Here is a 113742-nt window from a genome sequence, read left to right as displayed (position 1 = left end):
TCCGAATGACGCGGCGAGAGGATCAGCTCGGTGCGGAACTTGTGGCCCCAGCGATTGAGATAGCGCCGCCGCCAATCCATGCTGAAGCGCGGCCCGCTGTCGGTGGCGAAGCCGACGCCGAGACGATACTTGTTGGCCTTGTTGCGGGTGGCGATGACCTCGATGGGGATACGCCCCTCATCGTCGCGCGCTTTCTTGTGCGGCACGATCTCGACCTCGCTGTAGTACTCGGTACCGAGCAGTCGGCTCTGCAGTTCGAGCAGCAGGTCGGGGTCGTAGACCGCCCCCGGCGTGAAGCGCAGATAGCGCCGCAGCAATTCGTCGTCGAGCAGGTCCTGGTTGAAGGTCACCTCGCCGAGGTGGTACTGCGGACCGGTGTCGAGATGGAAGTGGACCACCGCGCTGTCGGCTTCGGGGTCGACCAGCACCTGGTGACGGAGCAGCTGGTAGTCGAGATAGCCATTGGCCGAGGCGGCATAGCGCAGCTCCGACTTGGCGCGCTCGTAGTCAGCGTGCAGCAACACCGCGCCGCGCTGCATCGGGAAGCGCTCGGGGAAGGCCGGGTCGTCCTCGCCGGGACCGCGCACCTGGTAGTCGACCGCACCGATGCGCACCGGCTCGCCGGGGCGTACCCGATAACGCGCCAACCAGGGACCATCGGGCGGAGTGGACTGTTCGAGGGTGGCGTCGACCGCCACCCGATACAGACCGAAGGGGGCCAGGGCATCGCGGATCTGCTGCGGAGCGAGACGGTGCAACGCGCGCATCCGGGGCAGATCGAGTCCGGCGCCATCGCGCTCCTGGTAGATGTCGAGCAACGCCAGGACGTTGTCGCGCTCCTTGCCCTCGAGTCCGTCGACCTCGACCTTCAGTCCGAGCGCCATGGCCGGCGCCATCCACCCGAGCAGCAGCAGCGCCAGCCAGTGACGGCCCGCTCCCGCAAGGCTGAGGGAACGGACGCCGTTGGCGCGCCGCGCTGGCTGTGTCACGATCCGCTCCCCTCGCACGAGAATCCCATCCCTATTGATGATGCCGCCGGCGCGCTCGCGCAGCGGACAGCCGTCCCGCGATCGCGACCGATCATAGCAGAACCACACCGCCCGACTCAGCGTCGCAGCGCCTCGCGCAGCGCGCGCACCTCGACGCGCAACGCCTGCAGCTCGTGCTCGAGCTGGGCGTTGTCACGGTGCATCGAGCGCTCCAGCTCGTCGCGCGTTCCCTGGTGCTGGGCATCGTGCAGTGTCTGCATGGTGTCGACGATGATGCCGATGAACAGGTTGAGCATGGTGAAGGTGGCGATGAGGATGAAGGGGATGAAGAACAGCCAGGCCAGCGGATAGGCCGCCATCACCGGACGCACGATCCCCATCGACCAGCTCTCCAGGGTCATCACCTGGAACAGGGTGTACATGGAGGCGCCGAGCCCGCCGAACCACTCCGGGAAGCGCTCGCCGAACAGCCCGGTGGCCATCACCGCGAAGACGTAGAAGAGGATCAGCATCAGCAGCGCGATCGAGGAGATCCCGGGCAGCGCCTTGAGCAACGCCTCGACCACGAAGCGCAGTCGCGGCGCCATCGAGATCAGTCGCAGCACCCGCAGCACGCGCAGCGCGCGCAACACCGCCAGCGGTCCGCTGGCCGGGACCAGGGCGATGGCCACCACGGTGAAGTCGAACAAGTTCCAGCCACTGGCGAAGAAACGCGCCCCCCGCGCATAGAGCTTGAGCAGGATCTCGACCACGAACACCGCGAGCACCGCCTGATCGATCAGGTGCAGCGCGCCGCCGAAGTCGGCGACCAGCGCCGGCGAGGTCTGCAACCCCAGGGTCATGGCATTGAGGGCGATCAGACTGATGATCACGCGTTGGACGGGATCGGACTCGATCCAGGCACCGATCCGTTCACGACTCGACATACGACAGATTCTCCAGGTTCTCCATGACGAACGACGCCCCCGCCGGCACGAACTGGCGAGGGCGTATTGAAAGACGTGTTAGCGCAGGATGCGCGCCCCGGGCGGGCGCGCGGATGAGCGCACTCAGCAGGGCTCGGCCTGGTAGCCGGCAGCCTCCACGGCGGCGATCAGGGTGGCGGACTCGGCCGCGCCCTCCACCCGCGCGCGACCGGCCTCGAGGTCGATGCTCACCGACTCGACCCCGGCGACCGCGACCAGGGCCTCGCCGACGCGACGCTCGCAGTGCTGACAGCTCAGCCCGGTGATCTTCAGTTGCTGGCTCAAAGGTTGTTCTCCTGTGACGCGCGCTCGAGGCGCGCACTCGTCGTTGACCTCACCCTGCTGCCACAGCGGGCCGTCCGGGCGACTCATCGCCCTGCCAGGCGCGCGCCGCGCCGAGCAGCGCCACCCGCGGCTGCAGGATCACTCGCACCGGCATGCGCTGCATCAACCCGCGCATCCGCCCCTTGTCGAGAAAACCATCGAGGAAGGCGCTGGCACGCAGCGCCTCGAGGTTGCGCGGGGCGATGCCGCCGCCGAGATAGACCCCGCCGAGCGCCATCTGCTTGAGCGCCAGATCCCCGGCCTCGCGACCATAGAGACGGAAGAACAGCGCCATCGTCTCGACACAGCGGGCGTCGCCCGCGCGCGCGCCGGCGGCAACCGCGGCCGGCTCGAGTACGGGGTACGGTGACCGCTCGCCGGCGTGCTCGCAGCAGAAGGCGTGGAGGGCGCTGATACCCATCCCGGAGACCAGCCGCTCCCAGCTCACCCGGGCGTGACGGCGCCCGAGGAATTCGCGCAGCGCCCATTCACGGGCATCGGTCGCGGCGAACTCGGCGTGCCCGCCCTCAGTGGCGAAGGGATGATGGCGATGCCCGTCCCAGAACAGACCGGCCTCGCCGAGCCCGGTCCCGGCGGCGATCACGCAGCGGTTGCCGACGGCCCCGGGCTCACCCGGCTGGAGTTCGCAGACATCCTCGGGCGCCAGCGCCGCGACCCCCCAGGCCACCGCTTCGAGGTCGTTGAGCAACAGCACCCGCGAAAGGCCGCATGCATGCTCGAGGGCATCGGCATCGATCTGCCAGGTCAGGTTGGTAACTCGGCTGCGACGCCCCGACACCGGGCCGGCGATGGCGAAGGCCGCACCGGTGCAGGAGACCGCGTGCGCGGCCAGATAATGGCGCACGATCGACTCGAGCCCCGCATGCGCGGCACTCGGATAGCGTTCGGGATGGTGCAACACGAGACCACCGGCGACCGACTCGACCATGGCGAGCGCCGTCTTGGTGCCACCGATGTCCCCCACCAGGATGCGCATGGCGCAGACCTCCACAGGGTGCGGACGGCGACCAGGCGGGACCACCGTCGGTGCATGTGGCGGGGATGATAGCAGTCGTGCGGGCGACGGCGACAGCGCCCCGCCGGCGGGCGGGGCGCACGGGCTGACTCAGTCGTTGCTGGCCGTCGACTGGTTGGCGGCGGGGTAGCCGTAATAGGGTTGGCCGTAGACCGGCGCACCCCAGCCGTAGGGGACACCCCAGGCGCCATGGGGTACATGATAGGGATAAGCGCCGTAGCCATAGGGATGGTGATAGCCGTAATAAGGCGCGCCGCCATACCAGGGACCACCCCAGGGACCGCCCCAGCCGCCCGGGAACATCCCGAACGGACTCCAGCCCCAGAAGGCGTTGGCGGACATGGAACCGAGCGCGGAGACACCCGCGACGGCGGCTGCAAGCATCAGTCGTTTCATGCGCGTCATCGCTCAACTCCCACAGATGAATCAGGGATGAATCAGGGAAACACCACCATGCCCCATCCCTGGAGCATGCGGCACGGCCACGACGAGACGTCGCAACCTGTGTATGCGATCCAGCCACCATCCCTGGCCAAGGACCGGAGAGCGGAGCCTGGCTTCGTCCCTCGGGGCTAGCCTAGGCCGCGCCCGAGACGGCGGCGTTGACGTCAATCAATATCTGCTAATGTTCCACTGAACGTGGATCAGCGGCCATAGGTCTCGAGGATATCGCTCGCCGACACCGGCCGCCCGTAGAGAAATCCCTGCCCGGCCTGACACCCCTCGCGCGCCAGGAAGAGCACCTGGTCGTCACACTCGATCCCCTCGGCGAGCACCTCCAGGCCCAAGGTCTTGCCGAGACCGATGATGGAGCGCACCGTGGTCTCGTCAGCCGAATCGTGACCGATGTCGCCAACGAAGGAGCGATCGATCTTGAGCTGGTCGATCGGCAGTCGATGGATGCGCCCGAGCGAGGAGTAGCCGGTACCGAAGTCATCGACCGCGATGCCGACGCCGAGCGCACGCAGCCCGTGCAGATGCGCCAGCGCGCGCTCGGCCTGACGCATCAGCATCGCTTCGGTGACCTCCAGCTGCAACGCCCCGGGCGACAACTGATAGCGCTGCAGCACTCTCTCGACACGCTCGACGAAGTGCTCCTGCTCGAGCTGCTGCAACACCAGGTTGACGGCCATACGCGGCACCTCCAGCCCGCTGTTGCGCCAGGCGGCGAGCTGGGCGCAGGCCGTCTCCAGCACCCAGTCGCCGACCTCGCCGAGCACGCCGATCTCCTCGGCCAGGGCGATGAAGCGCGCCGGCGGCAACAGACCCTGACGGGAGTGGTGCCAGCGCAGCAGCGCCTCCACCCCGAGCAGGCGACCGCTGCCGAGGTCGATCTGAGGCTGGAAATAGAGCACGAACTCGTGCCGGCGCAAGGCGCCGCGCAGCGCGTGGACCAGCTCGAGCTGCGCGACCACGCCACCGGCCATATCAACATGGAAGAACTGGAAGTCGTTGCGCCCGCGCGACTTGGCCTCGTACATGGCGATGTCGGCGTGTCTGAGCAGGGTGTCCGGGTCGGTGCCATCGGCCGGATAGAGACTGATGCCGATGCTGGCGCTGACCTGGAGGCGATCCTTGCCGACCTGGAAGGGCGGCCCGAAGACCTGCAGCAACCGATTGGCCACCCGTCCGGCGCGCCGTGCGCAATCGGCGTCCTCGAGCAGTACCACGAACTCGTCGCCGCCGACCCGCGCCAGGGTGTCGCTGTCGCGCAACTGCCCCTGCATCCGCTCGGCCGCCTCGCGCAGCAGCTCGTCGCCGGCGCCATGGCCATAGCGGTCGTTGATGACCTTGAAACGGTCGAGATCGACGAACAGTACCGCCATCACCCCGTGATGGCGGTGGGCGCGACTCACCCCCTGGGCGAGCCGATCGTTGAGCAGGGTGCGATTGGGCAGATGGGTGAGGGTATCGTGATGGGCGAGGAACTCGAGCTTCTCCTCGGAGCGGCGCAGCGCCTCCTGCTGGCGTAGCAACTTGCTCAGATCGAGCACCGCGCAGACGAATTGCGCCGGCTCGTCGGCATCTCCGGCCAGTCGCGCCATGTGCAGCTCGCCACCGAAGACATCACCGCCATCGGCGAGGAAGTGCACGCCCTCGACCACCTCACCGCCGCTCTGCTTCGCCCGGTTCAGTACCATAGCGAGCCGTTCACGATCGAGCGGGATCACCAATCGCTGCAGGAAGTGATGACGCAGATGCCGGTTGCCCAACCCGAACAGCTGCTCGGCGAGCGCATTGGCATCGAGCACCAGACCGCTGCCGTCGACCACCAGCTGCGCCAGCGGCATCACCGAGAACAGCGTGTTGTAGCGCTGCGCCATGCGCTCGGAGGCGATCTGCGCCTCGCACAGCTCGGCGTTCTGCACCTCGAGTTCCGCCTGATAGATGCGCAGCTCCTCGGTCAGCGTGGTCAGATCGATCTCACCCTGCCCGAGCAGCCGGCCGAGCCGGTCGAAATCGCCGCGCTCCAATGCCCGTCTGGCCTGTGCGTAGAGGTCTTGTCCCGTCTCGTCCTGAGCGGGCACCTTCGGATCCTCGAAACCTGTCATTCTGGGGGACTCCTGCGTCCGTCGAGGAGGGTCCGATCGTCGCACACTCGGCCGATGACAGCGGCGTCTCCCTTGGATCACACGGAGAACTGCCACATCCTGAGTGAGGGTGTGCGTTGAGCGTCGCCGGAACCGGCGCCAATGACGCGCTGCCGCCAGGGTGGCAGCAGACACGATCAGGTGTGCGCCAGATCGAACCGAGCGATCGTCTCAGACAATCAGATCAATTTTTATTATCCATTTCACGCATCGGCTATCAGGACGTAATCTTAGCACCGTCGACACGCCATCCCCCTCGGAGGCGCGACGATCGCTCAAGAACTTTTGACCCAAATCCCACAGCGACAACCATGGAGAATCGACACATGCTGCAAGATCGCACCGGAAGCCGCGTTCCTCAGGTCACCTTCCACACCCGTAGCGGACACGAGTGGGTCGACCTGACCACCGACGAGATCTTCGTCGGCAAGACAGTGGTGGTGTTCTCGCTGCCGGGTGCCTTCACCCCCACCTGCTCCTCCTCGCACGTGCCGCGCTACAACCAGCTGGTACCGATGTTCAAGGAGCACGGGGTCGATACCGTGGTCTGCGTCTCGGTCAACGACACCTTCGTGATGAACGAGTGGCAGAAGAGCCAGGACGCCGATGACCTGCTGTTCATCCCTGACGGCAACGGCGAGTTCACCGAGGGCATGGGGATGCTGGTCGAGAAGGACGATCTCGGCTTCGGCAAGCGCTCCTGGCGCTACTCGATGCTGGTGCGCGACGGCGTGGTGGAGAAAATGTTCATCGAGCCAGAGGTCGAGGGCGACCCCTACGAGGTCTCCGACGCCGACACCATGCTCGCCCACCTCGCCCCGAACGCGCCCAAGCCGCTCGACGTGAGCGTGTTCACCCGCGACGGCTGCCCGTTCTGCGTCAAGGCCAAGGAGGCGCTGCGCAACGCCGGTATCGACTTCGAGGAGCTGGTGCTCAACGAGGACTACACCGAGCAGACGCTGCGCGCCGTGGCCGACGCCCGCACCGTACCGCAGGTGTTCGTCAACGGTGAGCTGATCGGTGGCTCGGAGGCGGTCGAGGCCTGGATCAAGGAGCGCGCCAGCGCCTGATCCGGGAGTACGCCGGACGACAGCACCCGCCGACGCCGGCCGGCGTCGGCGAACTCGAGGGGGTCGGGCAACCCATGGGTTACCGACCCCTTTGCTATGGACAGGACCGGTCCCGGACCACCCGCTGCACCCCACCCGGGCCACGGGTATGATCCCCGGTCACAGCATTATCAGGAAGCACAATCATGACCCAGCATTTCGACCTGATCGCGATCGGCGGTGGCAGCGGTGGCCTGGCGGTGGCCGAGAAGGCCGCCGCCTTCGGCAAACGCGTCGCCCTGATCGAGTCCAAGGCACTCGGCGGCACCTGTGTCAACGTCGGCTGCGTACCCAAGAAGGTGATGTGGTACGCCGCGCACCTCGCCGAGGCGGTGCGCGACGCCCCCGGCTTCGGCGTCCAGGCCAGCGGCGGCGAACTCGACTGGCCCAGGCTGGTGGCCGGTCGCGACCGCTATATCGGCGCCATCAACAGCTTCTGGGACGGCTATGTCGAGCGCCTCGGCATCACCCGCATCAACGGCCACGCCCGCTTCGTCGACGCTCACACCATCGAGGTCGAGGGTCAGCGCCTCAGCGCCGATCACATCGCCATCGCCACCGGCGGTCGCCCGATCGTGCCGCGCCTGCCCGGCGCCGAGCTCGGCATCACCTCCGACGACTTCTTCGCCCTGCAGCAACAGCCCAGGCGCGTGGCCATCATTGGCGCCGGCTATATCGGCGTCGAGCTGGCCGGGCTGCTGCGCAGCTTCGGCAGCGAGGTCACCGTGGTGGCGCTCGAGGACCGGGTACTGTTCCAGTTCGACCCCCTGCTCAGCGCCACCCTGGCCGAGAACATGCACGCCCAGGGCATCGAGACCCATCTCGAATTCGCCGTCGCCGCGCTCGAGCGCGACGCCCGAGGCACCACCCTGGTGGCCCAGGACGGCACCCGGCTCGAGGGCTTCGATAGCGTGATCTGGGCCGTCGGACGCGCTCCCAACACCCGCGACCTCGGGCTCGAGACCACCGGCATCGAGGTCCAACCCAACGGCACGGTGCCCACCGACGCCTATCAGAACACCAATGTCCCCGGTGTCTACGCGCTCGGCGACATCACCGGGCGCGACCAGCTCACCCCGGTGGCGATCGCCGCCGGGCGCCGCCTCGCCGAGCGCCTGTTCGACGGCCAGAGCGAGCGCAAGCTCGACTACGACAACATCCCCACCGTGGTCTTCGCCCACCCGCCGCTGTCCAAGGTCGGGCTGAGCGAGCCGGAGGCGCGCGAGCGCCTCGGTGACGTGCTCACCGTCTACGAGACCAGCTTCACCCCGATGCGCTACGCGCTCAACGAGCACGGCGCCAAGACCGCGATGAAGCTGGTCTGTGCCGGCCCCGAGCAGCGCGTGGTCGGTGTCCACGTCATCGGCGACGGCGCCGACGAGATGCTCCAGGGCTTCGCCGTGGCGGTGAAGATGGGCGCGACCAAGGCCGACTTCGACAACACTGTGGCCATCCACCCCGGCAGCGCCGAGGAGCTGGTCACCCTCAAGGAGCCGGTGCGCCGTCCCGGCGACCCGCTCCCCGAGGGCGCGGCCTGAGCCTGCCCGCCCGCCGCCCGGCGGGCGAACCTCGCCGCGACCGCGCCGATGATGGAAAAAATCGGCCCGGTCGCGGACAATCCACGCTCGAGATCAACGACCCGGCCTCGCCTCCGCCGGCGTCCCCAGCCCGAGCCCGACCCGCGCCATGCCTGCACCGCTAGACCGTCGTCTGTCCATCGCCCCGATGTTGGACTGGACCGATCGCCACTGCCGTTATTTCCTCCGGCTGATCAGCCGTCACACCCTGCTCTACACCGAGATGGTGACCACCGGCGCACTGCTCCACGGCGACCGCGAGCGCTTCCTGCGCTTCGATCCGAGCGAGCATCCGGTGGCGCTGCAGCTCGGCGGCTCCGATCCCGCCGACATGGCCAGCTGCGCCCGACTCGGCGCCGAGTACGGCTACGACGAGATCAACATCAACGTCGGCTGTCCCTCCGACCGGGTGCAGAACGGGCGCTTCGGCGCCTGTCTGATGGCCGAACCGGGGGTGGTGGCCGATTGCGTGCGGGCGATGAAGGACGCGGTGGCGGTCCCGGTGACGGTCAAGAGCCGCATCGGCATCGACGATCGCGACAGCTATGGTGAGCTGGTCGACTTCGTCGGCGCCCAGGTCGAGGCCGGCTGCGACGCGCTGATCGTGCACGCGCGCAAGGCCTGGCTCTCCGGGCTGAGCCCGAAGGAGAACCGCGACATCCCGCCGCTGCGCTACGACGTGGTGCTGCAGCTCAAGCGCGACTTCCCCGCGCTCTCGATCAGCCTCAACGGCGGGGTGCAGGACCTCGACCAGGCCTGCGCCCTGCTCGAGACCCTCGATGGGGTGATGATCGGTCGTGAGGCCTACCACAACCCCTGGATCCTCGCCGCGGCCGACGCGCGCATCTTCGCCGACCCGACCCCACCGCCGACCCGACATCAGGTCATCGAGCGGATGCTGCCCTATATCCAGCGCGAACTCGACGCCGGGGTGCCGCTGACCGCGATCAGCCGTCACCTGCTCGGACTCTTCCAGGGCCGTCCCGGCGCCCGCGTCTGGCGCCGCTGGATCAGCGAGCACGCCCATCTCCCCGGCGCCGGCTGCGAGGTGCTGACCGAGGCGCTGCCACGGCGCATGCGACCCGCCGCCGACTGATCCGGCGCCGCAGCCATGGACTGGGTGAGCCTGTCGCTGCTCTGCGCCCTCGCCCTGGCCAGCGCCGATGCCGCCACCAAGGCCTGGCTCGGCACGCATTCGGCCGCCGAGCTGGCGCTGGTGCGCCTGACCCTGAGCGGCGCGCTGCTCGCCCCGCTGCTCGTTGACCTGCCGCCGTTCGGCAACCTCGACCCGGCCTTCTGGGGCTGGCTGGCGGCGCTGGTGCCGCTGGAGATCGCGGCGATGCTGCTCTACATGCGCGCCATCCGCGACCACCCGCTCTCGCTCACCCTGCCCTATCTCGCCTTCACCCCGGTGTTCGTGCTGCTGGTCGCCTGGCTGCTGCTCGGCGAGACGGTGAGCGCGCGCGGCGCACTCGGTGTGGTGCTGGTGGTGGCCGGGGCCTGGCTGCTCAACGTCGGCCATGCCCGGGCGCGCGACTGGCGCAGCTGGCTGCGCCCGCTCGGTGCCATCCTCGAACAGCGCGGCGCGCGGCTGATGCTCGCGGTGGCGGCGATCTACGCCCTCACCGCCACCCTCGGCAAGGGCGCGATGCAGTACCTGCCACCGGCGCAGTTCGGCGCCTTCTACTTCGCCCTGCTCGGGGTCGCGGCACTGCTGGTGCTGGCGCTGCCACGCCCGCGCCGGCTGCTCGCGCTGGCGCGCCACCCCTGGGCGGTGCTGGCGGTCGCCGCGCTGACCGCGGTGATGGTCTACACCCACTTCCTCGCCATCGCCGCGACCGAGGTCGCCTACATGATCGCGCTCAAGCGCACCAGCCTGCTCTTCGGCATGCTCTACGGCGCGCTCTGCTTCGGCGAGCGCGGGCTGCGCGCGCGCCTGCCCGCCGGCGTGCTGATGCTCGCCGGCGCGGCACTGGTGCTGCTGGGATGAGCCGGGCTCAGGCGGGTGGTTCGGCGAGGTCGCAGGACTGGGTCTGTCCGGCGAACACGCTCTCGAGCTGGTCGACCACCTGCTCGATGGCGGGGTCGGCGCTGGTGTCGACGCGCACCAGGCGGTTGCACTCCTCGCCCTGCGGCGGTTCACAGCGCGCATGCTGGCGCTCGAGCACCGCGAGCGTCGCCTCGGAGGCATCGTTGCCGGCGGCCAGGCGCCGGGTGACGCGCTCGCGCAGCACTGCCAGCGGCGCCTCCAGCGCGAGGATGGCGAACCCGGCGTGATGACGCCGTGCCAACGCGGCGAAGCCGACGCGACGCTGGTGCGCGGTGAAGGTGGCATCGACCAGCACGTCGTGACCACTGGCGAGGATGGTCTCGGCCAGGTGCAGCAGCCGCTCGTAGGTCCAGTCGGTGGCCGAGGGGAAATAGATCCCGCCGTCGACCCCGGTGTTGGTGCGTGCCTGCGCCGCGAGCCCGAACAGCCGCTTGCGCTCGACGTCCGAGCGCAAGTGGACGAAGGGCAGCCGCTCGCAGAGCGCGCTGGCCATGTGGCTCTTGCCCGAGCCCGACAGCCCGCAGGCGATCAGCAGCCGTGGCCGTCTCGCCCGGGTGTAGCCCTCGGCCAGCGCCAGATAGCGCGCGCACGCATCCCAGGCTGCGGCGCGCTCGGGCGCCGCCAGCCCCGTCTGATCGGCACGGATCGCACTGACCTTGGCGCGCACCATCGCCCGGTAGCACTGATAGAGACGCAGCAGCACCAGCAGCCCGTAGTCGCCGCCGCGCTCCAGATAACCATTGAGCAGACGCTGCGCCAACCCCGGCGCGCCGGCGGCCTCCAGATCCATAACCAGGAAGGCGAGTTCGCTGGCGGTATCGATCCAGCGCAGCTCGGGAGCGAAGTCGATACCGTCGAAGATCTGCGGCTCGCCGTCGATCAGGGCGATGTTGCCGCGGTGCATGTCGCCGTGACACTCGCGGATCCAGCCCTCGGCGCGACGCTGCTCGAGCAGCGGACGCAGCGCCCGCCAGCGTGCCCGGGTCCAGTCCTCGATGCGTTGCAGCCGCGTCAGCAGCGCCGGCGCCTCGACCCGCGCGCGGACCTGCTCGACGTTCTCGATCATCGGCGCGAGCACCATCTCGGGCGTGCCCCAGGGGGTATCGGGCGCGGCGACCGGGATGGCGGCGTGGAAATCGGCGACGCGCTCGGCGAGCCGGTCGATCAGTGGACCGTCGAGGGGCTGGTGCGCGAGCAACGCCGACTGTGCGAAGCGGCGCATCCGCACCGCGTACTCCAACACCGCGCCGTCGGCGCCGATGCGCGGGTGCGCGGCGCTGCCGCCGATCGCCACCACGTCGAGATAGATCGTCGGCGCGAGTCGGCTGTTGAGGCGAATCTCCTCCTCACAGCAGTGACGACGCAACGCCAGGGTGGAGCAGTCGAGAAAGCCAAGATCAAGCGGTTTCTTGAGCTTGTAGGCGAAGTCGCCGGCGAGCAGCACGTGGGAGATATGGGTCTCGATGTGCTCGACCCGATCGACCGGATGGGGATAGGCCTCGGGGCGCCGCAGCGCCGCGATCAGCCGGGGAAACTCAGCAGCGTCCATGACAGGTCCTCCTCGGAAAACCGACCCGCGCGCTCGGCATCGGCCTTGAATCCAGTATAAGCATTGGTTAATACTCCGCCGCTTACCCCCTCGCAACCGAAACGGAAGCCCTCATGTCCATCGAACGTATCGTCTTCGCCGTCGCCGGCGCCTTCGTGCTGCTCTCGACCATCCTCGCGGTCACCGTCAACATCAACTTCCTGTGGTTCACCGGCTTCGTCGGCGCCAACCTGCTGCAATCGGCCTTCACCGGCTTCTGCCCGCTGGCCGTCATCCTCAAGAAGCTGGGCAAGACCCCCGGTCCGGCCTTCTGAGCACACGCCGGGCGGCGCATTGCCGCCCGGCGTGCGGGCTCATGCCGGATCGACCGGCCGCGCCCACAGGTCGTGATCGCCCGAGGCGGTGATCTCGACCTCGATGAAGTCGCCGGGGTCGATCTCCCAGGCCCCCGGCACCAGCACGTTGCCGTCGATCTCGGGCGCGTCGCCATAGCTGCGCGCCACCACCTCGTCCTCGTGCACTGCGTCGACAAGCACCGTCATGCGCTCACCGACCCGCGCGGCGAGCTTGTCGCGGCTGATCTCGGCCTGGACCTCCATGAAGCGCTCGCGGCGCTCCTCGCGCTCCTCGGCGGGCACCGCGTCGGCTAGATCGTTGGCCGCCGCACCGTCCACCGGCGAGTAGGGGAAGCAGCCGACACGGTCGAGCCGCGCCTCGCGGAGGAAGTCCAGCAGCGACTCGAACTCGGCCTCGGTCTCACCGGGGAAACCGACGATGAAGGTGCTGCGCAGCACCAGCTCGGGACACTGTTCGCGCCAGCGCGCGAGACGTTCGAGCACCCGCTCGGTGGCCGCCGGACGGCGCATCGCGCGCAGCACCCGGGTGTTGCCATGCTGCAGCGGCATGTCGAGATAGGGCAGGATCAGCCCCTCGGCCATCAACGGGATCAGCTCGTCGACCTGGGGATAGGGGTAGACGTAGTGCAGTCGCGTCCACGCCGGCAGCTGGCCGAGTTCGCGCGCCAGGGTGGTGATGTCGGTGCGCAGCGGACGGCCGCCGTGGAAGCCCGGCGCGTACCTGAGATCGCGGCCATAGGCGCTGGTGTCCTGGGCGACCACCAGCAGCTCGCGCACCCCGGCCTCGACCAGCCGTTCGGCCTCGCCGAGCACCTCGCCGATACCGCGGCTGACCAGATCGCCGCGCAGACTGGGGATGATGCAGAAGGTACAGCGGTGATCGCAGCCCTCGGAGATCTTGAGATAGGCGTAGTGACGCGGGGTGAGCCGCACCCCCTGCGGTGGCACCAGGCTGGTGAAGGGGTCGTGCGGAGCCGGCAACTCAGCATGCACCACCGCCATCACCTCTTCGAGCGCGTGCGGGCCGGTGATCGCCAGCACCTCGGGATAGACGGCGCGGATACGCTCGGCGCGGGCGCCGAGGCAGCCGGTGACCACCACCCGGCCATTCTCCTCCAGGGCCTCGCCGATCACCTCCAGCGACTCGCGCTCGGCGGCGTCGATGAAGGCGCAGGTGTTGATGACCACCAGCTCGGCATCGTCGTAGTCGTGCACCACCCGATAGCCCTCGGCACGCAGCCGGGTGAGGATGAGTTCGGAGTCGACCGTGGCCTTGGGACAACCGAGGCTGACGAAGCCCAGCGTGGGCGCGGCGGCGGATGGGGATGAGATGTCCAAATGAAGCTCGCTGATCTGGTTGCGGTTGGGGACTGGCGGGCATTATCGCCCAGCCGAGAGCGGGTGCACGTCATCGCGGCGACGCGTCGTGCTTGATCGTCCCCTGTATATCGGTAACGATAGCGACGTTTGCCATCTAACGCGACGGCATCACGGGACACGCTGAAGAGACGTAACACGGCCAGGACTCCGAGACGGGATCGATACTGGCAGCGATCGCCCCCGCGCGCGCCAATGGCGCGGCGCGAACACGGACAGGCCGGCGCCCGGGCGCATGGCAACAGGAGGGTCGAGACAGATGAGGCACTGCAAGCTCTGCAAGTTCAGCGCACTCTGCAACGACCTGCCCGGCGTCTGCGTCCTGATCCCGTACGTCGCGATCGCGGTCGTCGCGACCTCGCTCGGTTACCTCTTCGTGACCCAGGAGCTGTTGTAGCGGCGCCCACCCTATCCGTAGCGGGGGCGGGAGACGTCGAGCCCTTGCGGGCCATCCGGTCCCGCCCTCGCCGTTGCAATGGACCCACTGCACCATGGTCATCAACGACACCCTGTCCACGCCCGCCGAGACCGTCAGCGAGCCACCGCTCGCGGTCGCCGCGGGACGACGCATCGCCTTTCACCTCCAGGTCCGCTTCCCGGACGGTTTTGTCGCCTTTTCCACCTTCAAGGAAGAACCGATCAGCTGCACCGTCGGCGACGGCACCCTGACCCCGGCACTGGAGACGGCCATCGACGGACTGCTCGCCGGCAGCGAGGCCGAGTTCGCCGGCGACGGCTCCGAGCTGTTCGCCACCTACGACGAGAACAATGTCTTCTGGCTCGAGCGCAGCGAATTCCCGCCCGAACTCCATCCCGAGCCGGGCAAGGTGATCGCCTTCGAGACCCCGGCCGGCCAGGAGACCAGCGGCATGGTGCTGGAGACCGAGGGCGAACGGGTGCGGGTCGACTTCAACCACCCCTTCGCCGGACGCGCGCTGCAGCTGCGCATCGCCATTCTCACCGTCGAGACCTGAGTCCGGGCGCGGCCGACGCCACCGGCCGCGCGCAATAACCCTGAACACCACCCGCTGTTTTCAACCCTCGCCGACCGCCTATCCTGTTTCGAGCCATGACTATCCTGCTAGCCAATCCCCGCGGTTTCTGTGCCGGCGTCGATCGCGCCATCGCCATCGTCGAGCGTGTCCTCGAGCGCTACGGCGCGCCCATCTATGTCCGCCACGAGGTCGTTCACAACCGCTTCGTGGTCGAGGGGCTGCGTGCGCGCGGCGCGATCTTCGTCGAGGATCTCGACGAGGTGCCGGACGACGCCACCCTGGTGTTCAGCGCCCACGGCGTGCCGCAGTCGGTACGGCGCGAGGCCGAGGCGCGCGGGCTGCGGGTGTTCGATGCCACCTGCCCGCTGGTCACCAAGGTCCACCTCGAGGTCACCCGGCACTGTCGCAACGACGTCGAGACCGTGCTCATCGGCCATCGCGGTCATCCCGAGGTCGACGGCACCCTCGGTCAGTGCGACCCCGAGGGCGCCCCGGTGCACCTGGTCGAACGTCCCGACGACGTCGCCGGACTCGAGATCGCCGATCCCGAGCGCATCGCCTACGTCACCCAGACCACGCTGTCGATGGACGACACCACCACCATCGTCGCAGCGCTGCGCGAACGCTTCCCGGCGATCCAGGGACCGAAGAAGAGCGATATCTGCTACGCCACCCAGAACCGCCAGGACGCGGTCAAGACGCTGGCCGAGAGCTGCGAGCTGCTGCTGGTGGTCGGCTCGCCCAACAGCTCCAACTCCAATCGGCTGCGCGAGCTGGCCGAGAAGCGCGGCTGCCACGCCCATCTGATCGATGGACCGGAGGACATCGACCGCGCCTGGCTCGAGGGCGTCTCGCGCATCGGCCTCACCGCCGGCGCCTCGGCCCCCGAGGTGCTGGTCGAGCGGGTCATCGCACAGCTGCGCGACTGGGGCATGGAGCAGGTCGAGGAACAACCCGGTATCCGCGAGCAGGTGGTGTTCGCACTGCCACGCGAACTGACCAGGGAGCCGGCCGAGGGCTGAACCCCGCCCCTCGCGCTTGCAGCTCGACCGACCCAACCGCACCTAACGATGTTGGAGGCGGCCGGACAGGCCGTCCCGGTCCCTGAGCGAGACGGCCCGGCATTCGCCGGGCCACGAGGAGAAGAGCGGCATGAGCGAGATCCTGGTCATCGGTGGCGGCGTCATCGGATTGCTGACGGCGCGCGAGCTGGCGCATGCCGGTGTCGACACCACCCTGGTCGAGATGGGCAAAACCGGCCAGCAATCGTCCTGGGCCGGCGGCGGCATCCTCTCCCCGCTCTACCCCTGGCGCTATCCCGACGCGGTCGGGCGGCTGGCCGCCTGGAGTCAGGCGGTCTATCCGGCGCTGGCCACCGAGCTGCTCGACGAGACCGGAGTCGACCCCGAACTCACCGTCAACGGCATGCTGGTGCTCGACACCGAGGAGCGCCAGCGCGCGCTCGACTGGGCCGCCCGGCACGACACCGCCATCGAAGTGCTCGACAGCCGCCAGCTCCACGCCAGCGAGCCCGAACTCGGCCCCCGCCCCGAACAGGCGCTGCTACTCCCGGGCATCGGCCAGGTCCGCAACCCACGGCTGACGCGCGCGCTGCGCCGCGCCATCGAGCGCAAGGTGACGCTGCGCGAGCAGGAAGAGGTGCTGGAGTTGCTGATCGAGGGCGGGCGCGCGGTCGGGGTGCGCACCCCCAAGGGCGAGATCCGCGCCGAGCGCGTCATCATCTGTGCTGGCGCCTGGACCGCCAAACTGCTCGAACAGCTCGGCAACAGCCCCGAGATCCAACCGGTGCGCGGCCAGATGATCCTCTTCTACGCCCAGCCCGGCCAGGTCCATCACATCACCCTGCACCGCGAGCGCTACATCATCCCCAGGCGCGACGGGCGCATCCTCTTCGGTTCCACCCTGGAGCAGGCCGGCTTCGTCAAGCGCACCACCGCCGAGGCCAAGGAGGAGCTCTATCGCGCCGCCGTCGAACTCTACCCGCTGCTCAAGCGCACCCCGATCGAGGACCACTGGTCCGGGCTGCGCCCCGGCTCGCCCAGCGGCATCCCCTATATCGGCGCCTACCCCGGCATCGACGGGCTCTATTTCAACGCCGGGCACTACCGCAACGGCCTGGTCACCGGCCCGGCCTCGGCCCGCCTGCTCACCGACCTGGTGCTCGAGCGCGCGCCCATCCTCGACGCCGCGCCCTATGCGCTCGACGCGGCACGGGACTGAGCGAGGGCGATCAGCCGACAGCCGACAGCCGACAGCCGACAGCCGCCGGGGATGATGAACCGTGAAGATACCGTCTTGCCTGTCAATCGACGATGATGCACCCCAGTCTCCCCGACTGGAGGCTGGATGCTGATCGCTGTAAGCTGGTTTGAACCGCAAAGACACAAAGCACGCAAAGGAGAGAAAAGCCTTCAGCGACCAGCCTCCAGCCCGTCGATTGGGTTGCCCATACACCACCGATCGACGAGTCGCCGGGATCCCAGGACGGGCAACCCAACATCGCCACTGGCGGCCGCCAGCGGATTGAACCGCAAAGTCGCTAAGGGTTTGGGGCAACCAGCTCAAAGGCGACTGCGACTGAAACTAGAGGCCAAAAAGCGCGCACACCGCTCGCCACCTTCATCCCTGTGATCCCTTCGCGCCCTTCGCGTCTTGGCGGTTCATTCTCTCTCAATGATGCGACGATAACGCGCCCGCTGGCGGCTGAAGGCAAGCCCGTCGGTTGGGTTGTCCATGCACCACTAATCGACGAATCCTCGGGACTCCAGGACGGGCAACCCAACATCGCCACTGGAGGCTGCTTGCTGAAGGCTGGCCGGTTTCTTCACGTCCTTGGCGGCTTCGCGGTTCAATCTTCCGGCAGCGGATGGCTTTCTCCGCCAGGGATTGATGTCGGACGAAAAGCTGGCTAGAATTCTCGAGCTTGAGTAGCCGATGTAGCTCAGTTGGTAGAGCAACGCATTCGTAATGCGTGGGTCAGCGGTTCGAATCCGCTCATCGGCTCCATCTCTCCAAGCGCCCGCCTCACTCCACCCCCAGGCGCGATCTCACCCGCTCCCACAGCTCGATCACCGCACTCGATGCGGCACCGCCGTCGTACTCGGCGAGGCTCTTGCGCGCGACCAGGGCGCGGGCGACCACCGGGTCGAAGGGCAGCTCACCGATCACCTCGATGTCGCGCGCACCACACCAGTCACGGATGGTCGCACCGTTCTCCGGGTTGAGATCGGCCTTGTTGATGCAGACGACCAGCGGGATGGCGAAGTGGACGCAGAGTTCGGCGACGCGCTGCAGGTCGTGCAGCCCGGAGAGGGTCGGCTCGGTGACGGCGAGCACCAGGTCGACGCCGGTGATGGCGGCGCTCACCGGACAGCCGATCCCGGGCGGGCCGTCATTGAGGATCAGCGCCGCGCCCTCGGCCTCGGCCTGACGCCGCGCCTCGCGTCGCACCAGGGTGACGAGCTTGCCGGAGTTGTCCTCGCCGACGCCGAGCTGGGCGTGGACCAGAGTGCCGTGACGACTGTCGGAGACCATCCAGCGCCCGCTCGGACGGGTCTCCAGGACGATCGCCGCCTCGGGACAGACGCGCGCGCACAGCCCGCAGTGCTCACAGGCGAAGGGGTTGATGCGATAGCCCGCGTCGAAGTCGAGTTCGATCGCCTCGAACCGACACCAGGCGGCGCAGTCGCCGCACTCGGCGCACAGCTCGGGGTCGATCCGCGGTGTCGCGCCGCCGATGAAGTCGCCGCCGGCGCGCTCGCGCGGGTCGAGCAGCAGGTGCATGTCGGCGGCGTCGACATCACAGTCGGCCACCACCTTACGCCGTGCCAGAGTGGCGAAGGCGGCGCTCACCGTGGTCTTGCCGGTGCCGCCCTTGCCGCTGATGATGGTGAGTTCCTTCATGTGGTCTCGCGCGGGCGCGCTGACGGGTCACGACGACCGTCGCGCCCTCCTCCAGGATTAGGGGTTACGGGGTTCACCCCGGAGCACGGCGCGCCATGGCACCAGCCCGGGGCGCGGCGCGGATGCTCGCCCGCGCCGACCTCAGAAGGTCAGCACCTTGTCGCTGCTCGCGACCCAGCCGGCGAGCACCGCCATGGTCGAGGACTCGGCGCCAGCGAAATAGGGCTGGTTCCTGTAGAGCCCACAGCGCGCCATGCACGAGCCGCAGACCTGCACCGGGACCTCGCGCGCGATCAGCGCCTTGAGCATGGCGCCGAGGTCCTGGTCGTAGCCCTCGGGCGGGCGGCAGGCATCGCGTGCCAGATCGACCGCGTCGTTCATCAGGAACAGCCGCACCTGCTGGCCCTGGTCGAGCAGGGTCCCGGCCAGACGCAGCGCGTTCCAGGTCACGTCGGTGCTGTCGTAGGGGTGGTGGTTGAGGACGATCAGGATGGTCATACCGGCAGCAGTGCCTCGATCTGTGAGTAGAGCTGTTGGAAACGCGCGCGCCACTCGGGCGCGGTGCGCACCCAGGGCTCGCCACGCGCATAGGCCTCGGCGAGCGCACGGGTGAAGGGGATCTCGAGCAGCACCGGGATCGATTCGGCGTGACAGTACTCCGTCACACCCTGATCGCCGATGTCGCAGCGGTTGATCACCACCCCGCAGGGCACCCCGAGCGCCCGCGCCACCGCGACGGCGAGGCGCAAGTCGTGCAGCCCCGAGGGCGTGGGCTCGGTGACCAGCAGACAGAAGTCGACCCCCTCGAGAGTCTCGACCATCGGGCAGGCGGTGCCCGGCGGGGCATCGAGGATGGTCGCCAGCCCCGGCTCCAGACGCCGCTTGAGCGCCTTGATCACCGGCACCGCCGAACGCTCGCCGATGGCGAGTTCGCCCTGGAGCACCGGCAGGGTGTCGGCCTGACCGGCGGCGATCTCGCCGATCGGTCGCTCGATCTCGCCGAGCGCTCCCTCGACGCGACAGACGTAGTCACAAGCACCGCAGCCGTGGCAGAGTTCGTCGAACACCATCAGCTCGTTAGGGGTGAGCGCCAGGGCGTTGAAGGCGCAGGCCTCGACACAATCGCCGCACAGGGTGCAGCGCTCGGGGTCGATGCGAGGGACGCGCACCCCGACCGACTCGCGCCGGTCGAAGCGCGGACGCAGGAACAGATGTCCGTTGGGCGCCTCGACGTCGCAGTCGGCGTACTGGGCCCGTTCAAGCGCCAGCGCCAGATTGGTCGCCACCGTGGTCTTGCCGGTGCCGCCCTTGCCACTGGCCACGGCGATGGTCAGCGCCGACATCGCTCAGCCCTGACCGCGACCGTTACCCAATCCGCGACCAACGCCCATACCGCGCCCGGCGCCACGTCCCTGGCCCATGCCACGACCACCGCCGCAGCGCGCGATGCCGTCACAGGGCTCGCGTCCGACCACGGCGGCAGTCACGGGCACCTGCCCGGCATGACGTGCCACGGCCTCGGCCACGGTGCCGGAGACACCCTCGACGACACGTACCCCGGCGCGCTCGAGCACCATCGCCGCCTTGGGGCCACAGCGACCGGTGAGCAGCAGCTCGGCGCGCTGCCCGGCGATCCACTGCGCGGTCCGGGTGCCGGCGCCGCCGTTGGTCTCGAGGAAGGGGTTGGGCATGGTCTGGAAGTCACCGCTTTCGGTATCGACCACGACGAAATAGGCGCAGCGCCCGAGCCGGGCGTCGACCGGTGCGTCCTGACCCTGTCCGGTTGCGGAAATCACGATCTTCATGGAGCAATTCCTCGTTGTTCGATTCAGTGGGCATGGGCGCACTGGGAGGCGCCATTCAGTTCACCGGCGAGATAGGCATCGAGCGTCTCCTCGACGCCGGGACGGGCGCCGGTGACGACCTCGATGCCGTTACACGCGAACAGCTCGATGGCCTTAGCGCCCATACCGCCGGCGAGCACCACATCGGCGTCGAGCGATTGGATATAGGCCGGTAGCTGTCCTGGTTGATGGGCATCGGCGAAGGGATTGGCCACCACTTCGGCGCCGACGAGTCGATCGGCGTCGTCGAGCTGGGCAACCACGAAATGGCTGCAATGGCCGAAATGCATCGACATCTCGCCCGCAAGCCCGAGCGCGTCGCTGGCGGTCATCACGATCTTTTTCATCAGGTCTCATCTCTCTGTCCGGCACAACCGGGCACCGAACGGGGTTGGTCGTTGTCGGAGTACGAGATGCCTTGCGACTGCTCTTCCCCGTGCTCCGGGATCTGGATCACCAGCCGCTGCCCGGTGAGCAGTGCGCCAGCGACCTTGGCGCGGGCTTGGGCGATGGTGCGCGACAGGGTGGTGCGCGAAATCCCCATGCGCCGAGCGCTCTCTTCCTGATAGAGCCCCTCGAGATCGCACAGCCGCAGCGCCTCCATCTCGTCGGCGCGCAACATCACCGTTTCCAGGGTGTGGCCCTGGCGGCCACAGGGCTTGAAACAGATCCGCCCGGGATCGATTCCGATCCGGCGGACGCGTCGTCTTCGACCGGGCACAGTGCCTCCGCTTGGCTGTCTCGGGTAGGTTCGAGGATCCATTTAAACGCACATATGTGCGTTTTGCATTGATAAATATCAGGGTGTTTTAGTCAAGAAAGGCGAGACACTGCAGTTCATCGCTAAGAGATTCTTTTTCGCAACGACACGCATCCCGAGCGGACGCCGGGCGATCGCGGTAGCCCCGGGCGCCACCCGACATCCATGCAGGGATACGCATCACACAAGGAGCCTTGAATCATGAGCGCTACAGCGGTCAACAAGACACGGCGTCGCCTGCTAGTGGCAGCGACCAGTGCGGTCGGCGCCGTCGGTGCCGGCTTCGCCCTCGTTCCCTTCGTCGCCTCGATGAACCCGAGCGCCCGCGCCCGCGCCGCCGGCGCGCCGGTCGAGGCCGATATCAGCAAGATCGAGCCCGGCGCGCTGCTGCGCGTCAAATGGCGCGGCAAACCGGTGTGGGTGGTGCATCGCACACCGAAGATGCTCGAGATGCTGGCCAGCAACGACTCCAATCTGGTCGACCCCGCCTCCGAGGTGCCGCAGCAGCCCGAGTACTGCCAGAACCCGACCCGCTCGATCAAGCCCGAGTATCTGGTCGCCATCGGCATCTGCACCCACCTCGGCTGCTCACCGACCTACCGTCCCGAGTTCGCCCCGGAAGACCTCGGCGCCGATTGGAAGGGTGGCTTCTTCTGCCCCTGCCACGGCTCGCGCTTCGATCTCGCCGCGCGGGTCTTCAAGGGTGTACCGGCCCCGACCAATCTGGTCATCCCCAAGCACACCTATCTCAACGACACCACCCTGCTGATCGGCGAGGACGGCAGCGCCGCCTGACCCCCGGGCCGCTCGACAGCGCCAGACGCTTGGCGTAGATTTCCGCCCCTGGGTCGGACACGCGACCGCTGGTCGCGTGTCCGACCTACCCGTCGCCCCAAGCCCATCCGGCGACCGCCTCTTCTCCCGCCATTCAGAACCGACAAGAGGACTCGGCGTGAACCGACGTCTGGCTGCCCATCTCTCCCTGCTCATGCTCGTCGCCTGGCTACTCGGCGGCTGCGCGAGCAGCCCCGACCCCCGTCCCCAGTCGCTGATCCCGACCAACCTCTCGAGCCTGCCCCAGATCCAGCTCGCGGCGAGCGAGCGCGATCAGGTCCGGGCACTGGCGATGGGCGCGGCCCGCAGCAAGGGCTGGCGGATCACCCAGAGCGCCCCCGAACGACTGCTGCTCGAGCGCCCCGTCACGCCCGACTCGGCGCTCGCCCGCGTCCTCGACCTGCCCCCGGAGCAGCTGCCGGTCGAGACCAGACTCGAAGTCGCCAGCTATTTCATCGACGAGGGCGCCGTCGTGCGAGTCGCCTCGGCCGCCGCCCTGGTCCACCCACGCGCCGATCAACCCGAGCCGGAGCGACGCGATGTCACCAGCCGCCTGCAACCGCTGCTGACCCAATCGCTCGCCGCGCTCGAACGGACCTGGCAGACCCATCACCAGCGACTCGCCGAGGCCGCCCCGCCGCTGCCGCAACCCGCCCCGAGCACCGACGGCGAGGCGACTCCGGCAGGGACGCTGGCGGCCATCCCCGCCGCGCCCATCGAGGGCAACGAGACCACACAGCGCCAACCGCTGACTGCAGCGACACAGACCGACAACCCGGCGAACGCTTCGCGAGACGTCCGCCCTCAACCGGGGCCGGCCCCGGTGATTGACGCCACGCCGATGCTGCGCACGACACCGCCGCTCGCGCCCAAGCCGCCGCAGGCACAGACCCAGATGCTCAGCCTCACCCCGCGGCAACGTGACGTCACCTGGGCGGCCTATGCCGAGCAATACGCGAGATTGCGCGGTTGCGTGCTGACCGACGAGGGCGCGGTGCTGATCGACAGCCGCTCGGATGGCGAGATCCACAAGGTCCCCTGCGAGGGGACCGACAGCATCCTGGTGCAGTGTCACGACGGCCTCTGTCGCGGGCTGCTGTAACAGCGCAAGATTGCGGATTCGCATTGTCGCGGGACGCCAGGCCGGGCGAATAATAACCCATCATCCAACTCGGAAAACGCCATGACTCCCGCACGCATTCTCCTCTTCGTCCCCCTGCTGCTCGCCGCCCTCACCGGCTGTGGTGGTCCAGACGACCAGGGGGCGGGCGACCCCGCCCTGCTCGAGTTCGCCGAACAGGGCGACCTCGGCGCGCTCGACGGATTGCTCTCGCGCAACAGCCGCCCCGACGTGCGCGACAGTTGTGACTGGACCCCGCTGATGAAGGCCGCGCTCAACGGTCACGTCGCCGTGGTCGAACGCCTGCTCACCGCCGGTGCCGCTGTCGATGCCGAGGACAAGGGCGGCTACACCGCAATGATGCTCGCCGCCTCCAACAACCACGCCGGAATCGTCGAGCTGCTGTTGCACAACGGCGCAATGATCGATCACCAGGAGCAGACCAAGGGCTGGACCGCGCTGATCTGGGCCACCACCCAGGGCCGCACCGCCGCCGTCGAGACCCTGCTGCAACACGGCGCCGATCGCACCCTCAAGGACTTCGAAGGCAACACCGCCGCCGACTGGGCACGCCTCAACGACAAGCCCGAGATCCTCGCACTGCTGCAGGCGGGTTGATCGCAGCCAGTCGCCAGTCGCCAGTCGCCAGTCGCCAGTCGCCAGTCGCCAGTCGCCAGTCGCCAGTCGCCAGTCGCCGAAAGCATAGCGCCATCCCTACTGGTGGCTGGAAGCTGGTGACTGGTGGCTGGTGACTGGCACCCGCCCCCTGGAATTCCCCCCACCCCGCCGCCAGATAGACCAGCAGGCCGTTTCAGGCCCGATCGCGCATGCCCGTCCAGCGTCCGCCCGCGCACGGACGCGCCGACTCCAGCCACACGGCAGCCGATACCCATGGTCAGAACACAAGCGAGCACGCACATCGCCCGCGCGCCGGATCAGGTCTTCGCCTTCGTCGCCGTCGACTTCTTCAGCAACTATCGGCGCTGGTCGCCCGAGGTGATCTCGCTCGAGGCGCTCTCGCCCGGTCCGATCCGACTGGGCAGTCGCGGCCGACAGGTACGGGTCGATCACGGTCGCCGCACCGAGGCGACCTTCGAGGTCTGCGTCTTCGAGCAGGACCGCCGCATCGACTTCCAGGGACTCAGCGCCCCGATCTATATCAGCTACCGCTTCGAGCCGAGCGCGCACGGCACCCGCCTGACCTTCGTCTTCGAGTTATCGCGGCTCGAGCTGTTCATGCGTCCCTTCGAGAAGCTGATCCGCGCGGCGATCCAGGAAGGCGGCGAGCGCGTCGTTGGCAACATCAGGGGGTTGCTCGAACAGGCCCCGGCGAGCGTATCGCAGTACTGAGGCGGACACCCGACGAGGCACGATCCATCAATCTTGCAACGAGGTCAGCAGCATGGAATTCGTCGTCGACAAAGATGCAGGGGTGATCCCCTTCGTGCTCTCGCAGATCCTCGACACCTGCGTCAACGGCATCACCCTCTCCGACCCCGACCAGGACGACAACCCCATCGTCTATGCCAATGCCGCCTTCGAGCTGATCACCGGTTACAGTCGCGAGGAGATCCTCGGGCACAACTGCCGCTTCCTCCAGGGCGAGGACCACGACCAAGAAGGGGTGGCGCAAATCCGCGAGGCAATGGCCGGGAACCAGCCGGTGACCGTCACCCTGCGCAACTACCGCAAGGACGGCAGCCGCTTCTACAACCGCTTCACCATTCGCCCACTGTTCGACCGCGAAGGACAACTGATCTACTACCTCGGCATCCAGCACGACGTCACCAACCAGGTCGAGGCCGAGGCCGAGGTCGCGCGCCTCAGCGCCCTACTCGCCAAGGCCGACGCAGGCGGCTAGGCTGGGTGCCGCCAGCCGCCAGCCGCCAGCCGCCAGCCGCCAGCCGCCAGCCGCCAGCCGCCAGCCGCCAGCCGCCAGCCGCCAGCCGCCAGCATGGATTGAACCGCGAAGGCGCAAAGGACGCAAAGCAAGCGGACAGTCTGCAGATCCGCAGACCGAGCAAGGCGCAGTCTCCCCGACTGGAGGCTGATCGCTGGGAGCTGCTCGAACCGCGAAGGCACGAAGGGCACAAAGCAAGCGAACGGTCTGCAGATCCGCAGACCGGGCAAGGCGTAGTCTCCCCGACTGGAAGCTGGAGGCTGATCGCTGGAAGCTGGTTCCAACCGCGAAGGCACGAAGGGCACAAAGCAAGCGAACGGTCTGCAGATCCGCAGACCGGGCAAGGCGTAGTCTCCCCGACTGGAAGCTGGAGGCTGATCGCTGGAAGCTGGTTCCAACCGCGAAGGCGCGAAGGACGCAAAGCAAGCGGACAGTCTGCAGGTCCGCAGACCGGGCAAGGCGCAGTCTCCCCGACTGGAAGCTGATTCCAACCGCGAAGGCGCGAAGGGCATAAAGCAAGCGGACAGTCTGCAGGTCCACAGACCGGGCAAGGCGCAGTCTCCCCGACTGGAAGCTGGAGGCTGATCGCTGGAAGCTGGTTCCAACCGCGAAGGCGCGAAGGACGCAAAGCAAGCGAACGGTCTGCAGATCCGCAGGCCGGGCAAGGCGTGGCGGGGTCGGCGGAAAGCCAGCTACCAGCTGGTCAGTCACCAGTGGGCGGCCTAACTCGACCGTGCCCACGGTTGCCAGACTCACCGGACGCAGGGAAGCCCGAAAGGCGGCCTGCAGCGGCGACCGGCACACGAAAGGGTCTCGGCTTCTATCCCCTTCGCACCCTTGGTGTCTTTGCGGCTCAATCCCCCTGGCGCTGGTGGCTGGTGGCTGGTCGCTGGTCGCTGGTCGCTGGTCGCTGGAGGCTGGAGGCTGATAGCTGGTCGCTGGTAGGCCGGCGGCTCAAATGCCCGACGGCTGGAAGGCTGGCTCCCGCCGCGACCAAGCGGCTATCATCCGTACATGTCCAGTCTGCGCGAACGCATGGCCGAGCACGGATTCGAGTCCAACGACGACTACGAATTCGAGGTCCGCTGTCTGCTCGAGAGCAGGCCGCGCGGACTACGTGCACTCAACGTCGCCGGCGACGGTGGCCGACGCAAGAGCGCCTTCGCCAACGCCCTGGCCCGGGCGCTGGGGATGCGCCAGATCATCTATCACGACTTCACCGACACCAATCCGCCCCAACCCGAGGTGATCCTGCCGCCGAGCCGCGACGAACTCGGTCGCGAGGAACCGCCGATCGCGCCCTTAGACCTCACCGTCAGCGAGGCCTGCGCGCAGAGCGAGGGCGAGCCGACGGTGCTCATCCTCGACCAGCTCCAGGCCGCCGACTTCCGCGAACACATCCGCATCCATCGCCTGGTGCGCGAGTGCCGTTGGCAGGTGCGCGACGCCCCCTACGACGCCAACCGGCATCACCTGCTGGTATTCCTGGTCTCGGAGGAGGCGCTCTATCACGCCCTGCACAAGGAGAGCTACCGGATCTGGGTCGGACGCGACACCACGCTGCGCGACTGGGATCCGCGCGAGTTCGGGCTCGATACACGTGCCCGGGGGCTGTTCACCGCGCTCGCCGAGCTGTTCCACACCCTCGGTCAGGCGCCCACGCGCAGCGAACTCGAACACCTAGTCGAGGACCTGCGCCACCAGATCCACACCCGTGAGCATCTGCGTCGCGCACTCTATGGCCGGGTCGAGGGCATCGATCACGCCACGCTCGCCGATCCGCGTCACGACCCCGCACTCGATCAGGTCCTGGCGGCCATGCAACGGTCGCTGCGCAGCACCGAGCACATCGAGATCACCGGCGGCGCCACGCCGCCGATCCAATCGAACCAAGGGAGAGATGAGCGATGAACCGACGGACCCGCATCGAGCGCCGCATCCGCGAGGCATTCGACCCCATGCATCTGGACGTGGTCGATGAGAGCTATATGCACGCCGTCACCCCAGACGCCGAGTCACACTTCAAGCTGCTGGTGGTCAGCGAAGGCTTCGCCGGACAGCCGCTGATCGAGCGTCACCGCGCCATCAACAGCCTGCTCGCCGACGAGTTCGAGCAGGGCCTGCACGCACTCAGCCAGCACACCTGGACCCCGGAGGAGTGGCACGAGAAGGGCGGCGCCGCACCGCAGTCGCCGCCCTGCCAGGGCGGCTCCGGGGCCGCCTGACCCCTCAGCCCGACCTCAGGCGCGGGCGAAGTGCTCGCGCGTCAGCCGGAACACCACCGGGCTGAGCAGCAGCAGCGCCAGCAGGTTGGGCAGCGCCATCATCGCGTTGAGGGTGTCGGCCACCAGCCACACGAACTCCAGCTTGACCATCGCGCCGACCGGGATCGCCGCCACCCACACCAGCCGGAACGGCAGGATCGCGCGCACCCCGAACAGATACTCGACACAGCGCTCGCTATACAGGCTCCAGCCGAGGATGGTGGTGAAGGCGAACAGCGCCAGACCCAGCGCCACCACATAACCGCCGACCCCGGGCAGACCGGCGCCGAAGGCCGCGGTCGAGAGGCTGGCACCGGTCTCGCCACTGGTCCAGGCGCCGGTGACCATGATCACCAGCCCGGTGATGGTGCAGATGATCAGGGTGTCGATGAAGGTACCGAGCATGGCGATGGTGCCCTGCTGCACCGGGTTGTCGTTCTTCGCCGCGGCGTGAGCGATCGGCGCACTGCCGAGCCCGGCCTCGTTGGAGAAGACGCCGCGCGCCACCCCCATCTGGATGCCCATCATCACGGTCGCGCCGGCGAACCCGCCGACCGCGGCGGTGGGCGAGAAGGCGTACTCGACGATCTGCACCACCGCACCGGGCAGCGCCTCGGCATTGAGTCCGAGCACCACCAGCCCGCCGAGCACATAGGCGATCGCCATGAAGGGCACCAGCTTGCCAGCGACCTGGGCGATCCAGCGGATGCCGCCGATCAGCACCAACCCGACCAGCAGCGCCATCGCCCCGCCGACCCAGGCCTTGGGCAGCGCGAACTTGGAGTTGAGCGCATCGGCCACCGAGTTGGCCTGCACCATGTTGCCGATACCGAACCCAGCCATGGCACCGAACACCGCGAAGGCCGCGCCCAGCCACAACCAGCGCCGCCCGAGACCGTTCTTGATGTAGTACATCGGACCGCCGACATGGTTGCCCTTGGCGTCGACCTCGCGGTACTTCACCGCCAGCACGCCCTCGGCATACTTGGTCGCCATGCCCACCAGTGCGGTGCACCACATCCAGAACAGCGCCCCGGGACCGCCGATCGCGATCGCCGTGCCGACACCGGCGATGTTGCCAGTCCCGACGGTCGCCGACAGCGAAGTCATCAGCGCGTTGAACGGGGTGATGTCGCCCTCGCCATGCCCTCGCCGTCCCGACCACAGCATGCGAAAGCCGTAGCCGAGCCGGAGCCAGGGCATCAGCCGCAGGCCGAGCAGCAGGAACAGCCCGGTGCCGAGGATCAGCACCAGCATCGGCGGACCCCAGACCCAGCCGTTGAGCACCCCGATCCATGTCGTCATGGATTCCATCCACACCTCCTCTCGAATCAAAGCCTTCAGGACGAGCGGGCACTATACAGCGCCCGCCCCTGGTGATTACAACGCCGCCGCGGCCCCATTTACCGCGACCGGCCCTTGCCCGTATGCTCTTGGAGAGCTGCCGGGTGCCGCCGCGACTATCGCGCAACGACCCGGCGCCGGGCACGGACCAGAGGCCAACGAAGGACACCACCACACACCATGAAACTGCTGATCGACTTCTTCCCCATCCTGCTGTTCTTCGTCGCCTACAAGCTCGCTGGCATCTATGTCGCCACCACGGTGGCGATCCTCGCCGCGGCGCTGCAGCTCGGCTGGACCTGGTGGCGCCAGCGCCGGGTCGAGACCATGCACCTGGTCACCCTGGGGCTGCTGGTGGTGTTCGGCGGCATGACCCTCGCCCTGCGCGACCCGATCTTCGTGATGTGGAAACCGACCATCGTCAACTGGCTGTTCGCCGCGGCCTTCCTCGCCAGCCAACTGATCGGTCAACGCACCCTGGTCGAGCGCACCATGGGACACGCGGTCAGCGTCGAGCCGACGGTGTGGCGCCGGCTCAACCTGATGTGGGTCGTCTTCTTCCTGGTGCTCGGTCTGACCAACCTGCTCGTGGTCTATGTCGCCAGTGGCTTCTTCGCCGCCCATCAGGCGCTGCTCGCCGGCAGCGGGCTCGCCAGCGTCGACCTCACCAGCTGCGCCGGTCAGTTCCAGGGCGAGCTGCTCGCACTCTGCACCAGCGCCCAGGCCAGCGAGGAGATCTGGGTCAACTTCAAGCTGTTCGGTATGATGGGGATGACCCTGGTCTTCGTGCTGCTCCAGGCGTTCTATCTGGCCCGCCACATCGAAGACGAACCTCGCCCGCAGGAGGCCGACTGACGTGCTCTATGCCATCATCGCCGTCGACATCCCGGACAGCCTCGAACGTCGTCTCGAGGCCCGCCCCGCGCACCTCGAGCGATTGCGCGAACTGCACGACGCCGGGCGCCTGGTGCTCGCTGGCCCACACCCGGCGATCGATGCCGCCGACCCCGGCAGCGCCGGCTTCACCGGCTCGCTGGTGGTCGCCGAGTTCGCCGATCTCGACACCGCCCGCACCTGGGCCGAGGCCGACCCCTATCGTGCCGCCGGCGTCTACGCCGAGGTCGAGGTACGCCCCTTCAAGCAGGTCTTCCCGCCCCCGGCGGATTGAGCGTCAAGGAACCGACATCGTCGTCCGGGGTCGCAGAAAGCGCCGAACGCGGATTCGTCGATAGCTCGCGACAGGCGCCAGCCGCCTCGTGAGCGATCCGGCACCTGCCCATTCACCCCAACCCACGGAAGTTTCACCATGAAGAGATCCACCCTCTCGCTCCTGGTCTGCGCACTGCTCGCCGCCGGACCGGGTAGCGCGCTGGCCGAGCCCGACGCTGACACCGTCATCGCCACCGTCAACGGTGTCGAGTACCCGCTCGACCTCTTCCGGCTGTTCTATGTGGAACGGCTGCAGCAGAACCCCGAGGCCGACACCCAGGCGGTGCAGCAGCGCGCCTTCGACGAGTTCATGAACCTGGTGGTGGCCTCCCAGGAGGCCGAGCGGCGCGACCTCGACGACAGTCGCGAGGTCGCCATGGCGCTTGAACTGCAGCGCATGAAGGTACTCTCCAGCGCCGCGCTCGGCGCCATGGCCGCGGACATCGAGCCGACCGACAAGGCGCTCAAGGAGGCCTACGACCAGGTCGTCGAGCGTGCCGCTCGCACCGAGTACAAGGCCCGTCACATCCTGGTCAAGGACGAGGCGGCCGCCAAGAAGCTGATCAAGCAGCTCGACAAGGGCGCCGACTTCGCCGAACTGGCCAAGGAGCACTCACTCGGCCCGACCGGCAAGAACGGCGGTGAACTCGACTGGTTCGACGCCGGCCAGATGGTCGCCCCCTTCGCCGAGGCCGTCGCCGCGATGAAACCCGGCAGCCACTCCGAGAAGCCGGTGCAGACCCAGTTCGGCTGGCACGTCATCGAATTGCAGGAAACCCGCAAGGCCGAGCCGCCGAGCTTCGAAGATGCCAAGCCGCAGCTCAGCGCCATGCTCAAGCGTCGCGCGCTCGGTGAGCAACTCACCGAGATGCGTGACGGCGCCATGGTCGAACTCAACGAGGAGATCGTGACGGTCACGCCCAAGGAGGATTGACCCGAGTCCCCGCGTCCCGGCGGGACGCGGGCCACCCCCGCCCGGCTCAGTAACGCGGCAGCGCCAGCACCTCGCGCCCGTTGCGCGGCTGCACCGGGCGGGCATTTTCCCCGATCACGGCACGCAGCCGTTGCAACTGCCCCACCCCCACCTCGAGCGGCTCACCGAACACCAGCCACAGCGCCGACTCCCGGCACGGCGGTTGGGTGAGCGAACCGTGATAGCGGAAATAGCCGCGATCGAGCGGCAACAGGAAGAGCGGATTGACCCCGATCTGACGGTGACGAGTGCGTTCGCCCGGGCGCGCAGGCAGATGATCGAGGATACGCTCGAAGATGCGATTGTCGCGCTCGGCGGCGCGCAGGCCCACCGCCACCACCGCATGACCACCCTGACGATCGTGATGCACCAGTTGCAGCTCGGCGTCGTAACGCTCGCCCTCGATGCGATGTTCGGCGGGAACGTGGAAGTCGACGTAGGAGAGATCGTAGGCGCTGCCCCGGATCACCAGCGCGCTCCCCGGCGGCGTGAGCAGCCGGACCCCTCGCCCGGTGTTGACCAGCTCGAGCTGATGCGAGCGATAGCGGAACAGCAGTGGCGTGTAGACGATGCGGCGCGCGCCACGGATATCGATCGGCGACTGCGAGCGCCCCTCGGCGCAGGTGGCGAAAGACGGATCCAACCCGCCCCAACGTTCCGGGGCGGCATCGCCGACATAGCCCCAGGGCGGATCGAGCGGAAAGCTCAGCGCGTCGTCGCCCACGACGCCGTCGCCCCACAGCGCCACCAGCACGGCCAGCCCGACCGCGCAGCGGTTTTGGCTCCTCACCGGCTCAGTCCTTGCGCGACCTGAGACTGTCGATCGGCACCACCTGCGCCGCGCCGGGCTGGTCGGCATAGACCGGACGCTCGCCACCGCGCCCGTCGCGCTCGGCGAGCAGACGCTCGCGCTCGGCGATCATGCCGAGACACTGGCGGACCTCGTCGATGGTGGAGGCCGAGAGAGGATGGCGCATCCCCTGCGGCGGGGTGAGATCACGCACGATCGCGGTCAGCGTCTTGCGCATGGTGATCAGGATCTGCTGCTCGGGGGACAGTTCGCTCATGATCGATCCCTGCGGTGAGGGCGGCATGCCGCCGTGAAACCCCGCGGGCGAGACCGCCAGCCCGCGCCCCAATCTTGCATCAGCCGCCGCCGCCGGGCAATGGGGGAAGGGGCGACAGTCGCCAGCTACCAGCGATCAGCCCCCAGCCGACAGTGGGCGTGCACACCGGCGTCAGCGGCGACAGACGAGCCCGCCCACCAACTGGTGACTGGCGGGCAGAGCCTCCCCTGCTCGTCTCGATCGTCTTTACCGCTGTCGTCGAGTACCAGCTTCCACATAAAAAGTGGCCGCTAAAGCGCTTTTAAAACGCGTTCTTTGCACCCTTTGAGTCTTAGCGGTTCAATTTGCTGGCGGCTGGCGGCTGGCGGCTGGCGGCTGGCGGCTGGCGGCTGGCGACTGACGGCTGGCGGCCCTACCCAGCGCCGCCGATCAGCGCCTCGAGGCCGGCCTCGTCGATCACCTCGACACCGAGGTCGCGGGCGCGGGCGAGCTTGGAGCCGGCGGCCTCGCCGGCGAGCAGATAGTCGGTCTTGCCCGAGAGGCTGCTGCTCACCCGCGCGCCCAGCGACTCGACCCACGCCTTGATCTCGGGCCGGGGGCGGCTCAGGGTGCCGGTGATGACCAGGGTCAGACCGGCGAGCGGTCGGGCTGCGGGCTCGACCGGGGCGTCATCGGCCTCCGCTGCGCCCTGCTCCGGCCAGTGCACGCCGACCTCGCGCAAGGCCGCGATCGCCTCGCGATTGTGTGGCTGGGCGAAGAAGGCGACGATGTGCGCCGCGACCACCGGGCCGATGCCCTCGATCAGGCTCCGGGTCTCGGCGCGCAAGTCTTCGGCGTCGGCCGCGCGCAGCGCCTCGAGGGTGCCGAAGTGCTCGACCAGCGCCTCGGCGCGCGGCTGGGTCAGACCACGTACGCCGAGCCCGAGCAGCCAATCGACCGGCGTCACCCCCGAGGTTGGATCGGCAGCATCGGCCAGGGCTGCGGCCAGGGCTGCGGCGGTCACCGGACCGATCCCGCGCACCCCGCGCCGCTGCACGAAATCGCCCTCGCGCGCCGCCATCAGCGCGTCCAGCGAGCCGAAGCCGCGCGCCAGCGCGCGCGCCGTGCTCTCGCCGACCTCGCGGATGCCGAGTGCATAGACGAAGCGGGCGAGATCGGTCGAGCGGGCGCGATCGAGCGCGGCGATCAGGTTCGCCGCCGACTTCTCGCCCATGCGTTCGAGTCCGGCGAGCTGCGCCTGATCGAGCCGGAACAGATCGGCCGGTCCGTGCACCAGCTCGCGCTCGACGAGCTGATCGATCAGCTTGTCGCCCAGCCCCTCGATGTCGAGCGCGCGACGCGAGGCGAAGTGCTTGAGCGCCTCCTTGCGCTGCGCCGGGCAATAGAGCCCGCCGGAGCAGCGCGCCACCGCCTCGCCCTCGGGACGGACGACATCGGCACCGCACACCGGACAGTGCGCGGGCAGCGCCACCGCCTTGGCGTCGGCGGGACGGCGCTCGACCAGCACCCGCACCACCTCGGGGATGACATCCCCGGCACGCCGCACATAGACGGTGTCGCCGATACGCACGTCCTTGCGCACCACCTCGTCCATGTTGTGCAGGGTCGCGTTGGCAACCGTGACGCCGCCGACCTGGACCGGGGCGAGCCGCGCCACCGGGGTGACGGCGCCGGTGCGCCCGACCTGGAACTCGACCGCCTCGACCCGGGTGAGCGCCTCTTGGGCCGGGTACTTGAAGGCGATCGCCCAGCGCGGCGCGCGGGCGACGAAGCCGAGGGCCTGCTGGTCGGCCAGCGCGTCGACCTTGAACACCACCCCGTCGATGTCATAGGGCAGCTGTTCGCGCTGCGCGCCGATGCGACGCTGATAGGCATCGCAGCCGTCCAGCCCGCTCACCCGTTCGAGCTGCGGCGAGAGCGGCAGTCCCCAGTCGCGCAACGCCTGCAGCATCTGGAACTGGGTCGCGCACGCCGGCCCGCCCTCGACCGCGCCGAAGCCGTAGCAGACGAAGGCCAGCGGTCGGGTCGCGGTGACCGCGGGGTCGAGCTGACGGAGGCTGCCGGCGGCGGCGTTGCGTGGGTTGGCGAAGGTGCGCTGGCCGCTCTCGCGCATCCGCGCGTTGAGCCGGGCGAAGCCCTCGGTCGGCAGCACGATCTCGCCGCGTACCTCGAGCAGGCGCGGCCAGTCGGCACCGCGCAGCCGCAGCGGCACGCTGCGCACGGTCCGCACCTGGGCGGTGACGTCCTCGCCCCGACGGCCGTCGCCGCGGGTGGCGGCACGGGTCAGCACCCCATCCTCATAGGTGAGATTGATCGCCAGTCCGTCGAGCTTGGGCTCGGCGACGAAGTCGACCGCCTCGCGCCCCAGCGCCTTGCCCACGCGCGCGGTGAAGGCGGCCAGCTCCTCGGCGCTCTTGGCGTTGTCGAGCGAGAGCATCGGCAGCCGGTGCTCGACCTCGGCGAAGGCCGCCAGCGGCTCGGCGCCGACACGCTGGGTCGGCGAGTCGGGGCCGACCAGCTCGGGGTATTCGGCCTCGAGCGCCAGCAGCTCGCGCAACAGACGATCGTAGGCATCGTCCGGGATCTCTGGATCGTCGAGCACGTAATAGCGATAGTTGTGATGGAGCAGTTCGGCGCGCAGCGCCTCGGCGCGGGCGCGCGCCGAATCGGGCGGGTTCAATTCAGGGTCACTCCGGCCCACAGGCGCTCGTTCTCACGCACTGCGCGGCGCATCTCTTCTTCTTTCTTGATCGACAACGGCTTGCGGTGATCGTCATGAACCTCGCCGTCGAGCATGGTGGCGAGCTTGCGGGCGGTGGCGATCATCTCGTCGAACACCGCCATGTCCTCCGGCTCGCCCTCGAGTTGGGCGAACAGCAACAGCCCGGGGGTGGAGAAGGTCTCCATCTCGTCGAAGGGGAAGATACCGGGCTTGACCATGTTGGCCATGCTGAAGGCGTAACGCGGCTCGCCGTCGAGGGTATCGGTGTAGTGGAAGATCTCCATCTCGCCGGGGTGCAGGCCACAGGTCTCGGCCACGTCCATCAGCGCCTCGCCGGCGAACGGCCGTTCGTCCGGAGCGACCACGCTCACCTGCAACAACAAGGGCGCAGGCGGCTCGAGCGCCTGCTGGTGCACGGCCTCCAGCGTGTCATCGAAGTCCTCGGGGACGTCCTCTCGCGCCTCGCGACGACGGGCCTCGCGCGGCGCGTCACCGTCATCGAAGTCGCCGAGCGCCGGCTCGCGCTTGGCGCGGGTCGAGGCGCGCGCGTGCCCGGCAGTATCATCGTCATCGAGACCGGCGGGGTCCTCGAGTTCGTGACCACGCTCCCAGAGATAGAGGGCAAGGATCAGGATGGCCCCCACGACCAACAGAATCAGGCGAAGCGTATCGGCGTCCATTCGGCTCTCGGTTGCTGCACGGGTGACGGGATTTCGCCCCGCGCAGAGGCGCGGGATTCCAGCGGGCGACCAAGGCGCGACTCGGCCCCAGACCCGCGTTTTCGTGCGCATGAGTATAACAATGCCGAGGCCCGGCGCTGTAGAGGAGCAGCGCCGCGCGAGCGCGATCAGTAACGGTGAACCGCAAAGACACAAAGGGCGCAAAGGATGAACAAAGTGATCAGCTACCAGCAAGCAGCCACCAGCGGGGATTGGCGCCAGTGCTGAAGCGGTAAGCATGGACTTTTCTTTGCGTCCTTCGCGCCTTGGCGGTTCAATCCCTTGGTCGCTGGTCGCTCGCCCTCACACCGCCGCCAGGCGCACCGCCTCATCGACGTCGACGGCGACCAGGCGCGAGACGCCGGGCTCGTGCATGGTGACGCCGAGCAGGTGGTCGGCGATCTCCATGGTCACCTTGTTGTGGCTGATGAAGATGAACTGCACCCGGTCGGACATCGAGCGCACCAGCTCGCAGAAGCGCCCGACGTTGGCGTCGTCGAGCGGGGCGTCGACCTCATCGAGCATGCAGAAAGGCGCCGGGTTCAACTCGAAGATGGCGAACACCAGGGCCACCGCGGTGAGCGCCTTCTCGCCGCCGGAGAGCAGGTGGATGCTGGAGTTGCGCTTGCCCGGCGGGCGTGCCATCACGCTCACCCCGGTCTCCAGCAGGTCGTCGTCGGTCAGCTCCAGATAGGCGTGACCGCCGCCGAACAGCCGCGGGAAGATGGCCTGGAAACCGCTGTTGACCTGCTCGTAGGTCGCCTTGAAGCGGGTGCGGGTCTCGCGGTCGATCTTGCGGATCGCCTGCTCCAGGGTCTCGAGCGAGTCGGAGATGTCGGCATGCTGGGCGTCGAGATAGGTCTTGCGCTGCGACTGCTCCTTGAACTCGTCGATGGCGGCGAGGTTGATCGCGCCGAGCCGCTGGATGCGATTGCCGGTCTGGGTCAGGCGTTGCTGCCAGACCTCCTCGGTGGCCTCGGGGTCGAGACCCTCGAGCAGCGTCGGGGCGCTGGCCGCGGACTCGGCGAGCTGCTCCTCCAGGGTGCGCTGGCGCACCAGCCGCTCCTGGCGTGCCAGACGTAGCGCGTCGAGCCCCTGATGGGCGCCGGCGAGCAGCTGTTCGAGGCGTTGGCGCGCCTGTTCGAGCGCGCGCTGCTCGGCCTCGAGGGTTTCGACCCGGGCGCGCGCCTCGCCCAGTCGGGCCTCGATCTCGACGCGCAGTTCGAGCTGCTCCTCCAACCGCTCGCGCTGCTCGGCCAGCGGCTCGACCCCCGCCTCCAGGCTGTCGAGCAGGGTCTCGCGCCGCTCGGCGAGCTGGGCGCCGCGCTCCTCGGCGCGGTCTAGGCTGTGACGGGTGGCGGTCTGCGCGGTGCGGTTGGACTCGACCCGTACCCGCAGCGTCTGTGCCTGTTCGCGACAGCCACGCTCGCGCTCGCGCCCCTCGGCGACCACCGCGCGCAGCCGCTCGCGCTCGCCGTCGAGCGACTCGCGCCGCTCGGCCAGGGCGTCGACCTCGGCGAGCAGGTCGTGCAAGCGCTCGCGCCGGTCCTCCATCTCCAGCAGCGCCTCGGCGCGCTGCTCCTCGAGTTCGGTCCGCTCCTCGGCGAGCGCCTGCAGACGGGCACGCTGGTGCTCGTCACGGGTGCGCAGCCCGGCCAGCTCGGAGCGCAGCGTGGACAGCTCGCGCTGATACTCGGCGAGGGTGGCAGCGGTCGCGGCGCGAACCTGCTCGGCCTCGGCGCGCGCGGCGCGACGCTGCTCGTCGTCCTCGAGCAGCACCTGTTCGCGCGCCTCCAGCGTTTCGATCTGCTGCTCGAGACCGCGGACCGCCTCGGCGCGCGCCAGCACGCCGTCATCGTCGGTCGGTGGCGCGCGCCACCAGTCGCGACCGACGCGAAACCCCTCACGGGTCACCCAGTACTCGCCCGCGGCGAGTCGCGCGCGATCGGCGAGCGCCTGCTCCACCCCTTCGGCGGCCAGCACGCCGACAAGCAGCGCGTCGAGCGGACCGCTGCCGCGCACCCGGGCGGCCAGAGTCTCGCCAACCGCCGCCGTCGAGGTGGCGGCGCTGTCAAACAGCATCACCCCCGAGGGCACGGCGGCAGGTGCGATGAGATGCCGCTCCGGGTGATCACAGCCGAGCGCGCCGAGCCGCTCGCCGAGCACGCACTCGACCGCTCGCTCCCAGCCCGGCTCGACCTCCAGACCGTCGAGCAGCCGCGGCGCGTCGGCCAGTCCGCGCCCGGCGAGCCAGTCGCCCCCTGCGGACTCGGCCAGAGAAGCTTCCTGCAAGGCCAGCAGCGAGGCGTGGCGACCCTTGGTCTGCTGCAACTCGGTGCGGACCTGGTCGAGTTCGGCGGCGAGCGTGCGCAGCGCCCGGTCGTGCTCGGCGAGCGTCTCGGCGTGGGTGTGCTGGCGCTGCTCGAAGTCGTCGATCCGCGCCAGACAGACCTCTTCCTGCTCCTCCAGCACCTCGATGCGCTCGTGGACGTCGGCCGAGCGCAGCCGCGAGACCTCCTCCTCGATCCGGCGCCGCCGTTCGCGATCGCGTTCGATCCGCTGCTCGATGGCATTGATCCGCGCGCGCTCGACCTGTGCCTGCTCGGCCGGCTGCGCCGCCTCGCGGTTGAAGCGGTCCCACTCCGCCTCCCACGACCGCAACTGCTCCTCGGCGGTCATCACCGAGCCGGCGACCTCGGCGAGCGCCTGCTCGGCGCGGGCCAACTCGGGCTCGTCGGCGGCGAGCGCCTGCTCCAGCTCGACCAGACGGGCGCGATCGCGTTCGAGATGACGCGCGGCGTCGCCCTGTTCCTGGTCGAGCCGCGCCAGCTCGGACTCGGTGCGCGCGCGCGCCTGGCTGGCGAACTCGATCGCCTGCTCGGTGCGGGCGATCTCGGCGCCCACCGCGTAGAACCGCTCCTGAACCTTGTTGAAGGACTCGCCGGCCTCGGCGCGTGCCGCGCGCCGCTGCTCGAGTTCGGACTCGATCCGGCGCTGCTCGGCGAGATGGCCCTCGGCACCGGTCTCGGCCTCGGCGATGTGCCGATCGTCGGTGGCGATCTCGGTGGCCAGCGCGCGCCAGCGCAGCGCCTTGAGCTCGAGCCCGAGCTGACGCTCTTCGGCCTTGAGCCGGGTGTACTTCTCGGCGGTGGCGGCCTGGCGTTCGAGGTGTTCGAGCTGCTTGCCGACCTCCTCGCGCAGGTCGTCGAGCCGCTCCAGGTTCTCGCGGGTGTGGCGCATCCGGTTCTCGGTCTCGCGGCGGCGCTCCTTGTACTTGGAGATGCCGGCGGCCTCCTCAAGGAACAGACGCAGGTCCTCGGGACGGGCCTCGATGATCCGCGAGATCATCCCCTGCTCGATGATGGCGTAGGAGCGCGGCCCCAGGCCGGTGCCGAGGAAGAGGTCCTGGATGTCGCGCCGACGACAGCGCGCGCCGTTGAGGAAGTAGGTCGACTGGCCGTCGCGGGTGACCTGACGCTTGACCGAGATCTGCGCAAAGCGCGCGTACTCGCCGCCGGCGCGACCGTCACTGTTGTCGAACACCAGCTCGATGCTCGCCGTGCCCACCGGCTTGCGCCCGGTGCTGCCGTTGAAGATGACGTCGGCCATCGACTCGCCGCGCAGCATCTTCGCCGAACTCTCGCCCATCACCCAGCGCACCGCATCGATCACATTGGACTTGCCACAGCCGTTGGGGCCGACCACCCCGACGAGGTTGCTGGGGAAGGCGACGCTGGTGGGGTCGACGAAGGACTTGAAGCCGGCGAGTTTGATCTTTTCGAGACGCATGCGAGAAACATACCGGAAGCCATGCAACGGGTACAGCGAAACGCGCCGAGCCCGCATGACCAGTGGGCTGGCGCGTCATCGGGCGGACCGGCTCAGGGGGCGTTCAACAGCCGCGCGCAGGCCGCCGGCGGGGTCGGCTCGGCGACGCGTCGCCCACTGCCCGGGCTGCGCGCCTCGGCGCTGAACCACCAGTCGAGTTCGGCGCCACAGCCCGGCCCCGCCGGGATCGGCGACTGCGGCTCGCAGGCCGGGCTGTCCTCCGGGCAGGCCAGACGCACGTGCGTGTGGGCGTCGTGTCCCCACCACGGCCGTACCTTGCGCAGCCAGTCGGCGCCACCGGTGGCGTCACAGAGCGCGCGCTTGATCGCCGGATTGACGAACAGACGGTCGACCTCGGGGCGGCGCGCCGCCCACTCGATGAGAAAGCGCGCATCCTCGCCCCAACGCCGGTTGACCCGATCACCGCTGACCAGGCTCGGCGGATCGCCCTCGTCGAGCAGCGCTCGCGCATCCGCCGGCGACGCTGCCAGGGTCAGCCACAGGTCGACGTCGAGCCCGTGCTGGTGGCTGCGATGACCGCCGGACATCCGCCCGCCGCGCGGCTGCGAGAGATCGCCGACCATCACCAGCCGCTCGTCGCGCGCCTGCTGCGCCCGGCCGAGCGTCTCGATCAGCGCGAGCAGACGCGGATGGCCGTAGTAACGGCCACGCCAACGGCGTACGTCGAGATAACCGACCCCGCTCGCGGGCAGTGCCACGGCGCCGGCGAGACAGCCATTGGCCGGAGCGCCAATGACCTGCGCCGGACCGGCGCTCGGGCGCTCGACCCCGGGCCAGGGGTTGGCGACGGCGACGGCGCACCAGCCCAGGGACAGCGACAACAGCAACAGGGGATGCAACGGGCGAGAGCACAAGGGCGACATCCGGACCTCCGGGCCAGTGACGGGACGATGCCCCGAGCTTAACTCAGGGCCGGAAGGGCCACACCAACGGCGTCAGCGCAACGGTCACCACGCCCACCAGCAGGGTTAGCGGCACCCCGGCGCGGACGAAGTCGCCGAAGCGATAGCCGCCGACGTTGAACACCATCAGATTGGTCTGATAGCCGATCGGGGTGGCGAAGCTCGCCGAGGCGGCGACCATCAGCGTCAGCACGAAGGGCTCGAGCGCCACCCCCATGGTGCGCGCGGTCTCGACCGCGATCGGGAACACCAGCACCGCAGCGACGTTGTTGGTGGCCAGCGAGGTGAGCAGCGCGGTGGCGACGAACACCAGGCCCAGCGCCGACCACGGCTGGCCGTCGGCGAGCCCGATCAGACCGCCGGCGAGCAGCGCCGCGGCGCCGGTCTTCTCCAGCGCCGCGCCGATGCCGAAGGAAGTGGCGATCACCACCAGCACCTGCCAGTCCGGTGCGCGCCGGGCGATGCGCCCACTGGTGCAGCCAGTGAGGATCATGCTGCCGGCGGCCAGCAGCGCCGCCTCGAGCATGCTCAGCCAGCCGAACGCGACCACCGCCACCATCGCCAGCACGATGGCGATGGCCAGCGGCGCGCGGCGGTGCTCGAGTGGGTGGGAGTCGCCGATCTGGCTCACCAGCAGGAAGTCGCGGACGTTGCGCTGACGCTCGACGAAGTCCGGGCGGGTCTCCAGCAGCAGGGTGTCGCCGGGGGCGAGGACGATGTCGCCGATCTTGCCGCGCACCCGTCGGCCGTTGCGCGAGAGCGCGATGATCACCGCGTCGTAGCGGTTGCGAAAGCGCCCGTCGCGCACGCTCAGTCCGATCAGCGGCGACTTGTCGGAGAGCACCGCCTCGACGAAGCAACGCCCGGGGCGTGGCAGGTCGAGCTTGAACACCTGGTCATTGGCCGGGATCAGCCCGCGGGTACGCTGCAGCTCCATCATCGAGTCGATCACCCCGACGAACACCAGCCGATCGCCGGCCTGGAGCACCGCCTGCGGGGAGACGGCGGGCAGCACCTGGGCGCCGCGCTCGATCTCGACCAGGAACAGCCCCGGGAGCTGACGCAGCCCGGCGGCCTCGATCGAGCGCCCGACCAGCGCACTGCCCGGCTCGACCAGCATCTCGGCGACGTACTCGCGCAGGTCGCCGTAGCCGGCCGCCGGGGGCTGGCGGCGCGGCAGCAGCCAGTCGCCGGCGAGCAGCAGAAAGCCGAGGGTGACCAGGGTCACCGGCAGCCCGATCCACAACGGCTCGAACAACCCCAGCCCGGCGCCGCCCTGGTGCTCGATATAGAGCCCGTTGACCACCAGATTGGTACTGGTGCCGATCAGGGTGCAGGTCCCACCGACGATCCCGGCATAGGACAGCGGGATCAGCAACCGCGACAGCTCCAGACGATGGCGTCTGGCCCAGTCCTGCACCGCGGGGATGAAGATCGCCACCACCGGGGTGTTGTTGAGCAGCGCGCTGAGCGCGGCCACCGGCGCCATCAGCCGCACCCGCGCCGCGCGCGGTCCGTGCGGGCGGCCGAGCAGGCGCGGGCCGAGCCAGCCGATGGCGCCGGTCTCGGCCAGCCCGCTGACCACCACGTAGAGCACCCCGACGGTGAGCATGCCGGGGTTGGCGAAACCGGCCAGGGCCTCCTCGGCGGTGAGCACCCCGCTGACCAGCAGCAGGGTCAGCGCGCCACTGGTGACGATGTCGGGGGCGACCCGGGTGAAGGCGAACAGCACGAAGCAGCAGGCCACCATCGCCAGACTGAACCAGCCCTGCCAGTCGAGTTGCGCCAACGCCTCCATGCCCGCCTCGCGCTCAGCCGGCGCGCCCCCGCTGCAGCGCCTCATAGCGCGCCTTGAAGGCCGCCTCGCGCAGCCGCGCCGCCTCCACCTCGACGCCGCACAGCGGACCGTCGCGCCAGGCGCCGCTGGCGTGGTCGAACACCGAGAAGCGATAGCCGCGACCGACCTTGAACACCGCCGTGACCTCCTCGCCGGCGCGCGCCAGCGCCGCGAGCTTGTCGAGCCCGAGCGCCGGGGTGGCGGTCTCGATATCGACGACGGGCGCGGCATCAGGCGCGGCGACGAGATTGAAGCGGTGGTCGTGGATCTCGCCATCGACGGCGAGCGCCACGGATTCCAGTTCGGGCAGGCGATCGAGCAGATAGCCGGCCATCAGCAGCCCGAGCCGGGTATTGCCGTCCTCGATCGCGGTGAGCAGCTTGTCGGCGACGATCCTGCAGCGCTGCTCGCGATCCGGGTGCTCGACCCAGGTGCGCCCGAGCTGCCAGCCGCGATCCATGTCGCGATCGAGTTGAGCGAAGAACGTCGCCGCCTGTTCGAGCAGCGCCTCGGGCACCTCGAGTCGATGGGTCCGGTCATCGATGCTGACCTGCAGGATCATGTCGCCGCCTCCCTCGTGTCTCGACCAATCCGATCGCCCCGGGCGCGGGGCGACCATCACCGAGATCCCGACCAAGGAGATCCCATGTTGCAGATCATCCCCCAGCTACTCGGCCCGGCTCAACTCGACAAGGTCCACGCCACGCTGGCCGAGCTGCCGGCGGTCGCGGGCACCCGCAGCGCCGGGCGCAGCGCGGCACGGGTCAAGCACAACCAGGAGCTGCAACCCGACCCCGAGCGGATGCAGCGACTCGCGCGCATCATCATGTCGGCGCTCGGCCATCACCCGGTGTTTCGCGCCACCGCCCTGCCCGAGCGGGTCGCCGACCCGATCTTCGCCCGCTACCGCCCGGGGATGCACTACGGCGAGCACGTCGACGAGCCGATCATGGGCGGGGCCGGGGGACGGATGCGCAGCGACCTGGCGCTGACCCTGTGGCTCAGCCCGGCGGACGATTACGACGGCGGCGAGCTGGTGATCCGTACCAGCTTCGGCGAGCAGCGGGTGCGAGGCGAGGCCGGCGACGCGGTGCTCTACCCCGCCTCCAGCCTCCACCAGGTCGCCCCGGTGACCCGGGGCGAGCGGCTGGTGGCGGTGACCTGGATCCAGAGCCTGGTGCGTGACCCGGCCCGCCGCGAGCTGCTCTATGAACTCGGCCAGGCCCGCGAGACCCTGCTCGAGCGCGCCCCCGACGATCCCGCCGCCCAGCGGGTCGACCGCAGCTATGTCAACCTGCTGCGGATGTGGGCCGAGCCGGGGTGAGGGGGATTCGAGCCATCAGCCATCAGCCGCCAGCCGCCAGCCGCCAGCCAAAGTAGCCGACCCTTCCCCACTGGCGGCTGGTAGCTGATGGCTGGTAGCTGGTAGCTGGTAGCTGGTAACCGAAAGCCGCCGATAGGGGTGCGCAGACGCGCCATGCTACACTCAGCGTTGTCTCCTCAACCCTCCACCTTCGGCAAGGACATGACCAGGCAGAAGACCTACCTCGTGATCTCGGCGCTCGGCGAAGACCACCCCGGTATCGTCGATCAGATCTCCCGGACCGTGCTCGAGCACGGCTGCAATATCGAGGACAGCCGGATGAGCGTCCTGGGTGGCGAGTTCGCCGCCATGCTGCTGGTGGAAGGAAAATGGAACACCCTCGCCAAGATCGAGAACGCGCTGCCCGAGCTCGAGCGCCAGCTCGGCATGACCATCGTCTCCAAGCGCACCGGCCAGCGTAACGCCGGGGCCAACCTGCTGCCCTACGCGGTCGACGTGGTATCGATGGATCATCCGGGGATCGTCAACAACCTCGCCGCCTTCTTCGCCGAGCGCCGGATCAACATCGAGGACATGGCCACCAGCACCTATGCCGCGGCCCATACCGGCACCCCGATGTTCTCGGTGCACATCGCCGTGGGCATCCCCGCCGACATCCATATCGCCGGACTGCGCGACGAGTTCATGGACTACTGCGACGGACTCAACCTCGACGCGGTGCTCGAGCCGCTCAAGAGCTGAGTCGACGGCGATGCCCGCTTCCAATCCGGCGACGGCGACCGCACATCGGCGGATGAGCCATCGCTACAGGGAGCAAGACGCATGAGCATTGCCATCGGTGACCCGGTCCCCGACCTCGAGCTGACCGCCACCGACGACCAACAGATCCGGCTGACCGACTATCGTGGCCGCAACCTGGTGCTCTACTTCTACCCCAGGGCGAGTACCCCGGGCTGCACCCAGGAGGGGCTGGACTTCGCCGCCGCCCACGCCGACTTCGGCGCCGCCGACACCCTCATCCTCGGCGCCTCGCGCGACGGTCTGCGCGCCCAGCAGAACTTCAAGACCAAGCAATCCTTCCCCTTCGAGCTGATCGCCGACACCGACGAGCAGCTCTGCCGCGCCTTCGACGTGATCAAGCTCAAGACGCTCTATGGTCGCGAGAGCCTCGGTATCGAACGCAGCACCTTCCTCATCGACGCCACCGGCACCCTGGTGCGGGAGTGGCGCAAGGTGAAGGTCAAGGGGCACGTCGACGAGGTGCTTGAAGCGGTCAGGGGCCTGGCCCAGTAGCAGGCGGAGAGGGCGCGCCATCGCATCATGTCCCGCCACGCCCGCCGCAGGCCTCTCGCCTCCCCCTATCCTCACCCCGCCAGACGGACCTCCAGGGTACCGCCGGGCACGACCCCGACCGGTCGCGCCTGCCCCCCGAGGCCCGGTACGCGGGCGTCCGCAACGGCGCGACCGACGCAACTCTGCGCGCCAGGCCACGCCCCAACCGCTCCCTGCAGACCGTCATGATCAAACGCGAAAACGACACCACCTGCCTGTTCGTCCTCGATACCAACGTGTTGATGCACGACCCGAGCGCACTGTTCCGCTTCCAGGAGCACGATCTCTTCCTGCCGATGGTGGTGCTCGAAGAGCTCGACCGCGGCAAGAAGGGCATGTCCGAGGTCGCGCGCAACGTGCGCCAGGTCAGCCGCTTCCTCGACCAGCTGATGGGCGGGGCGGACAAGACAGAGATCGACGCCGGACTAGCGCTCGGCCCGCTCGCCGGCAACGGCGGCGGGCTCGAGGCGGCCAGTGGCCGGCTCTATTTCCAGACCACCGCCTTCAAACTCGACCTGCCCGAGGCGCTCCCCGGCACCGTCGCCGACAACCAGATCCTCGGCATCGCCCAGGTGCTCAGCCGCGAGCGCCCGGACCGCCAGGTGATCGTGGTCTCCAAGGACATCAATCTGCGGATCAAAGCGGCGGTCCTCGGCATCGTCGCCGAGGACTACAGCAACGACCGCGTGCTCGACGACGCCGAGCTGCTCTACAGCGGTCACGACGCGCTGCCCGCAGACTTCTGGGAGCGACACCAGAAGGCGGTCGACGCCTGGCAGGAGGATGGCCACACCTTCTACCGCGTCTCCGGCCCCGACATCGCCGACTGGTACCCGGCGCAGTGTCTCTCGCTCGATCGGGACGACGGCTTCGAGGCGATCGTGCGCGACAAACCCGCCGAAACCGAGGCGGTGATCGAGCTGGTCGAGGACCATCGGGTGACGCGTCACAACGTCTGGGGCATCACCGCGCGCAACCGCGAGCAGAACTTCGCGCTCAACATGCTGATGGACCCCGAACTCGACTTCGTCACTCTGCTCGGCACCGCCGGCACCGGCAAGACGCTGCTGGCGCTCGCCGCCGGGCTGGCGCAGGTGCTCGACCAGAACCGCTATCGCGAGATCATCATGACCCGGGTGACGGTTCCGGTGGGCGAGGACATCGGCTTCCTGCCCGGCACGGAGGAGGAGAAGATGACACCCTGGATGGGCGCGCTGATGGACAACCTGGAGGTGCTCACCCGCCCCGAGGGCGGCGGCGACTGGGGGCGCGAGGCGACCAACGACCTGCTGCGCAACCGCATCCGCATCAGCTCGCTGAACTTCATGCGCGGGCGCACCTTCCTCGACAAGTACATCATCCTCGACGAGGCGCAGAACCTCACCGCCAAGCAGATGAAGACCCTGATCACCCGCGCCGGTCCCGGCACCAAGGTGGTCTGTCTCGGCAACATCTCGCAGATCGACACCCCCTACTTGACCGAGACCACCTCGGGCCTGACCTATGTGGTGGACCGCTTCAAGCACTGGGAGCACGGCGGTCACATCACCCTGATGCGCGGCGAGCGCTCGCGTCTGGCCGACTTCGCCTCGCAGACACTGTGACCCCTGCCGGCGGACCCCTGAGGTCCGCCCCTCCCGGTGCTCAGCCGACACCACGCCCCGCACCGGGAGGAGCCAACCATGCACGCCCGCGCCACCCTCGCGCTGCTGTCTGCGCTCATCGCCCCCGCCGCACTCGCCGAGCAACCGCCGCTCGACGTCGTCTATCACGTCTCCGAGACCGCCAAGGTCGCCTTCGTGCTCAACAATATCCAGAACCACATCGACGGCGCTGGCGGGCCCGAGCGGCTCAACGTGGTGCTGGTCGCCCACGGCCCGGCGATCCGCGCGCTCGACCAGATCGAGACCACCGACCGCATCCGCAACGCCACCGAGAGGCTGCGCGCGCAGGGCGTCGCCCTGGAGATCTGCGGCAACACCGTCAAGGGCTACGGCTATGCGCTGGAGGACCTGGTGCCCGGCTTCAGCATCGTCGAACAGGGCGGGGTGACCCGGATCGCCGAGCTGCAGTCGCGCGGCTACGTCTATCTGCGGCCCTGAACGACGACGGCCCCCGCCCGGTCGGGCGAGGGCCGTCGTCAGCGATCAGCGATCAGCGATCAGCTCTCGCGATGGTAGCCCTGGATGCGCTCGATCTCGTTGCGCGAGCCGAGGATCACCGGCACGCGCTGGTGCAGCGCCTCGGGCTGTAGCGACATGATCCGCTCGCGCCCGGTGATCGCCGCGCCGCCGGCCTGCTCGACGATGAACGACATCGGGTTGGCCTCGTAGAGCAGACGCAGCTTGCCGCCCTGCCCCTTGGCGCGGATCTTCTCGTCCATCGGGTACATGAACACCCCGCCACGGGTGAGGATGCGGTGCACCTCGGCGACCATCGAGGCGATCCAGCGCATGTTGAAGTCCTCGCCGCGCTCGCCCTCGCGCCCGGCCAGGCACTCGTCGACATAGCGCCGCACCGGCGGCTCCCAGAAGCGCATGTTGGAGGCGTTGATGGCGAACTCGCGGGTCTCGGCGGGGATCGTCATTCCCGGGTGGGTGAGGATGAACTCGCCGATGTTCTGGTCGAGGGTGAAGCCGTTGACGCCGTTGCCAGTGGTCAGCACCATCATCGTCGACGGACCGTAGAGCGCGTAACCAGCGGCGACCTGCTCGGTGCCGGGCTGGAGGAAGTCCTGCTCGGTCGGTTCGGCGGCATCATCCGGACGGCGCAGGATCGAGAAGATGGTGCCGACCGAGACGTTGACGTCGATGTTCGAGGAGCCGTCGAGCGGGTCGAAGGTCAGCAGGTACTTGCCACGCGGATAGCGCGCCGGGATCGGGTAGATCGCCTCCATCTCCTCCGAGGCCATCGCCGCGAGATGTCCGGCCCACTCGTTCGACTTGAGGAAGACGTCGTTGGAGAGCACGTCGAGCTTCTTCTGCGTCTCGCCCTGCACGTTCTCCTGCCCGGCGCTGCCCAGCACCCCGACCAGGGCGCCGTGGTTGACCATGTTGCTGATCACCTTGCAGGCGGTGACCACGTCGTTGAGCAGCCCGCTGAAATCGCCCGTGGCCCCGGCGACGTGACGCTGCTCCTCGATGATGTACTGGGTGATGGTAGTGCGGTTGTTATGCATGACTCGTCCTCGTCTCCGCGTACATAAGTGTTATCGAATGGACGGTCAGTATAAGGGGTTCACCGTACCCCCAGAACCCCTACCCTTGCTGTGGTTTAGGCTTCAACTGTGGAGCATGCCCGGTCGGCACCACGGCCCTTGCACTAGACTAGTGCCGTGATCCGTCGCCAACGATCGAACCGACAGCGGTCAGCCCAGGGCTTATGAAAGTATTTCAGCCATTTCGAGACAGCAGCCGCCAACAAGGCGTCACCTTGCTGGAGCTGATCGTGACCGTCAGCATTCTCACCATCATCCTCAGCGTCGCGATACCCAGCTTCCGCGAGATCGTTGCCACCAACCGTATCGCAGTGATCAACAACGACCTCCTGGAGGCGCTCCATGTCGCGCGGTCCGAGGCAATCAAGCGCGGCACACGTGTCACCGTTTGCAAATCGACCACCACATCGAGCAACTCACCCGCTTGCGCCACCGATGACTCCGGCTGGGAAAACGGCTGGATCATCTTCTCCGACCGGGGCACGAGAGGTCAGATCGACGGCAACGATCAGATCATCTCCGTACACGAACAAAACATCCCAGCCGTCACCATCACCACGGGGAACTCCTTCAAGGACTTCATCAGCTATCTGCCCTCCGGTTTTTCCCAGGGCAGCGGCGGCTCAACTGAAGAATCCTTCCTCATAAAACTACAAGGAAAAGCCAGAAAGATAGAGATCAACTTTACCGGAAGGATAAGGAGTTGCGACGCTTCCGATAACAGCAGCTGCTGAGTCACAGGATCATGGAGCACACACTGCCACACAAACAAAAAGAGTCTTCATCCGGAGCAACCCTGATCGAGGTGCTCGTCGCCGTCGTCATCCTCTCGATCGGACTGCTCGGCATCTCTGGGTTACAGATACGTGCCTTGAAAAACAACCAGAGCGCGCTCCACAGGAACGCGGCCATCATCCACGCCTACTCAATCACCGAGGCGATGCGCGCGGTCCCGAAACGCGCCAAGGCTGGCGACTTCGACATCACTCTGTCCCAGGACAGCCCAACGGGCAGCAGCTTCCCGGCAGTCGCACTGGCGAAGTGGCGCGAACGGATAGACAAAAGCCTCGGGGATGGAGCGACCGGCAGCGTCTCGTGCACCGGCAACAGTTGTACCATCATTGTGCAATGGGATGACTCACGCGGCACATCCGGCAGCGATCAGCAGCAATTCACCATCGAGTTATTACTGTGAAAGAGCCGCTTACTTCACTCCGATCGAGCAAGGGCTTCACCCTGGTCGAACTCATGATCGCCATGCTGCTCGGCCTGGTGGTCACCGGCGGCACGATCAGCGCGCTCATCGCCAACCGTCAGAGTCAACGAACGATCGAGGCGCTCGCGGAGACGATCGAGAACCAACGCACGGCCTTCGAGTTGTTGAGCCGGGACATCCGTCAGGCGGGCAGTACCGGCTGTGGCAACGAGCGGATCTCCAGCGTACTCAACACCTCCCCGGAGTGGTGGGCAACATGGCGTCCGATCCAGGGATATAAGGGTGACGAGGCCGCATCAGCGATCGGTTTCTCATCGAGCAACGGCGGACGCGTCAATGGCACCGATGCATTACAGCTGCAGTCGATCCGCGACAACGGCTTTGGCGTTTCCACACACGATGTCAGCGGCACCCAAATCACCATCGATCCGGCATCCACGGACATCGAAGCCGGCGAGATCCTGATCGTTTGCGACAACGACCACGCGACCATCTTCCAGGCGAACACCTATAACCAGTCATCCGGGATCATCGGCTACAGCGATACGGGCGGGACCCCCGGCAACTGCACCACGGGCCTTGACCATCCCCACGCATGCAAGCCGGCAGCGGCCAAGAACCACCAGTTTCCAAAGAACGCCTCTGTCTCCAGGCTCAACGCCACCTTCTGGTATATCGGCAACAATGAACGAGCGACTGAAGGCGGGCGAGGTCTTTATCGTGCGATGCTCGAGGTCGGAAGCTCCGGAACCCCGGAAGCAGAAGCCACCGAGATCATCCCCGGCGTCACCGACATGCAGTTGCGCTATCGCCTGTCCGGCAGTAATCAATTCGTCGAGACGATAACCGACTGGAGCAACGTCAACGCGGTCGAGATCACCCTGACGTTCGCCAGTACCGCACAGAACATCTCTATCGCAAGCACAACGGATGGACGACAAACCTATCTGGTCTCATTGAGAAATCGCGCACAATGAACACGATCAAGCAGCCGATTTCGGGCACGCCATCCTCGCAGCGCGGCGCGGCGCTCGCCATCTCCATGATCCTGCTCATGGTCGCCACCCTGATCGGCCTCTCCGGAATCAAACAGGCAAGGGTCCAGGAGAAGATGAGCGCCAACACCTACGACCGCTCGCTCGCCATGCAGATGAGCGAGGCCGCGCTGCGCGCGGCCCAGAGCGCGATCGCCGAGGACTGGGAGATCAGCGCGCTCGGTGGAGTCGACTGCTCGCCGACCAGCACCAACAGCTGCCAGCCCGTTCCACCAGAAACCTTCCAGGCCGACGACACCAACTGGATCACCGTCGACACCGAATACCGGATCAACGACGGCATGGTCACGGGTGCACCGCAATATCAGATCCACTATCTCGGTAAGGCACCCAGTACAACCTCGCTCAATTCCAGCAACAGCGCCAACAACATGCAGTACGGCGGCGGCGGCGGCGGCGGCGAAGTCGCTTACTATCGCGTCATCGCGCGGAGCGCCAGCCCGACCGCGGTACAGGATCGTGCACTCGTCGTCCTCTCGGGCATCTTTGAAAGGAACCTCTGACATCGCGGGGCAAGCTCCATGCACACTGAACTCGAGAACCGCCCGAGAAGGTCGATCACCAAAATCAAGCTGACACTGGCCACGCTCTTGATCTCACAGCTGGCATGCGCAGACATGGTTTCACAGACCCCCCTGTCCGTAGGAACCAATGTACCCGGCAACCTCGCGCTGGTCCCCTCCGTGGAGTGGCCCACGATCAACAGCCTCGCCAACCTCGGCGCGTACACCGAGGACCGCGCCTACGCAGGTTACTTCGACTCGAACAAGTGCTATCGCTACGAAGGCATCGAGTCGGCCGAGGAAGAACGCCATTTCTACCCTTCATCCACCACCAACGATCACAGGTGCTCTGGAGATGGTGAATGGAGTGGAAACTTCATGAACTGGGCGGCAACCCAGACCATCGACCCCTTCCGCGCGGCCCTTTCGGGGGGATACAGATACCGCGACACAGTCGGGGAAACCTGGCTGCAAAAGGCAAGACACGATGGCCAGGGCGGCACCAATGTCTATCCCGAGCGAAGAACACCTCAATCCGGAAGCGATGAATCGCTCGTCTCTGGCGCAACCCCCTTCGCAGCCGATTGGATAAACATTCGCATCAACGGTCTCGGCAACAGGATGTATTTCACTCTACCGAACGATTTCGGTTCGATCGGTAACGCACAAGCGAGCCAGCAGGTCTTCGCAGACTCAGATTTCTCTTCCGGGTGGAACAGGTATCGTAACGGAGAGGTGTCAAGAGACAGCTCGCGCTCTGTCGATGCGATACCCGGCAGCCTGCGCAAGACGAGCTCGAACGATCCCAATGGGGGCTACAGGACAATGCCCCAAACGATCGATCGCAATTTCGTCTTCACCGGCTGGATCTATCGCCCATCGAACAGCGGAGGAGGAAATGCCGATCGCCTGTCGATCAGCGATTCTGACTTCGACGGCTACGGCATCGTATTCACCAGCACACAATTCGGCATCGAAAAGCGCAACAGTGGCAGTGCATCATCGGTGGGATCCAGACAGAGCTGGAACAGACCTGAAGACGAGTGGTATCGCTTCGTTCTCACCTCACACGATGATGGCGAGCTTTCACTCCAGGTCTTTGATGACAGGAATCAGCAGCTCGGCAGTATCAGCGGGATCACCGACAACAGCTACAACCGCTTCGATCGTGTCGTCGTCCATGGTGGGCACACGTATTATATCGACGACCTGTCGGTGTCGACCACGGACAGCGACATTCCCTATCCATTGAAATCTTCTGACTCCCAGTCGAGCACCTTCGAGGCACATGTTCGCGTCAAGGTCTGCGACCCGAGCGTTTCACTCGAGGCGAACTGTGTACGATACGGCAGTCATTACAAACCCGAGGGATTGCTTCAGGAGTACTCGAGCAGGATTCGCTATGCGGTCTTCGGATACCTGAACGACTCGAACAAATATCGGGACGGCGGAGTACTCAGAGCCGGAATGCGCTTCATCGGAGAGAACATGATCGATGACTCCGGACTCACCATCGAGAACCCGAACCCCGAATGGGACCTGGCGACCGGCGTCCTGACCCCAAACCCAACCCCATCGGATATCACCTTGACGCTCGGCGCGGCCGGTGTCGAGGATAGCGGCGTCATCAACTATCTCAACAAGTTCGGCGAGATGACCAGCACGAACCACAAGAGCATCGACCCGGTCAGCGAACTCTTCTATGCCGCGCTACGCTACTTCAAGCATCAGGGAAATGTCTCCGGATACTCGGACATCTCGGGCTCTTACAGCCAGCAATATCAGCTTGCCGATGGCTTCCCCGTCATCACCTCATGGCAGGACCCCATCCAGCACTACTGCCAGAAGAGCGTCATCCTCGGCATCGGCGACGCCAACACCCACAGGGACAAGAACCTGCCGGGCAACAGCCGGACCCGCGACGAACCGGCGGTCCCAAGCGAAGTCAGCGGCGACAGTAGCATCGACGTCGTGACCGCGACCCAGCGCGTCGCGCTCCTCGAAGGCATCACCATCAATACCCCCTTCACCGGACGCGAGAACTCGGCCTACATCGTGGGACTCGCCTATGACGCCCATACCCGCGATATCCGTCCAGACCTTATCGACAAGCAAACCGTGTCGACCTACTGGGTCGATGTCCGCGAGGCGCAAAGACTGGAGTCGCGCGCGCGCAATCAGTACTGGCTCGCCACCAAGTACGGCGGCTTCTCCGTACCGGACGACTACCGAACCTACGAGCAGACCGAACCACTCCCCGACAGCTGGTGGCACACGACAGGCGACATCCTGTCGACAGGCGACAAGCGCCCCGACAACTTCTATGTCGCCAGCGAAGCTGACAAGATGATCGAAAGCCTGACCCAGGCATTCAGCAACATCGTCGAGGAGACCGTGGGAACCGGGAGCGGACTGGCGACCAACTCATCGGAGCTGAGTACCGACACCAGAAGCTACCAAGCGAGCTTCGTCAGCGGTTCCTGGGACGGAGATGTCGAGGCCTTCAGCATGGACACCCAGACCGGAGTCCTCAGCGAAACACCGGAGTGGAGCGCAAACGACGCTCTTCCTGCCTGGGATGCCCGCAAGATCTTCTTCAACCGCCCGGACTCGCAAACCGCCGAACCTTTCACCTGGGATAATCTCAGCAGCTCTCAGCAAGCTCTCCTGCAATCGAGTTCGATCGTCGACTATCTCCGTGGAGACACCTCGAACGAAACGCCGAGCGGAACCCTGAGGAGTCGCCAGCACCTGCTCGGCGACATCGTCAACTCAGCACCTGTCCATGTGTCCTCACCCGACCCGTCCTTTTATGTCGGCGCAACCTTCCTCGGCGCCAGCAGCTATGCCAATTTCAGTCGCAACCAGCAGAGTCGTTCAGCAACACTCTACGTCGGCGCAAACGACGGCATGCTGCATGCATTCGATGCCGCCACCGGAGAAGAGGTCTACGCATTCATCCCCAACGCTGTCTTCTCGAAAGGCCTCGTGTCCCTGGCCAATCCCGACTATGCCCATCGCTACTTCGTCGATGGTGAGCTGACGGTGGCAGACGTCTATACCTCGGGGGCCTGGAGGAGCGTGCTGATCGGGACCTTGGGGCGAGGCGGCCCCGGGGTATTCGCACTGGATGTCACCGATCCGACCAACATTTCGCTGCTCTGGGAAAGGGACGAACAAGACATCCCCGGACTCGGCCGCAACATCGGCAAGCCGATCGTCGCTCAGGTCGACGACGGCGACTGGCGCGTCCTGCTCGGCAACGGCCCGGACAACCAGAGCGGCACAGCCCAGCTGTTGGTGATCAACGTGGCCGACGGCAACGCGGTGAGCGTGGAGCCGACGGCGGTAACCGACAACGCCTTGTCGGCGATCTATGCATGGGACTCGAACGGTGACGGCTTCACCGACACTGCCTATGCCGGCGACCTGAAGGGCAACCTGTGGAGGTTCGAGAACCTTTCCAGCAACACCCCACAGAGCAGATTACTGTTCACTGCGACAGATGCCTCGAACATCGCTCAGCCCATCACCGCCTCACCCTTGGTCGGCGTCGATCCCGACAGCGATCTACGCTGGGTCTTCTTCGGCACCGGTCGTTATCTCAACGAGACCGATATCGCCGACACACAAGTGCAAACCTGGTACGGCCTGGTCGACGAAGGTCAGACCATCTCCAGCCGCTCCAACCTCGTTGCTCGCCAGATCCTGGCCGAAGGGCTGGTCGACGAGCTGGCCGTCAGGGTCGTCTCCGAGGGAGGGAGCGACGATCTGAAGGACAAGAGCGGCTGGTACATCGACCTCGTCTCACCGGTCAATGGTCGCGAGGGCGAGCGCATGACCCTGCCCAACCAATTCCAGGGCGCAGTCCTGTTCAGCACCACCCGCATACCCGACTCGAGTGACAGTTGCCAACCCACGGGTAACGGCTTCGTCATGGCGATCGACCCCTTCACCGGCGCCAGACTCAGCGAGGGGATCTTCGACATTGACCGAGACGGGGAATTCGACCAGAGTGACACGCTCGACGTCGGCGGCGAACCGACCCCGGTATCCGGGATCGGATTCTCGCACGTCCCCAACCAACCGACCTTCGTCGCCAACTTCATGCAGGTCGTTCTCGACAACAGCGATACCGAGACGATCCAGATCCGTGCACCGGAGAGTTCGATCAACCGCGCCTCCTGGCGAGAGATCCTGGAGTACTAAGCTCATGGGAAAGAAGCACAGCGCTGGTTTCTCGCTGATCGAGCTGATGATCACCGTTGCCATCATCGGCATACTGGCAGCGATCGCCTACCCCTCCTATATCGACCAGGTCACCAAGACCTATCGTGGGCGTGCCAAATCCTGTATCGGTGAATACGCCCAGTTCATGGAGCGTTATTACACCGAAAACATGTCGTACGCGGGCGCCGCCCCGAACCTGTCCTGCAGCAGCGATGACGGTATCGATGCCAGATACACCATCACCGTCAAGGATCTCGGCCGCAGCACCTACACCATAGAAGCACTCCCCATCGGCGCACAAAGCACACATGACACCAAGTGCGCGACATTGAGCCTGGACCAGTCAGGGAAGAAAGGGGCATCCGGCAGTGGCGGCGTCAGTGGCTGCTGGTAACCCAGACCGGAAAACGGATATCCAAATCATATGAACCGGCCAAACTCCCCGATCGATTCAGGAACGACACACCTCCCTGAAACCGAAAAAAAACCTTTCCCGAACCCTTTATGTCTCTGCTCTCAGCCATCCCGCAAGGAGCGCTCCTCCTTGACCAAGGACTGCGCATCACCGAAGTCAATCGCCCGCTTCTCGAACTGATCGGCAAGCCCGGCACCGAACTGCGCGGCACATGCTTCAGCGATCTGCTCGCATATGCCTCCCCCGCGCTACTCGCACAGTTCGACATCGCCACTCACGAGGCATCGCCGCGGCGACTGAATATCCTGCTGGCGACCAAGAACGGGCAGCTGAGGGCACAGTTGGCGGTATCGCCTTACCAGAACCAGGAGACGCAATGGCTGGTCATGGTCATGGATACCGCCCGGAGCGAACTCGCAAACCAGTATCCAGCCCATACCGAAGAAGCCCAGGCCTTCGCCCGGGTCGCCAACTGGCAGCTCGAGGTGGCGACCGGTCAGGTCCGCGTCACCCGCACCTGGTACGACATCTGGGGGCTGCCCCCGACCGAGATGCTGATGCTCGAGGACGCGCTCGGGCTCATCCACCCCGACGACCGTCCGCGCGTCGAGCAGGCCCTCGAGCAGGCGGGAGAATCCCACGCACCGATCCAGGTGCGCTTCAGGCTGCAGCGCCCCGATGGCAGCGAGTGCTGGGTCGAGGGCACCGGCCATATCGACCCGCGCGCCACCGAGAGCGACGCCCGTATCTGCGGCGTGGTCATGGACATCACCGAGCGCTACCGCGCCGAGCAGGCGCTCTCGCACTACAGCGAGATCCTCGCCGCCTCATCCGAGCGGCTCGCCTTCGTCGATCCCGAGCACCACATCCGCGCCGTCAACCGCGCCTTCCTCAACGCGCTCGATCGTGACTACGACGCGGTCATCGATCAGCCACTTGGCCGGGTGATCTCCGACCAGACACTCGGCGCCGCGCTGCAGCAGGCACTGGAGCACTGTCTCGCGCACGCCAAGGAGCATGCTGAGGATCTGCGTCGCCCCGGCCCCGACGGCGAACCACGCGACCTCGAGATACGGGTCAGTCCACACCACGGCGACGACGACCAGCTTGCCGGCGCGGTGATCAATGTCCGCGATGTCACCCTGGTGCGCGAGGCCGAGCGCCGTCTGCTGCAGTCGGCCGCAGTCTATGCCGCGACCTCCGAGGGCGTGCTGATCACCGACCCCGAGGGCGGCATCATCGCCGTCAACGCCGCCTTCAGCCGCATCACCGGCTATACCGAGGCCGAAGTCCTCGGTCGCAATCCCAGCCTGCTCAACTCGCACTGGCACCCGCGCAGCTTCTTCGTCGGCATGTGGCGTCACCTGCTCAAGCACGGCTCCTGGATCGGCGAGGTCTGGAACCGCCGCAAGGACGGCGAGATCTATCTCCAGCGCCTGGCCATCCACCGCATCGTCGACGCCCGTGGCAACCTGCTCAACTATGTCGGCGTCTTCGCCGAGCACAGCGCCACCCTCAACACCCCGCGCCGCGCCGAGTACCTGGCCCACTACGATCAGCTCACCAAGCTGCCCAACCGGCTGCTGTTCAACTCCCGGCTGGAGCACGCCATCGAGCTGCGCCAGCGCAAGCAGATCCCGCTCGCCCTCTTCCTCATCGATCTCGACCGCTTCGCCAACATCAACACCCATCTCGGCCCGCAAATCGGCGACGAACTGCTGCGCTCGGTGGCGCTGCGCCTGCGCAGCGAGATCCGCCCGGCCGACACCCTCGCCCGACTCAGCGCCAATCAGTTCGGCCTGATCTTCGAGGAGATCCCCGGGATCGGTGAGGCCGAATCGATCGCCCAGCGACTGCAGAACTGCCTCGCCGCGCCCTTTCACATCCGCGAACACGAGGTCTTCGTCACCGCCAGCATCGGCATCGCCTTCGATCCCAGCACCGGCCGCGACCGCGACCTGCTGCTCGCCAAGGCCGAATCGGCGCTGCGCGCGGTCAAGCAGGGCGGACGCAACGCCTATCGCTGCCTGGCGATCCACACCGACGCCGCCGCCGAGGAGCGCCAGCGGCTCATCGGCCAGCTGCGCGAGGGGCTCGAGCGCGGTGATTTCCAGCTCCATTACCAACCGCGCGTCGACGTCGAGTCGGGTCGATGGTGCGGCATCGAGGCGATGGCGCGCTGGAACCAGCCGCAACTCGGCTTGGTCGCGCCCGAGCGCTTCCTGCCACTGACCGATGACGGCGGCTTCCTCGTCGAACTCGGGCACTGGACGCTGAACCGCGCCTGCGAGCAGTTCCAGCGCTGGCGCAGCCGGGGGCTGCCGGTCGGACGACTGGCGCTGAACGTCTCCGAGCCGCTGCTGCTGCGACTCGATCTGGCCAGCACCATCGCACGCGCGCTCGACACCCACGGACTCGCCGGCGATCAGCTCGAGCTGGAGTTCACCGAGGGGCTGCTGCTCAAGCACAGCGATCAGATCGTCGAGCTGTTCGCCGCCCTGCACCAGCTCGGCGTCCACCTGACGCTGCGTGACGTCGGCGCCGGCTGGCTCGCCCCCTCGCTGTTGCGCCGGCTGTCGGTGGGCACCCTGAGCATCCATCGCGGCTTCATCGAGAACCTGCCCGAGGCCCAGGAGGATCTCGACGTGGTACACGCCATCGTCGCCCTCGCCCAGTCGTTCGAGATCGGCCTGCTCGCCGATGGCGTACGTACCGAGGGTCAGCGCGAACTGCTGCTCACCATCGGCTGTCCGCACGCCCAGGGCGAACTCTACGCCCCGCCGCTTCCGCCCGAGCAGCTCGAGCACCGTATCAGTCAAAAGCCCGAGCCCCGTCCACCCAAGCTGCGCGGTAGCTGATCGCCCCTCCGTCTAGTCCGGCCGCGTCCCGGCGCGCGGCCGGACCCAGCAGTGATACATCCCCGCAAAGGTCAGCGGATGATCGCGCTCAAAGGTATCGAGCCGCGCCAGATCGGCCACCGTCGGATCCTCCGGGAAACGCGCGCGATAGGCTGCGCGCCGGGTCGGATCGAGCTCGACGCCGAGCAGCTCCAGTCCGGCATCACTGAACAGATCGGCAAGCCCAGACGGCGTGAAGCAGTGTTCCTGGACGTGGAACAGCAGATCGCGACAACCGCTCATCGAGTGGAAATCGGGCGAATCGAGCAGCGGACGCAGCACCCGCTCCTCGTCGGCGGCCTCGATCAGTCGCTGACGGGCGCGACGGATCCGCGCCGGGTCGTCACCGATCCCGGCGGCATCCACCAGCGCCCGCGCACGATACACGGCTGCGCGTGCCCGCTCGCTGTAGAGCCCGAGCAGCATCACCCCGCCGGGCCGCAGACGCCCGACGAGCACCCGCACACCGGCGAGCGGATCGTCGAGATGGTGCAACACCCCCACCGACTCGATCAGGTCGAAGCGCTCGTCGAGCGCGGCGAGCGCCAGCAGATCGGCCTGGGCATAGCGCACCGCGACCCCGAGGGCCTCGCTGCGCGCGCGGGCATGGCAGAGACTGCGTAGCGACAGGTCGATCGCCAGCACCCGCGCCCCACGCAGCCGGCGCGCCGTGGCGATCGCGTGCTCGCCGGTGCCGCAGCCGGCGACCAGCACCTCGGGCGTCTCGGGGCAGACCACGCCCTCCAGCTCGACGCCGGGCAGACGCTGGCGCAGCAGCGCCGGCAGGTCGGGCGCCGGCGTCAGCACCGGCTCGCTCACCCGCCAGCGCGGATAGGGATTGCGCTCGTACTGCGCGCGCACCCGCCGGCTCACCACATCCTCGGTCAGCGCCCAGCGCTCGATGTGTTGGAGCTGACGCCGCTCGGCCAGAGGCTCGACGAGCTGACGCTCGAGCAGGGGCTGCAGCCCCTCCGGCCAGTCCCGCTCGAGCAGGCGCTCGGCGAAGGGGATGGAGCCGAGCGGCAGATAGGCGGCCACCGCCGCCACCCGCTCAGCGGCGATCGGCGCGCGCCAGCGCAGCGCCTCGGCCAGCTCAGCGCGCAGCGCAGCGACCCGCGCGGTCTCCTCGTCGGTCTGGTCATGGACGAACTCGGCAAGCTCGCACTGCTGCGCGATCACCACCAGCAGCGCCAGCCCGGCGGCGTCGAGTCGCGCCCGTTCGACCTCGACGAGCAACGCCCGGCGCAACAGGGTCAGCAACCGCTCGAGCCCGACATCGCCGAGGATCACCCGTGGCAGCAACGCCATCAGCAACGCGTCGTCGAGCAGGGCCGCGACCACCGAGGCACCGCCGAGCACCGCCAAGGTCGGCGACCCCGGCCAGTGGACGGCGGCGCGGGCGATCAGCGCGGCGATGCTCGGCTCGGCGTGCAGCAGCGCGCAGCTGGGCACGAGCAGCCGCTGCGGCATGCACCAACACTCATCCAGCGCCCGTACCAACAGGCCGCGCAACGCCGGGGACGGCGCGTCGGGGCGCAGCATCTCGACACTGCGCACCCAGTTGGCACGCGCCTGCACCAGCCCGGGATCGAGCGCCAGCGCCCGTTCCAGCAAGGGGCGCGCGGCAGCGGCGCGATCGAGCACGAGCAAGGCACCGGCCTGGTTGTTGAGCGCCGCGGCCGAGTCCGGCGCCAGCGCCACGGCGCGGGCCAGCGGCACGAGCGCCGCCTCGCTCCGGCCCAGCGCCTGCAGCGCGGCGCCGAGGTTGCCGAGCACCATGGGGTCTGCCGGGCGCAGCACCCGGGCGCGCTCGAGCACCTCGAGGGCACGCGCGGGCTCGCCCAGGTCGAGCAACGCACGGCCCAGGGTATTGCGACACTCGGGGTCGTCCCCGGCCAGCGCCAGCGCCCGCTCCAGCGCATCCAACGCCGCGCGTGGACGACCCTCGGCGAGCAACACCGAGCCGAGCGCCTTCCAGCCGAAGGCCGCGCCCGGACGGGTCGCGGTGAGACGTCGAGCCAGGGTCTCGGCACGTGACAGATCGCCACCGCGGAAGGCATCGACCAGGGCTGCCTGCGTGCTCGCATCGTGCGACGCGGCCACCGGACGTCGTGCTCGCCGGCTCATCCGTCGACCTCCGCCAAGGCGGCACGATGGCGCGCAGCGAGCGCAACATAGTGTTCGGCCGAGTAGTCGATCTGCGCCCGCTCGCGCTCGCTCAGCAGACGCACCGGGCGCGCCGGCGCGCCCAGCCACAGCTGACCGCCGGCGAGTTCCTGCCCCGGGGTGACCAGGGCGCCGGCGCCGAGCAGGGTGTAGGGATGGATCAGGGCGCCGTCGAGCACGCGGGCGCCGCTGCCGATCAGACAGCGCTCGCGGATCTCGCAACCGTGGAGCAGCGCCTGATGACCGACGGTGACCCGCTCACCGATCAGCAGCGGGGCGCCGCCCGGGCGGAAGGGGCCGTCGTGCGAGACGTGCAGCACGCAGCCGTCCTGGACGTTGCTGGCGGCACCGATCTCGATGCGCTCGACATCACCGCGCACCACGCACCCCGGCCACACCGAGGCCGCGGCGGCGAGTCGCACCGCGCCGATCAGCACCGCGCTCGGGTCGACCCAGGCGTCTGGGTCGATCTCCGCACGACGCCCCTCGAACGCACGGATCGGACACATCACCATCACCTCACTCGGTCTGACACGGATCATCCCAGCATGACCGCGCCGGACGCACCCCGCAAGCCGCGGGCTTGGCCGCGCGCAGCACAGCCGCTACCCTGCCCGCCATGCGCCGCACAGGAGTCCGCATCATGCATCTCATCATCAAGGGACTCGGCTGGCTCAGCCTGCTGATCCTGCTCGGTCTCGCCGGGCTCGCGCTCAGGGTCGCGCTCGACGGCCAGGCGGTGGTCCCGGAGCGCGCGCCGCTCAGCGCCGCTGACCATGCCTGGGCCGAGGACTGGCTGCGTCACAACCGCCCGCGCGACCGCCTCGCCGGGATGCCGACCATGGTCGCGCTCAGCGCCACCGAGGCCGAGCGGGTAGCCAACCATCTGATCGCCCGGGGCGGCGCCGAGGGACGTGCCGCGGTACGACTCGTCCCCGGACGGCTCGACCTGCAGGGCTCGATCGCGCTGCCCTGGGTGGGGCCAGGACGCTATCTCAACCTCGAACTCGGTCTGGTCGAGGCCGACGGGGCACTGCCCGCGGTCGCCAGCGCCCGGGTCGCCGGGCTGCCGCTGCCCGCCGGACTGGTGCAGGGCCTGGCCGAGCGACTGCTCGATGCGCTCGGTCAGAGCCGGTTGGTAGAGCGCACTCGGCTCGGCCCGGAGCGGATCAGTGTGATCTACACCTGGCAGGCCGACGGGCTGGAGCGCCTGGCCAGCGGCCTGATCGCCGACGCCGACCGCCCCGCCATGCTCGCCGCGCAGCGTCGGCTCGGCCGGCATCTCGCCGAGGATCGCTCGGCGCCCGATCTCGCCACCCTGCTCGGCGTGCTGCTCGGCGCACCGAGCGAGGCCCCGCTCGCCGACAACCGCGCCGCACTGCTGCTGCTCGCGCTCTATGTCAACGGCCAGCAGTTGCACGATCCCGAGGCCGAGCGGCTGCCACAGCGCACCGTGACCCTGCGCAAGCGCGAGGACCTCGCCCAGCACTTCACCGCCTCGGCGGCGCTCGCGCTCGAGGGCGGCGACCTGTTCTCGACCCTGGTCGGTTGGTACAAGGAGCACAGCGACAGCGACGGCGGCAGTGGTTTCAGCTTCGCCGACCTCGCCGCCAACCGCGCCGGCATCCGCCTCGCCATCCTTGCCACCGCCACCCCGGAGCAGGCGCGCTGGGTGCGCGAGCGGGCCCGCGCCGGGCTGATCGAGGACGACTTCATGCCGCGCATCGCGGGGCTGCCGGAGGGGATGAACAAGACCGAGTTCGCCACCCGTTTCGGCGACACCGAGGACCCGCGCTACCGCCGCATCGCCGAGCACATCGAGCGCCGCATCGACGCCCGACCGCTCCATCGCGACGCGCCCTGATCAGAGCGCGTCGAGCGCCTCGCTGAGGGTGCGCACGGCGACGATCTCCAGGCCCTCGACACCGCCCTTGGGGACGTTGCCAGCCGGGGCGATGACCCGGCGCAGACCATGCTTGACCGCCTCGCGCAGCCGGTCCGGGCCATTGGGCACCGGACGCACCTCGCCCGAGAGCCCGACCTCGCCGAACACCGCCAATTCCAGCGGCAGCGGACGGTCGCGATAGCTCGACAGCACCGCCATCAGCACCGGCAGGTCGGCAGCGGTCTCGCCGATCCGCACCCCACCGACGACGTTGACGAAGACGTCCTGGTTGAACATGCCGATGCCGCCGTGACGGTGCAGCACCGCCAGCAGCATCGACAGGCGGTTCTGATCGAGTCCCAGCGCCACCCGACGCGGGTTGGCCAGCGAACTCTCGTCGACCAGCGCCTGGACCTCGACCAACAGCGGCCGAGTGCCCTCGCGGGTGACCATCACCAGACTGCCGGGGGTCGGCTCGTCGTGACGCGAGAGGAAGATCGCCGAGGGGTTCTTGACCTCGCGCAGCCCCTGGTCGCCCATCAGGAAGACGCCGAGTTCGTTGACCGCGCCGAAGCGGTTCTTGATCGAGCGCACCAGACGGAAGGCGCCGCCCGACTCGCCCTCGAAATAGAGCACGGTGTCGACCATGTGCTCGAGCACCCGGGGACCGGCGAGCGCGCCCTCCTTGGTGACATGACCGACGAGGAAGACCACGGTGTCGCGCTGCTTGGCGAAGCGCACCAGCTGCGCGGCCGACTCGCGCACCTGCGACACCGAGCCCGGCGCCGACTGCAGCTGCTCGGTGAACAGGGTCTGGATCGAGTCGACCACCATCACCCGCGGCTGCTCGGCGGCGGCGTGATAGAGGATGCGCTCGACACAGGTCTCGGGCAGCAGACGGATGTCCTCGCCGTCGAGTCCGAGCCGACGCGCGCGCAGACTGATCTGCTGCGGCGACTCCTCGCCGCTGACATAGAGCACCCGACGGCTACTGGCGAGCGCCGCGCAGGCCTGCAGCAGCAGGGTCGACTTGCCGATACCGGGATCGCCGCCGAGCAGGATCACCGAGCCGCCGACCAGCCCACCGCCGAGCACCCGGTCAAGCTCACCGATACCGCAGGCGGTGCGGGCGCGCTCCTCCGGGGCGACCTCGGCCAGGGTCTCGATCACCGCCCCGCCGGCGAGCCCGGCATAGCCGCCGCCACGCGCCGCCGCCGGACGCGCCGGCGCGAGCTGCTCGTTGAGACTGTTCCAGGCGCCGCAGTCCGGACACTGGCCGGCCCACTTGGGCTGGCTCGCGCCGCACTCGCTGCACACATAGCTGGTCTTGGGCTTCTTCGGGGGGGTCGCCATCGATCTTCGCGCTCCGGGGTCAGCCGTCGTCGTCCTCGCCGTAATAGCTGCCGATATAGTTCTCGAACTTGGTGTACTTGCCGAGGAAGGTCAGCCGGGTGGTGCCGATCGGGCCGTTACGTTGCTTGCCGATGATGATCTCGGCAATCCCCTTGTCGGGGGTGTCCTCGTGATAGACCTCATCGCGATAGATGAACACGATGAGGTCGGCATCCTGCTCGATGGCGCCCGACTCACGCAGGTCGGACATCACCGGGCGCTTGTTGGGACGCTGCTCGAGACTGCGGTTGAGCTGCGAGAGCGCGATCACCGGGACGTCGAGTTCCTTGGCCAGAGCCTTGAGCGAGCGCGAGATCGCCGAGATCTCGGTGGCGCGGTTCTCCCCCACCCCCGGAGCCTGCATCAGCTGCAGATAGTCGATCACGATCAGCGCCAGGTCGTCCTGTTCGCGCTTGAGCCGGCGCGCGCGCGCGCGCACTTCGGTCGGCGACAGCGCCGGTGTGTCGTCGATGAACATCTTCGCCGAGGCGAGGATATTGACCGCCGAAGTCAACCGCGGCCACTCGTCGTCCTCGAGCTTGCCGGTCCGCACCCGGTGCTGATCGATGCGCCCGAGCGAGGACATCATGCGCATCGCCAGCGAGTCGCCCGGCATCTCCATGCTGAACACCGCCACCGGGCGCTTCGACTGGATGGCGACGTGCTCGGCCATGTTCATCGCGAAGGTGGTCTTGCCCATCGACGGTCGCCCGGCGACGATCACCAGATCCGAGGGCTGCAGACCGGAGGTCATACCGTCGAAGTCGGTGAACCCGGTGGCCAGGCCGGTGATCGGCTCATCGCTCTGATAGAGGGTGTCGATCCGTTCGACGGCGAGGTTGAGCAACGATTTGATCGGCTGGAAACCACCGCCGCCGCGCGCCTGCTGCTCGGCGATCTCGAACACCTGACGCTCGGCGTCGTCGAGCAGCTCGGTGACCGGACGCCCCTGGCTGTCGTAACCGCTGTCGGCGATCGCGGTACCGGCGGCGATCATCTGACGCAACACCGAGGTGTCGCGCACGATCTGCGCATAGGCCTTGATGTTCGCCGCACTCGGGGTCTCGTTGACCAGGGTGGCGAGATAGGACAGCCCGCCGGCGGCCTCGAGCTGCTCGGAGCGCTCCAGGGTCTCGGCGAGGGTGACGACGTCGAAGGGCTGGTCGGATTCGGCGAGCCGAGCGATCGACTGGAAGATCAAGCGGTGCTCACGCCGATACAGGTCGGGGGCCGAGACCACATCGGCGACCCGATCCCAGGCACTGTTGTCGAGCATCAGACCACCGAGCAACGACTGCTCGGCGTGGAGGTTGTGCGGCGGCACCCGCACCCGATCCATGCCACCCTCGGCGGCGAGCGCGGCAAGCTCTTCGGTATCAGGGTCGAACATGAGGCCCCCGGAGGAAAGGATAACCGGCTCGGCGACGCTCGGGGAGGTTGATCAGGATCCGCTGGCGTGTCGTTCGAGCGGGGCTCGGACGCCCTGATTGTGGTGTCATGCACCAGGCGTTGGCAAGCGTGGTCCGCGACCATCCAAGGCCGCCCAGAGCAGGCGCGCGGGACAGCAACGACAGCACGATGGCGCAGAGACAACACAGGGGCGCAAAGCGCCCCTGTATCCACGCACAGGCCCCGGTGAGGGCAGAGCGAGCGGCGGACTCAGTCTTCCGGGACGACGTCGACCATGATGGTGGTATCGACATCGGCGTGCAGGTGCAGCGCGACCTCGTACTCACCGGTGGCGCGGAAGGCGCCGTTGGGCAGACGCACCTCGGACTTGTCGAGCGCGATACCGGCTGCGGTGACCGCCTCGGCGATATCGGCGGTGCCGACCGAGCCGAACAGACGACCCTCGTCACCGGCCTTGCGGGCGACGGTCACACGCATCTCCTCGAGTTCGGCCTTGCGCGCCTCGGCGGCGGCCAGCTGCTCGGCGGCGAGCTGCTCGAGTTCGGCGCGACGCGCCTCGAAGGCCTCCAGGTTCTCGGCGGTGGCGACCACGGCGAAGCCGCGCGGCACCAGGTAGTTACGACCGTAGCCCGGACGCACATTGACCTTGTCTCCGAGCGAGCCAAGACCACCAACGTTCTTCAGCAGAATGAGTTCCACGTGATATTTCCTCTTAAATCGTTCGTCGTCTGCATGCGATTCAAGCCTCAGCGCCGACGCGAGGGCAGGCGCGCTGCCCGGGCGCGGATGTCCACCCAGACATCGAGCAGACCGAGCGCGGCGACCACCACCGCCACCTGCGGCAACAGCACCAGCAGCACATAGAGCAGCACCAGCCAGCCCGTCCCCGAGCCACGCTGGACACGCAGCTGGTGGACCACCGCCAGGCCCTGGAGCAACAGCCCTACCCCGGCGACCAGCGCGAGATCGGCGAGCAGCCCCGGGCCTCGCACCAGCGCCCAGCCGGCGATCAGCAACAACGCCAGCAGCGCGAAGGCGCGGTGCAGGCGATAGGCCCTGAAGCCCTCGCCGAAACCGCCCGGGTTGTAGAGCTGCGCCTGCCACCAGCGGGCGAGGAACAGGGCGAGCACGACCTGGAAGGTCAGCGCCATGGCGAAGGCCCCGGTCATCCATCGCGCCAGCTCGCCGAACAGCGCAGCGCTGGCCGCCGCGCCATCGGGCTGGGCGGCCAGCGCCGCCTCGCGCATCAGCTCGAGCAGCCGCGCCCAGAAGGCGGCGGGGTCGCCGACGACGGCGTAGACCACCACCAGACCGAGCATCACCAGCAGGCTCGCGGACTCGACCGTGAGCGCCAGCGATCGGCTGTAGCGCAGCACCAGCGCCAGTCCCCAGATCGGCACCCAGAACAGCAGCAGCACCCCGAGCACCAGCAGCGGGGTCCCGAACACGAGACCGTAGAAGAGTCCCGCCCCCAGGGTCGCGAACAGCGCCACCAGGGCACCGCCGCGCGCGCCGTTGCGCAGGGTCACCAGGCCCACGGCCGCTGCGGCGACGACCCCGAACACCGGGATCATCACCGACAGCAGGGCCGAGGTGGCAGCCACCAGCGCAGCCTGCGAGGGGCCGCGCATGATGAAACTCGCCAGTGACTTCATCGCATCAGACCTGCAGCCGTGCCGCCACCGGTCTCAACCGAGCGGCGCCACGACGCGCCGGATCAATGACCGTCGGTGTAGGGCAGCAGGGCCAGGTAGCGCGCGCGCTTGACCGCCTGGGCGAGCTGGCGCTGGTACTTGGCCGAGGTACCGGTGATGCGGCTGGGCACGACCTTGCCGGACTCGCTGACATAGGCCTTCAGCAGGTTGAGATCCTTGTAGTCGATCTCGGTGATGCCTTCAGCGGTGAACCGGCAGTAACGCTTGCGTCGAAAGAATCGGGACATGATGTTCTCCAGTGCCTAGTGATCAGTCGTCGCGCTTGCTGGAAGCGCCCTCGTCCTCGCCCTCGGTCTTGGCCAGGGGCGAGGCCTCGGTGACGGCGCTGTCACGACGGATGATCATGTTGCGCAGCACTGCGTCATTGAAACGGAAGGCGCTCTCGAGTTCGTCGATCGCTTCCTGATCGCACTCGACGTTCATCAGCACATAGTGTGCCTTGTGCACCTTGTTGATCGGGTAGGCCAGCGGACGACGGCCCCAGTCCTCGAGACGGTGGATCTGACCACCGCGCTTCTCGAGGTTGGTCTTGTAACGCTCGACCATGCCGGGCACCTGCTCACTCTGGCTCGGGTGCACCAGGAAAACCACTTCGTAGTGTCGCATCTTGGCTCCTTACGGATTGGACAGCCTCCCGCCGCGCAGACTCGGCGCCGAGACGGTGAGGCAAGGAGTATCTTCGAGGATACGGAGAATCGATCATTGTACGCAAAATCAGGGGGCTTTGGAAACGAAAGATTGGTCGGGGGAAAGAGCCGACGGGGGATTGAACCGCCAAGGCGCCAAGGTCGCAAAGAAGAGCAGCGCCTCCAGCGATCAGCCTCCAGTCGCCAGTGGGTGTGCGCCCTCGACAACAACACGGTTTGCCGTCATCAACCGGTGCGCACGTCCTTGGCCCAGCGGTTGAGGACAGGCGACCACCGGCGGCCGGTTGGTGACAACTTGAACACCCCTTTGCGTTCTTTGCGGCTTGGCGGTTCAGTCTTCCGGTCGCTGGCCGCTACTCCTCGAGCAGCACCTGCTTGGCGGCGTTGATGCGCGCGGCCAGGTAGTCGGAGCCGCCGCGGTCGGGATGCAGACGTTGCATCAGCCGACGGTGGGCGGCGCGGATCTCGTCCGGCCCTGCGTCCGCGCCGAGCCCGAGGATGGCGCGCGCCTCGCTCGGGCTCGGTCGTCCCGAGCCGGCGCCACCGCTGCCGCCGCCCGCCCCGCTCCAACCGCGCGCCCGGGAGAGATAGGCCTCGAGCAGCCGCGCCGATTCCGCGTCGGATTCACGATAGAACTCGAGCATCCGCGCCAATGCCTCGCGATCGAGCGCGCTCAGTCGTCGCCCGGCGAAGGGACCGTCGAGCACCTGACCGTCGAGCGCACCACCATGCGCGTCGAGTTCGAGTTCGAGATAGCGGCTGTGCAACCTCGGCCCCTGATCGACACGCCCGATCCCCAACGCGGCCAGGACACGCTGCAACAGGGGCAACAGACGCGCCAGATGGGCGAAACGGGCCAGCACCGGGAGGGCCGCGCCGAGCGCGGCGAACAGCGGATTGAGTCGGCCGGTGGCGGCGGCCACCACCAGCAATCCGACCACGCCCCACAACACCCAGCCACGCAGCACGCGCGCGACCTCCGGCGCCGGCGTGCGCACGAACCAGCGCCAGACCCACCACGACAGGGCCAGCAGTGCGATCAGGACCAACAGACGGGCCATGCATCCTCCTCGGTTCGGGGTGTCGTCCGCACGAGTCAGACTCAATCAGCGGCGAAGAACTCCCGCACATCGGCGATGTCGCGGGTACGCGCCGTGCGCGGCAGACTGTCGAGAAAGGCGTACCCGTAGGAACGCGAGAGCAGTCGCGGGTCACAGACCACCAGCACGCCACGGTCCTCGCTGCCGCGGATCAGTCGCCCCGCCCCCTGCTTGAGCGCGATCACCGCCTGCGGCAACTGGTAGTCGCGGAACGGGTTGCCGCCGCGCTGGCGCAACGCCTCGATGCGCGCGGCGAGCACCGGGTCGCCGGGCGAGGCGAAGGGCAGCCGATCGATGAGCACGCAGGAGAGCGCCTCGCCACGCACGTCGACCCCCTCCCAGAAGCTCGAGGTGCCGAGCAGCACCGCGTTTCCCAGCTCGCGAAAACGCTCGAGCAGCTCGCCGCGCGGCGCCTGCCCCTGCACCAGCAACGGATAGTCGATCTGCCCGACCAGCCCGGCGGCGACCTCGCGCAACGCCCGGTGACTGGTGAACAGCAGGAAGGCGCGTCCACGACTGTAGCCGATCACCTCGCGGGCGAGCGCCAGCACCCGCTGGTTGTAGTCCGGTTCCGAGGGCTTGGACAGACCGCGGGGGACGAACCAGAGTGCCTGGCTGGAGTAGTCGAAGGGACTCTCCCAGCGCGCGGTCTCGGCCTCGTCGAGCCCGAGCCGGCGGACGAAGTGACCGAAGTCGTCGCCCACGGCCAGGGTCGCCGAGGTCAGCACCCAGGCGGTGCCGGGCCGCGCCATCTGGGCACGGAACACCCCGGAGACCTCGAGCGGGGTCTGGTGCAGACGGAAACCACGCCCCTGCGTCTCGAACCAGCGCACCACCCGCTCGTCGGGCTCACCGAGCAGAGTCTGCAGCCGCGCCAGCAGCTCGGTGGCGCGCTCGGCGCAGGCATCCAGCCCCTTGCCCCGCCCGCCGAGCGCGTCGAGTCCCGCACCGAGTGCGGTCAGGCGACGCACCAGGGTATCGAGCGCACGCAGCACCGCAGGCTCCTCCCCGAGCGCCTCCCAGGGACCGCGCCGCTCGCCACTGCCGAGCGCCAGGCGCAAGTCCTGCAGCACCCGGCGCACCCGGGCGCAGTGCTCCAGCAGCTCGGGGACGTCGCCCGCCTCGCGCTGGTACTCCAGCTCGGTGTCGCGCAGCAGATCGTGCAGCTGACGGCTGCTCAGCGCCATGCCGAAGAAGGTCGAGGCGGTGTCGGGCAGCTGGTGGGCCTCATCGAGGATGAAGCAGTCGGCGCCGGGCAGGATGTCGCCGAAACCCTCGTCCTTGAGTGCCAGATCGGCACAGAACAGATGATGGTTGACCACCACCAGGTCAGCGGCCTGGGCCTCGCGCCGGGCGGCGAGCAGATGGCAGGACTGCCACTGCGGACACTCTTGGCCGAGACAGTTGTCGGTGGTCGAGGTCACCAGCGGCCACACCGGACTCTCGTCCGGGAGCGGCAGCTCGGCGATGTCACCGCTGCGGGTATTAGCCGACCAGTCGCGCACCTGCTCGAGGTGTGCGCGCAACACCCGATCGTGACGCCCCGGCTCGTCGAGCGCGAGCCCCAGGCGGTGGACGCAGAGATAGTTCGCCCGCCCCTTGAGCAGGGCGGCGCGCAACGGCAGGCCGAGGGCGTCGCGGATCAGCGGCAGGTCGCGATGGAAGAGCTGGTCCTGGAGGTTGCGGGTACCGGTGGAGATCAGCACCTTGCGCCCGGAGAGGATCGCCGGGACCAGATAGGCGAAGGTCTTGCCGGTGCCGGTGCCGGCCTCGCACACCAGCACCCCGCCGCCGTCGATCACAGCGCCGACCCGCTCGGCCATCTCGCGCTGCGGCTGACGCGTCCGGAACCCCGGCACGCGGGCGCTCAACGGCCCGTCGTCGCCGAAGACCCGCGCAAGCTCCATGCGGTCCACCCTGGCCGTCGCCGTGCCCGTCGCGCTCAACCGCCGCTGGCGCGACGCTCGGCCTCGCTCGCACCGGCGGCGTCACCGGCACGCCGTCGCACATCGGCGATGATCAGCCAGTTGTCACGACGCACCGCAGCATCATCACCGGCGAGGTTGTTGGAGCGCGAGGCGAGATTGCCGGCCTGTCCGGTCTGTCCCTGCTCGAGTCGCACCCGCGCCAACCGATTCCACAGATAGGCCTGTTTGGGCGCGATGCGCAGCGAGCGCTCGAGCGAGGCGGCGGCGCCGGCATAGTCCCCGGACTGACGCTGACGCTCGGCCTGTCGCGCCAGGGCCTCGGCGGCGGCGGGCAGCTCGGGCGCGGTCACCGAGGAGATCGGCGCGGGCGCCGGTTGCACCGGCGGCTGCTGAGGCGAGGTCACCGCAGCGGTGCGCGGCGCCTCCGGCGGTGGCGGCGTGATCGCCGCAGGCGCGCTCGGACGCGCGCTCGGGGCGCTCGGGCGCTGTTCGACCGGTGCCGGCATCGGCACCGGAGATTGGGTCGGCGCCTCGGAGACCAGCGCCGGCACACCAGAGCCGGTCGGACCTGGCTCGGCAACCACCTCGGACGCCGGCAGCTGCGCCGGGTCGCGATAGGCATAGACCTCGGTCTGCGGCTCCGGGACCGCCGACTCCTCGGCGGCGGACTCGGCCGACTCCGGGGTCGGCGCCTGCTCGGGACGTGGTGTCACCCGAACCACGGGGGCGGGATCCCCCTGACGGGGTTGGCCGGCGCAGGCACTCAGCGCCAGGCCGGCGATCAGGATGATGAAGGCTCGCATCGTCAGTCGTAGAAATCGCTCATGAAGAGGTTCTGTTCCCTGGCGGGGCGTGAACGCTGGGGCTGCGCAGGCGGTTCATCCTGCGTCGGCCCCTCGGCCACGGCCTCGCCCTCCTGCTGCTCGGCCGACTCGTCGCCACCGCAACTGTCGGCGCTCGGGACATAGTCGGCGACATAAGGCATCTCGGCGCCATCGCAAACCTGCGCTGTCACCACGCCTTCCGGGCGCAGCGGCGCCAGCGGCTCGTTCTCGAGCTTGAGCATGAAGTCGCCCCACACCCGCAACGCGCCGCTACTCCCGGTCAGCCCCATCGGCTTGAAGTCATCGCGACCGACCCAGACCACGGCGACCTTGTCGCCCGAGAAGCCGGCGAACCAGCTGTCGCGCAGCCCGTTGGTGGTACCGGTCTTGCCGGCCATGCTCATGCCATCAGGGAGCTGACGCCCCAGCCAAGCGGCGGTACCGCGCTCGACCACCCGCTCCATCGCCCAGGTGGTGAGATAGGCGGCGTGCGGATCGACCACGGATTCGACGGCGAGCGGATAGCGGTTGAGCGGGCGCCCCTCGGCGTCGACCACCTCGCGGATCGCGCGCAACGGCGAGCGATAGCCGCCGGCGGCGATCGACTGGTAGACCTGGGCGACTTCCAGCGGCGAGAGGTTGACCGCGCCGAGCAGCATCGCCGGCACCGCCGAGATACGCCGCTGGGCACCGAGCCGATAGAGATTGTCGACCACCTCGTCGACGCCCAGATCCATACCGAGATTGACGGTGGCGAGGTTGAGCGAGCGCACCAGCCCCTCGTAGAGCGGCAGCTTGCCATAAACGCGATGGCTGTAGTTGCTCGGCTCCCAGCGCGACCCGGTGCCGTCGGGGATGCTCACCGCCTTGTCCTCGATGATGGTCGAGAGGCTGTAGCGCTCGGGGTGGGTGAGCGCAGTGAGATAGACCACCGGCTTGACCAGCGAGCCGATCGAGCGCACCGAGTCGAGCGCACGATTGAATCCGGCATAGGCCGAATCGCGTCCGCCGACCAGTGCCAGCACCTCGCCCTGGGCGACCGAGGTGACCACCGCCGCGGCCTCCAGTGAGCCCTTGCGTTTGCCGCGCGCCGACTCGATCGCCCCCAGGCGCTCCGGCACCGAACGCTCGACCGTGGTCTGGACCAGCGGATCGAGCGTGGTGAAGATGTTGAGCCCCTCGGAGCGCAGGTCCTCGTCGCGATAGTCGCGCTGCAGCTGACGCCGCACCAGAGTGATGAAGGCCGGATACTCACCGGCCGGACGCCCGCCGCCGTCGACCACCCCGAGCGGCGCGTCCTTGGCCGCGGCGGCGGTGGCGGCATCGACCACGCCGTCGCGCACCATGACGTCGAGCACCAGATTACGCCGCTTGAGCGCCGCCTCGGGACGACGTCGCGGATCGAGGCTCGAGGGCGCCTGCACCATGCCGACCAGCAGCGCGGTCTCGGCGACATCGAGATCGGCCAGCGACTTGTTGAAATAGAAGCGACTGGCCAGCCCGAAGCCGTGGATCGCGCGGCTGCCGTCCTGACCGAGATAGATCTCGTTGGCGTAGGCCTCGAGGATCTCGCCCTTGGTATAGCGGCGCTCGAGCAGCACCGCCATGAACGCCTCCTTGAGCTTGCGCTCGAGGGTGCGTTCGGCGGAGAGATAGAAGTTCTTCACCAGCTGCTGGGTCAGGGTACTGGCCCCCTCGACCACACCGCCGGCCATCAGGTTGCTGTAGGCGGCGCGGGCGATACCGCGCGGGTCGACCCCGAGGTGGCGCTCGAAGCTGCGATCCTCGACCGCATAGAGGGTGTGCACCAGCAGCTCGGGCAGCTCCTTGCGCCGCACCAGGATACGGTCCTCGTTGTGGGTCGGGTAGATGCTCGCGATCAGCATCGCATCGAGCCGCACCAGCGCCGGATCGGGACCGCCGTCGACGGCCTCCACCGCGCTCACCCGGTGATTGTCGAAGCGCACCCGCAGGCCACGGCTCGACTCGCGCCCGTCCCAGAAGCGGAAGGGGCGGGTACGCAGCACCAGCTGCTCGCCGTCACGGTCATAGCTGCCGGGGCTGTCGGGCGTGGCGAGGCGGCGATAGTTGAGCCGCTGCAGCTCCTGCTCGAACTCATCGGCGGTGAGCTGACGCCCGGCATAAAGCTCCAGCGGACGGGCATAGACGCGCGCCGGCAACGCCCAGCGCTGACCCTCGAACTTGGCGCGCACCACCCGATCGAGATGGATGCCGTAGAGGGTGGCGCCGAGCCCGACGGCGAGCGCGAGCAACAGCCCCACCCGGATCAGGAAACCGAGGACCTTGCCGCTACGCTTGCGCGGCGGACGACGACGGGTCTTGCGGGTCGCAGCCATGGACTCAGCCCCACCGCCGCGCCACGGCGCGGCGGATCGACTGGACGGGATTCGGCTGCTGGGATCGGGGCATCGCGGGCACGGGCTGTCCTGAGTCTCGCTGTAATCAGTTGCTTATGGTCCCATTTGCGGCGGCGGCGCACAACTGCGCGCGGCCAGCGGCCAGCGGCCAGCGGCCAGCGGCCAGCGGCCAGCGGCCAGCGGCCAGCGGGAGAGATTGAACCGCCAAGGCGCGAAGGACGCGAAGAGAAGCAGGGCTTCCAGCTGCCAGCCTCCAGGTGAGGAGGCTGGATTGCCTCGTACCGCCGCAGTTGATCGCAAACCGATACTGGAGGCTGCTTGCTGAAGGCTGGTCGCTTTCTTTGCGCCCTTCGTGCCTTGGCGGTTCAACCTTCTGGCCGCTGCAAGCCGAGCCGCCCCCGACGGCTCAGTTCTTGATCCCGATGCCGCGGCGCAGCAGGTGCAGGCTGTAGGCGGCAAGCGCGACGATGAAGGCGGCGATCATCGCAAAGGCGGTGCCGAGCGGGATGTCGCTGATGCCGAGCAGACCGTAGCGGAAGGCATTGACCATGTAGAGCACCGGATTGGCCATCGACACCCCCTGCCAGAACTCCGGCAGCAGCTCGATCGAGTAGAAGACCCCACCGAGATAGGTCAACGGGGTAAGCACGAAGGTGGGGATGATCGAGATGTCGTCGAAGCTGTTGGCATAGACCGCGTTGATGAAGCCGCCGAGCGCGAACAGCACCGCGGTCATCAGGAACACCAGCAGGGTGACGCCATAACTGTGCACCTCGATGTCGGTGAACAGCATCGCCACCACCATCACCGCCACGCCCACCACCATACCGCGCGCCGCGCCGCCGGCGACATAGCCGGCGAGGATCACCCAGTTGGGCGCCGGCGAGACCAACAGCTCCTCGATATAGCGCGAGAACTTGCTGCTGTAGAAGGACGAGACGACGTTGGAATAGGCGTTGGTGATCACGCTCATCAGCGCCAGACCGGGGACGATGAACTCCAGATAGGCGACCCCGTCCATCTCGCCGATGCGCTCACCGATCAGCCGACCGAAGATCACGAAATACAGGGTAGTGGTGATCACCGAGGGCAGGATGGTCTGCACCCAGATCCGCGAGAAGCGCAGGATCTCCTTGGTGAAGATGGTCTGGAAGGTGATCCAGTAGCGATAGGTCTCGACCATGATGCTCAGACCCCCTCGTCGGCGGGACGGCGCTCGACCATGTCGAGGAACAGTCGTTCGAGCCGATTCTGCTTGTTGCGCAGACTGATCACCTCGATGCCGTTGCGCGAGAGCGCCTCGAACAGCCCGTTGATGGTGTGATCGCGGTTCATCTCCACCTCCAGGGTGCAGTCGTCGAGATGCTGGAGGACGAAGCCGCCGAGTTCGGGCAGCTCGCTGACCTGCCCCTTGAGGTTGAGCACGAAGGTCTCGGTGTGCAGCTTGCCGAGCAGCGCCCCCATGGTCGAGCGTTCGACCAGCTCGCCGTGCTGGATGATGGCGATGTTGCGGCAGAGGCTCTCGGCCTCCTCCAGATAGTGGGTGGTGAGGATGATGGTGGTGCCCTCGGCGTTGAGTTCGCGCAGGAAGGACCACATCGAGCGACGGATCTCGATGTCGACCCCGGCGGTCGGCTCGTCGAGGATCAGCAGCCGCGGCTGGTGCACCAGTGCGCGGGCGATCATCAGCCGGCGCTTGAGCCCGCCGGAGAGTCGGCGCATCTCGGTGTCGCGCCGATCCCAGAGATCGAGCTGGCGCAGATAGCGCTCGGCGCGCACCTTGGCCTCGCGCCGCGGGATGCCGTAATAACCCGCCTGGTTGAGCACCACCTCGAACACCGGCAGGAAGAGGTTGAAGTTGAACTCCTGCGGCACCAGGCCGATGCACGACTTCACCCGCTCGGGGTCGTGATCGAGATCGTGACCGAAGACGCTGACCCGACCGCTGCTCTTGTTGACCAGCGACGAGAGGATGCCGATGAAGGTCGACTTGCCGGCCCCGTTGGGGCCGAGCAGCGCGAAGAAGTCACCCTCCTCGACCGTCAGGTCGACCCCCTTGAGCGCCTGGAAGCCGCCCTTGTAGGTCTTGGTGAGTTGCTGGACATCGAGTGCGAGCATGATGGAAGTCTGACGGATTGCGACCGAATGAGCGGCGGATCGACGATCCGCGCGAGGCGACCCGCCAACGACCGGGCCGGCGGATCTGGATAACCGACTACTCTAGCGGCGCGGGCCGCGCGCTCGCAAGCAGCGCCGCCAGTCGCCAGGGCGATTGAACCGCAAAGACCCAAAGGACACGAAGAAAGCGACCAGCCTTCAGCAAACAGCCTCCAGTGTCGATGCGGTCAACCGCGACGCGACGAGACAACCCTGCCCCCTCACCGGAGGCTGGCGGCTGGAAGCCCTTCCTCATCTTCGCGTTCTTGGCGCCTTGGTGGTTCACTCTATTCTGGTCGCTGGCGGCCGGAAACTGGCCGCTCGACGGCGGCTGACGCTCTAGCGCCGAGCGGCGATAATGAAGCGTTTGCCCCACGCCTCACGCCATGCTCGATACCGCACTCTGGCTGCTGCCGGTGGCGCTCGCCGCCGGCCTCGTCGACGCCGTCGCCGGCGGCGGCGGACTGATCACCATCCCGGCGCTGCTCTGGGCCGGACTCGGCCCGGTCGAGGCCCTGGCGACCAACAAGGCCCAGGCGGTCTTCGGCAGCGCCACCGCAACCATCCATTTCATCCGTCGCGGCGCCATCGCGCTGCGCGAGGCGCTACCCGCGGTGCTCCTCACTTTCATCGGCGCCGCAGCCGGCGCGGTGCTGGTGCAACACATCGACGCCACCGCGCTCGAGCACGCCATCCCGTTGCTGCTGATCGGCTTCGCGCTCTATTTCTGGTTCTCGCCCCGGGTCAGCGACATCGACTCGCACCAGCGCATCGGCCACGGCGCCTTCGCGCTCACTATCGGTCTCGGGGTCGGCTTCTACGACGGCGTCTTCGGGCCTGGCACCGGCACCTTCTTCGCCATCGCCTATGTATCCTTGCTCGGCTACAACCTGCGCCGGGCGACGGCGCACACCAAGCTGCTCAACTTCACCAGCAACCTCGCCGCGCTGCTCCTGTTCGTCAGCGGCGGCCACGTGCTCTGGGAGATCGCGCTGGTGATGGCCGGCGGACAGCTGGTCGGCGCCTGGATCGGCGCTCATCTGGTGCTGCGTCACGGCGCCGCGCTGGTGCGCCCGATCCTGGTGGTGGTGTCGATCGCGATCTCGGCGCGGCTGCTGTGGGAACAGGTGCTCGGCTGAACGGGCTCAGGCCGCGTTGCCGCTCTTGATATGGAGAGAGTAGAGCATGTCCTCATCGGCGATGTGGTCGATCAGCCAGTCCTGGGTGATGTCGAGCGCACGCTCGGCCAGGTCCTGGGTGGGACCGAACATCTGCAGCTCCTGCTCGAGGATATCGAGCCGGCGAAAGAAGGCAGCATGCTGTTGTAGGTGATCCTTGAGGTCCGGGTAGCCGTGCTCGGTCATGAACGCCTCCTCGGTAGAGAAGTGGCGCTCGGCGTACTCACGCATGAAGGACACGGCCCCCTCGACCGCCTCCTTGCCCTTGCGATCGAGGATCTCGTTGTAGAGCCGGTGCGAGGCCGCGAAGAAGCAGCGATGCTGCTCGTCGATCTCGGGGATACCGATGGAATAGACGTCGGACCATTCTTTCAGCATGGGGAATACCTGTGGGATGACACGGAGCGGACGTGGCGGCCGGGGCCACGCCGAAACAAACGCCGACTGTAGCCGAGGACGACGCCAGCCGCCAGCCGCCAGCCGCCAGCCGCCAGCCGCCAGCCGCCAGCCGCCAGCCGCCAGCATGGATTGAACCGCGAAGGCGCGAAGGGCGCAAAGCAAGTGAACGGTCTTCAGACCCGTAGGCCGGGCGAAGCGCGGCGTGCTCGGCGGAAAACCAGCGACCAGCGACCAGCGACCAGCGACCAGCGACCAGCGACCAGCGACCAGCGACCAGCGACCAGCGACCAGGGGATTGAACCGTGCAGGCGCGAAGGGCGCAAAGGGGAATAAGCCGCCAGCGATCAGCCACCAGTGAGTGCGGACCCGTGCCGCCTGTGGCCTCGCGCCGACATCACACGTCATTCATTGTGCGTGTTTCGCGGCTTTGCGGTTCAACCCTGATGGCTGGTGGCTGATCGCGGCTCAGCGCCCGGCGAGTGCCGCTTGGGACAACCACAGCAGCGCGGGCTCCTCGTCCTTGCCGAGTTCGCCGTCGCGCAGGAAGATCGCGCCGTCGGCCACCGCCAGCTGACGCACCCCGCCGCTGTCGCGGACCTCGCCCTCGCGGTGCAGGCTGTCGCCACGCGTCGCGACCCGAGCGGCGATCCAATCACCGAGCTGTCGATGATAGGCGCGGCGATAGACCAGCTTGGTCGCACGCAGCTGACCGTCGCGGAAGAAGAAGGTCACCGCCGAGGCCGGCATCTGGTTGAAGCTGCCGATCGGGGCGCCGCACAACCGGTCGCCATAGGGGTTGGGACCATCGGCGCACTGCAGCTCGAGATCCGCGAAGGTCTCGCGCAACCGCGCCTCGGTCAGAGCGCTGTCGAAGGCCTCGATCGCGGCGTTGAACTCGCTCTTGCCGAGCACGTACATCAACGCCAGGTCGGTGCGACGTTTACCATCCTCGGTAAAGCTCAGCCAGAAGAACGGCCCGAACACCAGGGCCAGCATCAGCAGCGTCTTGTAGGTCTTGGGGAGTTTCAGATCGTTCTTGTTCATGCTCGGGCATTCTACGGGAATGCATCCGCACGCGGGCAGGCAATCGTCCACTCGGCGAGGACGCCCGATCTGTTGGGTCACGAGAGCTGGAGCAGCGTGCAAGGACAAGAACGGCTTCCAGCGATCAGCATTCAGCCTCCAGTCGGGGAGGCTGGTGTGCAGGATCGGCGATTGACGGGCAAGACGCTATCTTGGCGGTTCGGCGGTTCAATCCTCTGCTCGCTGAACGCCTCGTGTCCCCAAGGATTCGTCATCGGATATTCACCTTTCTCTGGTGTACTTGCGCCGCTGATCCGATCCTCCGACCCCCGGTCGATGATCGCGGCATCGCGAACATCCTGCGCCACGCCTGTCACGCCAAAGACTTCGCGCCAGTCGATGTCCGCGCTCCCTTTGACGTACCCGACCTCGACATAATGACTATCAGACGCAGCGTCACTCTCGTTGCCATTCTCGTCACCCTGCTCGTCGCAGGCGCCCTGACTCTGATCGCGCAGTTCAACCAGACCCAGCTCGAGACGCGCGTCGCCGACGCGATCGACACCGGCAAGGGCATGGTCTGGCGGATGGTGAGCGAGCAACTGCTCGAGCACATGGCCGGCGGGGTCGATGAGATCGCGCGCGACTTCCCCTTGCGCCAGGCACTCAGGTCCGGTGACCGCGAGGCGCTGGAGCGCGCGCGCGACTCACTGCTCAACCTGCTCGGCGATCTCGGCTATTTCGACCAGCTCTATCTGCTCGACGGCGATGGCACGCTGCTGCTCGCCCCCGCGGCGCATACCCGCGCGCCCGAGGCCGGCGTGCGCCTGGCCCAGCGCGCGGCCAGCGCCGGAGCCGCGCAGCAAGGCATCGACCTCGGTGCCGAGGGCATCCCGATGGCGCTCCATGCGCTCCCACTGGAGTTCCGGCACGAGCTGGTCGGGGTCGCGCTGTTCGAGCGCGCACTCGGCGATGCGCTGACACGCTTCAGGCGAATCGACGGCGCCGAGGTCTATCTCAGCGATGCCGACGGCCGCATGCTCGCCGGCACCGATCCCGCGCTGTACGAGACGACCGCACCGCCGGCGCAACCACTCACCGAGCACGGCCTCTCGCGCCGCATCACCGATGGCGGGGTCTATGGCGTGGCCACCCGCCCGATCCTCGGCATCGACGAGGCTCCGATCGCCCACCTGACGACCATCGCCGACCAGAGCACCGCCTATCATGCCGAGCAACGCCTGCAACTCGCCGCCTACGGCACGCTGACGCTGGTGCTGGCGCTCGCCAGCGGCGGCATCTTTCTCTACGTCAAGCACGCGCTGCGCCCGCTCGGCACGGCGCTGGAGACGGTCTCGGCGCTCGCCGAGGGCGATCTCAACGCACGCTTCCCACACGCCCGCAACGACGAGGTCGGCCAGCTGATGACGGCGCTGCAGGCGATGACCGAGCGCATGCGCGACATCATCTCCCACCTCCACCAGGCCAGCCACGAGCTGCACGCCTCGGCCGGCGACATGGCCAACCTGTCGCAACAGAGCAAGGGACAGTTCGACCGCCAGCGTGCCGAGACCCACCAGGTCGACGATGCCATCAACCAGCTGGCGTTCTCGGCCCATCAGGTCGCCGAGCACACCACCGCAGCGGCCGACGCGACAGGCGAGGCGCGGGCGCGGATCGACGCCGGACGGCAGATCCTCGAGCAGACCACGGCAGTGGTCGAACAGCTCACCGAGGAGATCGGTCACGCCGCCGAGGTCGTCGACGGACTGGCCGGACACAGCCAGTCGGTCGGCAACGTGCTCGAGGTGATCCGCACCATCTCGGCGCAGACCAACCTGCTCGCGCTCAACGCCTCGATCGAGGCTGCGCGCGCCGGCGAGCACGGTCGCGGCTTCGCGGTCGTCGCCGACGAGGTGCGCCAGCTCGCACAGCGCACCGAGCAGTCGATCGGCGAGATCGAGGGACTGATCGGCTCGTTGCAGTCGAGCGCCGAGGAGGCGGTGAGCGTGATCCACGACAACCGCGACCGCGCCCGCGAGAGCATCGCGCGCTACCGCGACGCGGCCGAGGAGTTCGACGGCTTCTACGGCTCGCTCGAGCAGCTGACCGAGATGACTGAGCAGATCTCCCAGGCCGCCGACGAACAGAGCCGGATGGCCGAGGAGGTCACCCGCGCGCTCGAGCGCATCACCCTGCTCGCGCGCGAGAGCGCCGAGGCGGCCAACGACGGCTTCGCCCACAGCCACCACCTCAGCAACCTGTCGCAAGGCCTCACCGAACGCGTCACCTTCTTCCGGGTCCAGGGATGAATCAGCGTACCCATCGCCAGCCGAGCGCCCCCGCAGCCGCCGAGACCTGGCTCGCGCAGGCCAGCGACACACTGCGCTACGCGCTGCAGCCGATCGTCAACATCCACACCGGTTGCGTCTACGGCTACGAGGCGCTGCTGCGCGGGATCGACCGACTCGGCTTCGACACCGTCCCGGCACTGCTCGAACACGCCTGGCGACTCGGCTGCGCCGCGGCGCTCGATCGTGAGCTGCGGACCCTGGCGATCGCCAGCTTCGCCGCGCTGCCCGAGGCGTCGCGTTACCGGCTGTTCTTCAATCTCGACCCGCAGCTGATCGAACTCGAGGATCCGGGCCACACCCTGCGCCTGCTCGAACAACACGGCCTGCCACCCGAGGCGGTCTGCTTCGAACTCTCCGAGCGCGCCGACCTCACCGCCAGCCCACGAGTGGCCGAGGTGATCGCCGCCTATCGCCGTCACCGCTTCCATCTCGCCATCGACGATTTCGGCAGTGGTTATGCCGGGTTGCGACTGCTCTACGAGCACCCGCCGGAGCTGCTCAAGATCGACCGCTTCTTCGTCAGCGGCATCGCCGACGACCACAAGAAGCGCCTGTTCGTCGCCAGCACCGTGCAGCTGGCCCATGTGATGGGCATCGCGGTGATCGCCGAGGGGGTGGAGACCGAGCGCGAGCTGCTCGCCTGTCGCGAAGTCGGCTGCGACCTGGTGCAGGGCTATCTGGTCGCCCGCCCGCAGACCGATCACCGCGCGCTGCGCACCCGCTACCGTGGGATCGCCAGGGTCAACGCCAGCGACCGGCGACGCACCGATGACGATCGCAGTCTGATCGCCGCCTGTATCGAACCGATCCGGCCACTACCGGTCGATGCCGAGATCGGCGCGATGATCGAGGCCTTCCGTCACGACCGCACGCACCATGTACTGCCGGTGGTCGATCACGCCGAGCGCCCGCTCGGGCTGATCCACGAGGCCGACATCAAGGATGTGCTCTATTCGAACTATGGTCGCGACCTGCTGCTCAATCGTGCCTTCGGACGCAGCCTGCACGACTTCCTGCGCCCCTGCCCGACGGTCGACATCCACGACTCGGCCGAGCGGTTGCTCGGCGCCTACTGCGCCGACGTCAACCCCGCGGGGCTGATCCTCACCCGCGACGCGCGCTATCACGGCTTCATCTCGGCGACCGCGCTGCTCCAGCTAATCGAGCAGAAGAACCTCGCCGCCGCCCGCGAGCAGAACCCGCTGACCCGGCTGCCGGGCAACAACCCGGTCTATGCCTATGTCTCACACGCACTCGGCGAGCGGCACCGCACCTGGCACCTGGTCTATCTCGACTTCGACAACTTCAAGGCCTTCAACGACCATTACGGCTTTCGCCGCGGCGACCGCGCGATCCTGATGTTCGCCGAACTGCTGCGCAAGCTGCTCGGTCCCGAGCACTGGTTCATCGGCCATATCGGTGGCGACGACTTCTTCGCCGGCATCGCCGATGTCGAGTCCGGCGTCGTGGTCCGCCGCATCGAGCAGCTGCTCGCCAAGTTCCGCTCTGACGTGCAGAGCCTCTACGATCCCGAGGATCGCGCCCGCGGCTGTATCCACGCCCACGACCGCGACGGCACCCCGCGCCGCGCCGCGCTGATGCGTTGCAGCGCCGCACTGCTGACCATCCGCCCCGGCGATCACCACGGCAGCGTCGAGCAGCTCGGTCAGACCATCGCCGAACTCAAGCATCGCGCCAAGGCCAGCGCGTCCGGGTTGTTCGTCGGTCCGCACGGATCGCGCCATCTCCGCGCCAGACATACCACCCCCCCCGGGAAACGGCGCGCCGGGCTCTTCCCCAACCCCTATCTGGCGGCGCTCAACTAGCGCGCTCGTCGCCGTTCGTGGTGCGCTCCGCCTCGTTGTGAACCGGGTCGGGCAGCGGCTCGTCGAGCAGCTGCAACAGCGTCGCCAGCGACTCGCTGGCATGCCGCAGCGTCGCCCGCTCGCGCCTGCGCTCGGCGCGGCTCGCCGCCACCGGGGCACGCGCCAGGGTGCGGATACGCTCGAGCTGCTGCATGCAGCGTGCGCGCACCGTCCGCAACCGCCGGGCACGCTCGCGGATGGTGCGTCGCAGCCGCGCGCGCGTCGTGTCCTCTGACTCCGGGGTCGCGGCCAGCTGCAGGTCGCGCAACGCGACCGCCTCGGCCATGGCGTTGCGCCACCAATGCGCGAAGGTCGCACGATGATCGGCCAAGGCATTGAGCGAGCAGGCCATGGCGTCGATCTCGTCGCGCGCGCCGGGACGGGTGGGGATGCGCTGGTGGGGATTTTCATAGGTCAGGCGATCGAGCAGCCCGGCCATCTCGCGCACCGGGCGCACCAGACGCGCGGTGAACACCAGCGCCAGCAGGGTCCCGACGAGGGTGGCGATGAGCGCCAGATAGAGGCTGCGCCGCGCCCGCTCGGCCGAGGCCGCATCGATCCCCCGCACCGTCTCATCGAGCCGGGCACGGGCCTCGGCGAGCGCGGTCTCGACCAACGGCGTGACCGCAGCCGCGGCCTGGTCCATCTGCTCGCGCAACACGGCGATCCGCCGATCCTGCTCAAGCAACGCGCGGAAGTCGCGCAGATAGTCGCCGAGCAGTTGCTCGAGGCTGCTACGCGCCCCGCGCTCCAGGTCAGCGGCGGCGAGACCCTGTGCCAGCGTCTCGGCGATGCGCTCAACCATCACCGCATAGCCCGCCTCGCCGCGCAGCAGGTAGTCCTTCTCGCGTCGACGCAGCTGCAGCAGCTCACGCTCGAGCGCCGGGACCCATTGCCCCAGACGCGCCTCCAGCGCGTGGGCGCTGGCACGGAAGTCGCCCTGGAGACCGCTGTCGTGATCGAGCCCGCGCCGGCGCCAGCCCGCCTCGACCTCACCGAAACGCGCCAGATAGTCGGAGAGCGCCGCGCGGATCCGCGCAGCGGCAGCGCCGGCTGGGGCGTCGGTCGCCGCCAGCCGCGCGCCCCAGTCGAGCAGCGCCGCGCCCTCGCGCCGCACCCGTTCAGCCTGTGCCGGCTCGCGCGCGGCGAGGAACCGCGCCTCGGCGTCGCGCAACGCGATCAGGTGACGCTCGATGGCGAAGGCCGCCTCCTGGCGCATCGCGGCGAGCGCGTGCAGATCGCGGTGTTGCTCGAGCACCGCGCGCAGGTTGCGCTGATCGTGCCAGATCACCGCGAGGAAAATCAGGGCCACCGCCCCGAAGCCGAGGACGAGCTTCTCGCCGATTCGCAACCGACCTGCAATCTGGTTCAATGCACCGCCTCCATCATCGACCGTATGACCTGGAGAACGCGGACCATGTCCACGCGGCCCGCTATCATGCGCGACCTTGTACCAAAAAGATGGCGACCCGATAGCCGTTTTTTGCCACTATGTCGCCGGCCGTAACCTGAATGTCATCCAATGCTCGACGCGTCCTGGTCGCGACATCCAGTCGCCGTCCGGCGCGATCGCCGTTCATCGGCAGGATAGCGTCGACCGATTCAGCACCACCCGACCCATGATCAATCCCAGCCCATACCGGTCGCTCCCGTCGCATCCGCCGAGGAGGATGAAACCATGAAACCCAGCAACCCGATCGCCGATCTGTTCGGTCGCTCGCCGTTCAAGCCGATGCAGGAGCACATGCATCTGGTCGATGCCTGCGTCGCCCTGCTCCCGGAGCTGTTCACCGCCCTGTTCGAGGGTGACCGCGAGCGCCTCGAGCGCGCCCAGCAGGCGATCGTCGACCAGGAGCACGCCGCCGACCAGGCCAAGAACCGGATCCGCCTGCGCCTGCCGCGCAGTCTGTTCATGCCGGTCGATCGTCGCGACCTGCTGGCGGTGCTCGAGACCCAGGATGCAATCGCCGACACCGCCCAGGAGATCGCCGGGGTGCTGGTGCAGCGCGAGATGCCTCTGCCCGGGGTGATGCAGCCGGAGCTGATGACGCTGGTGCGCCGCTGTATCGACGCCTGCACCCAGGCCACCCGGGTGGTCGACGAACTCGACGAGCTGCTCGAAACCGGTTTCCGTGGCCGCGAGGCGGCGCGGGTCGAGGAGATGGTCGAGACCCTCTGCGACATCGAGAGCGAGACCGACACCCTGGTCGCCTCGCTCAACCGCACCCTGTTCGCCCACGAGGACCAGCTCGACCCGGTCTCCGTGGTGTTCTGGTATCGCCTGATCGAGCGCATCGGTGACCTCGCCGACCACGCCGAGAAGGTCGGCGAACGCCTGCTACTGCTTATCGCGCGTTGACGCGCATCGACCCGCCGCCACATCCGGCATCGTTTTGGAGGAAGCGTGGAAATCATCAGTGAGTGGGGATCGGTCTTCCTGATCCTGGCCATCGTATTCGGGCTCTACATGACCTGGGGCATCGGCGCCAACGACGTCGCCAACGCCATGGGTACATCGGTCGGCTCCGGGGCCATCACCGTCAAGCAGGCGATCGTGATCGCCGCCATCTTCGAGTTCGCCGGCGCCTTCATCGCCGGCGGCAACGTCACCTCGACCATTCGCAGCGGCATCATCGACGCCGGCGCGGTGGCCACCCAGCCGGAGTTGCTGGTCTTCGGCATGCTCGCGGCGCTGCTCGCCGCGGCGATCTGGCTGATGATCGCCTCGACCCGCGGCTGGCCGGTCTCGACCACCCACTCGATCGTCGGCGCCATCGTCGGCTTCGCCGTCGCCGGCATCGGCATCCACGCCGTGCACTGGGACAAGATCGGCCAGATCGTCGCCAGCTGGGTGATCTCGCCGGTGCTCGGCGGCGCCGTGGCACTGCTGCTGATGTTGAGCATCCGCACGCTGATCCTCAATACCGAGGATCCCTTCCGTCAGGCCAAGCGCTGGGGACCGGTCTATGTCTTCCTGGTCGGCTGGATCGTCAGCCTGGTGACCCTGTTCAAGGGCCTCAAACACCTCGACTTCCATCTCTCGCTGTCGGCCACCCTGCTCACCGCGACCCTGATCGGGCTGGCCACCGCCGCCGTCGGCAAGTTGCTCATCGACCGCGTCGAGGTCGACCCCAACGCCGATCGCAGCTTCCACTTCGCCAGCGTCGAGCGGGTGTTCACACCGATGATGCTGTTCACCGCCTGTGCCATGGCCTTCGCCCACGGCTCCAACGACGTCGCCAACGGCATCGGCCCGCTGGCGGCGATCGTGGCGATCATCAACAGCGGCGGCGAGGTGATGGCTAAGGCCCCGCTGCCGCTGTGGATCCTCGCCCTCGGCGGCGTCGGTATCGTCGTCGGCCTAGCGACCATGGGCTATCGGGTGATGCAGACCATCGGCACCAAGATCACCGAACTCACCCCGACGCGCGGCTTCAGCGCCACCCTGGCCGCAGCCAGCGTGGTGGTGCTCGCCTCCAAGACCGGGCTGCCGGTCTCGACCACCCACATCGCTGTCGGGGCGGTGATGGGCGTGGGGCTCTCGCGAGGGATCGCCGCGCTCGACCTGCGGGTGATCGGCAACATCGTGCTCTCCTGGATCATCACCCTGCCCGCCGGGGCGATCCTCGCGGCGATCTTCTTCTATGTGCTGGCAGGCATCTTCGGCTAGAGATCGAGCCCGGGGGCGGGCGCGATGAGTGACACGACCGGTCGCCTGGTGCTGCCACTACGCCCGGTCGAGTCGCCGGTGTACATCCGTGGTGTACCGCTCTCGCCCGAGGTCCGCTTCGGCCAGCTGCTGGTGACCGGCCCACCCGGTTCGGGCAAGACCACCCTGGTCGAACGCCTCGGCGGCTGGCCCGGCGAGGGCTATGTCGACCTCTCGCACAAGGGCTGGTGGCGCGACCGGGTGCTCGCCCTGCGCCCGCGTGAGATCCATCTCGGGCTGCCCTTCGTCGACCAGCCCGAGGCGCTCGCGCTGTTCGATACCGCCTGGCTCGAGGGCTGGGCACGACTGCGGCTCGATCCGCCCCGGATCCAGATCCCGCCGCCACGCCGCTCGCTGCTCGGTATCGACTGGCGCCACCGCTTCGCCTTCGAGTTCCTGCTCCCCGCTGCCGAGACCATCGTCGCCGATCGGCTCGCGCGCGCGCGTCGCGGCACCCACCCGATCGATCAGCACATCGAGCCCGAACAGATCCACGCCCAGGTCGAGACCTGTGCGCGACTGGCGATGATCCTTCATCGCGCCGGGATGATCGTACATGTCCGCACCCGCGCCCTGGCGATCCCGGAGCGGATCGCCATCACTCCAGAGGCCCAGCGCCATGGTGACAAAACGCAACGCCCGTAAGACCTTCCTCCAGCAGTTCCACGGCTTGGTCCAGGAACTGGAGGGGTGCGAGGACGTCGATCTCAGCGGCTCGCTGCGGCTCGGCACCGAGAAGGTGCGCATCCCCGCACCGACCCTGCCGCTGCAGATCCAGCTCGGCAGCGAACCTGGCTATCGCCTGCACCTCTACCCGGAACTGTGTTTCGACGCCTGCGCCCAGCTCCAACCCAGCGGCGACTATCTGTTGCTTGATCCCGACGAGTACTTCAGCGACATCAGCGGCTTCCTCCGTCTCCATCACGGCGAGGCGCTCACCCTCGGGCGACGCGATCAACTCCAGCGTCGTCTGCTGCGCTACCCCAAGCTGGTCGAGGAGCGCCACCTGCGGCTCAAGCTCTCGCCCAAGGGGCTGGCGCTCAAGCGCAAGTCGACCCGCGCTCCGGCCTGTATCGCCCCACTCACCGCGCGCAGCACGCGCGAGCGCATGGCGCGCTGGCGACGGCGCCAGCTCGGCCAGCTGCACGGCCTGTTGCGCGGCCCGCTGGAACCGCTGCCCGGCGCCGAGGCACTGACGCTGCTCGAGCGGGTCAACACCCTGCTCGCCACCGAGCCCTATCGGGTGCGCACCGCGGACGATCGGCCCGGCGGGCTGCTGGCGCTGCCCGAGCGGCCACGCCCGATCTTCGTCGGCGACCTCCATGCCCGCATCGACAACCTGCTAGTGGTGCTCACCCAGGGCGGTTTTCTCGACGCGCTCGCCGAGGGCAGCGCGGTGTTGATCCTGCTCGGCGACGCCGTCCAGCCCGACGCCCCGGGACGCGAGGCGGAGATGGAGGACTCGGTGCTGATGATGGAGCTAATCTTCCGCCTTAAGGTGCGCTTTCCCGACCGGGTGTTCTACCTGCGCGGCAATCACGACAGCTTCTCCGACGAGATCAGCAAGGCCGGCATCCCCCAGGGGCTGGTCTGGGAGCAGCATCTGATCGCCAGCCGGGGTCAGGCCTATCGCGACGCCATGCACCGCTTCTACGAGCTGCTGCCCTATGTGGCCGTCGCCCCCAGCTATATCGCCTGCCATGCCGGCCCGCCGACCGGCTACTGCACCTGGCAGATGCTGGTCGAGATCGACCGTCACCCGCGCCTCGCCCATCAGCTCACCCATGTGCGGCTGCGCCGCAACAACTCGCCCAAGGGCTATGGTGCCAGCGATCTGGCACGGCTGCGACGCTGTCTCGGGGTGCGCGAGCAGACCCCTTGCATCGTCGGCCACACCCCATTGTCGCGGGATGAGACCTGCTGGCTCGACGCCGGCGGCATTGCCAACCACCATGTACTCTACGGCGCCCACCCCGACTGGATCGGGGTGATCACCCGAGGGCGCAAGCACCTGCTGCCGCTACGCTATCCGAGCGAGCCGCTACTGGCCGCCTACAACCACTTCGCGGACACGACCTGAGGCCGACCCGGCGTCGTCACGATTCCGTCAAACAGGTGTCATAATGCGGGGGTCGCCAGGGCGCGCGACCTGGTGTTCGCCGGTGTCCGCCCCGACCCTGACCCCATGACCGGCATGGACCACTCGCAGGCGATCAGGAGCACCGATGACCAAGCCGACCGCCCCCAGCCCGATCCTGGTACCGGTGGACTTCTCGCCACACTCGGAGGCCGCGCTGACCTTCGCCGCCGAGCTGGCCGGCTGTCGCAAGCGACCGCTGCTGATCCTCCACGTCGTCCACGACCCCTTCAGCATGCCCGGCTACTACGGTCGCGCGCTGAAGAAGAAGCAGCTCCACCGCATCGAAGACGGCGCCGCCGAGATGTTCGATGAGTTCGTCGCGGCGGTGAGCGCGCGCCACCCCGATCTCGCACCACTGCAGGGGGCCGAGACCCTGCTGGTCAAGGGCCTGCCGAGCACTCGTATCCTCGAGATCGCCGAGCGCCGGGCGGCGCAGCAGATCGTGATGGGCAGCAAGGGTCTGACCGGGCTCAGACACCTGCTGATCGGCTCGGTGGCCGAACGCGTGGTCCACCGCGCGACGACCCCGGTGACCATCGTCAAATCCCCCCGCAACTCGACCCCATGAAGCCGATCCCTCCGCCGCCCCACCACACCGCCCAGCGTCAGTGGCCACTGCTGGTCTGCATCCTAGGCGCGCTCGCGCTGCCCACCCTCGCCCTGGCCGACGACGCGACCGAGACGATCGACTGGACCACCATGGGCATGGGGTTGCTCGGCGGTCTGGCGCTGTTCCTCTTCGGCATGGAGCAAATGGCCAACGCGCTCAAGGCGGTCGCCGGCGAGCGCATGAAGGACATCCTCGCCAAGCTCACCGTCAACCGCTTCATGGGCGCGCTCACCGGTGCCTTCGTCACCGCGGTGATCAACTCTTCATCGGTGACCACGGTGCTGGTGGTCGGTTTCATCAGCGCCGGACTGATGACCCTGTCACAGTCGGTCGGGGTGATCATGGGCGCCAACATCGGCTCGACGGTCACCGCCCAGCTGATCGCCTTCCAGATCACCGAAGCGGCGCTGTTGATGATCGGTGTCGGCTTCACCCTGCAGTTCTTCGCCAAGGGCGAGCGCGCGCGTCACTACGGCGGGATGTTGATGGGGCTGGGGATGGTGTTCTTCGGCATGGGGGTGATGAGCGATGCGATGGCGCCGCTACGCAGCTATCAGCCCTTCCTCGACTTCATGACCCATATGGAGAATCCGCTGCTCGGCATCCTGGTGGCGGCGCTCTTCACCGGGTTGATCCAGTCCTCGGCGGCGACCACCGGTATCGCCATCGTCATGGCCAGCCAGGGCTTCATCACCCTCCCGGCCGGCATCGCCCTGGCCTTCGGCGCCAACATCGGCACCTGTGTCACCGCGCTGCTGGCGGCGATCGGCAAGTCGCGCGAGGCGCTGCGCGCAGCATTGGTCCACGTCATCTTCAACATCGCCGGGGTACTGCTCTGGGTCGGCTTCATCGGCGAGCTGTCGACCCTGGTCCAGGAGATCTCACCGCGTCATCCCGAACTCGTCGGCGCCGAACGCCTCGCCGCCGAGGTGCCGCGTCAGCTGGCCAACGCCCACACCCTGTTCAACATCGCCAACACATTGATCTTCATCGGCTTCGCCGGTCAGTTCGCGCGCCTGGTGGAATGGCTGGTGCCGGAGCGCCCGCTCGGCGAGGCGGCGGTGGTGGTGCGGGCCAAGTATCTCGACGACGAGCTGCTCACCACTCCGTCGCTCGCACTCGACCGGGTGCGTCTGGAGATCCTGCACATGGGTGAATACGTCCAGCGCATGCTCGATCGCAGCATGCCGGCGATCCTCAGCGGCGACAAACAGATGCTGCGCGAGGTCGAGCTGATGGACAACGATGTCGACACCCTGCACGCGCAGATCCTCACCTATCTCGGCAAGATCAGCCGACTGAGTCTCACCGAGCGTCAGACCGGCGAGCTGATGGGGCTGATGGAGGCGGTCAACGACCTCGAGAACATCGGTGACGTGGTCGAGACCAACCTGGTGATGCTCGGTCACGAGCGCATCGACGCCGGGGTCTCGATCAGCACGCCGACCCGCCAGGTGCTCAACGGCTTCCACCGCAGCGTCACCCGCGCGGTGACCGCGGCGATCCAGGCGGTAGCGCAGAACAACGAGCTGGCCGCGCGCAGCGTCACCACCATGAAGCAGGAGATTTCGCGTATTGCCGACTCGGCGGCGATCCACCAGGCGCAGCGCCTGGTCGCCCAGGAACCCAAGCGGATCCCCGCCTACACCATCGAGGTCGACATCATCGAGAAGTTCAAGCGCATCTACTACTTCGCCAAGCGCATGGCCAAGACCGTCGAGCAGCCGCTCGACGAGGCCGCCTGAGCACTCAGCCGCCGAGTCCGGGACAGAGCCGCGGCAGGTCCTCGCGGAGGAAGCGGGCGTCGGGCGAGAACAGGTCGTAGTCGGCGAGCGTCGGCAGCGCCACCATGCGCACCGCGCTGATCTCCGGCGAGCGCGGCGCTGCGGCGGCCTCGCGCAGCGGCGCGAAGCCCGCGACCGGGTGGCAGCGGAAATAGAAGTCGAGGCGATAGGGACCGGGCTCCTCGGGGATGAAAGGCACGGCATCGACGCGCAGCAGCTCGATGCCGTCGATGGCAAAACCCAGCTCCTCCTCGACCTCGCGCGCCAGGGTCGCCTCGAGCACGTCGTCCGGCGAGGCCGCCCCGCCGGGGGCGGTCGGACTGCCCGGGATCGACTCCACCGAACCGCCGGGCAGTCCCCAGGCACCGCGACGCCGATAGCTGTGCTCGACCAGCAGCACCTCGGGCGGCGTCACCGTCTCGTCGATCATCACCGCCACCGCGCCCACCACCCAGCGGCGCGCGAACACCCCCTTGAGGAATCCGGCCAGGCGCGCCGGGAACAGCCGCCACACCCGCAGCGCCAGACGATGCAGCGGCGGGTGTCGTTCGATCCAGTGTGCAAGTCGGGAAAGCATCGGGTCACTCCGCTGAGATGGAATCCACGGGGTCCAGCAACCCCAGCACCGCCGCGCGAGCACGCGCACGCACCCTCGCGCTACGGGCCGGATCGGCGCTGCCACAGAGCATCTCGCACAAGGCCCCGGTCGGTGACTCGAAATCACAGTGACCGGCCCCAACGATCTGCTCGAATCGCCCCAGTGAGGCCTGGGCATAGACCAGCCGTGCCCCATTGTGTGCATTGCAGCGCCCCGGCTCGCCCACCAGTCCGACCAGCGGCACCGACAGCGCCGCGGCCGTGGCACGCCCGAGGCCGGCGGCGTCGACCAGATCCAGGGTGACCACACCACGGGCGCGCGGATCATTGCGCGCGGCCACCAACGCCGCCAGCCCACCGGCCGAGAAGCCGACATAGACCACCCGACGCGCACCGAGCCGATCGGCGACGCGGATCATCGCCAGACCGTTGCGCAGATGGGCGCCGTCCCAAGGGCGTTGCGCGGTGAAGTCGAGGGTCGCGCAATCGACCCCGGCCGCAGCCAGGGTCCGCGCCAGCCCGGCCAGGGTCGACTGCTCGCGCAGGAAACCGTGCCCGAGCACCACCAGATCGCCCGCCCGTGCGCCCGTGCCCGGATAGAGTCGCACCACGGCGTCATCGCCGGCGGCCGTATCACGAACCGCGCCGGTCCCGGCACAGCCCGCGCTCAACAACGCCGCCAGACAGCACCACAGGAGCAACAATGGAGTACGGGCAAACGTGCGCAAGCGGCGTCCTCGGGATGGGCTCGATGCGGTCAGTTGAACCACAAAGGCATCGGGGGACGCAAACCCCGCTCACGCCCTGTCGACGACCGCCGCCTCGAGGCGACGACAGGCCGTGCCATTGCAGCGCACCAAAGCGACCCGCAAGTGCCTAGAAGATGACGGCAATGTCGCCCCCAGGATCGCCGAGCGGAGTCCCGACGATGAACGACCAGCCTCACCCCTGCCCCGATACCGAACGCAGCACGCACTGTCTGGTCTTCGGCGCCAGCGGCTATATCGGCGGCCACCTGGTGCCACTGCTGCGCGCCCGCGGCCACCGGGTGCGCGCCAGCGCGCGCAACCCGGCGGTGCTCGCGGCGCGCGGCTGGGAGGACGTCGAGCTGGTCGCGGCCGACGCCCTCGACCCCGCCACCCTGCCCGCCGCACTCGCCGGGATCGAGGTCGCCTACTATCTGGTGCACTCGATGGCCGCCGGGCGCGGCTTCGCCCGGCTCGACCTCGAGGCGGCAACCAACTTCGCCGCCGCCGCAGCCGCCGCCGGGGTCGAGCGCATCGTCTATCTCGGCGGACTGGCGCCGGCGACGGCCACCAGCGAGCACATCGTCTCGCGCCGACGCACCGGCGAGGTGCTGCGCGAGGGCCCGGTCCCGGTCACCGAGCTGCGCGCCGGGATCATCGTCGGGCCGGGCTCGGCGGCGTTCGAGGTAATGCGCGATTTGGTTTATCATCTGCCGGCGATGATCACCCCGCGCTGGGTGCAGTCCCTGTCGCCACCGATCGCGCTCGATAACCTGCTGTACTATCTCGCGCGCATCCCCTGGGTCGAGGCCAGCGCAGGTCGCAGCTTCGATGCCGCGGGCCCACAACAGCTGACCTATGCCGAGATGATGCGCATCCTGGCCGAGACCGCCGGGCGTCGTCCCCCCTGGATCCTCCCGGTCCCGGTCCTCACCCCGGGGCTGTCGGCCTATTGGCTGCGGCTGGTCACTGCGGTGCCGACCGACATCGCCCGCGCCCTCATCGGCGGGCTGCGCCACGACTTCCACGCCGACGACGCCGAGCTGCGCCGCCTGTTGCCGCAGCGGCTGCTCGATTTCCGCGAGGCGGTCGCCGCCGCGCTCGACGCCGAACGCCGCACCGCCGTGATCAGCCGCTGGACCGAGGGCGCGCTAGGCGCGCGCCAGCAGCGCCCGGACTACGCCTATTACGCCAAGCGGCTGCGGGTGAGCGCGGAGACCAGCGCCGACCCCGCCGCGCTGTGGCGGCGGCTCGCGGCCATCGGCGGCGACAACCGCTACTACTGCTGCAATGCCCTGTGGTCGCTCCGCGAGTGGTTCGACTGGGCCATCGGCGGCCCCGGACGCAGCCGCGGCCGGCGTCATCCGCAGCAGCTGCGCGCCGGCGATCGCATCGACCACTGGACGGTGATCGGGCTCGAACCGGGACGACGTCTGACCCTCGGGTTCGGCATGCGCGCCCCCGGGGCGGGTATGATGGAGTTCGAGATCGAGCCGCGCGGCCCCGGTCGCGCCCGGCTCACCACCAGCGGCTACTGGCATCCGGCCGGGGTCTGGGGGTTGCTCTACTGGTACGCGCTGGAACCCATCCACCGTCTGGTATTCAAACGGCTGACCCGCGAGATCTGCCGCCGCGCCGCGCACGAGACGCCCGGCGCCGACGCGCTCGCGTCCACTCAAGACAAGAGGTGACAATCACATGGACTCAGGTATCGACTCCTCCATCGCCCGTCCCGAGCAACACAGTGCAGACGGCGGTGTCGAGCTGCCAGCGGCGCTCGAGGCGCCCGCGCACGACCTCGTCACCGAGCACGGTGGTCGCATCCACTATTATGTCGACGGCCCCAGCGGGACGCGCCCGCTGGTGCTGGTGCACAGCGTCAACGCCGCGCCCAGCGCCTTCGAGATGAAGCCGCTGTTCGAGCGCTATCGCGGCGAGCGCCGGGTCTATGCCCTCGACCTGCCCGGCTTCGGTCGCTCCGATCGCGGCAACCGCCGCTACTCGCCCGAACTCTATGCCAACGCCCTGGTCGACTTCCTCGACCGGGTGGTCGAGGAGGAGGGCGAGATCGACCTGATCGCCTTCTCGCTCGGCTGCGAGTTCGCCGCCCGCGCCACCGCATTGCGCCCGCAGCGCATCGGCTCGTTGGTGCTGCTCTCGCCCACCGGCTTCAACGCCCGCGCCATGCCCACTGGGGTCGCAGCAGAACGCGTCCACCGCGCGCTCAGCATCCCCGGACTCAACGACGGCCTGTTCCGGCTGCTGACCTCGCGTCCGAGCATCAAGTATTTCTATCGTCAGGCCTTCGCCGGCCCGACCCCGCCCGAGATGGTCGACTACGCCTACGCCACCGCGCACCAGCCGGGGGCCAAGTACGCACCGCTCTACTTCCTCTCCGGACAGCTGTTCACCCCCGAGGCCGGCGAGCGCCTCTACGACTCGCTCACCCAGCCGGTGCTGGTGCTCTACGATCGCGACCCCAATATCGACTTCCACGAGCTGCCCGATTTTCTCTGCCGTCATGACAACTGGCGCGCCGAACGCATCGCGCCGACCCGTGGCATGCCGCAGTGGGACCGGCCCGCCGAGACCACCGCGGCCATCGACCGCTTCTGGTCCGAGCGGTCCGCCGGCTGACGACCCCGACACCGCCCTGACACCACCGCCGGCGCGCCCGCGCGCGCCGTGCGCTCAATCCCGGTCCATCGATCTATCCCATGCTTGCACCGCTCCAACGCCTCGAGCAGCTCAAGGCTCGCGTTCGCGAGGCGATCGCCACCCCCGCATTCACCCGCGCGCACGGACTCGTCTCGCTCGCCCTCGAGCTGCCCCAGCCGCTCCATGCCGCCCCCGAGCTCTCCGGCCCGCGCTTCCAATTCGCTCACAATCATCGCGGCGAGCTACGCGCCGGCTACGGCATCGCCGCCGAGTGGCGGGCCGAGGGCGAGCAGCGGTTGCGGCAACTGCGTCAACGAGCGCGCGCCACCGCCCCCGACTGGCACCAACTCGACCCCGACGAGACCGGGCTCGGCGGCTTCGCCATGCTCGGCTTCGCCGCCACCCCCGAGCCGACCACCACGCCCGGCGCCTCCGACCTGCCCAACGCCGTCTACTGGATCCCCGAGGTCGCGCTCAATACCACCAACGAGCAATCGGCGCTGATCCTCACCACCCGCCTGCCGGTCGAGCCCGAAGCGCTGCTGGCGCGCTGGGACGACTGGCTGGAGCGGCTGGTGCCGCTGCTCGCGCAACCGGCGCGCACCCCGCAGACCCCGGCCACGCTCGAACGCGGTCCCAGCGAGCCGGCGCTCGAGCCCTGGCGCGACCTGGTGCTCGCCGCGCTCGACGCCATCGAGCGTGACGGCCCGCTGGAGAAACTGGTGCTGTGCCGGCGCCAGCGGCTGCAGGGTCACCGCCGCTTCGACCTCGACCGGCTCAACGACGCCCTGGCCTATCTCTTCCCCTCCTGCCAGGTGATCAACGTCCGTCACCGCGAGGGCTGTTTCGTCGCCGCCACCCCCGAGCGGCTGTTCACCCTGCGCGGTCGCCGGGTCGAGGCCGACGCCATCGCCGGCACCGCCTGCCGCGCCGCCGACGCCGCGCGCGACGCGGCACTCACCGTCGAGTTGCTCGGCTGCGCCAAGAACCTGCACGAGCATCAGGTGGTGGTCGAGGCGGTGCGCGCCGCGCTCGAGCGCTGCTGCGAGCGGATCGAGCCGATCGAGGGTCCGCAGGTAATGCAGCTCAACAACGCCCAGCACCTGTGGAGCCTGGTGCGCGGCGAGATCGATGCCGAGGGCGATGTCTTCAGCCTCGCCGAACTGCTCCATCCCACCCCGGCGACCAACGGCCAGCCGCGGCGCGACGCCCACGACTGGCTGCGGCGCAACGAGCCCTTCGAGCGCGACTGGTACACCGGCGCGGCCGGCATCGTCGAGCCCGACCTCAGCGGCGAGCTGTGGGTGCTGCTGCGCTGTGCCCGCGTCGCCGGCGACACCGCCGAGTTGTACGCCGGGGCCGGCATCGTCCCCGGTTCCGACCCGGTCAGCGAGTGGGAGGAGATCGACCATAAGCTCGCGGCCATGTCCACCGCGCTGCAGTTCGCCTGAGGTGTCCGTGATGACCGATCAGGGAACGCGCAACCTGAACTGGTGCGCGGCGCTGCTCGACGGGCTGATCGCCGGCGGCGTCGCCACCCTGGTGCTGTCGCCGGGCTCGCGCTCCACCCCGGTGATCCTCGCCGCCCAACGCCGTGCCGAACTCGCCATCGAGCCGATCCTCGACGAGCGCAGCGCCGCCTTCTACGCCCTCGGCCTGGCCACCGCGGCGAACCGTCCGGTGGCGCTGCTCGCCACCTCGGGGAGCGCACCGGCGCACTGGCTGCCGGCGGTGATCGAGGCCGCCCAGTCCGGCAGACCGCTGGTGCTGATCTCGGCCGACCGTCCGCCCGAGCTGCGCGGCTGGGGGGCCAACCAGACCATCGAGCAGGCTGAGCTGTTCGTACCCTTCGCGCGCGAGTGCCACGACCCCGGCCCGGCCACCGCCGACCCGGCGGCGCTGAAGATGATGCGCGCGCTCGGCGCACGCGCCGCCGCCGTCGCGCGCGGCCCGCACCCCGGTCCGGTACACATCAACCTGCCGCTGCGCGAGCCGTTGGTGCCCGAGGAGACGCTGGCGCCACCGGCCGCGCAACACAGACCAGCGCCGCCGCCGCCACCGGCGGCCTGGCACGGCGGCGTCCCCGACCCGCACCGCGCCGAGCAGGCGCGCGCGCTGCTGCGCGGGCGCGGGCTGATCTGCTGCGGCCCCGACGCCGCCCGGCCGGGACTCGCGCCACGGCTCTGGCAACTCGCCGAGCACCTCGGCGTCCCGGTGCTCTGCGACCCGCTCTCGGGGCTGCGCTTCGGGCCCGGCGGCCCCGCGCGCATCGCCCGCTACGACGGCTTCCTGCGCAACCCCAGGGCGCGCGAGCAGCTGCGCCCGGACTGGGTGATCAGCCTCGGTCGCACGCCGGTCTCCAAGACCCTGCTCGGCTGGCTCGCCGATGTCCCCACCCTGCGCATCGACCCGGCGGCGCGCTGGAGCGACCCCAACCACGACGTCGCCCTGCTGCTCGACGCCGACCCGGCGGCCTGCTGCGACTGGCTCGCCGAGCGGCTCGACCCCGCCCCACGCGACTGGCTGGCGCACTGGCAACAGGCCGAGCGCCGCATCGAGGCGATCGCCGCCGAGCATCTGGCCGAGTCGCCCTGGTGCGAACCACAGCTGCTCGCCACCCTGCTCGCGCACATCGACCCCGGCGCCGGGCTGTTCAGCGCCAACTCGATGCCGATCCGCCAGCTCGACACCTGGGCCGGGGCGCGCGCCACCCCGCTGCGCCTGTTCTGCAACCGCGGCGCCAGCGGCATCGACGGCCAGGCCTCGACGCTCGCCGGACTCAACGCCGCCGGGGTGCCGTGTCACGGTCTGCTCGGCGACCTGTCGCTGCTCCACGACCTCTCCGGACTGCAGCTGCTGCAGCGGCTCGACCGTCCCTGCGTGGTGCTCAATAATGGTGGCGGTCGCATCTTCGACTACCTCCCGCAGCAGGGCGTCGAGGGCTTCGAGCGGCTCTGGCGCACCCCGCCACCGCTCGACATCGGCGCCGTGGCGCGCGCCCACGGGCTCGCCCATCACGCCGTCACCGGCGCGGCCGAGTTCGCCGCCAGCCTCGCCCGCGAGGACGCCGCCGGGATCATCGAGGTGCGGATCGACGCCGAGCGCAGCCGCGCCGTGCACCAGACCTTCTGGAGCCGGTTGCACGAGGACACCCGCTTGTTCGAGTGACGCCCACGGGCGTCCGTCGGCACGGGCGGGAGGCCCGGCCCTGGGCCGGCGCCGCCGGCCCCGTTTCGCGGTGTCGCGACGACCAGGAGGCCGTCCCGACACCCTGTACAGTCACATCAGAGGTCCTACACAGGTGGAGCCAGACAACCCCAACCAGTCCGTCCAACTGCCCGCCCCGAGCGCGGCCGACCCGAGCCGTCCGATCGCCTGGGAGACCCCGGCCGGCGCGCCCGAGTACCAGGACATCCTCTACCATCAGGCCGAGCGTATCGCGCGCATCACCATCAACCGCCCCGAGGTGCGCAACGCCTTCCGTCCGCAGACGGTGCGCGAGCTGATCGACGCCTTCCGCCGCGCCCATCTCGACCCCAAGGTCGGGGTGATCGTGCTCACCGGCGCTGGCGACCTCGCCTTCTGCTCCGGCGGCGATCAGCGCATCCGCGGTCACGAGGGCTATCGCGACGAGGCTGGGGTCGAGCACCTCAACGTGCTCGAGCTGCAGCGCCAGATCCGCACTCTGCCCAAGCCGGTGGTGGCCATGGTCGCCGGTTACGCGATCGGCGGCGGTCACGTGCTGCACCTGATCTGCGATCTCAGCATCGCCGCCGACAACGCCCGCTTCGGCCAGACCGGACCGCGCGTGGGCAGCTTCGACGGTGGCTTCGGCGCCGGCATCATGGCGCGCACCGTAGGGCTGAAGAAGGCCAAGGAGATCTGGTTCCTGTGTCGTCAGTACGACGCCGCCGAGGCGCTCGACATGGGCCTGGTCAACACCGTGGTGCCGCTCGCCGAGCTCGAACGCACCACCGTCGAGTGGTGCCGACGCATGCTCCAGCTCTCGCCCACCGCGCTGCGCATCCTCAAGGCCTCGTTCAACGCCGACACCGACGGCATGGCCGGCATCCAGGAGCTGGCGGGCAACGCCACCGCACTTTTCTACACCACCGAGGAGGGGCAGGAGGGCCGCAACGCCTTCCTCGACAAGCGCGACCCCGACTTCAGCCGCTTCCCCTGGCGCCCCTGACGTGAGCGCCACGCACTCGACCCTGGTGCGCTGGATCCTCGCGGCCCGGCCCAAGACCCTACCGATGGCCTTGGCGCCGGTGATCGCGGGCATCGCCCTGGCGGTGGCACAGACCGGGCAGCTCGCGCCGCTCACCGCGCTCTGTACCCTGCTCGCGGCGATGGCCATCCAGATCGGCACCAATCTGCACAACGACGCGGTCGACTTCGAGCGCGGCACCGACGGTCCCGACCGACTCGGACCGGCGCGCGCCAGCGCCGAGGGCTGGTTCAGCGCGCGTCAGGTACGCTTGGCCGCGCACCTGGCCTTCGCCCTCGCCTTCGTCCTCGGCATCGCCCTGCTGTGGCGCGGCGGCTGGCCGATCCTGGTGATCGGTCTGGCCTCGCTGGCCGCCGGCTACGCCTATACCAGCGGCCCGCGACCGATCGCCTACGGCCCCTTCGGCGAACTCTACGTGCTGCTGTTCTTCGGCCTCGCGGCAGTCGGCGGCACCTACTACCTGCAGACCCTGAGCTTCGGCTGGATGCCGCTGCTGGTGGGGCTGGCGCTGGGGCTGCCGGCGGCAGCGGTACTGGTGATCAACAACTATCGCGACCTCGACAGCGATCGGCGCGCCGGGCGGCGCACCCTCTGTCACTATCTCGGTCGGCCCCGGGCGCGGCTGCTCTACACCCTGCTGCTGGTGCTGCCGGTGCCCATCCTGCTGCTCGCCGGGATACCGGCCAACCCCTGGCCGCTGCTCGCCGCGCTGCCGCTGGCGCTGGCGCTGGCGACGAACCTGCAGCGCGGTGCCGAGGGACGTGCGCTCAACCAGCAGCTGGCGCGCACCGCGCTCTACCAGAGCGCGCTGACCCTGCTGCTGGTGGTGGCGCTGGCGCTCTAGGGCGATGAGCGTCGCGCTGCGCATCACCCCCTACGCCCTGGCGCTGGCGCGCGACTGGAGCAGCGCCCGCGGCGGCTTCGCCCAGCGGCGCGGCTGGCTGGTCAGGGCCAGCGCCGGTGGCCTCAGCGGCTGGGGCGACTGCGCGCCGCTGCCGGCGGCCGGGACCGAGCAAGCGGATGTCGCCGAGGCCGCGCTCGCGCGAGTGCTCGGGGCGGCCAGCGCGCTCGGCGCCGAGGCGTTGCTCGACCGACTCGAGGCCCTGACCCTCGCTGCCCCGGCGGCGCGTCACGGGGTCGAGAGCGCCCTGCTCGACCTGATCGCGCGTCGGCGCGGGCTGACGCTGCGCGCCCTGCTCGCCCCCGCGGCCCCGGCACGGGTGGCGGTCAACGCCGTGCTCGGCGCGCTCGACGACGATCCGGGCACCGCACTCAGCGCGGCCGCGGCGCGCGGCGCGCGGGTGTTCAAGCTCAAGCTCGGGGTCGCGGAACCGCGCACCGAGCGCGCGCGACTCCGCGAACTCGCCCGCCACCTGCCGCCAGAGACACGGCTGCGGCTCGACGCCAACGGCGCCTGGGACGCGGCCACCGCCGCGACCATGATCGAGAGCTGTCGCGCGCTGCCGGTCGAGTCGCTCGAAGAGCCGCTGCGCGAGCCCGACCCCGCGACCCTCGCCGCGCTGCAGGCACGCGCGCCCTTCGCCCTGGCGCTCGACGAGTCGCTCGCCGGGCCGCTCGCCGGGCTCGCCCCGGAACGGCTCGGGGTGCGCCGACTGGTGCTCAAGCCCGCCGTCCTCGGCGGCCCGCGCGCCACCCTGGCGCTCGCCGAGCACGCCCGCGCCGCCGGGCTCGAGGTGGTGCTCACCAGCGTGGTCGAGAGCGCCGCCGGGCTGTGGGTCGACGCCCAGCTCGCCGCCGCGCTGGCGCCGGCGCAGACCCACGGGCTCGACACCGCCGCCTGGCTCGCCGAGGACCTCGGGGTCGCGCCCTCTCCGCGCGAGGGCGTCATCACCCTCCCCGAGACGCCGGGCTCGGGCTTCACCCCCTGCCCCGCCCAGGCACCCTGAGCCGATGGCGCTGGAGTCGCTGACCGACCCGACGCGCTGGCCGGTGGTGCGAGTCGCGCTGCATGCCGGGTTGCTGCTCGCCCTCGCCTATCTGCTCCAGCGCATCCGCGACCTCCACCCGCAGTTGCCGATGCGCCAGCTGGCACGCGGCAAGGGCGGCGAACGGCGCGCACTGCTGGTGCTGATCCTGCTCTTCGCGGTGGTGCTGCTGCACCAGGCGAGCTGGCAGCTCACCGGGATGCTGCGCCCGCAGTTCATGGCCTTCATGCAGCTCTACGACCGCCGCGACTTCAACCCGGCGCACCGGCTGCGCCGCGGGCGTATCCTCGATCGCACCGGCGAGGTGCTGGTCTACAGCGAGGAGCAGGCCGACCGGGTCCGGCGTCACTACCGCGACGGACCCGTGTTCGGCCATGTCGTCGGCTACCGTCACCCGCGCTTCGGCGCCACCGGGCTGGAGGCGGTGGCCAGCGTCCATCTCGACGGCGGCACCCCGCTGCGGCTCACCGACTGGGGCCGGGTCGGGCGCCAGGTGCTGACCCAGGACGAGCACCCGCGCGGTCACGACCTTTGGCTCACCCTCGATGCCGAGCTGCAACGCCACGCCGTCGCCCTGCTCGGCGCGCGCCGCGGCGCGGTGGTGATGCTGCGCCCGCAGGACGGCGCGCTGCTGGTGCTGGCGAGCACCCCGGGGTTCGACCCCGAGCGCATCGCCGCCACCCTCGGCGGCGCCGAGGACGCCGCCGCGCCCCTGCTCAACCGCGCCACCCAGGGGCTCTATCCACCGGGCTCGACCTTCAAGGTGGTGATGGCCGCGCTCGCGCTCGAGCACGGCTTCAACACCACCATCGACTGTCCGCCCGAGGGCTTCACCACCTCGGCGCGCTATCCCCGCATCCGCGACCACGAGTACTACGAGGCGCGCGAGCACGGCACCCAGTGGCGCGGTCACGGCGCCATCGGGCTCGGCACGGCGCTGGCGCGCTCCTCCAACGTGTTCTTCGCCAAGCTCGGGGTCGGCTATGGTCACGCCGCCTTCTACGCCCTCGCCAACCGGCTCCATGCCAACCGGCCGATCGTGCTCCATCACAGCGCCCACGGACGCTACACCATGCAGACCCTGCGGCTGCCCCGGCTCGACCCCGATGACCGCTACGGACTGGCGCAGATGTCGCTCGGCCAGGGCGCGCTACTGATGAGCCCGGCGCAGCTCGCGCTGATCGGCGCGGCGGTGGGCAACCAGGGGGTGGCGATGCGCCCCCGGCTGCTGCGCGACCAGCCGCCCGAGGCGCTCGGCCAGTTCTTCTCGCCGACCACCAGCGCGGCGCTGCTGCCGTTGCTGCGCGCGGTGGTCACCGAGGGCACGGCACGCGCGATCGACGACCCGGCGCTGCGCATCGCCGGCAAGACCGGCACCGCGCAGCACGCCCAGGGCCGGGCGCACAGCTGGTTCCTCGGTCTCGCCCCGGCCGAACGCCCGACCCTGGCCGTCGCCGTGCTGGTCGAGCGCGGCGGCTATGGCGCGGTGGCCGCCGCGCCGATCGCCCGCGCGCTCATCGAGCAGGCCGCCCGACGGGGGCTGCTGCAATGAGCGCGCCGCCGCCCGATCTGCGCGCGGCCTGGGCGCTGCGGGCCCCGGAGCGCGAGCTGCTCGCCTGGGGGCTGCTGTGCGTCGGGCTCGGCTTCGCCATGGCGATCGGCAGCGCGCAGGCCGCCGGCGCGCGGCTCGGCGCCGAGGTGCTGGTCGCCCCGGCGCTGCAGCTCGGTTGCGTGGTGGTGATCCATCTCGGTCTGGTGGCGCTGCGCTGTCGCGGCGACCAGCTGCTCACCGCCTGTATCGCCCTGCTCGCCGGCTTCGGGCTGCTGGTGCGCTATCGCATGGGCGCCTTCGACCCGGGCGATCCGACCGACCCCGGGCTCTACGCCCTGCCGCTCGGCGTGACGGCGATGCTCGTCACCTGCGCCCTGGCGATGCGCGGGCGCCATGTCCGGCTCGCCACCGCCGGCTGGCTGTGGGCGGCGCTGTCGCTGGCGCTGGTCGTCGTGGTGCTGGCGCTCGGGCAGCGCTTTCGCGGCGCGGTCTACGGCGTCGGGCTGGTGACGCCGACGGAACTCCTGAAGATCACCGCGGTGGTGTTCATGGCCTGGTTCGTCGACCGGCATGCCAAGGCGCTCGGCGAGTGGCGCGGACCCGGGTCGATCTGGCCGCCGCTGCGCGCGCTCTGGCCGTTGGTAGGGTTCTGGGCGGCGCTCGCGGCGCTGCTGCTGTGGCAGCGCGATCTCGGCATGCTCGCGGTGCTGGCGACGGTGCAGCTGGTGGTGCTGGTCGCCGGCAGCGGGCGGCGCGGCTATCTGTGGTGGGGGCTGGGACTCGGGGGCGCGCTCGGCGCGGCGGCGCTGGGGCTGTTCGCCCACGGTCAGCGCCGACTGGCCGCCTGGCTCGATCCCTTCGCCGATCCCACCGGGGCGAGCTGGCAGATCCTTCAGGGGCTCTCGGGGATGTATTCGGGCGGGCTGTGGGGCGAGGGGCTGGGCGCGGGCAACCCGGAGTACACCCCGATCGCCCAGTCGGACTTCATCTATGCGGTGATCGGCGAGGAGTTCGGCTTCGTCGGCTGCGTGCTGCTGGTGGTCTTCGTGCTGATCCTGCTGTGGCGCGGGTTGCTCGTCGCCGAGCGCACCCGCGACCGCTTCGGTCGCCTGCTCGGGCTCGGGCTGGTCAGCGCCCTGGCCTGCCAGACCCTGCTCAATCTCGGCGGCGTGACCAAGCTCATCCCGCTGACCGGCATCACCCTGCCGCTGATCAGCCAAGGCGGCACCAGCCTGGTGACCGTGCTGGTGATGCTGGGGATGGTGCTGGCGCTCTCCGACGGCCCGGCGCCGCGCGCATCCCGCGCGCGGCGGCAGCCGAGACAATCAGCGCAACGAGGCGCTCAGCGCCCGAATCAGACCCAGTAGACGCTGCGCGTCATCAGCCGCGAGCCCCAACGCATCACCCGCCGCACCGGGGCGGGCAGCTCGGCACCGCCGGCGGCGCGCGCGACCTGGGCGTGATGGATCTCGTCGGCGCGCATCTGTTCGAGGATGGCGCGACTCTTCTCGTCCTGTAGCGGGATCTGTTCGAGATGATCGTCGAGATGGTGTTCGACCTGACGCTCGGTCTCGACCACGAAGCCGAGGCTCCACTTGTCCCCAGCGATCCCGGCGGCCGCGCCGAGCCCGAAGGCGCCGGCATACCACAGCGGATTGAGCAGGCTCTTGCGGTCGTCGAGTTCGCGCAGCCGGGTCTCGCACCAGGCGAGATGGTCGTTCTCCTCCTGTGCCGAGCGCTCCAGCCGGTGGCGGGTCTCGGGCAGCCGCGCGGTGAGCGCCTGGCCCTGGTAGAGGGCCTGGGCGCAGACCTCGCCGGTATGGTTGATGCGCATCAGCCGGGCGACATGACGGCGCTGATCGCGACCGAGATCGCCCTCGCCGAGACCGGCCGCGGGGTTGGGGCGCTCGGTCTGCGGCGGTCGACCGAACAGGGTGCGCAGGGCGCGATCGCCCTGGATCAGCAGGGCGTCAAGCGGGGTGTAGTGGCGAGTGCTCATGGTCTCCTGGGGTCCATGTTCGAGGCGCGACGGCATCCACGCCAGGGAGGATCATTCAGATCTCGGGGCATGTCTGCCGGTTTTCACGCCTCGAGCGGGGGGTGGAGCTGGCGCGCGAGCAGCTCGACCGGGTGCTCGACGGCGATCTCCAGCCCGGCCTCGCGCAGCGAGGCGGCGAGCTGCAGGGCGCAGCCGAGGTTGGTGGTGACGATCAGCTCCGGGGCGGCGGCGCGGATCGCCGCGAGCTGATCGGCGAACAGCGCCCGGGCCATCCCCGGGCGCTCGAGCATATAGGTGCCGGCGGCGCCGCAACAGCTCGCCTGTTCACCGAGCCCGATCAGCACCACCCCGGGGATGCGCCCGAGCAACCGGTGCACTGCGGCGTTGCCGCCGAGCAGGGTGCGATGGGTACAGGGCTCGTGGACCAACACCCGCAGCGGCGCCGGGCGCAGGCGCAGCGTCTCGGGCCAGACCAGGGCATCGAGATAGGCGCACAGCTCGGCGGTCCCGGCGAGCCCCGGGTGCTCGCGCAGCTCGCCGACACAGGCGCTGGAGAACCCCACCAGGGTGCGCCCGGCGTGCACCTCGGCGACCCGCGCGCGGCGTCGGTCGGCGGCCTCGGGGTGACCGGCGTGACGCAGCAGCGCCCCGCAGCACAGCGATTCGTCGGCGATCCGCGCACGCACCCCGAGCCGGGCGAGCAGCGCCCGCGCGGCCATCACCGCACCGCCCTGCAAGCCCTCCTGGGTACAGCCGACAAACAGCTCGACCGCGTCACCGGCCATCGTGACCGATGGCACGGCAGAGGCCGGCGACGGCGTCCCGATCACCCGAGCGAGGCGCAGATAGACGGCCAGTCGCGACGGGGCGAGCCGACCGAGCCAGGCCAGCGCCCCGGCCCCGCGCAGCCGCGCGAGCAGTCCGACGAGCCGACGCACCTGCACGGCGTCCGAGACCGTCTCCAGGCGCCGGCGCGACCACCAGCGCTGCCAGCGCGGACGCTGCGCCTGACGGCACGCGCGGGCGCCATCGATCAGCCGACCGTAGGCGACCAGCGAGGGACAGGCGCGCTCGCAGGCGCGACATCCCAGACAACCCTCGAGATGGGCGGCCAGCGCTGCGTTCCACACCAGCTGGCCGCTCGCCCAACCCTGGATCAGGGCGATGCGCCCGCGCGGCGAGTCGCCCTCGTCGCGAGTCTGGGCATAGGTCGGGCAGTGCGGCAGACAGAGCCCGCACTTGACGCATTGATCGGCGAGCCGGAGCAGCTCCCGGGCCGCCGGGTCGGAAGGGGGAATCGGGTTGGGGACGGTATTCAAGGCATTCGGACTCTGGGCGGACTGAAGTGGTCCGGGCGCGAGCGGCTCGGAGCCTTCGCTCCGTGCTACCCTGGGCAACCGGGCCAAGCAATTGGATCAGGACGACAGCGACGATGACCTACTATCGCCATCATGTCTTCTTCTGCACCAACGCCCGCAGCGACGGACGCCAGAGCTGCGATCAGTGTGGCGCCCTGGAGATGCGCAACCATCTCAAACAGCGCGCCAAGGCACTGGGGCTGACCGGACCGGGCGGGGTGCAGGTCAGCACCGCCGGTTGCCTGGGGCGTTGCGAGCTGGGTCCGGTGATCGTGGTCTATCCAGAGGGAGTCTGGTACACTTTCGTCGATCAGGAGGATATCGAGGAGATCCTCCAGTCTCATCTGCTCGCCGGCAAGCAGGTTGACCGCTTGAAGTTGCCCGGCTGAACGGACCCGCAGCACAGATCGCACCCGATGATACAACGGGGGGTTGCGCTCGCGAAACCGATCGCGTACCATCCCCGGTCTTTCTCGACGCAGATAACGAATTCACGGACCGCGCGCCGTTCCTGTTGCGCGTGGACTTCCCGGAGCGAAGGACATGACAACGACTGTTAGCGCCAAACCCGCAGAGGTTCGCCGCGCCTGGTACCTGATCGACGCCGAAGGCAAGACACTCGGCCGGCTCGCCAGCGAACTGGCGTTGCGCCTTCGCGGCAAGCACAAACCGCAATACACCCCGCACGTCGATACCGGTGATTATCTGGTGGTCGTCAACGCGGACAAGATTCGCGTGACCGGCAACAAGATGCAGGACAAGATGTACTACCGTCACACGGGGTATGTCGGTAACCTGAAGTCGACCAGCCTCGAAAAGCTGCTCGAGACCGCCCCTGAGCGTGCCATCCAGCTCGCCGTCAAGGGGATGCTGCCGCGCGGTCCGCTGGGACGCGCCATGTTCCGCAAGCTGCGTGTCTACGCCGGTCCGAATCACGAACACCAGGCGCAGCAGCCTCAGCCCCTCGAGCTCAACGTTTAGGAATCAGACGCATGTCGGAGACGCAACACGCTATTGGTCGCCGCAAGACGTCCGCCGCACGAGTTTTCTTGACGGCAGGCGCTGGCAACATCACGATTAACGGTCGTCCGATCGACCAGTTCTTCGGTCGCGAGACTGCCCGTATGGTGGTCCGTCAGCCGCTCGAGACCGCCGAGCTGGCCGACAAGATCGATGTCAACGTCACCGTCAAGGGTGGCGGCAACACTGGGCAGGCCGGCGCCATTCGCCTCGGCATCGCCCGCGCACTGACCGAATACGACGAGACCCTGCGTTCTCCGATGCGTCGCGCTGGCTTCCTGACCCGCGATGCCCGTGAGGTCGAGCGTAAGAAGGTCGGTCTGCACAAGGCGCGCAAGCGTCCGCAGTTCTCGAAGCGTTAAGTCTTCGGGGTTGTCGCGGAGTATCGATACAGATATACTTGTTCGGTACTTCGCGACGAGCGAAAGACATTGGGGGATCGTCTAGCGGCAGGACTACGGACTCTGACTCCGTCAACCTAGGTTCGAATCCTAGTCCCCCAGCCAAATTCCAGAAAAAGGTCCGCACCCTCAGGGTACGGACCTTTTTCTTTATCCCCTCCCTTCCCTCATCCCTCCGATCCCGCAGCGGATCCTGGTACAGATGTACCCTTTTCACAACAACCGCTCTCCGGTCACTCCTGGGGCGCTCGGATCGCAGCAGCTGCGCGAGCGGCGCAGAACGAGCAGTTCGGTGCATTCGTAAAAACCGCATCGACAGCAAGGCCACGCAATCATCCGGTAAACTTTAGGGAGATGGTCTCAGCCGCCAGGCCAATCACCCTCGATGTAAAAAAGAGACACTTTTTGATGGGTGTGTCTTTTTCCCGTCCAATCTGTTGCAAAACACCATGCCCTCCTCTATAGTTCACTTCGCAAAGCATGATTGCGCTCGGTTTCTGCAGTCTGTCTGACAAATTCACAACAGCGGAGAACACCATGAACAAGAAACTCATCACCCTGGCGGTCGCCACCGCCATGGCTGCTCCGGCCGGTGCGATGGCCGAGGCCGTCCTCTACGGCAAGCTGCACATGTCGATCGACTATGCAGACGTCGAGGCAACCACCATCGACCCCGTCACCGGCGAGACCGTCGGCTTCAAGGGCTGGGGCCTGAACGGCGGCGGCGATCTGCCCGGTGCAGGCCGTGCCAACCGCATCGGCGTGAAGGGCTCGGAGGATCTGGGTAACGGTCTGAAGGCCATCTACCAGGTCGAGTTCGGCGTGCGCATGACCGAGGAAGGTTTCGGCAACGCCGCTTCCGGCTCGAACGACACCATCACCATGCGTAACAGCTTCGTTGGTCTCGCCGGCAACTGGGGTACCTTCCTCGTCGGCCGTCACGACAGCCCGATGAAGATCTCGACCGGCAAGCTCGACCTGTTCGCCGACACCATGGCCGACTTCAACGGTACCGTCGGCTTCGACGACAACCGTTTCGACAACGCCATCGCCTACATCAGCCCGAGCTTCAGCGGCTTCCAGCTGGCCGCCGCAGCCCACGCTGGTGGCGGTTCGACCCTGGGCTTCGGTGAGAACGTCAACGCCGACAGCCTCGCCGAGGGTTACTCGCTGGCCGGTATCTACTCCAACGGCCCGTTCTACGCCGCTCTGTCGTACGAGTCGCTCGGCAACGAGCTGTTCATGGACTCCGCTGACAGCCTGATCGGTGAGAACATCGTCCTGCCCAACGGTCGCGTCGTCGCCAACCCGGGTTACGTCGAGGACGACTACACCAAGTGGCGCGCCGGCCTCGGCCTCCTCGACTGGAACGGCTTCACCCTGGCCGCCGTCTACGAGAACCAGGACTTCGGCGATCCGTCGGCTGACCTGTGGCAGATCCAGGCCGGTTATGCCTTCGGCAACAACCAGGTCAAGGCCATGTACGGTGCTAACTCCTACGATCTGGGCGTGAACAACGTCGACGACATCGACGCCGACACCTGGGCCATCGCCTTCGACCACAACTTCAGCAAGCGCACCAAGGCGTACGTGCTGTACACCCAGGTCGACAGCGATCTCGACGTCGAGGACTGGGACGGCTTCTCGGTCGGCATGATCCACAAGTTCTAAGCCTCGCGCTCTAGAACCGTGGAATGAAAAACGGGGCCATTGGCCCCGTTTTTCTTTGCCTGAGATATCGCCCCAGGCAACGACTCGACAAAACGCCTGCGACGTCAGTCGGCGTCGGCCACGGTCAGCGTCCGCGCACCCTGAGCAGAGCCGAGGATCAGCACATCGGCCGGACGCTGGGCAAAGATCCCCACGGTCACCACCCCGGCGATGGCATTGATCTGCTGCTCCAGCGCCACCGGATCCTGGATCTCGAGATGATGGACGTCGAGGATCAGGTTGCCGTTGTCGGTGACGAAACCATCACGCCACACCGGCGTCCCCCCCAGCTCGACCAGCGCACGCGCGACATGGCTGCGCGCCATCGGGATCACCTCCACCGGTAGCGGGAAGGCACCCAGCACATCGACCAGCTTGCTCTCGTCGGCGATGCAGACGAAGCGCTTGCTCGCCGCGGCGACGATCTTCTCGCGCGTCAGCGCGCCACCGCCACCCTTGATCAGCTGCAGGCGCGCATTCGACTCGTCGGCGCCATCGACATAGAGCGTCAGCTCGCCGGTGGCATTGAGGTCGAACACCGGGATACCGTGCGCCTTCAAGCGTTCGGTCGAGGCCTCGGAACTCGACACCGCCCCCTCGATCTGCCCCTTGATGCCGGCCAGCGCATCGATGAAATGGTTGACGGTCGAGCCCGTCCCCACCCCGATCACACCGCCCTCGACATAGGCCAACGCGGCCTCGGCCGCCTGGCGCTTCATCGCGTCCTGGTCCATCTCACTCCTCCTCATGGGACTCTCTGGCTGACGAACACGCCGATGGGCTCGGCGTGATGACACGGCCGGCACGGCCGCGGGCGGCCATCATAGCAACCGCGCCGAGGCGTCGCTGCGCTAACATGGAGCGGCAACGCTATCCCCGGAGTCCTCCATGCCCACACACTACATCGAGCGCATCCTCCGCGCTCGCGTCTACGACGTCGCCCGCGAGACCCCGTTGACCAAGGCCCCACTGCTCTCGGCCCGACTCGGCAACACCGTCTATCTCAAGCGCGAGGACCTGCAGCCGGTGTTCTCGTTCAAGCTGCGCGGGGCCTACAACAAGCTCGTCGGACTCGACGCCGAGGCGCGCGCGCGCGGGGTGATCGCCGCCAGCGCCGGCAACCACGCCCAGGGCGTCGCCCTCGGCGCCAAGCGCCTGGGGATCACCGCCACCATCGTGATGCCGCGCACCACCCCGGCGATCAAGGTCGGTGCGGTGCGCCGGCTCGGCGCCAAGGCCCTGCTGCACGGCGACTCCTACGACGAGGCCTATGCCCATGCCATGGCGCTGGTCGAGGCCCAGGGGCTGACCTTCATCCACCCCTTCGACGACCCCGAGGTGATCGCCGGCCAGGGCACCATCGGCATGGAGATCCTGCGCCAGCACCCGACCCCACCCGACGCCATCTTCGTCCCGGTCGGCGGCGGCGGACTGATCGCCGGCATCGCCGCCTACGTCAAGTGGCTCTATCCCCAGGTGCGGATCATCGGCGTCGAGCCCGAGGAGGCGCCGACCCTGTACCAGGCACTCGCCGCCGGCGCCCCGGTCGAACTCGAACGGGTCGGGCTGTTCGCCGACGGGGTCGCGGTCAGGCGCATCGGCGAGGAGACCTTCCGCATCGCCCGTGAGCACGTCGACGAGGTGGTGCTGGTGAGCACCGACGAACTCTGCGCCGCGGTCAAGGACATCTTCGACGACACCCGCGGCATCGCCGAGCCGGCCGGGGCGCTCGCGGTGGCGGGGATGAAGCGCTATGTCGCCACCCACGACATCCGCGACCAGCAGCTGGTGGCCATCGAGAGCGGCGCCAACGTCAACTTCGATCGGCTACGCCATGTCGCCGAACGCGCCGAACTCGGCGAACGGCGCGAGGCCCTGCTCGCCGTCGCCATCCCCGAGCGACCCGGCAGCTTCCTCGCCTTCTGCAAGCTGCTCGGCAGGCGCCAGATCACCGAGTTCAACTACCGCTATGCCGACGCCCGTCAGGCCCAGGTCTTCGTCGGCGTCGAGCTGAGTCGGGGCCAGTCCGAGCGCGAGGAGCTGACCGCCAAGCTCGCCGCCAAGGGCCTCGAGGTGGTCGACATGAGCGACAACGAGACGGCCAAGCTGCACATCCGCTTCATGGTCGGCGGTCACGCGCCGGGGATCGACGACGAGGTGCTGGTGCGCTTCGAGTTCCCCGAGCGCCCCGGTGCCCTGCTCAACTTCCTCACCGCCATCGGCAAGCGCTGGAACATCAGCCTGTTCCACTACCGCAACCACGGCGCGGCCTATGGCCGGGTGCTGCTCGGCGCCCAGGTGCCGGCGGGCGAACGCGCCAACTTCCGCGCATCGCTCGACGCGCTCGGTTACAGCTATTGGGAGGAGACCGACAACCTCGCCTACCGACTGTTCGCCGGCGCCGGGCCGCTCAGCACGACGGGCGCCGATAACGCCGACGCTCGGTGAAGACCGCATCGAGCGCCACGTCCCAGGGGCGTGGCGCGATACGCTCGAGACGCTGACACTCGTGGGCGATGCCGAACAGCCGTGGCCGGCGCCAGCGACGATGACGGCGCAGGTGCGCCAGGGCGCGGTCATAGAAACCGCCGCCCATGCCGATGCGATGACAATCGGCATCGAACCCCACCAGCGGCACCAGCACCAGATCGAGCTGCCTCACCGGGCGGATCGCACGACCGCGCGCACAGGGTTCGGGAATGCGGTAGCGATTGGGACACATCCGCCGTCCCGGCTCGTGGCGCACGAACCACAGCGTCGAGCCACGGGCCGGCGCCGGGCGACGCAGCACCGGCAGATAGAAGTCATGCCCGCGTCCGCGCAGGGTCTTGATCAGCGCACGCAGATCGGGCTCACCGTCGCTCGGCCAGTAGAGCGCGATGCGGCGGGCGCGCAACAGCGCGAGTTCGCGCCCCAGCCGTCGCGCGAGCGCGCGGGCATGCAGACGCTGGGTCCTCGCCCCGAGCGCGCGACGACGCTGGCGCAGGGTACGGCGCAATGATGGGAGAGAGGGATCGGACATCAAGGGATGGGGTAAAGGACACCCCCCACGGGTGCCGTCGCAGGCCTTCGTTCTTGAACCAGAGGGTTCAAGTGGGAACAGTCAGCAATGGCATCAGGCTTTCCGCTCGGGGCGGACATGCACAACAGCCTTGCGGTCATGCTCCCAGGGTCGAGATTAGGCTCAAGAAAATACCCAGACCGCTGTCGAACACTACAGGGGGTGTCGCAGTAACAGGCTAACCCTTTTCGGGTGATGCGTCCAGGGGGGGGACGGCGTGCGCGAGCGCCTCGGCGAGCTGCCCCTGAAGGTGCCCCAGACGCTCCACCAAGACATCGTCGCGGGGCACCCCGCCGGCGCGCTGGAGCTGGATCAGCTCATGGGCGATGTTGAGCGCCGCGATCACCGCGATGCGGTCGGTACCGATCACCCGCCCGGTCTGGCGGATCTCGCGCATCCGGCCATCGAGCAGCCGCGCCGAATCGCGCAGGCCCTCTTCCTCGTGCGGCTCGCAGGCGACCCGGTAGTCCTTGTCGAGGATACGGATGCTGACCTGCAGCGGTTCATCGCTCACAAGCTCTCCTCCATCGCACGCAGCCGCGAGAGCATCGCCTCGACCCGACTGCGCGCCTGTTCGGTCTTCTCGATCAACTCGCCGCGCTCGGCCACCAGCGTCTCCTGACGCACGCGCAGCGAGGCGTTCTCCTCGCGCAGCCGCTGATTGAGCCGGATCAACGCAGCGACCTGCCGTTCCAGTTGGTCTAGATCGAAATCGGCCAAGGTGCGTGACTCCATTGCAGTTCAGCGCACTATAGAAGGGGCTCGGAAGAGGGTCAATCGGGCGCCGGCCACCGGGAGATTGTCCCAACCTCCAGGGCGCAGCGGCCAGCGGCCAGCGGCCAGCGACCAGCAACCAGCAACCAGCAACCAGCAACCAGCAACCAGCAACCAGCAACCAGCAACCAGCAACCAGCGGGATGCTGCACACGAAGAAGGCGACCAGCGACCAGCGACCAGCGACCAGCGACCAGCGACCAGCCTCCAGTGTCGGTTTGCAGCCAACTGCAACGCCACCAGACAGGCCAGCCCCCCCCCTCACAGGAGGCTGACAGCTGGAAGCTCTGACAGCTGGTCGCTCTTCCCCTTCGCGGCTTTGCGGTTCAATCCTCCCGGCGACTGGCGACTGGCGACTGGCGACTGATGGCTGATGGGTAGCGACTGGCGGCTGATGGCTGATGGCTGGCGATTGGCGGCTGATGGCTGGCGACTGGTGGCTGGCGACTGGCGACTGGCGACTGGCGACTGGCGACTGGCGACTGGCGGCTGGCGGCTGGCGGCTGGCGGCTGGCGGCTGGCGGCTGGCGGCTGGCGGCTGGCGGCTGGCGGCTGGCGGCTGGAACCCATGCTATGATCGGTTGTCGATTCACCGCGACGAGCGCGACCCATGCGCCACGGAGGTTGCCACGGACATCGACGACACCCGG

104 protein-coding genes, 2 tRNA genes, 1 other RNA gene and 1 pseudogene (2 of these 108 cut by a window edge) are annotated in these 113742 nt (G+C 68.3%); 58 read left to right on the top strand and 50 right to left on the bottom strand.

Features of this window, described 5'->3' with window-relative positions; translation table 11 throughout:
* The 6 genes from MARPU_RS02420 to MARPU_RS02395 all read right to left on the bottom strand — a co-directional run.
* On the bottom strand, positions 1-884 hold the 5' portion of the coding sequence (locus MARPU_RS02420; RefSeq protein ID WP_232229487.1) for an autotransporter assembly complex protein TamA. Its footprint begins 820 nt before the window's first position; 884 of the gene's 1704 nt are visible here — the first part of the coding sequence; the start codon lies at positions 882-884; its stop codon lies beyond the left edge, outside the window.
* Positions 885-1105: 221 nt separating this feature from the next.
* The gene (locus MARPU_RS02415; protein ID WP_005222523.1) at positions 1106-1915 is read right to left on the bottom strand and encodes an ion transporter; all 810 of its coding nucleotides are present in this window, start codon (positions 1913-1915) and stop codon (positions 1106-1108) included.
* 123 nt (positions 1916-2038) lie between these two features.
* A complete protein-coding gene (locus MARPU_RS02410) occupies positions 2039-2239 on the bottom strand; it encodes a heavy-metal-associated domain-containing protein (protein WP_005222517.1) in 201 nt (66 codons plus the stop codon).
* A 49-nt stretch (positions 2240-2288) separates the two neighbouring features.
* Positions 2289-3275, bottom strand: a complete 987-nt coding sequence (glk, locus tag MARPU_RS02405; protein ID WP_005222515.1) for a glucokinase — start codon at positions 3273-3275, stop codon at positions 2289-2291.
* A 129-nt stretch (positions 3276-3404) separates the two neighbouring features.
* Positions 3405-3719: a hypothetical protein gene (locus MARPU_RS02400; protein ID WP_005222513.1), complete on the bottom strand. Its 315-nt coding sequence runs from the start codon at positions 3717-3719 to the stop codon at positions 3405-3407.
* A 239-nt stretch (positions 3720-3958) separates the two neighbouring features.
* The gene (locus tag MARPU_RS02395) at positions 3959-5866 is read right to left on the bottom strand and encodes a putative bifunctional diguanylate cyclase/phosphodiesterase (protein ID WP_005222512.1); all 1908 of its coding nucleotides are present in this window, start codon (positions 5864-5866) and stop codon (positions 3959-3961) included.
* 365 nt (positions 5867-6231) lie between these two features.
* Between MARPU_RS02395 and MARPU_RS02390 the strand changes: the two genes are divergently transcribed.
* The 4 genes from MARPU_RS02390 to MARPU_RS02375 all read left to right on the top strand — a co-directional run bounded on the left by MARPU_RS02390 (position 6232) and on the right by MARPU_RS02375 (position 10581).
* Positions 6232-6975, top strand: coding sequence for a glutathione peroxidase (locus tag MARPU_RS02390; protein WP_005222511.1), 744 nt, complete (start codon positions 6232-6234; stop codon positions 6973-6975).
* 185 nt (positions 6976-7160) lie between these two features.
* Positions 7161-8552: a glutathione-disulfide reductase gene (gorA, locus tag MARPU_RS02385; protein ID WP_005222509.1), complete on the top strand. Its 1392-nt coding sequence runs from the start codon at positions 7161-7163 to the stop codon at positions 8550-8552.
* Positions 8553-8700: 148 nt separating this feature from the next.
* Complete coding sequence (gene dusA / locus MARPU_RS02380) at positions 8701-9687, top strand: tRNA dihydrouridine(20/20a) synthase DusA (RefSeq protein WP_005222506.1); 987 nt, start codon at positions 8701-8703, stop codon at positions 9685-9687.
* Between the two features lie 15 nt (positions 9688-9702).
* Positions 9703-10581, top strand: coding sequence for a DMT family transporter (locus MARPU_RS02375; protein ID WP_005222505.1), 879 nt, complete (start codon positions 9703-9705; stop codon positions 10579-10581).
* A 7-nt stretch (positions 10582-10588) separates the two neighbouring features.
* On the opposite strand, the gene MARPU_RS02370 is transcribed toward MARPU_RS02375, so the two are convergent.
* Positions 10589-12190, bottom strand: a complete 1602-nt coding sequence (locus MARPU_RS02370; RefSeq protein ID WP_005222504.1) for a bifunctional aminoglycoside phosphotransferase/ATP-binding protein — start codon at positions 12188-12190, stop codon at positions 10589-10591.
* Positions 12191-12303: 113 nt separating this feature from the next.
* Here MARPU_RS02370 and MARPU_RS02365 point away from each other — a divergent pair, with 113 nt between their 5' ends.
* A complete protein-coding gene (locus MARPU_RS02365) occupies positions 12304-12504 on the top strand; it encodes a YgaP family membrane protein (RefSeq protein WP_005222503.1) in 201 nt (66 codons plus the stop codon).
* 39 nt (positions 12505-12543) lie between these two features.
* Here the strand turns inward: MARPU_RS02365 and rimO are convergent, their stop codons facing one another.
* A complete protein-coding gene (rimO, locus tag MARPU_RS02360; protein WP_005222502.1) occupies positions 12544-13884 on the bottom strand; it encodes a 30S ribosomal protein S12 methylthiotransferase RimO in 1341 nt (446 codons plus the stop codon).
* A 298-nt stretch (positions 13885-14182) separates the two neighbouring features.
* On the opposite strand from rimO, the gene MARPU_RS17820 reads away from it, so the two are divergent.
* From MARPU_RS17820 to MARPU_RS02340, 5 genes are all read left to right on the top strand, one after another.
* Positions 14183-14320, top strand: a complete 138-nt coding sequence (locus MARPU_RS17820; RefSeq protein WP_005222501.1) for a hypothetical protein — start codon at positions 14183-14185, stop codon at positions 14318-14320.
* Positions 14321-14414: 94 nt separating this feature from the next.
* Complete coding sequence (locus MARPU_RS02355; RefSeq protein WP_005222500.1) at positions 14415-14897, top strand: FKBP-type peptidyl-prolyl cis-trans isomerase; 483 nt, start codon at positions 14415-14417, stop codon at positions 14895-14897.
* A gap of 95 nt (positions 14898-14992) precedes the next feature.
* Positions 14993-15940 carry a 4-hydroxy-3-methylbut-2-enyl diphosphate reductase gene (ispH, locus tag MARPU_RS02350; protein WP_005222499.1) on the top strand — a complete coding sequence of 316 codons (948 nt, stop codon included), beginning with the start codon at positions 14993-14995 and terminating at the stop codon, positions 15938-15940.
* 130 nt (positions 15941-16070) lie between these two features.
* Positions 16071-17159 carry a glycine oxidase ThiO gene (gene thiO, locus MARPU_RS02345; RefSeq protein WP_005222497.1) on the top strand — a complete coding sequence of 363 codons (1089 nt, stop codon included), beginning with the start codon at positions 16071-16073 and terminating at the stop codon, positions 17157-17159.
* Between the two features lie 710 nt (positions 17160-17869).
* Positions 17870-17945: transfer RNA gene (locus tag MARPU_RS02340), tRNA-Thr, on the top strand.
* A gap of 18 nt (positions 17946-17963) precedes the next feature.
* Here MARPU_RS02340 and MARPU_RS02335 read toward each other — a convergent pair.
* The 6 genes from MARPU_RS02335 to MARPU_RS02310 all read right to left on the bottom strand — a co-directional run bounded on the left by MARPU_RS02335 (position 17964) and on the right by MARPU_RS02310 (position 21449).
* Positions 17964-18842, bottom strand: coding sequence for an ATP-binding protein (locus MARPU_RS02335; RefSeq protein WP_005222495.1), 879 nt, complete (start codon positions 18840-18842; stop codon positions 17964-17966).
* Positions 18843-18983: 141 nt separating this feature from the next.
* Positions 18984-19340 (bottom strand): DsrE/DsrF/TusD sulfur relay family protein, encoded by a 357-nt coding sequence (locus tag MARPU_RS02330; RefSeq protein WP_005222493.1) that lies wholly within the window; start codon positions 19338-19340, stop codon positions 18984-18986.
* Positions 19337-20185 (bottom strand): ATP-binding protein, encoded by an 849-nt coding sequence (locus MARPU_RS02325; protein WP_005222490.1) that lies wholly within the window; start codon positions 20183-20185, stop codon positions 19337-19339. Before MARPU_RS02325 ends, MARPU_RS02330 begins: the two co-directional genes overlap by 4 nt.
* Before the next feature lie 3 nt (positions 20186-20188).
* Positions 20189-20647 (bottom strand): NifB/NifX family molybdenum-iron cluster-binding protein, encoded by a 459-nt coding sequence (locus MARPU_RS02320; RefSeq protein ID WP_005222484.1) that lies wholly within the window; start codon positions 20645-20647, stop codon positions 20189-20191.
* 23 nt (positions 20648-20670) lie between these two features.
* Complete coding sequence (locus MARPU_RS02315) at positions 20671-21033, bottom strand: NifB/NifX family molybdenum-iron cluster-binding protein (RefSeq protein WP_005222482.1); 363 nt, start codon at positions 21031-21033, stop codon at positions 20671-20673.
* Positions 21033-21449, bottom strand: a complete 417-nt coding sequence (locus tag MARPU_RS02310) for a DUF134 domain-containing protein (RefSeq protein ID WP_156929216.1) — start codon at positions 21447-21449, stop codon at positions 21033-21035. Before MARPU_RS02310 ends, MARPU_RS02315 begins: the two co-directional genes overlap by 1 nt.
* Before the next feature lie 198 nt (positions 21450-21647).
* Between MARPU_RS02310 and petA the strand changes: the two genes are divergently transcribed.
* From petA to MARPU_RS02275, 7 genes are all read left to right on the top strand, one after another.
* Positions 21648-22241, top strand: coding sequence for a ubiquinol-cytochrome c reductase iron-sulfur subunit (gene petA, locus MARPU_RS02305; protein ID WP_005222478.1), 594 nt, complete (start codon positions 21648-21650; stop codon positions 22239-22241).
* 157 nt (positions 22242-22398) lie between these two features.
* The gene (locus MARPU_RS02300; RefSeq protein ID WP_005222475.1) at positions 22399-23382 is read left to right on the top strand and encodes a hypothetical protein; all 984 of its coding nucleotides are present in this window, start codon (positions 22399-22401) and stop codon (positions 23380-23382) included.
* Positions 23383-23463: 81 nt separating this feature from the next.
* On the top strand, positions 23464-24018 hold the full coding sequence (locus MARPU_RS02295) for an ankyrin repeat domain-containing protein (RefSeq protein WP_005222472.1): 555 nt from the start codon (positions 23464-23466) through the stop codon (positions 24016-24018).
* Positions 24019-24291: 273 nt separating this feature from the next.
* Entirely contained in the window at positions 24292-24750 is a 459-nt protein-coding gene (locus MARPU_RS02290) for an SRPBCC family protein (RefSeq protein WP_005222471.1), read from the top strand.
* A gap of 52 nt (positions 24751-24802) precedes the next feature.
* Positions 24803-25261, top strand: a complete 459-nt coding sequence (locus MARPU_RS02285) for a PAS domain-containing protein (protein ID WP_005222470.1) — start codon at positions 24803-24805, stop codon at positions 25259-25261.
* 1053 nt (positions 25262-26314) lie between these two features.
* Positions 26315-27211, top strand: a complete 897-nt coding sequence (locus tag MARPU_RS02280; RefSeq protein ID WP_005222467.1) for a hypothetical protein — start codon at positions 26315-26317, stop codon at positions 27209-27211.
* Complete coding sequence (locus MARPU_RS02275) at positions 27208-27525, top strand: BolA family protein (RefSeq protein WP_005222465.1); 318 nt, start codon at positions 27208-27210, stop codon at positions 27523-27525. The genes MARPU_RS02280 and MARPU_RS02275 overlap by 4 nt, the downstream gene beginning before the upstream one ends.
* 15 nt (positions 27526-27540) lie before the next feature.
* On the opposite strand, the gene MARPU_RS02270 is transcribed toward MARPU_RS02275, so the two are convergent.
* Positions 27541-28878, bottom strand: a complete 1338-nt coding sequence (locus MARPU_RS02270) for an alanine/glycine:cation symporter family protein (protein ID WP_005222464.1) — start codon at positions 28876-28878, stop codon at positions 27541-27543.
* 210 nt (positions 28879-29088) lie between these two features.
* On the opposite strand from MARPU_RS02270, the gene MARPU_RS02265 reads away from it, so the two are divergent.
* From MARPU_RS02265 to MARPU_RS02255, 3 genes are all read left to right on the top strand, one after another.
* Entirely contained in the window at positions 29089-29763 is a 675-nt protein-coding gene (locus MARPU_RS02265) for an inner membrane-spanning protein YciB (protein ID WP_005222462.1), read from the top strand.
* Position 29764: 1 nt separating this feature from the next.
* Complete coding sequence (locus tag MARPU_RS02260; protein WP_005222459.1) at positions 29765-30076, top strand: YciI family protein; 312 nt, start codon at positions 29765-29767, stop codon at positions 30074-30076.
* A 138-nt stretch (positions 30077-30214) separates the two neighbouring features.
* Entirely contained in the window at positions 30215-31051 is an 837-nt protein-coding gene (locus MARPU_RS02255) for a peptidylprolyl isomerase (protein ID WP_005222458.1), read from the top strand.
* A gap of 46 nt (positions 31052-31097) precedes the next feature.
* Here MARPU_RS02255 and MARPU_RS02250 read toward each other — a convergent pair whose 3' ends face one another.
* From MARPU_RS02250 to MARPU_RS02215, 8 genes are all read right to left on the bottom strand, one after another.
* The gene (locus tag MARPU_RS02250; RefSeq protein WP_005222456.1) at positions 31098-31880 is read right to left on the bottom strand and encodes a carbonic anhydrase; all 783 of its coding nucleotides are present in this window, start codon (positions 31878-31880) and stop codon (positions 31098-31100) included.
* 4 nt (positions 31881-31884) lie between these two features.
* Positions 31885-32157 (bottom strand): hypothetical protein, encoded by a 273-nt coding sequence (locus MARPU_RS02245; RefSeq protein ID WP_005222454.1) that lies wholly within the window; start codon positions 32155-32157, stop codon positions 31885-31887.
* 412 nt (positions 32158-32569) lie between these two features.
* On the bottom strand, positions 32570-34837 hold the full coding sequence (gene ligA, locus MARPU_RS02240; protein ID WP_005222453.1) for an NAD-dependent DNA ligase LigA: 2268 nt from the start codon (positions 34835-34837) through the stop codon (positions 32570-32572).
* The gene (locus tag MARPU_RS02235) at positions 34834-35559 is read right to left on the bottom strand and encodes a cell division protein ZipA (protein ID WP_005222450.1); all 726 of its coding nucleotides are present in this window, start codon (positions 35557-35559) and stop codon (positions 34834-34836) included. Before MARPU_RS02235 ends, ligA begins: the two co-directional genes overlap by 4 nt.
* A gap of 342 nt (positions 35560-35901) precedes the next feature.
* Positions 35902-39387, bottom strand: coding sequence for a chromosome segregation protein SMC (smc, locus tag MARPU_RS02230; protein WP_005222448.1), 3486 nt, complete (start codon positions 39385-39387; stop codon positions 35902-35904).
* A gap of 92 nt (positions 39388-39479) precedes the next feature.
* Positions 39480-40310 carry a penicillin-insensitive murein endopeptidase gene (gene mepA / locus MARPU_RS02225; RefSeq protein ID WP_005222446.1) on the bottom strand — a complete coding sequence of 277 codons (831 nt, stop codon included), beginning with the start codon at positions 40308-40310 and terminating at the stop codon, positions 39480-39482.
* Between the two features lie 43 nt (positions 40311-40353).
* The gene (locus MARPU_RS02220; protein WP_005222445.1) at positions 40354-42147 is read right to left on the bottom strand and encodes an SLC13 family permease; all 1794 of its coding nucleotides are present in this window, start codon (positions 42145-42147) and stop codon (positions 40354-40356) included.
* A gap of 13 nt (positions 42148-42160) precedes the next feature.
* Complete coding sequence (locus MARPU_RS02215; RefSeq protein WP_005222443.1) at positions 42161-42748, bottom strand: hypothetical protein; 588 nt, start codon at positions 42746-42748, stop codon at positions 42161-42163.
* Between the two features lie 84 nt (positions 42749-42832).
* Here MARPU_RS02215 and MARPU_RS02210 point away from each other — a divergent pair, with 84 nt between their 5' ends.
* The 5 genes from MARPU_RS02210 to MARPU_RS02190 all read left to right on the top strand — a co-directional run bounded on the left by MARPU_RS02210 (position 42833) and on the right by MARPU_RS02190 (position 46944).
* Entirely contained in the window at positions 42833-43510 is a 678-nt protein-coding gene (locus MARPU_RS02210; RefSeq protein WP_005222441.1) for a Fe2+-dependent dioxygenase, read from the top strand.
* A gap of 201 nt (positions 43511-43711) precedes the next feature.
* Positions 43712-44251 carry a glycine cleavage system protein R gene (locus MARPU_RS02205; RefSeq protein ID WP_005222440.1) on the top strand — a complete coding sequence of 180 codons (540 nt, stop codon included), beginning with the start codon at positions 43712-43714 and terminating at the stop codon, positions 44249-44251.
* Positions 44252-44332: 81 nt separating this feature from the next.
* Positions 44333-44803, top strand: coding sequence for a peroxiredoxin (locus MARPU_RS02200; protein ID WP_005222439.1), 471 nt, complete (start codon positions 44333-44335; stop codon positions 44801-44803).
* 224 nt (positions 44804-45027) lie between these two features.
* Positions 45028-46446: a PhoH family protein gene (locus MARPU_RS02195; protein WP_005222438.1), complete on the top strand. Its 1419-nt coding sequence runs from the start codon at positions 45028-45030 to the stop codon at positions 46444-46446.
* A gap of 78 nt (positions 46447-46524) precedes the next feature.
* A complete protein-coding gene (locus MARPU_RS02190) occupies positions 46525-46944 on the top strand; it encodes a DsrE family protein (protein ID WP_005222436.1) in 420 nt (139 codons plus the stop codon).
* A gap of 59 nt (positions 46945-47003) precedes the next feature.
* On the opposite strand, the gene MARPU_RS02185 is transcribed toward MARPU_RS02190, so the two are convergent.
* Entirely contained in the window at positions 47004-48020 is a 1017-nt protein-coding gene (locus MARPU_RS02185; protein WP_005222434.1) for a class 1 fructose-bisphosphatase, read from the bottom strand.
* A 203-nt stretch (positions 48021-48223) separates the two neighbouring features.
* Between MARPU_RS02185 and MARPU_RS02180 the strand changes: the two genes are divergently transcribed.
* The 7 genes from MARPU_RS02180 (at position 48224) to MARPU_RS02150 (ending at position 58336) form a co-directional block, all read left to right on the top strand.
* Positions 48224-48793, top strand: coding sequence for a GspH/FimT family pseudopilin (locus tag MARPU_RS02180; protein WP_025275068.1), 570 nt, complete (start codon positions 48224-48226; stop codon positions 48791-48793).
* Positions 48794-48804: 11 nt separating this feature from the next.
* Positions 48805-49254 (top strand): type IV pilus modification protein PilV, encoded by a 450-nt coding sequence (gene pilV / locus MARPU_RS02175; RefSeq protein WP_005222431.1) that lies wholly within the window; start codon positions 48805-48807, stop codon positions 49252-49254.
* Positions 49251-50252, top strand: a complete 1002-nt coding sequence (locus tag MARPU_RS02170; RefSeq protein ID WP_198015487.1) for a prepilin-type N-terminal cleavage/methylation domain-containing protein — start codon at positions 49251-49253, stop codon at positions 50250-50252. Before pilV ends, MARPU_RS02170 begins: the two co-directional genes overlap by 4 nt.
* Entirely contained in the window at positions 50249-50833 is a 585-nt protein-coding gene (locus tag MARPU_RS02165; protein ID WP_005222426.1) for a pilus assembly PilX family protein, read from the top strand. The genes MARPU_RS02170 and MARPU_RS02165 overlap by 4 nt, the downstream gene beginning before the upstream one ends.
* 18 nt (positions 50834-50851) lie before the next feature.
* Entirely contained in the window at positions 50852-55042 is a 4191-nt protein-coding gene (locus MARPU_RS02160; RefSeq protein ID WP_005222424.1) for a pilus assembly protein, read from the top strand.
* Between the two features lie 4 nt (positions 55043-55046).
* Positions 55047-55457, top strand: coding sequence for a type IV pilin protein (locus tag MARPU_RS02155; RefSeq protein ID WP_005222422.1), 411 nt, complete (start codon positions 55047-55049; stop codon positions 55455-55457).
* A gap of 110 nt (positions 55458-55567) precedes the next feature.
* Entirely contained in the window at positions 55568-58336 is a 2769-nt protein-coding gene (locus tag MARPU_RS02150; RefSeq protein WP_005222419.1) for a sensor domain-containing protein, read from the top strand.
* 12 nt (positions 58337-58348) lie between these two features.
* On the opposite strand, the gene MARPU_RS02145 is transcribed toward MARPU_RS02150, so the two are convergent.
* Both MARPU_RS02145 and MARPU_RS02140 read right to left on the bottom strand, forming a co-directional pair.
* A complete protein-coding gene (locus tag MARPU_RS02145; protein WP_005222417.1) occupies positions 58349-60502 on the bottom strand; it encodes a methyltransferase domain-containing protein in 2154 nt (717 codons plus the stop codon).
* A complete protein-coding gene (locus MARPU_RS02140; protein ID WP_005222415.1) occupies positions 60499-61050 on the bottom strand; it encodes a gamma carbonic anhydrase family protein in 552 nt (183 codons plus the stop codon). The genes MARPU_RS02145 and MARPU_RS02140 overlap by 4 nt, the downstream gene beginning before the upstream one ends.
* 134 nt (positions 61051-61184) lie before the next feature.
* Between MARPU_RS02140 and MARPU_RS02135 the strand changes: the two genes are divergently transcribed.
* Positions 61185-62405: a hypothetical protein gene (locus tag MARPU_RS02135; RefSeq protein WP_005222413.1), complete on the top strand. Its 1221-nt coding sequence runs from the start codon at positions 61185-61187 to the stop codon at positions 62403-62405.
* Here the strand turns inward: MARPU_RS02135 and radA are convergent, their stop codons facing one another.
* The 12 genes from radA to MARPU_RS02075 all read right to left on the bottom strand — a co-directional run bounded on the left by radA (position 62406) and on the right by MARPU_RS02075 (position 75938).
* Positions 62406-63779 carry a DNA repair protein RadA gene (radA, locus tag MARPU_RS02130; RefSeq protein ID WP_005222412.1) on the bottom strand — a complete coding sequence of 458 codons (1374 nt, stop codon included), beginning with the start codon at positions 63777-63779 and terminating at the stop codon, positions 62406-62408.
* Between the two features lie 19 nt (positions 63780-63798).
* The gene (gene dnaB / locus MARPU_RS02125) at positions 63799-65208 is read right to left on the bottom strand and encodes a replicative DNA helicase (RefSeq protein ID WP_005222410.1); all 1410 of its coding nucleotides are present in this window, start codon (positions 65206-65208) and stop codon (positions 63799-63801) included.
* A 269-nt stretch (positions 65209-65477) separates the two neighbouring features.
* Positions 65478-65927, bottom strand: coding sequence for a 50S ribosomal protein L9 (gene rplI / locus MARPU_RS02120; protein WP_005222409.1), 450 nt, complete (start codon positions 65925-65927; stop codon positions 65478-65480).
* Positions 65928-65974: 47 nt separating this feature from the next.
* Positions 65975-66883, bottom strand: a complete 909-nt coding sequence (locus MARPU_RS02115; RefSeq protein ID WP_005222408.1) for a DUF2232 domain-containing protein — start codon at positions 66881-66883, stop codon at positions 65975-65977.
* Between the two features lie 62 nt (positions 66884-66945).
* Positions 66946-67170 (bottom strand): 30S ribosomal protein S18, encoded by a 225-nt coding sequence (gene rpsR, locus MARPU_RS02110; RefSeq protein WP_005222396.1) that lies wholly within the window; start codon positions 67168-67170, stop codon positions 66946-66948.
* Between the two features lie 22 nt (positions 67171-67192).
* The gene (gene rpsF, locus MARPU_RS02105) at positions 67193-67549 is read right to left on the bottom strand and encodes a 30S ribosomal protein S6 (protein ID WP_005222394.1); all 357 of its coding nucleotides are present in this window, start codon (positions 67547-67549) and stop codon (positions 67193-67195) included.
* A gap of 394 nt (positions 67550-67943) precedes the next feature.
* The gene (locus MARPU_RS02100; protein WP_005222392.1) at positions 67944-68651 is read right to left on the bottom strand and encodes a J domain-containing protein; all 708 of its coding nucleotides are present in this window, start codon (positions 68649-68651) and stop codon (positions 67944-67946) included.
* Positions 68652-68692: 41 nt separating this feature from the next.
* The gene (locus MARPU_RS02095; protein ID WP_005222391.1) at positions 68693-70597 is read right to left on the bottom strand and encodes an ATP-dependent DNA helicase; all 1905 of its coding nucleotides are present in this window, start codon (positions 70595-70597) and stop codon (positions 68693-68695) included.
* A 35-nt stretch (positions 70598-70632) separates the two neighbouring features.
* On the bottom strand, positions 70633-71421 hold the full coding sequence (locus tag MARPU_RS02090; protein WP_005222390.1) for a tetratricopeptide repeat protein: 789 nt from the start codon (positions 71419-71421) through the stop codon (positions 70633-70635).
* Positions 71422-71423: 2 nt separating this feature from the next.
* Complete coding sequence (mrcB, locus tag MARPU_RS02085; protein WP_005222388.1) at positions 71424-73799, bottom strand: penicillin-binding protein 1B; 2376 nt, start codon at positions 73797-73799, stop codon at positions 71424-71426.
* A gap of 427 nt (positions 73800-74226) precedes the next feature.
* Entirely contained in the window at positions 74227-75003 is a 777-nt protein-coding gene (locus MARPU_RS02080; protein WP_005222385.1) for an ABC transporter permease, read from the bottom strand.
* A 5-nt stretch (positions 75004-75008) separates the two neighbouring features.
* The gene (locus MARPU_RS02075; RefSeq protein ID WP_005222383.1) at positions 75009-75938 is read right to left on the bottom strand and encodes an ABC transporter ATP-binding protein; all 930 of its coding nucleotides are present in this window, start codon (positions 75936-75938) and stop codon (positions 75009-75011) included.
* Between the two features lie 425 nt (positions 75939-76363).
* Between MARPU_RS02075 and MARPU_RS02070 the strand changes: the two genes are divergently transcribed.
* On the top strand, positions 76364-77116 hold the full coding sequence (locus MARPU_RS02070) for a TSUP family transporter (protein ID WP_005222382.1): 753 nt from the start codon (positions 76364-76366) through the stop codon (positions 77114-77116).
* A 6-nt stretch (positions 77117-77122) separates the two neighbouring features.
* On the opposite strand, the gene MARPU_RS02065 is transcribed toward MARPU_RS02070, so the two are convergent.
* A complete protein-coding gene (locus tag MARPU_RS02065) occupies positions 77123-77533 on the bottom strand; it encodes a bacteriohemerythrin (RefSeq protein ID WP_005222380.1) in 411 nt (136 codons plus the stop codon).
* Positions 77534-78019: 486 nt separating this feature from the next.
* Positions 78020-78598, bottom strand: a complete 579-nt coding sequence (locus tag MARPU_RS02060; protein ID WP_005222378.1) for a hypothetical protein — start codon at positions 78596-78598, stop codon at positions 78020-78022.
* A 416-nt stretch (positions 78599-79014) separates the two neighbouring features.
* On the opposite strand from MARPU_RS02060, the gene MARPU_RS02055 reads away from it, so the two are divergent.
* Together MARPU_RS02055 and MARPU_RS02050 are read left to right on the top strand one after the other, a co-directional pair.
* Complete coding sequence (locus MARPU_RS02055; protein WP_005222376.1) at positions 79015-80889, top strand: methyl-accepting chemotaxis protein; 1875 nt, start codon at positions 79015-79017, stop codon at positions 80887-80889.
* Complete coding sequence (locus MARPU_RS02050; RefSeq protein ID WP_005222374.1) at positions 80886-82757, top strand: GGDEF domain-containing protein; 1872 nt, start codon at positions 80886-80888, stop codon at positions 82755-82757. The genes MARPU_RS02055 and MARPU_RS02050 overlap by 4 nt, the downstream gene beginning before the upstream one ends.
* On the opposite strand, the gene MARPU_RS02045 is transcribed toward MARPU_RS02050, so the two are convergent.
* Entirely contained in the window at positions 82750-84168 is a 1419-nt protein-coding gene (locus MARPU_RS02045; protein WP_005222365.1) for a HAMP domain-containing protein, read from the bottom strand. The two genes, MARPU_RS02050 and MARPU_RS02045, sit on opposite strands and share 8 nt — an antisense overlap.
* Positions 84169-84474: 306 nt before the next feature.
* On the opposite strand from MARPU_RS02045, the gene MARPU_RS02040 reads away from it, so the two are divergent.
* The 6 genes from MARPU_RS02040 (at position 84475) to MARPU_RS02015 (ending at position 91000) form a co-directional block, all read left to right on the top strand.
* Complete coding sequence (locus MARPU_RS02040; RefSeq protein ID WP_005222363.1) at positions 84475-85155, top strand: TIGR00153 family protein; 681 nt, start codon at positions 84475-84477, stop codon at positions 85153-85155.
* 45 nt (positions 85156-85200) lie between these two features.
* Positions 85201-86466 (top strand): inorganic phosphate transporter, encoded by a 1266-nt coding sequence (locus MARPU_RS02035; RefSeq protein ID WP_005222362.1) that lies wholly within the window; start codon positions 85201-85203, stop codon positions 86464-86466.
* Between the two features lie 24 nt (positions 86467-86490).
* Positions 86491-87150, top strand: a complete 660-nt coding sequence (locus MARPU_RS02030; RefSeq protein WP_005222356.1) for an ATP-binding protein — start codon at positions 86491-86493, stop codon at positions 87148-87150.
* Complete coding sequence (locus MARPU_RS02025; RefSeq protein WP_005222355.1) at positions 87125-88585, top strand: metallophosphoesterase; 1461 nt, start codon at positions 87125-87127, stop codon at positions 88583-88585. The genes MARPU_RS02030 and MARPU_RS02025 overlap by 26 nt, the downstream gene beginning before the upstream one ends.
* Positions 88586-88730: 145 nt before the next feature.
* Positions 88731-89213, top strand: coding sequence for a universal stress protein (locus MARPU_RS02020; protein ID WP_005222353.1), 483 nt, complete (start codon positions 88731-88733; stop codon positions 89211-89213).
* Positions 89210-91000, top strand: coding sequence for a Na/Pi cotransporter family protein (locus MARPU_RS02015; RefSeq protein WP_005222351.1), 1791 nt, complete (start codon positions 89210-89212; stop codon positions 90998-91000). Before MARPU_RS02020 ends, MARPU_RS02015 begins: the two co-directional genes overlap by 4 nt.
* Positions 91001-91004: 4 nt before the next feature.
* Here the strand turns inward: MARPU_RS02015 and MARPU_RS02010 are convergent, their stop codons facing one another.
* Positions 91005-91616: an NUDIX hydrolase gene (locus MARPU_RS02010; protein WP_005222349.1), complete on the bottom strand. Its 612-nt coding sequence runs from the start codon at positions 91614-91616 to the stop codon at positions 91005-91007.
* Between the two features lie 4 nt (positions 91617-91620).
* Positions 91621-92364 (bottom strand): hypothetical protein, encoded by a 744-nt coding sequence (locus tag MARPU_RS02005; protein ID WP_005222348.1) that lies wholly within the window; start codon positions 92362-92364, stop codon positions 91621-91623.
* Between the two features lie 200 nt (positions 92365-92564).
* Here MARPU_RS02005 and MARPU_RS02000 point away from each other — a divergent pair, with 200 nt between their 5' ends.
* The 9 genes from MARPU_RS02000 (at position 92565) to MARPU_RS01960 (ending at position 104136) form a co-directional block, all read left to right on the top strand.
* Entirely contained in the window at positions 92565-94073 is a 1509-nt protein-coding gene (locus MARPU_RS02000; RefSeq protein ID WP_005222346.1) for a DUF2867 domain-containing protein, read from the top strand.
* 7 nt (positions 94074-94080) lie between these two features.
* Positions 94081-95019 (top strand): alpha/beta fold hydrolase, encoded by a 939-nt coding sequence (locus MARPU_RS01995; protein WP_005222344.1) that lies wholly within the window; start codon positions 94081-94083, stop codon positions 95017-95019.
* Positions 95020-95099: 80 nt separating this feature from the next.
* A complete protein-coding gene (locus MARPU_RS01990; protein WP_005222342.1) occupies positions 95100-96491 on the top strand; it encodes an isochorismate synthase in 1392 nt (463 codons plus the stop codon).
* Positions 96492-96501: 10 nt separating this feature from the next.
* Complete coding sequence (menD, locus tag MARPU_RS01985) at positions 96502-98208, top strand: 2-succinyl-5-enolpyruvyl-6-hydroxy-3-cyclohexene-1-carboxylic-acid synthase (protein WP_005222340.1); 1707 nt, start codon at positions 96502-96504, stop codon at positions 98206-98208.
* A 166-nt stretch (positions 98209-98374) separates the two neighbouring features.
* Positions 98375-99232, top strand: coding sequence for a 1,4-dihydroxy-2-naphthoyl-CoA synthase (menB, locus tag MARPU_RS01980; RefSeq protein ID WP_043762868.1), 858 nt, complete (start codon positions 98375-98377; stop codon positions 99230-99232).
* Between the two features lies 1 nt (position 99233).
* Positions 99234-100115, top strand: a complete 882-nt coding sequence (locus MARPU_RS01975; RefSeq protein WP_005222336.1) for a 1,4-dihydroxy-2-naphthoate polyprenyltransferase — start codon at positions 99234-99236, stop codon at positions 100113-100115.
* Positions 100116-100119: 4 nt separating this feature from the next.
* Entirely contained in the window at positions 100120-101178 is a 1059-nt protein-coding gene (gene menC, locus MARPU_RS01970; protein ID WP_005222335.1) for an o-succinylbenzoate synthase, read from the top strand.
* 4 nt (positions 101179-101182) lie between these two features.
* On the top strand, positions 101183-102769 hold the full coding sequence (locus MARPU_RS01965) for a penicillin-binding transpeptidase domain-containing protein (RefSeq protein WP_005222333.1): 1587 nt from the start codon (positions 101183-101185) through the stop codon (positions 102767-102769).
* Entirely contained in the window at positions 102766-104136 is a 1371-nt protein-coding gene (locus tag MARPU_RS01960) for an FtsW/RodA/SpoVE family cell cycle protein (protein ID WP_005222331.1), read from the top strand. The genes MARPU_RS01965 and MARPU_RS01960 overlap by 4 nt, the downstream gene beginning before the upstream one ends.
* Here MARPU_RS01960 and coq7 read toward each other — a convergent pair.
* Together coq7 and MARPU_RS01950 are read right to left on the bottom strand one after the other, a co-directional pair.
* Positions 104124-104768, bottom strand: coding sequence for a 2-polyprenyl-3-methyl-6-methoxy-1,4-benzoquinone monooxygenase (gene coq7 / locus MARPU_RS01955; RefSeq protein ID WP_005222328.1), 645 nt, complete (start codon positions 104766-104768; stop codon positions 104124-104126). The two genes, MARPU_RS01960 and coq7, sit on opposite strands and share 13 nt — an antisense overlap.
* An 83-nt stretch (positions 104769-104851) precedes the next feature.
* On the bottom strand, positions 104852-106087 hold the full coding sequence (locus MARPU_RS01950) for a (Fe-S)-binding protein (protein WP_005222325.1): 1236 nt from the start codon (positions 106085-106087) through the stop codon (positions 104852-104854).
* Between the two features lie 113 nt (positions 106088-106200).
* On the opposite strand from MARPU_RS01950, the gene MARPU_RS01945 reads away from it, so the two are divergent.
* From MARPU_RS01945 to MARPU_RS01925, 5 genes are all read left to right on the top strand, one after another.
* Positions 106201-106515, top strand: a complete 315-nt coding sequence (locus tag MARPU_RS01945) for a (2Fe-2S) ferredoxin domain-containing protein (RefSeq protein ID WP_005222323.1) — start codon at positions 106201-106203, stop codon at positions 106513-106515.
* A 154-nt stretch (positions 106516-106669) separates the two neighbouring features.
* Complete coding sequence (gene rplM / locus MARPU_RS01940; RefSeq protein WP_005222322.1) at positions 106670-107107, top strand: 50S ribosomal protein L13; 438 nt, start codon at positions 106670-106672, stop codon at positions 107105-107107.
* A gap of 11 nt (positions 107108-107118) precedes the next feature.
* Positions 107119-107508, top strand: a complete 390-nt coding sequence (gene rpsI, locus MARPU_RS01935; RefSeq protein WP_005222320.1) for a 30S ribosomal protein S9 — start codon at positions 107119-107121, stop codon at positions 107506-107508.
* A gap of 70 nt (positions 107509-107578) precedes the next feature.
* Positions 107579-107652: transfer RNA gene (locus MARPU_RS01930), tRNA-Gln, on the top strand.
* 432 nt (positions 107653-108084) lie between these two features.
* Positions 108085-109218, top strand: coding sequence for a porin (locus MARPU_RS01925; protein ID WP_005222318.1), 1134 nt, complete (start codon positions 108085-108087; stop codon positions 109216-109218).
* Between the two features lie 104 nt (positions 109219-109322).
* Here the strand turns inward: MARPU_RS01925 and rpiA are convergent, their stop codons facing one another.
* Positions 109323-109991 (bottom strand): ribose-5-phosphate isomerase RpiA, encoded by a 669-nt coding sequence (gene rpiA / locus MARPU_RS01920; RefSeq protein ID WP_005222316.1) that lies wholly within the window; start codon positions 109989-109991, stop codon positions 109323-109325.
* 145 nt (positions 109992-110136) lie between these two features.
* Between rpiA and ilvA the strand changes: the two are divergent.
* Positions 110137-111705 (top strand): annotated as a pseudogene (gene ilvA / locus MARPU_RS01915) (threonine ammonia-lyase, biosynthetic); the annotation flags it as partial.
* Here the strand turns inward: ilvA and MARPU_RS01910 are convergent.
* From MARPU_RS01910 to MARPU_RS01900, 4 genes are all read right to left on the bottom strand, one after another.
* Positions 111668-112279, bottom strand: a complete 612-nt coding sequence (locus MARPU_RS01910; RefSeq protein ID WP_005222312.1) for a 5-formyltetrahydrofolate cyclo-ligase — start codon at positions 112277-112279, stop codon at positions 111668-111670. The pseudogene ilvA and the gene MARPU_RS01910 sit on opposite strands and share 38 nt — an antisense overlap.
* Positions 112280-112297: 18 nt before the next feature.
* Positions 112298-112483: non-coding RNA, 6S RNA (ssrS, locus tag MARPU_RS16915), on the bottom strand.
* 13 nt (positions 112484-112496) lie between these two features.
* Positions 112497-112832: a cell division protein ZapA gene (locus tag MARPU_RS01905; RefSeq protein WP_005222309.1), complete on the bottom strand. Its 336-nt coding sequence runs from the start codon at positions 112830-112832 to the stop codon at positions 112497-112499.
* Positions 112829-113038, bottom strand: coding sequence for a TIGR02449 family protein (locus MARPU_RS01900; RefSeq protein WP_223806062.1), 210 nt, complete (start codon positions 113036-113038; stop codon positions 112829-112831). Before MARPU_RS01900 ends, MARPU_RS01905 begins: the two co-directional genes overlap by 4 nt.
* 455 nt (positions 113039-113493) lie before the next feature.
* Between MARPU_RS01900 and MARPU_RS01895 the strand changes: the two genes are divergently transcribed.
* A protein-coding gene (locus MARPU_RS01895; protein ID WP_025275064.1) for a UPF0149 family protein crosses the window boundary here: on the top strand, positions 113494-113742 show its beginning. The gene runs 606 nt beyond the window's last position; only the first 249 of its 855 coding nucleotides appear in the window; its start codon is at positions 113494-113496; its stop codon lies off the right edge, out of view.

Source organism: Marichromatium purpuratum 984 (assembly GCF_000224005.2).
Taxonomy (GTDB): Bacteria; Pseudomonadota; Gammaproteobacteria; order Chromatiales; family Chromatiaceae; genus Marichromatium; species Marichromatium purpuratum.
The sequence above is the reverse complement of the archived record's forward strand: the minus strand, read 5'-3'. Positions and strand labels throughout refer to the sequence as shown.

Bases quoted from the DNA above. Each gene is read 5' to 3' on its own strand.
- MARPU_RS02415 (WP_005222523.1), bottom strand. From the start codon at position 1,915: ATGTCGAGTCGTGAACGGATCGGTGCCTGGATCGAGTCCGATCCCGTC.
- glk (WP_005222515.1), bottom strand. From the start codon at position 3,275: ATGCGCATCCTGGTGGGGGACATCGGTGGCACCAAGACGGCGCTCGCC.
- MARPU_RS02400 (WP_005222513.1), bottom strand. From the start codon at position 3,719: ATGACGCGCATGAAACGACTGATGCTTGCAGCCGCCGTCGCGGGTGTC.
- MARPU_RS02395 (WP_005222512.1), bottom strand. From the start codon at position 5,866: ATGACAGGTTTCGAGGATCCGAAGGTGCCCGCTCAGGACGAGACGGGA.
- MARPU_RS02390 (WP_005222511.1), top strand. From the start codon at position 6,232: ATGCTGCAAGATCGCACCGGAAGCCGCGTTCCTCAGGTCACCTTCCAC.
- gorA (WP_005222509.1), top strand. From the start codon at position 7,161: ATGACCCAGCATTTCGACCTGATCGCGATCGGCGGTGGCAGCGGTGGC.
- dusA (WP_005222506.1), top strand. From the start codon at position 8,701: ATGCCTGCACCGCTAGACCGTCGTCTGTCCATCGCCCCGATGTTGGAC.
- MARPU_RS02375 (WP_005222505.1), top strand. From the start codon at position 9,703: ATGGACTGGGTGAGCCTGTCGCTGCTCTGCGCCCTCGCCCTGGCCAGC.
- MARPU_RS02370 (WP_005222504.1), bottom strand. From the start codon at position 12,190: ATGGACGCTGCTGAGTTTCCCCGGCTGATCGCGGCGCTGCGGCGCCCC.
- MARPU_RS02365 (WP_005222503.1), top strand. From the start codon at position 12,304: ATGTCCATCGAACGTATCGTCTTCGCCGTCGCCGGCGCCTTCGTGCTG.
- MARPU_RS17820 (WP_005222501.1), top strand. From the start codon at position 14,183: ATGAGGCACTGCAAGCTCTGCAAGTTCAGCGCACTCTGCAACGACCTG.
- MARPU_RS02355 (WP_005222500.1), top strand. From the start codon at position 14,415: ATGGTCATCAACGACACCCTGTCCACGCCCGCCGAGACCGTCAGCGAG.
- ispH (WP_005222499.1), top strand. From the start codon at position 14,993: ATGACTATCCTGCTAGCCAATCCCCGCGGTTTCTGTGCCGGCGTCGAT.
- thiO (WP_005222497.1), top strand. From the start codon at position 16,071: ATGAGCGAGATCCTGGTCATCGGTGGCGGCGTCATCGGATTGCTGACG.
- MARPU_RS02335 (WP_005222495.1), bottom strand. From the start codon at position 18,842: ATGAAGGAACTCACCATCATCAGCGGCAAGGGCGGCACCGGCAAGACC.
- MARPU_RS02330 (WP_005222493.1), bottom strand. From the start codon at position 19,340: ATGACCATCCTGATCGTCCTCAACCACCACCCCTACGACAGCACCGAC.
- MARPU_RS02325 (WP_005222490.1), bottom strand. From the start codon at position 20,185: ATGTCGGCGCTGACCATCGCCGTGGCCAGTGGCAAGGGCGGCACCGGC.
- MARPU_RS02320 (WP_005222484.1), bottom strand. From the start codon at position 20,647: ATGAAGATCGTGATTTCCGCAACCGGACAGGGTCAGGACGCACCGGTC.
- MARPU_RS02315 (WP_005222482.1), bottom strand. From the start codon at position 21,033: ATGAAAAAGATCGTGATGACCGCCAGCGACGCGCTCGGGCTTGCGGGC.
- MARPU_RS02310 (WP_156929216.1), bottom strand. From the start codon at position 21,449: ATGGATCCTCGAACCTACCCGAGACAGCCAAGCGGAGGCACTGTGCCC.
- petA (WP_005222478.1), top strand. From the start codon at position 21,648: ATGAGCGCTACAGCGGTCAACAAGACACGGCGTCGCCTGCTAGTGGCA.
- MARPU_RS02295 (WP_005222472.1), top strand. From the start codon at position 23,464: ATGACTCCCGCACGCATTCTCCTCTTCGTCCCCCTGCTGCTCGCCGCC.
- MARPU_RS02290 (WP_005222471.1), top strand. From the start codon at position 24,292: ATGGTCAGAACACAAGCGAGCACGCACATCGCCCGCGCGCCGGATCAG.
- MARPU_RS02285 (WP_005222470.1), top strand. From the start codon at position 24,803: ATGGAATTCGTCGTCGACAAAGATGCAGGGGTGATCCCCTTCGTGCTC.
- MARPU_RS02280 (WP_005222467.1), top strand. From the start codon at position 26,315: ATGTCCAGTCTGCGCGAACGCATGGCCGAGCACGGATTCGAGTCCAAC.
- MARPU_RS02275 (WP_005222465.1), top strand. From the start codon at position 27,208: ATGAACCGACGGACCCGCATCGAGCGCCGCATCCGCGAGGCATTCGAC.
- MARPU_RS02270 (WP_005222464.1), bottom strand. From the start codon at position 28,878: ATGGAATCCATGACGACATGGATCGGGGTGCTCAACGGCTGGGTCTGG.
- MARPU_RS02265 (WP_005222462.1), top strand. From the start codon at position 29,089: ATGAAACTGCTGATCGACTTCTTCCCCATCCTGCTGTTCTTCGTCGCC.
- MARPU_RS02255 (WP_005222458.1), top strand. From the start codon at position 30,215: ATGAAGAGATCCACCCTCTCGCTCCTGGTCTGCGCACTGCTCGCCGCC.
- MARPU_RS02245 (WP_005222454.1), bottom strand. From the start codon at position 32,157: ATGAGCGAACTGTCCCCCGAGCAGCAGATCCTGATCACCATGCGCAAG.
- MARPU_RS02235 (WP_005222450.1), bottom strand. From the start codon at position 35,559: ATGGACGCCGATACGCTTCGCCTGATTCTGTTGGTCGTGGGGGCCATC.
- smc (WP_005222448.1), bottom strand. From the start codon at position 39,387: ATGCGTCTCGAAAAGATCAAACTCGCCGGCTTCAAGTCCTTCGTCGAC.
- mepA (WP_005222446.1), bottom strand. From the start codon at position 40,310: ATGTCGCCCTTGTGCTCTCGCCCGTTGCATCCCCTGTTGCTGTTGTCG.
- MARPU_RS02220 (WP_005222445.1), bottom strand. From the start codon at position 42,147: ATGGAGGCGTTGGCGCAACTCGACTGGCAGGGCTGGTTCAGTCTGGCG.
- MARPU_RS02215 (WP_005222443.1), bottom strand. From the start codon at position 42,748: ATGATCCTGCAGGTCAGCATCGATGACCGGACCCATCGACTCGAGGTG.
- MARPU_RS02210 (WP_005222441.1), top strand. From the start codon at position 42,833: ATGTTGCAGATCATCCCCCAGCTACTCGGCCCGGCTCAACTCGACAAG.
- MARPU_RS02205 (WP_005222440.1), top strand. From the start codon at position 43,712: ATGACCAGGCAGAAGACCTACCTCGTGATCTCGGCGCTCGGCGAAGAC.
- MARPU_RS02200 (WP_005222439.1), top strand. From the start codon at position 44,333: ATGAGCATTGCCATCGGTGACCCGGTCCCCGACCTCGAGCTGACCGCC.
- MARPU_RS02195 (WP_005222438.1), top strand. From the start codon at position 45,028: ATGATCAAACGCGAAAACGACACCACCTGCCTGTTCGTCCTCGATACC.
- MARPU_RS02190 (WP_005222436.1), top strand. From the start codon at position 46,525: ATGCACGCCCGCGCCACCCTCGCGCTGCTGTCTGCGCTCATCGCCCCC.
- MARPU_RS02185 (WP_005222434.1), bottom strand. From the start codon at position 48,020: ATGCATAACAACCGCACTACCATCACCCAGTACATCATCGAGGAGCAG.
- MARPU_RS02180 (WP_025275068.1), top strand. From the start codon at position 48,224: ATGAAAGTATTTCAGCCATTTCGAGACAGCAGCCGCCAACAAGGCGTC.
- pilV (WP_005222431.1), top strand. From the start codon at position 48,805: ATGGAGCACACACTGCCACACAAACAAAAAGAGTCTTCATCCGGAGCA.
- MARPU_RS02165 (WP_005222426.1), top strand. From the start codon at position 50,249: ATGAACACGATCAAGCAGCCGATTTCGGGCACGCCATCCTCGCAGCGC.
- MARPU_RS02160 (WP_005222424.1), top strand. From the start codon at position 50,852: ATGCACACTGAACTCGAGAACCGCCCGAGAAGGTCGATCACCAAAATC.
- MARPU_RS02155 (WP_005222422.1), top strand. From the start codon at position 55,047: ATGGGAAAGAAGCACAGCGCTGGTTTCTCGCTGATCGAGCTGATGATC.
- MARPU_RS02150 (WP_005222419.1), top strand. From the start codon at position 55,568: ATGTCTCTGCTCTCAGCCATCCCGCAAGGAGCGCTCCTCCTTGACCAA.
- MARPU_RS02145 (WP_005222417.1), bottom strand. From the start codon at position 60,502: ATGAGCCGGCGAGCACGACGTCCGGTGGCCGCGTCGCACGATGCGAGC.
- MARPU_RS02140 (WP_005222415.1), bottom strand. From the start codon at position 61,050: ATGTGTCCGATCCGTGCGTTCGAGGGGCGTCGTGCGGAGATCGACCCA.
- MARPU_RS02135 (WP_005222413.1), top strand. From the start codon at position 61,185: ATGCATCTCATCATCAAGGGACTCGGCTGGCTCAGCCTGCTGATCCTG.
- radA (WP_005222412.1), bottom strand. From the start codon at position 63,779: ATGGCGACCCCCCCGAAGAAGCCCAAGACCAGCTATGTGTGCAGCGAG.
- dnaB (WP_005222410.1), bottom strand. From the start codon at position 65,208: ATGTTCGACCCTGATACCGAAGAGCTTGCCGCGCTCGCCGCCGAGGGT.
- MARPU_RS02115 (WP_005222408.1), bottom strand. From the start codon at position 66,883: ATGAAGTCACTGGCGAGTTTCATCATGCGCGGCCCCTCGCAGGCTGCG.
- rpsR (WP_005222396.1), bottom strand. From the start codon at position 67,170: ATGTCCCGATTCTTTCGACGCAAGCGTTACTGCCGGTTCACCGCTGAA.
- rpsF (WP_005222394.1), bottom strand. From the start codon at position 67,549: ATGCGACACTACGAAGTGGTTTTCCTGGTGCACCCGAGCCAGAGTGAG.
- MARPU_RS02100 (WP_005222392.1), bottom strand. From the start codon at position 68,651: ATGGCCCGTCTGTTGGTCCTGATCGCACTGCTGGCCCTGTCGTGGTGG.
- MARPU_RS02095 (WP_005222391.1), bottom strand. From the start codon at position 70,597: ATGGAGCTTGCGCGGGTCTTCGGCGACGACGGGCCGTTGAGCGCCCGC.
- MARPU_RS02090 (WP_005222390.1), bottom strand. From the start codon at position 71,421: ATGCGAGCCTTCATCATCCTGATCGCCGGCCTGGCGCTGAGTGCCTGC.
- mrcB (WP_005222388.1), bottom strand. From the start codon at position 73,799: ATGGCTGCGACCCGCAAGACCCGTCGTCGTCCGCCGCGCAAGCGTAGC.
- MARPU_RS02080 (WP_005222385.1), bottom strand. From the start codon at position 75,003: ATGGTCGAGACCTATCGCTACTGGATCACCTTCCAGACCATCTTCACC.
- MARPU_RS02075 (WP_005222383.1), bottom strand. From the start codon at position 75,938: ATGCTCGCACTCGATGTCCAGCAACTCACCAAGACCTACAAGGGCGGC.
- MARPU_RS02070 (WP_005222382.1), top strand. From the start codon at position 76,364: ATGCTCGATACCGCACTCTGGCTGCTGCCGGTGGCGCTCGCCGCCGGC.
- MARPU_RS02065 (WP_005222380.1), bottom strand. From the start codon at position 77,533: ATGCTGAAAGAATGGTCCGACGTCTATTCCATCGGTATCCCCGAGATC.
- MARPU_RS02060 (WP_005222378.1), bottom strand. From the start codon at position 78,598: ATGAACAAGAACGATCTGAAACTCCCCAAGACCTACAAGACGCTGCTG.
- MARPU_RS02055 (WP_005222376.1), top strand. From the start codon at position 79,015: ATGACTATCAGACGCAGCGTCACTCTCGTTGCCATTCTCGTCACCCTG.
- MARPU_RS02050 (WP_005222374.1), top strand. From the start codon at position 80,886: ATGAATCAGCGTACCCATCGCCAGCCGAGCGCCCCCGCAGCCGCCGAG.
- MARPU_RS02040 (WP_005222363.1), top strand. From the start codon at position 84,475: ATGAAACCCAGCAACCCGATCGCCGATCTGTTCGGTCGCTCGCCGTTC.
- MARPU_RS02030 (WP_005222356.1), top strand. From the start codon at position 86,491: ATGAGTGACACGACCGGTCGCCTGGTGCTGCCACTACGCCCGGTCGAG.
- MARPU_RS02025 (WP_005222355.1), top strand. From the start codon at position 87,125: ATGGTGACAAAACGCAACGCCCGTAAGACCTTCCTCCAGCAGTTCCAC.
- MARPU_RS02020 (WP_005222353.1), top strand. From the start codon at position 88,731: ATGACCAAGCCGACCGCCCCCAGCCCGATCCTGGTACCGGTGGACTTC.
- MARPU_RS02015 (WP_005222351.1), top strand. From the start codon at position 89,210: ATGAAGCCGATCCCTCCGCCGCCCCACCACACCGCCCAGCGTCAGTGG.
- MARPU_RS02010 (WP_005222349.1), bottom strand. From the start codon at position 91,616: ATGCTTTCCCGACTTGCACACTGGATCGAACGACACCCGCCGCTGCAT.
- MARPU_RS02000 (WP_005222346.1), top strand. From the start codon at position 92,565: ATGAACGACCAGCCTCACCCCTGCCCCGATACCGAACGCAGCACGCAC.
- MARPU_RS01995 (WP_005222344.1), top strand. From the start codon at position 94,081: ATGGACTCAGGTATCGACTCCTCCATCGCCCGTCCCGAGCAACACAGT.
- MARPU_RS01990 (WP_005222342.1), top strand. From the start codon at position 95,100: ATGCTTGCACCGCTCCAACGCCTCGAGCAGCTCAAGGCTCGCGTTCGC.
- menD (WP_005222340.1), top strand. From the start codon at position 96,502: ATGACCGATCAGGGAACGCGCAACCTGAACTGGTGCGCGGCGCTGCTC.
- menC (WP_005222335.1), top strand. From the start codon at position 100,120: ATGAGCGTCGCGCTGCGCATCACCCCCTACGCCCTGGCGCTGGCGCGC.
- MARPU_RS01965 (WP_005222333.1), top strand. From the start codon at position 101,183: ATGGCGCTGGAGTCGCTGACCGACCCGACGCGCTGGCCGGTGGTGCGA.
- MARPU_RS01960 (WP_005222331.1), top strand. From the start codon at position 102,766: ATGAGCGCGCCGCCGCCCGATCTGCGCGCGGCCTGGGCGCTGCGGGCC.
- coq7 (WP_005222328.1), bottom strand. From the start codon at position 104,768: ATGAGCACTCGCCACTACACCCCGCTTGACGCCCTGCTGATCCAGGGC.
- MARPU_RS01945 (WP_005222323.1), top strand. From the start codon at position 106,201: ATGACCTACTATCGCCATCATGTCTTCTTCTGCACCAACGCCCGCAGC.
- rplM (WP_005222322.1), top strand. From the start codon at position 106,670: ATGACAACGACTGTTAGCGCCAAACCCGCAGAGGTTCGCCGCGCCTGG.
- rpsI (WP_005222320.1), top strand. From the start codon at position 107,119: ATGTCGGAGACGCAACACGCTATTGGTCGCCGCAAGACGTCCGCCGCA.
- MARPU_RS01925 (WP_005222318.1), top strand. From the start codon at position 108,085: ATGAACAAGAAACTCATCACCCTGGCGGTCGCCACCGCCATGGCTGCT.
- rpiA (WP_005222316.1), bottom strand. From the start codon at position 109,991: ATGGACCAGGACGCGATGAAGCGCCAGGCGGCCGAGGCCGCGTTGGCC.
- MARPU_RS01910 (WP_005222312.1), bottom strand. From the start codon at position 112,279: ATGTCCGATCCCTCTCTCCCATCATTGCGCCGTACCCTGCGCCAGCGT.